The sequence below is a fragment of the Streptomyces albireticuli genome (assembly GCF_002192455.1).
GTDB lineage: Bacteria > Actinomycetota > Actinomycetes > Streptomycetales > Streptomycetaceae > Streptomyces > Streptomyces albireticuli_B.
Genome location: NZ_CP021744.1, coordinates 3,563,875 through 3,677,646, shown reverse-complemented (window position 1 = coordinate 3,677,646; position 113,772 = coordinate 3,563,875). Strand labels below are relative to the sequence as shown.

Genomic DNA, 113,772 nt, shown 5'->3' with positions numbered 1-113,772 from the left:
TCCCTGCTGGCGAAGCTGGGGGTGGGACGGCGCGTACAGGCGGCGGTGATCGCGGGACGGGTACGGGGGGAGCGGGAGCGTTGAGAGCCGGGGCTGATCTTCAGCCTGTCCGGCGCTTGAGGACTTTCGGGAAGGGGCGGGGTGGGGAAAAGGCCCCGCGCGGCGGTAACCCGCCCCGCCGGCCCCGTGCCGCGTCACTCCGGCAACGGCGCACTCCAGCGGACCCGCGTGCCGCCCTCGGCCCCCGACGACACCGAGAACACCCCACCGTGCAGCTCCGCCCGCGACCGCATGTTCGCCAGCCCGCCCGCGTGCTGACGCCCCGGAGCCTCGCCGTCGCCCAGCCCCACGCCGTCGTCCGACACGGACAGCGTCACCTCGTCCCCCACGGTGAGCACCACCTCGACCCGCCGGGCCCGCGCGTGCCGCGCCACATTGCTGAGGGCCTCCGCAGTCACCGCCAGCACCTGCTCGGCCAGTTCGCCGGGAACGTTCGTGTCCACCGGCCCCTCGATCCGCAGCGACGGCGGGAAGCCGAGCGTCCGCCCGGCGGCCTGCGCGGTCTCGGCCATGCTCCGGCGCAGGCTCGGCCCGCTCGTGCCGTCGCCCGTGGCACGCAGCCCGAAGATGGTCGACCGGATGATCTGGATGGTGGTGTCCAGGTCGCCGACGGCCCGGCCGACCCGCTCGGCGGCCTCGGGGCGGTCGATGAGCCGGGTCGCGCTCTGGAGCGTCATCCCGGTGGCGAAGAGCCGCTGGATGGCGAGGTCGTGCAGGTCGCGGGCGATGCGGTCACGGTCGTGCAGGACGGCGAGGTCCTCCGACTCCGCGCGCCGCCGGGCGAGTTCGAGGGCGATCGCGGCCTGGTCGGCGAAGCCCGAGATCAGCTTGACCTCGGTGTCGTCGAACGCGGGCCGGCCGGCGAGCCGGCTCAGCCGCAGGGCACCGGAGGCCCCGGCGTCGATCTGGAGCGGTACGGAGACGGTGGGCCCGCAGAGGTCCTCGCCGTGCTCCTCGCCGGCCTCCATGGGGTGGGCCCGGGGATCCACCCGGACGTCGGAGCTGGCCACGGGCCGCCCGCTGCGGGCGGCGAGGCCTGCCAGCGAGCCTTCGGCCGGTACGGCGAGGCCGTCGACGCGGCTCGCGCCGTGGCCGTGGGAGACCTCGACGGTCAGCACGTTCGGGTCCGTCCCGGCCGGTCCGCCGGGCAGCAGGACGGCGGCGTGGTCGGCGCTCGCGACCTCCATGGCCCGCTCGGCGATCAGGTGCAGGACGTCACCGGCGGCGGTGCCGGAGAGCAGGCTGCGGGTGATCTCACCCAGCGCCTCCAGCCAGCGCTCGCGGCGGCGGCTCTCGTGGTACATCCGGGCGTTGTCGATGGCGACGCCGGCCGCGATGGACAGGGTGGTCAGGACGGCCTCGTCGTCCTCGTCGAAGGCGGCGCCGCCGCGCTTCTCGGTGAGGTAGAGGTTGCCGAAGACCTCGTCCCGGACGCGGACGGGCACCCCGAGGAAGGTGCGCATCGGGGGGTGGTTGGACGGGAAGCCGTAGCTGTGCGGATGCCGCGAGAGGTCGGTGAGGCGCAGCGGCACGGGGTTGCGGATGAGCTCGCCGAGGATGCCCCGCCCGCACGGCGTCCGGCCTATCCGCGCCTCCAGCTCCTCGGACATGCCGACGGTCAGGAACTCCGACAGCTTCTGCTGGTCGCCGACGACGCCGAGCGCGCCGTACTCGGCGTCGGTGAGCGTGACGGCCGCCTCGACGATCCCCCGGAGCACCTGCGGCAGTTCGAGACCGCGGCCGAGGCTCATGACGGCGTCGAGGAGACCGCGTATCCGGTCCGGTTCGCGAAGGTGAGGCCTCTGCGCCGCGTGCTGGTGATCTGCGGTTGTGGACATGCCTCTCCCCGGCCCCGGCCCCGTACCTGCACAGCAGCGTACGACACCGGAGGGCGGTGGCAGGCGGGCCCGGGAGCCGGCCCGGCCGCCGTCGGCTCAGTCCGGCCGGCTGGCCGCCAGCCACGAGCGGGCGGGCCCGGCGGTGCGCGTGGTGTCCACCGCGAGGTGGAGCCGGGTCCCGCCGTCGCGCCCGGCGGGGTAGCTGCGTTGCTCGGTGGCGGCGAAGCACCGCCGGATGACCTCGGCGATCCGGCGGGCGGTCTCGGGGGACGCGGCGACGATACGGACGTCGGCGCGTCCTCCCGAAGGCACGGGTTCCGCGGGCTTCATGCTGACCTCGACTCGGGACACGGGGACAGGGGGACAGGGGAGGGACGGGCGGTGCTGCCTACCGCCGGCCCCGGCTCGTACGGGGGTGCTCCCGCCGGGTGCTCACGGCGTACGTCTTCGCGGGCTGCCGCGCCGGAAGCCGGCGCTTGGGGTTCCAGCCGCCTCGCCACGGCAGGACACCGCTGTAGTGGAAGCTCGCGATCCGCTGCTCGTGCTGTGCGTTGAGCAGGTGGATCAGAAGGGCTCCCAGGGCGATCAGGGCGAGGATCGCCAGCACGGTGAGGACGATCTCCACGACCGTCACCTCCTTCGGGTGCACCGGGCGGAGCCCGGTCCGGGCTGGTGGGGCGCGGGGCCGTTCCTGCCCCCGATCGGGTGCCCGGGCGAGGAGGCCGCCGCGTCCTCGCCGGTCTCCCGGTCCTCTGCCGGGGAAAGGCGGGCCGGGGGCGAGGGGGCGCCGGCGCGGTCGCGGGGTGTCACGCGATCGATGGTCATGGTCATGGTGCGAACCTGCCCCCGGGCCGTCGTCGTCCGGCGGCCCGGCGTCGCCGCTCGCCGGAGAACGACACCCGCGTGGAAGCCGGTGTACGAAGTGCTCCCGGTACGTTCACCGTACTCCGGTGAGGGGCCCGCCGGGGGTGCGCGGCCCGACGTCTTCCGGGGGAGCGCCGGCCCGGGGCGGCGCCGTGGACGCGCCTCCCACCGGTCGGCGGAGTACGGTGAGATCACCGAGGGAGGGCGCCCGGCCCGCCGGCGGACGCAGCGAGGTCCGCCGGGGCGACCGGCGCACGCACCGACACCGGAGACGGGCGACCATGGCCGATTCCGCCGCACACCCCGAGCCGCCGCGCGGCCCCCAGCTGCTGCCGGACGAGATCCACCACGCCGTACGACCCGGCACGGCTCTCCTGAGGCTGGAGACCACCCGGACCCGCGAGGGGATCCTGGACGGTGCCTGGTGGCCCCGCTCCCGGGACATCGCCGCCGAGCTGCCCAGCCTGATCATCGCGCTGACGGAGCACCTCGGCCCCATCACGCGCGTGGGCCTGGACGCGAGCGCCTGGGAGGAACTCCCCCTCCGCCTGACCATCGGCGACCGCGTCGTGCACATCGACTCCTTCCCGGTCGGCGACGACACGGTCCTCATCACCCGGGGCGACCAGGACCACTTCCTCCTGCTGCTCGTCCCTCCCCAGGCGACCCCCGACGCCGCCCGCGCGGCGATGGCGCAGGCGGTACAGGCCGGCAACGTCACGCAGGCGGAGCAGATCCTCATCGACACGGGGGCGACACACGAGGACTGAGTGGAAAAGTGCCCGCCGACGGACACTCCGGGCTCAGTCCTCGACGACCGCGAGGGTGAGCCGGCCGAGGTGCTCCGGTTCGGCGACGATGTCGATCGAAGTGATCAGACCGTCCACGACCGTGAAGCCCAGGACCAGCGCCAGCCGCCCGAACGGCGCCATCGCGAGCCCCACCGCCCCGTCGACGAGCGCGAGCCCCGTGAACCGGGCCCGTCCCATCGCGGCCATCGCGCCCTTCGCCACCGTGTGCCCGCCCCGGACGACGATCGGCTCGGGCGTGGGGACGACGGCCTTGTCGGCACGGAGGACCACGTCCGGGTGGAGCAGGGTGACGAGCGCGTCGAAGTCGCCGCCCCGCGTGGCGGCCAGGAAGGCGGCGACGACCTCCCGCCGGCGGGCGAGGTCCGCCGCGGGCGCCGGGGTACCGCCCTTGACCCGGCGGCGGGCGCGGCTCGCGAGCTGCCGCGCCGCGGCCGGGGTCCGCTCGATCATCGGGGCGATCTCGTCGAAGGGCACCGCGAACATGTCGTGCAGCACGAAGGAGAGCCGCTCGGCCGGGGTCAGCGTGTCGAGCACCACCAGCAGTGCCACCCCGACCGAGTCGGCCGTCAGCGCCTCGCGTTCGGGGTCGTCCCCGTCACCGGCCGCCGGGTCGGAGAACCGCGCCTCCAGCGGGTCCTCGCGCCGGTTCTCCCGGGCACGCAGCATGTTCAGACAGACGCGCCCCACGACGGTGGTCAGCCAGCCGCCGAGGTTCTCCACGCCGCCGGTGTCCGCGCGGCAGGCACGCAGCCAGGTGTCCTGCACGGCGTCCTCGGCCTCACCGAGCGAGCCGAGCATGCGGTAGGCGACGGCCCGAAGATGCGGCCGGTGCTCCTCGAAGCGCGTCGCCAGCTGTTCGTGTGCGTCCACCGTGTTCACGTTCCTTTGTCGCCCGGGGGCCGGCGGGGGATCCGCGGACCCAGGCGAAGGTACCGGGTGGGTGTGGTGGGGGCGGGTGAGGGTGGGGTGCGCCTGCGGGTGGGGTGTGCCTGCGGCGGGCCTGTTCCCCACCCCGCCCCTTCCCGAATGTCCTCAAGCTCCCCCAGCTACCGCTGGGAGGTGCCCCCGGACGGGCTGATTTCAGCCCGTCCGGCGCTTGAGGACACCGCGCGAAGCGCGGAAAAGGGGGCCCGGGGGCGGATCCCCCCTCGGCCTGCTGTCCCCGACGGCCTGGCCGCCCGCGGCCCCGCCGGGGCGCCGGCCCTGAGCGCCACCGGCGCTCAGACCAGGGCGGCGGCGGTCAGCGCGAGGGCGGAGCCGGCGAAGACCACGGTGTGGCGGACGTTCTGGAGGATGCGGGTCCAGGAGGGGAAGGCGCCCTCGGCGGCCTTGAGGAAGGCGCGGACGTCGACCCGCAGCAGCTCCGGGTCGCCCTTGCGCCGGAAGGCGGCCCGGACGGACTTCACGGCGCCCAGCGCTGCTCGACGCGGACGGGCTGGAAGGCCTCAACATGCGCGGCCTCGGCCAGCGCCTGAACTCGGCCGCCACCGCCGTCTACTGGCACGTCAAGAACAAGGACAACCTCGTCACGCTCGCCGGCGACCGGGTCTGGGGCGAGGTGGGGCTGCCCGACCTCGACGCCGTCGACTGGCGCACCGCGGCGACCGCCATGGCCACCGACCTCTACGCGATGTTCGCCCGGCACCCCTGGCTCGTGCAGGCCTTCGCGACCCACCTCTTCCACGGCGAGGGCAAGGCGCGCCACGACGACCACAACCTCGCGGTCTACGAGAAGGCCGGCTTCACCGGCCCGCAGGCCGACCGGGCCGCGGGCGCCGTCTTCACGTACGTCCTCGGCAACGCCTCGGGCGCGGCCGCCATGGTGTCGCTGACCCGGAGGATCGAGCGGGAGGGCGGTGACGCGGAGGAGGCGTTCGGCGCCACGATGAAGGAGGCCGCCGAGGTCGCGTCCCGTTTCCCGCGCCTACGGGCCCGTATCGGGGCGGCGGCCTCGACGGATCCCGCCGCCTCCCTGGACCCCGGCGCCTACGCCGAGGCCCCGGCCGACACCTTCGCCTTCGGCCTCCAGGCCCTCCTCGACGGCCTGGAGGCGCGCCTGCGCGGCGCGGACACGGGACGAACGGTGGCGTCGTCACCTCACCCGCGCTGACCGGCCGGTCAGCAAGGCTCCCGCGACGCGGCGGGCCGCCCCTCTCCGTGCGGCTCCGAAGGTCCGCGCAGCCGCACGGAGAGGGCGGCGATGTCGTCGTCGAGACCGCCCCCGCTGTAGTGGAGGAGGTCGCGGTGGAGGGCGTCGAGCAGCTCGCGCGGGCGGCCCGGCGGCTGCCCGCCCATCCAGGTCGCGAGCGGGAAGAAGCCGCCCTCGCGGTCGCGGGCCTCGGTGACGCCGTCGGTGTAGAGGAGCAGCAGGTCACCGGGGGAGAAGTCGACCGTGTCGACGCTGTAGTGGTCGCCGATCAGGTCGGCGAGGTTGAGCAGCGGCGAGGGGGAGGTGGGCTCCAGGACGCGGAGCTCGCCGTGGCCGAGGAGCAGTGGCGGGGGGTGCCCGCAGTTGAGGATCCTGAGGCGGCCGTCCTCGTGCGGGATCTCGACGAGGACGGCGGTGGAGAAGCGTTCCGTCAGGTCCTCGGGGGAGAAGGCGGCGCTGTACCGGGCGCTGCTGGCCTCCAGTCTGCGCGCGATGCCGCCCAGGTCGGGTTCGTCGTAGGCCGCCTCCCGGAAGGAATTGACGACCGCGGCGGCTGTCCCGACCGCGGGCAGCCCCTTGCCGCGTACGTCGCCGATGAGCAGCCGGACGCCGTACGGGGTGTCGGCCACCTCGTAGAAGTCGCCGCCGATCCGGGCCTCCGCCGCGGCGGCGAGATACAGCGACTCGATCTCGATGCCCCCGAAGCGGCGCGGCATCGGACTCAGGACCACCTGTTGGGCCGCGTCGGCGACGAGCCGGACCTGGAAGAGGGACTGCTCGCGCTGGAGCCGTACGTGACTGCCGTACGCGGCCGCCACGGTCACCGCGACGATCCCCGCCGCCGTGTACCCCGTCCCCAGGTCCGGGAAGACGATGCCGAGGCCGATCATGAGGAAGAGGCAGACGGTCCCGAGCAGGACGGTGGGCAGTACGGGCCACATGGCGGCGGCGAGGGCGGGCGCCGCGGGCAGCAGCCGGCTGAAGGCCATGCTCCTGGGGGTGGTGTAGGCCAGGCTGGCGATGACAACGGTGAGGATCACCGGTGACAGCAGCGTGAGCGGCCCCCGGCCGTGACGACGGCGGGGCCGGAGCCGACCAGATTTAACCACATTTCACAGCATATCCAGGCAAAGCGGACGGAGCGCTCTGGCGAATCGGCGCGGGGTGTGCCGCCCGGGAAAGATTCTTACGTCCGATGCAAAATTACTCTTGACCACCTCTCAGGGGCCCGGTTAAAGTTGCGCTCGTCGTAAAGATCGCCTGAGTGAAACGGACCGGGATGCGCAAGCTCACTTACTTCGTCGGTGCCACCCTCGACGGTTACATCGCCGCTCCCGACGGCGGCTTCGACTTCTTCACCCCGCACGTCACCCCGGACTTCCTGCCCTTCCTGAGCACCGACTTCGCGGACGCCCTCCCCACCCCGGGCCGCGCGGCGCTCGGCGTCGCGGACGCGCCCAACACGCGCTTCGACACGGTCCTGATGGGCCGCGGCACGTACGCCCCGGGCCTGGCCGCTGGCCTCACCAGCCCGTACGCCCACCTGCGGCAGATCGTCTTCTCCCGCTCGCTCACCACGAGCCCGGACCCGGCCGTCGAGGTCACGGACGAGGACCCGGTCGCCCTGGTGCGCGCGCTCAAGCGGGAGGAGGGCCTCAGGATCTGGCTCTGCGGCGGCGCCGAGCTGGCAGGCAGGCTCCTGCCCGAGATCGACGAGCTGGTCGTCAAGCAGTACCCGGTCGTGGCCGGCAGCGGCGTTCCGCTCTTCCGCGCCGACTTCTCGCCGCGCACGTTCCGGCTGGCGGACAGCCGCGTGTTCGAGGGCGGAAACGTCGTCCTGACCTACGCGAGGACGCCGGAGTAGAGCCGCGCCCGCACCCGCGCACCCGGAACCACCGCACACCGCACCCGAAGCCCTCGCACCCGCACCCGCACCTGCCAGGAGTCACCCTGAACGTCACCACCTCCACCCTGTCCCTCACCGTCGCCGACGTGGACGCCTCGCGTGAGTTCTTCCGCACCCACCTCGGCTACGAGGTCGCCATGGCCGCCGACGGCTTCGCGTCCCTGACCCGCGGTGACGCCGCCGCCGACGTCGTACTGCTCCGGCGCGGCACCGAGGTCCTCCCGCCCGAGCAGCGCGACCGGCAGGCCACGGGCCTGATCCTCGCGCTCACCGTCACCGGCATCGAGGCCGAGGAACGGCGCCTGCGCGAGGCCGGTGCCCCGATCACCATGCCGCTGCGCGAGGAACCCTGGGGCGAGCGGCTGTTCCAGCTGACCGATCCGAACGGCGTCGTCGTCCAGTTCGTCGAATGGGCCGCGCAGGAGGAGCCCACGGAGAACGACGAGGCGACCGTGACCGTGCTCACCCCCACCGCCGAGGACGTCACCGAGTCCCCGAACGCCCGCATGACCGGTCTGGCCGCCCCCAGCCGGGGCAGCGCGGAACTCAGCACCTGGACCGTCGCGATGGAAGCGGGCCGCACCGGCCCCGAGCACGCCGTCAGCCGCGAACAGATCTGGACGGTGACCGCCGGCACCCTCGAGGTCACCTGCGCCGGCCGCACCGAACAGGTCTCGGCCGGACAGACCTGCGTCCTCCCACCGGACACGCTCCGCCGGATCCACGCCCCGCGGGCGGCCGAGGCACACGTAGCCATGCGCGCGGACGGCGTCGCCTCCGTACCCGGCACGGAGGGCACCCGCGCCCTGCCTTGGGCCTGCTGACGCCTGCGACGCCTCTGCCGCTTCCGGCGCGGGGCGGGGGCATCCGTCCCGACGCGATGATCCGTCCTCTGACGGAGAGCCCCTGACGGGAAACGACGAAGGCCCGGACCGTCGAAACGGTCCGGGCCTTCTGCCGGCGGAGGATACGAGATTCGAACTCGTGAGGGGTTGCCCCCAACACGCTTTCCAAATGTTCGTACGGGGGTCCGGCGGGGGTCGTATCCGTCCTGACCTGCGGCGGAGCGTTCGGGGCGACCCCGCCCGGACGGGCCCGGACGGGGGTGAATGCAACCAGAACTACAACCAGGACGCCGCTCTGGCGACTCTCGGGCGGGCTCCTAGTCGAGGATGTCGAGGGCCGGCAGCGCATCCACGATCTTCATCGTCTCCAGGCAGACGGTCACGATCCGCTTGAGGAGGTCGATGATGTACCGCGGGTCGTCGGACCAGTCGTTCGGGTCGTTTGTGATCTCCGACGCCTTGTCGACCTTGACCTGGTAGCGGTCGATGATCCACTCGATCGCGGAACGAGGACCGAGCTGGTAGCGGTACGCCTCCGCCGGGATGTTGGTGAGGGTCACCCGGTGGTTGTAGACGATCGTCGAGCGGTCGGGCTGCCCCTTCGCCTTCGGGATCTTCATCTTGGTGACTCGGTACAGCTCACTCGCGGGCGTGGCAGACGCGTCGCCAGAGACCTTCTCAACGATGCCTGCGTGCGGCTCTGCCTGCTCGTAGTTGACGTGCAGGTCGGTGAGCTTGCGTCCGGCCTCGGCGAAGCTGTGGAAGTCGCGCACCTTGGGGATGCGGGGAAGGGTCTTCTTCAGGTCAGCGGCGAAACGGTCTCGGTACTCCTGGGAGTGGAGCAGGCCGTAGGCGTAGTAGAAAACGTCATCCTTGGTGATGGCGCTATCGCCGTAGGTCTCACGGTATGCCCGGAGCGCCGCATCAGTGATGTTATCGACCCGCTCGTAGGCGTTCTCGTCGTCACCGAAGTCAAACCCACCTTCGGTGGCCAGCTCGCGGTAGGTGTGGAGGGGGAAGAAGTAGCCGCCCTTGCCGAACACGTCCAGGCAGGGGATTAGGTTGGTAGCCAGGACCGCGAAATCGGCTGTCGCGTGAAAACCATTAACATAGAAGCCGATGTTCGGATGGTCTGGCGTCGGGAACATCTGCGGCAGCTTGCCGGGGCGGTGGTTGAGATCGCGATCGAAGTAGACGGCCTGCCGGCTGAAAGGCCGATACGTGCTGGTGGTCACTTTAGCCCTGTCGAAGGCGATCTTTTTCCCGCGAGCTACCTTGGGGATAAGGCTGGATGACCAGCTAATCTTCAAGGGGTTGCGGTCGATGAATTTTTCTGCATCGGGAGCCTTGGGGTGGGCCAACCCTTTAGCCTTGCAGTGCTTAATGAACTCATCAACCTGTTCGTTATAGAAGTCGATGGTGGACTCGACATTCTCCTTTACGATCTGCTCCGAGTAGTTGTACACCCATGCATCGCGATTCGTGCCGAGGCCCAGGGAGTGAGATTCGAAAATTGCGGCGGGCTGGAGCGTCTTCTCCGTATCTACGAGGGCCTGGAACTTAGAGAAGTGCTCGTTTCGCTGGTGGACCCAGTCGCCAGACTCGTTGGGTGTGATTTCCTGCCACTCCACCGAATCCAGGGATTGGCCAGCCAGGATGCTGAGCTTCCGTTCGCGGCTAAGGTATTCTCCGATATCCCGGTAATGCAAGGTGTAACCCTCGCTCGTCTTCTGACCCCCCTTGACGAGGATTAGGATGGCCACCGTGTTCCGGCTGCCGGAGCCAAAAATCTTGCCGCCTTCCCTTCGGGACTGCTCTCCGGCAGTGCGCTGGTTACCTCGAAGGTTGTAGCAATAGATCGCGTCGAATTCGCTGGCAAGTGACTTGCGGAGGCCGTCGTACGTGTTCCCATCGATGTAGCCGCCATTTGAAACATAGGCGACGATACCCTCGTTGGTGATTCGGTCTGAGGCCCACCGGATGGCTCGGATGTAGGAGTCGTACAAGGTGCGTACAGAGCTGGCAGTGGAGAGCGAGGCGTAGGTTTCCTTGATGCGCTCGTCCAGGACGTCGTACTTAAGATTCTGGTTGTCGTCGTTCGCGCTGTCCTGGCCTACGGAATATGGCGGATTGCCAACCACCACGGTGATGTCCTGGTTCTGCTGCTTCTTAGCGCGCTCGCTGTTGCCTTCCAGGACCTCCATTCCGTCGAGTTTCGCCGTACCTTCAGCGAGCTGGAAGGTGTCGGTGAGGACGATGCCTTCAAAGGGCTGGTACTCGCCCCCGGCAAGGTCGTGGAAGGCGGCTTCGATGTTGACGGCCGCGATGTAGTACGCGAGGAGCACGATCTCGTTGGCGTGGAGTTCGCTCGTGTACTTGCGTAGCAGGTCGGCGGGCTTGATCAGGCCGGACTGGAGGAGACGGACAGGAAAGGTGCCAGTGCCGACGAAGGGGTCGATGATCTGGACGCCTGCGTCGGAAAGAGAGCGCCCCAGGTGCTTGTTCAGGGCCTGCTCGGTGGCACGGAGGATGAAGTCGACGACCTCGATCGGGGTGTAGACGATGCCGAGAGCGTCGGCGGTCTTGGGCAGGGCGGTCTTGAAGAACTTGTCGTACAGCTCGACGATGACGCGCTGGCGTCCCTCGTGGTTGTCGATGCCCTCTGCTCGGACGCGCACCGACTCGTAGAAGCCCTTCAGGGTCTTGGCCTCAGCGTCCAGGCCCTGGTCGTCGAGGATGTCAAGCATCCGCTGCATGGCCATAGAGACCGGGTTGTGCTCCGCGAAGGCGTAGTCCTTGAACAGGGCGTCGAAGACCGGCTTCGTGACGATGTGCTGGGCCAGCATGTCGATCGCGCTGTCGTCGGTGACACCGGGGTTTATGGTGGCCCGCAGTTCGCTGACGAACTCCTGGAAGGCTGCCTGCTTGTCCGGGAATTCCAGGGCCGCCTTGATGCGGGTGACATGGCGTTCGGCAATCTGGGCGATGTCCTTGGCCCAGTCCTCCCAGTAGTGGCGCTCGCCGACCTTGTCGACGATGCGGGCATAGATGGCGTCACGCCAGTCGCTGATGGAGAACAGGGCGTCCTGGACGTGCTGGGCGGTCTGGGCCTCCTTGTCCTTGGCCTCCTGGGCGCTGTCCGCGGTGCTGGAACCGTCCTGGTCACCGACGGTCTCGTCATTGGGTCCGATGGCCCCGATGCCGATCTTGTTGTCGGGCTTGTGCTTGTTGAGCTCGATCTGGTTGACGGTGGCGTTGAAGCGGTCGTCGTGGGCGCGCAGGGCCTGGAGGACCTGCCAGACAGTCTTGAAGCGCTGGTTGTCGGCGAGGGCCTTCTCCGGCGGCATGCCGGCCGGCACGGCGACGGGCAGGATGATGTAGCCGTAGTTCTTGCCGGGGGCCAGACGCATCACGCGGCCGACGGACTGGACGACGTCGACGACGGAGTTGCGGGGGTGGAGGAAGAGGACGGCGTCCAGGCTGGGGACGTCGACGCCCTCGGAGAGGCAGCGCGCGTTGGACAGGAGGCGGGCCTGGTTCTGGCCGGGATCCTGCTTCAGCCAGTCGAGCAGGCGGTTCCGCTTCAGGGTGTTGAAGGTCCCGTCGACGTGGTCGACCTCGCAGTGCAGCACGTCGTCATCGGCATCGTCGTACGCGTCGACGACCTCGTTGAAGCGCTCCGCGATGGACTTGGAGTCCGCGATCGACCGGGCGAAGGCGACGGCCCGCTTCATGGGGGCCTCGTCCTCGGCGAAGCCGGAGCCGTCGGCGAAGGTGCCGGTTCGCTTTGCGAGGGCGTTCCAACAGCCGATGATCTTTGCGGCGTCATCGAGGCCAAGCTCGGACGATCCGACAGCCATGCCCTGCTGCAGGGTCTTGGCGACGACGCCCTCGTCGATAGTGAGGATGAGGACCTTGTAGTCAGTGAGCAGGCCCTGCTCCACAGCCTGGCCGAACCCGAGGCGGTGAAACTCCGGACCGAACGTCGACTCGTCGTCCATCGAGGCCAGGACCGCGTCGGCGTTCTTCGCGTCGGCCTTGGTGTCCTCGTTGTAGATGCGAGGGGTGGCCGTCATGTAGAGGCGGCGGTCACCGGCGAGGTAGTCGTTGTCGTGGACGCGGACGAAAGCGGACTCGTCATGGCCGGCGAGTGTGACACCGGTGGTCCGGTGGGCTTCATCGCACAGGATGAGGTCGAAGCTGCCCAGGCCCTTTTTCTGCGCCTCGGCGATCGTGGCGATCGACTGGTAGGTGGAGAACACGACCGTCAGGCCGGGGCCGGCCTCCACGCTAGCCATCTGCTTGATCAGGCGGTCAGGGTCGGTGGTGGCGGGCAGGGCCAGGTCGTGGGTGGCCATGTCCTGGTCGTCGCTTTGGGGCTGTCCCCTGCCGACCTTGACGTCGGAGCACACTGCGAAGGGACGCAGCGTCAGCTCGGTCTCGAAGGACCACTCGCGCAGCGTCTGGGACAGCAGGGCGATGGACGGGACCAAGAAGAGGACGGTGGTGTGGTCGCCTTCCCCAGCCGCCGCTCGCTCCTTCTGGAGCCGCTCGACGATCTTCAGGCCCGTGAACGTCTTGCCCGTGCCACACGCCATGATCAGCTTGCCGCGGTTGTTCTCCGCGAAGCCGGCGAAGACAGCGTCGATGGCCTCGCGCTGGTGCTTGCGCGGGCTCTTCTTCGTCTGGAGGCTCAGCTCGAAGGGCTCGTCGGCCGCAGGCATGTACCACTCGACCGGGCTGTTCGCGATGTCGGACATGCCGAGCCGGGTAACAGGGATCTGCTGATCAGCCAGCGCGGCCTCGGCGTGCACGCTCCACTTCTCCGTCGTGGAGATGATCATGCGACGGGTGAAGCCGCCCTTGCCGGAGGCAGTGAAGAAGGAGTCGATGTCCTCCTTCTGGAGCGTATGGCTGGGGTCGTAGAACTTGCACTGGATCGCGCAGAAGCCGCCGGTTTCCCGGTCCTGCGCAACCAGGTCGATGCCCGTGTCCCGCTTGTCGTGCTCGGTGCCCGGCCAGTCGGCCCACATCCACACCCGAGTGAACTGTTCGGTCCACTGGGGATCGGTGCTGAGGTACTGGAGCATGAGCTCCTCGAAGCGCGTACCGCGGTCGCGGCTTCCGTCGACGCCGTTACGGATCGCCTTGATGACGTCGTGCACCGTCGTGGTCGTGGCCACTGCGCCTCGTTCCCTCACAGCAAGCGGCCCGCTTGGCCGCGAGCCGGAACAATTTCCCCAGAGTCAACCAGGAACCCTACTGCCCTCTGCGGTATTGGAACCGAGCGTGGCTGATTCCGTACGGACAGGCAGGTTCAACGGCGCTATGGGGAGCGCTGGCGCCACCAAACCGGCCAACTGAGCAGAGGGCGTCAAGGCGCGTCGAGAGCCTATGTACAGGGCCTGCCGGATGAGCCCTCACCTTGCCAGGTCCGTGTCGTGCGGGTCGGCCAGCGGACCACTTTTCGAGCCACCTGTGCCACGGGTCGCCGTGGAGACGGAGCGAGGAGCGGAGCTCCATCGGTTGTTGTTTCGGCAATGGCCGCGCTATGGGGCCGTGAGACCTGGCTCAATGGGCACATGGAGATGGGTGAGCACTGGGTCTACCGGGCAAGGCCGAAGGAGTTGGGCGGTGCGGTTCGTCAGGTCGAGATCGTGCGAGTGGGTGGGCGTGGTAGGAGCGATTCGCTCCACGTGCGTTTCCTCGACGGTGACGATGCCGGACTGCAGGAGTGGGTCGACGCGACGTCCCTCGTGGCGCGCTGGGAGGACGTCGAGGCGTTTCGTGCGGACGACACGAGCGAGTTCGCTCTGGCCGAGGCGTCACGGCACATGCGGGGAAGCGCCGACTTCGAGGCCGCACGGTTGATCCTCGGGTTCGTCCGCCCGAAGAGCAAGCTGCGGCTGCAGCGCAGTGTCGCGGACGCTGGGATCCTGGAGATGGGCAGTCTCGACGGCAGCGCTCCCCTTGTGGGCATGGATCCCGTAGAGCTGCGAGGCGATCCGATGGTCTACGAGAACCGCCACGGCATGTGTCTGGCCGGGTGGCCGGTCACCGAGCGCATCGCGCGCCGTGTGGCCGGCCGTCTCGCCGAGGACATCCTTACCGGAGGTGGACCGCAGGCAGCAGGCCATCGATCAGGAGCGCACACAGTCCTCCTGGTACTCCTACAGCCGCCGGGACGACCGCAAGCTGGACGCGGAGGCGGCCGTCCTGCGGACCGTCCGTGAGTGGTGTGGTCAGGACAAGGCCGAGCGTTACGACGAGCTGGTCGCCCTGCGCGAGGAGGTCGTCCGGCTCGGGCAGCTCGTGGAGAAGTCGGTGAAGGCCCTACGTGACCGTGGGCACGGCGTCATCGCCTCCACCATTGAGCGCGGCCTTGGGGTCCATATCTCCAGCCTTGGTCCAGACGTTCGTCGCTGAAGCCGCGCCACCGTTCCGGCTCCGGCTTGGTCGGTTCGGCCTCCGCCTTAGGTTCTTCCTTCTTCGGTGGTTTTTCCTTCTCCGGCCGCTGTGGGTGCCAGCCGTCGAGGAAGGGCCGTAGCTGGTCGCCCGTGGGTTCCGCGTGGAGGCTGTGGCCAGTCAGGCTCCTGCTGGCCACGGTCGGGTCAATCCGGTCGGCTTCCGCCTTCCACCACGTAGACCACTCGCGAAGCCGCTCGGCTTCGTGGCCGTCGTCCGAGGCGGAGGCGGCCTCATCGAGTGCGGCGCAGAAAGCCCGCATCTCCGCTGCCGCCCGCCATTGCGCCAGAGCGGTGCCGAACCGGTCGACCCGTACGGCGTCCACCGCCTTGACCGTCGCGACGCTGACCGCCGCTTCCCACTCCCGCCGCCTGCGCTCCTTCTTCTCAGCCTCCCGTCGGCGGTGCTCCTCTTCTTCCTGGGCCTCTCAGAGGCGGCGTTCCTCCTCCTGCCGTTCTCGCTCCTCCCGCTGACGCCGCTGTTCCGCCTCCCACGCCAGCCGGGCCGCGGCCGGAAGCGAGCGACCGCCCAGGTTCGAGCTGTTCGTCGCGGCCGTCGCCGTCGGTTATGCGGCGGGTTACACCACCGGTATCGGTAACGAGGCCCAGCAGGTGCTGGGCCTCGTGACGGTCACGGCGATGGGGTGGCTCTGGGAAAGGTGGCGGCGCTGACCGCCTTCCGCGACTGGTGATCCAGCCCCTTTCTGGTAGCCGGTCCCGATGAACTCCGGGGCCGGCTATCGGAGTTCGATCCTGGACGCGCCCTGTTGGGTGTCAGTGGTCGTTCCTATCGTGGAGGGATGGCAAATGGGGTGTGGCACACCGGATACGGCATAGAGATCAATCTGTCCCTGCCTGACCTCGGTCACCCGGACCGTCCCGATCTGCTCCAGGAGATTATTGCCAGCGTCTCCGAGCGCGACCCGCAGCTGCTCGAATGCCTGGCGCACCACGACAAGCGTGAGTGCCAGTCGGAGTCGGGCGGCAAATCGCCCTGGATGTTCATCCGCCGAGGGCGCGTGGGTGGCCGGCGACCGCTCGTCGCCTCGCACCTGCCGATCACGCACAAGGCGACGCCGGAGGAGAGTGCCCAGCACAAGGCCACCAAGGAGCGGATCGTCGAGACCGCCGGGCGTCACGGCCTGGACGCCGAGGCCGAGGTTCCCATCGGCAACCGGCGCAGCGTCTCGGACGCCGTCGTCGTCGGTCCCGGCGGCATACGGATCGGCTGGGAGATCCAGTACCACCACCTCAGTCCCAGCAGCGTCCACCGGCGCTCGGTCAACGCCGTGGAGCACGGCATCACTCCCCTCTGGGTGGCGAAGGACCGGACGGCCTCCTTGATCGACCGCGCTCCGTGGGCGCGGGTCGACGACATGCCGTGGAAGGACATCGCCGACGGCAAGGAGATGGTGATCCGCGGCGGGTACCGGCACCTCGAAGTCTGGAAGTGCGTAGTGAGCAGCGAGCGCCACTGCCTCATCAGCGAGGGCGCCGGCCACTGTGGCGCGATTCACGCGGACTGGTTCGTGCCCGCGCTGTGCCTCCCGGAGAAGAAGGCGGTCTTCATCGAGGACCTGGTCCTGCGGAGCGCGACGGGCGAGAGCGTCCCGGTCTACGTGCCCAACCGAGGAAGCGGGCGCGCCGGCCGGCACATGTGGGTTTCGGCCGAGGACCGCGCGCTGTGGCAGGAGCTCATCGGTGATAAGACGCCTCTCCCTGCGGCCCCGGTCGAAGAGGAAGACGACCTGATCACGTTCGCCGAGCAGGAGATCGACCGCAGCTGCCGAGCGGGGGAGGAGGGCTGGTTCGTCAGCGACGGCCGACCTGTTCGCGATCTCGACCAGCCGACCGGCGGCTTCGCGCTTCCCCGCATGCCGGTCCAGCGGTCCCGCGACCCGATGCGGATCACCACCGTGGAACGCGCCGCCGCCGCCTCCGCCGCGCTGGGGTGCCCGCCGTGGGAGCTCGGGTTGTGCGCCGGTTGCGGCCAGCTGATGCGGCGCTACGGGCGGAACGCCGCCATGTACTGCAACGTGTGCCGGGCCGTCCTCAACGGGCGCTAGCCGGGAAGTACAACCAAAACTGCAACCACACAACGACGAAGGTCCCGACCGCTGTGCGGTCGGGACCTTCGTTTCGGCTGGTCAGCCGTGGCGGAGGATACGAGATTCGAACTCGTGAGGGGTTGCCCCCAACACGCTTTCCAAGCGTGCGCCCTAGGCCTCTAGGCGAATCCTCCGCCGCAAACAATACAAGACTCGAAGGGGTGCTCGCGAACGCCTTCCGCCGAGGTGGGGCCGGGGGAGGTGCCGAGGGGGTCCGGGGCGGGGGAGGGGGCACGAGCACCGGCCGGGATCCGCTAGGCTGAGGGCAAGCCCCTCACGTGGCGCTATCTCACCCAACTCCCCCAGGGCCGGAAGGCAGCAAGGGTAAGTGGGCTCTGGCGGGTGCGTGGGGGGCCCTTGTGTTTCCTGGGCCAGGCGCGGGTCGGCCCCGTCCGGGCGGGGGACGCGGTCGCCGGGGTTCGCGGAGGATCTGTCCGGGGCCGCCGGAGCCCCCGGGGGCTCGCGGAGGGGTCCGTGGGGGCGTGCGGAAGGCCCCTTGAGCTGTGATCGAGACCACTTGTCAGTGGGGCCCGATATCGTCGTAGGTGTGTCGTCCCTCGCGCTCTATCGCCGCTACCGTCCCGAGTCCTTCGCCGAGGTCATCGGTCAGGAGCATGTCACCGCCCCGTTGCAGCAGGCGCTGCGTAACAACAGGGTCAATCACGCGTACCTGTTCAGCGGGCCGCGCGGCTGCGGAAAGACGACCAGCGCCCGCATCCTCGCCCGCTGTCTGAACTGCGAGCAGGGCCCCACGCCCACGCCCTGCGGCGAGTGCCAGTCCTGCATCGACCTCGCGCGCAACGGCCGCGGCTCCATCGACGTCATCGAGATCGACGCGGCCTCCCACGGTGGTGTGGACGACGCCCGTGACCTGCGGGAGAAGGCCTTCTTCGGCCCCGCCTCCAGCCGCTACAAGATCTACATCATCGACGAGGCCCACATGGTCACCTCGGCGGGCTTCAACGCCCTGCTGAAGGTCGTCGAGGAGCCGCCGGAGCATCTCAAGTTCATCTTCGCGACCACCGAGCCCGAGAAGGTCATCGGCACCATCCGGTCGCGTACGCACCACTACCCCTTCCGCCTCGTGCCGCCCGGCACCCTGCGGGAGTACCTCGGCGAGGTCTGCGGCCAGGAGAAGATCCCGGTCGAGGACGGCGTCCTGCCGCTCGTCGTGCGCGCCGGCGCCGGCTCCGTCCGTGACTCGATGTCCGTCATGGACCAGCTCCTCGCCGGCGCCGCCGAGGGCGGTGTGACATACGCCATGGCGACGTCCCTCCTCGGCTACACCGACGGCTCTCTCCTCGACGCCGTCGTCGACGCCTTCGCCGCGAGCGACGGCGCCGCCGCCTTCGAGGTCGTCGACCGCGTGATCGAGGGCGGCAACGACCCCCGTCGCTTCGTCGCCGACCTCCTGGAGCGCCTGCGCGACCTGGTGATCCTCGCCGCGGTCCCCGACGCCGTCGAGAAGGGCCTCATCGACGCCCCCGCCGACCTCGTCGAGCGCATGCAGGCCCAGGCCTCCGTCTTCGGCGCCGCCGAGCTCAGCCGCGCCGCGGACCTGGTCAACGAGGGCCTCACGGAGATGCGCGGCGCCACGTCCCCGCGCCTCCAGCTGGAGCTCATCTGCGCCCGCGTCCTGCTCCCGGCCGCCTTCGACGACGAGCGCTCCGTGCGCGCCCGTCTCGACAAGCTGGAGCGCGGCGCCCTCGCGGCCGGCGCCGGCGTGGTGACGGCGCCCATGACCCCGCCCGCCGGTTACGCCCCGGCGGGCCACGGCCCGGCCCCCGCCGCCGGGTACGCCCCCGGGCCCGGCGCCCACACCGCCCCCGCCCCGCAGGCCGCTCCCGCCGCGCCCGTGGCGCCCCCCTCCGGGCTCTCCGGCGCCGCCGCGGCCCGTGCCGCCGTCTCGGGCACCCCCGCCCCGGCCGCCGCCTCCGGTGCCCCGCAGTCCGGTGCCTGGCCCGCCGCGGCCGCCCCGGCGAGCGCACCCGCCCCCGCACCCGCTCCGGCACAGGCCCCGGCGGCCCCGGCCCCCGCGCCCGCCGCGGGCGCCTGGCCCACCGCCGCGGCCCCCGGCTCCGGCCAAGGCGGTGCCGCGTCCAAGGCCGCCGGTGCCTGGCCGTCCGCCGCCACCCCGGGCCAGGGCCCCGCCGCCCCGGCCCAGCCCGCGCCCACCGGCTCGTACGCCCAGCCGCCGGCCCAGGCCGCCGCGGCCCCCATCGGCGACGCCTCCTACGTGCGCCAGATGTGGCCGAACATCCTGGAAGCCGTCAAGAACCGCCGCCGCTTCACCTGGATCGTCCTCAGCCAGAACGCCGACGTGGTCGGCTTCGACGGCACCACGCTCCAGATCGGCTTCGCCAACCCCGGAGCCCGCGACTCCTTCGCCAACAGCGGCAGTGAGGACGTCCTCCGCCAGGCCGTCGGCGACGTCATGAACGGCGCGCAGTGGAAGATCGACCTCGTCGTGGCCCCGGCCGGCGCCCCGGCCGGCGGCGGGTTCTCCGGTGGCGGCGGTGGCGGCTTCGGCGGTGCGAGCGCCCCCGGCGGCGGCTTCGGCGGGGCCCCCGCGAGCGCCCCCGCCCAGGGCGGCTACGGCACCGGCACCCCCGGTGGCTTCGGTGGTGGTGGGGCCGGCAGCGCCCCGGCCGCCCCCAGCGCCCCGCAGGCGCGCGCGGCCGCCGGGCCGCCGCAGGGGGCCACCCCGGCGCCCGAGCCCCGGCAGGCCCCGCCCGCGCCCTCCCAGGCGTACCGCGAGCCCGAGCCGCCGCCGGTCGCCCCCGAGGACGACATGCCCGCCGAGGACGATCCCGACCTCGTCGACTCCGCCCTGACCGGGCACGACCTCATCGTCCGCGAGCTGGGCGCGACCGTCATCGAAGAGACCGCCAACGAGTAGGCGGGAGCAGCGCCGGGGCGCCCGTGGACCGTCCGGTCCCGCTCGGAGAAGCAGGGCCGGGGTGCCCGTACACCGCCCGGATCCCGTTCCGGGGAGCAGGGCCGGGCTGCCCGTACACCCCCCGGATCCTGTGCCGAAGGGCAGCGCCGGGGCGCCCGTACGCCCCGTGCCCGCCCCTCCGCACACCCGGCCGTACGAGTAGCCGTACGGCCGCGTTCCGCGCGTGTTCGGTACGGATTCCGCCCCCGTTCCGGATGCGCCGCGTACGCCCCCAGGCGCCTACCGGACTTCTTCCCCCGGCATGGGGCGCGCCGCCCGGTGAGCACGTAGGCTCGGGCTACCGAGACATCGTCGTCGACAGCCAGGAGCGAAACCGTGATCCCCGGTGGTGGCCAGCCCAACATGCAGCAGCTGCTCCAGCAGGCCCAGAAGATGCAGCAGGACCTCGCGGCGGCCCAGGAAGAGCTCGCGCGCACCCCTGTCGAGGGCACCGCGGGCGGCGGCCTCGTCAAGGCGACCGTCACCGGCGCCGGCGAGCTCCAGGCCCTGGTGATCGACCCCAAGGCCGTGGACCCCGAGGACACCGAGACCCTCGCGGACCTCGTGGTCGCCGCCGTGCGTGACGCCAACGCCACCGCTCAGCAGCTCCAGCAGCAGAAGCTCGGCCCGCTCGCGCAGGGCCTGGGCGGCGGTATCCCGGGCCTGCCCTTCTAGCAGGCCGGGCCGCCGGGCGCGAAGCCCCGGCGGCGGTGCGGCACCGGCGGACCGCGCGTGACCACGGCGGACCGCGACAACGACAGACAGAGACAGAAGGAGCATTCGATCCGTGTATGAAGGCGTGGTCCAGGACCTCATCGACGAACTGGGCAGGCTGCCCGGCGTCGGTCCCAAGAGCGCGCAGCGGATCGCCTTCCACATCCTCCAGGCCGAGCCGGCCGACGTCCGCCGGCTCGCCCACGCGCTGACCGAGGTCAAGGCGAAGGTCCGTTTCTGCGCGGTCTGCGGCAACGTCGCTCAGGACGAGCGCTGCCGCGTCTGCCTCGACCCGCGCCGCGACCCCGCCGTCATCTGTGTGGTGGAGGAGTCCAAGGACGTCGTCGCGATCGAGCGGACCCGCGAGTTCCGCGGCCGCTACCACGTACTCGGCGGGGCCATCAGCCCCATCGAGGGTGTCGGCCCGGACGATCTGCGCATCCGTGAGCTGCTCACCCGGCTCGCGGACGGCACCGTCACCGAGCTGATCCTCGCCACAGACCCCAACCTGGAGGGAGAGGCCACCGCCACGTACCTCGCGCGCATGGTGAAGCCCATGGGTTTGAAGGTCACGCGGCTGGCCAGTGGTCTGCCTGTGGGTGGAGATCTTGAATACGCCGACGAGGTCACGCTCGGGCGTGCCTTCGAAGGGAGACGACTTCTCGATGTCTGACGCAACGCTCCATGACGCCAAGCGCGATCCCGACGACTTCTCCGTCCAGATCGCGGACTCGATCGAGAGCTTCATCGTCGCGGTCGCCGAGGTGTCCCGCGGCGACGAGCCCGACAGCGCCGTGCCCTTCCTGCTGCTGGAGGTCTCCCAGCTCCTCCTCACCGGCGGCCGGCTCGGCGCGCACGAGGACTTCCTCCCCGACGAGCGGTACGAGCCGGACGTCGGCCCCGAGCCCGACGTCGACGAGCTGCGCGAGCGGTTCGCCGTGATGCTCGACCCGGTGGACGTCTACTCCGAGGTCTTCGACCCGTACGTGCCGCGCAGCGCGCCCGTCGCCTGCCGGATCTCCGACGACCTCGCCGACATCATCACGGACCTGCGCCACGGCATGGCGCACTACCGCGACGGCCGGGTCAGCGAGGCCCTGTGGTGGTGGCAGTTCTCCTACCTCTCCAACTGGGGCCCCACGGCCTCGGCCGCGCTGCGGGCCCTCCAGTCCCTGGTGGCGCACGTCCGCCTCGACCAGCCGCTGGACGAGCTCCAGGGCCTGGACACGGACTCCGCGGCCACGGAGGAGCAGCTGGCCGAGGAGGCCGGGAAGGTGATGGCGGCGGAGATCGCCGGACCGCTGGGCCTGCGGAGCGTGTGAGGCCGGGGCGGCCCGTACGGACCGCCCCGCACCCGTCGTGACCTGGATCACCTTCGTGAGTGCGGCCCGGGGAACAGGGCAGGGACCTCCCTGGAGCGGGCCGGATGTCTCACCATGCGATATCCGCGTGGCTGATTCCGGTCGCTCGTTAGACTGAGCCGACCGCATTACACATAGTTGCGAGGAGCGCACGTGGGCCTTGTCGTGCAGAAGTACGGAGGCTCCTCCGTTGCCGATGCCGAAGGCATCAAGCGGGTTGCCAAGCGAATCGTGGAAGCCAAGAAGAACGGCCACCGCGTGGTCGTCGTGGTTTCCGCGATGGGTGACACGACGGACGAGTTGATCGACCTCGCCGGGCAGGTTTCGCCGATCCCTGCCGGGCGCGAGTTCGACATGCTGCTGACCGCCGGAGAGCGCATCTCCATGGCGCTGCTGGCCATGGCGATCAAAAACCTCGGTCACGAGGCGCAGTCGTTCACGGGCAGCCAGGCCGGGGTCATCACCGACTCGGTCCACAACAAAGCGCGGATCATCGACGTCACGCCGGGCCGGATCCAGCAGTCCGTCGACGCGGGCAACATCGCGATCGTGGCCGGTTTCCAGGGTGTGTCCCAGGACAAGAAGGACATCACCACCCTGGGCCGGGGCGGCAGCGACACCACCGCCGTCGCGCTCGCCGCCGCGCTGAACGCCGAGGTGTGCGAGATCTACACCGACGTCGACGGGGTCTTCACCGCCGATCCGCGGGTCGTGAAGAAGGCCCGCAAGATCGACTGGATCTCGTTCGAGGACATGCTGGAGCTGGCGAGCTCCGGGTCCAAGGTGCTGCTGCACCGCTGCGTCGAGTACGCACGCCGTTACAACATCCCGATCCATGTGCGCTCGTCCTTCTCGGGGCTCCAGGGCACCTGGGTCAGCAACGAACCGCGAGGGGACCAGCCGATGGAGCAGGCGATCATTTCGGGTGTCGCCCACGACACGTCCGAGGCCAAGGTCACGGTCGTCGGGGTGCCGGACAAGCCGGGCGAGGCCGCGACGATCTTCCGCGCCATCTCGGACGCCGAGATCAACATCGACATGATCGTCCAGAACGTCTCGGCGGCCTCCACGGGCCTCACGGACATCTCCTTCACCCTCCCGAAGACCGAGGGCCGCAAGGCCATCGAGGCGCTGGAGAAGACGAAGGGACGCGTCGGCTTCGACTCGCTGCGCTACGACGACCAGATCGCGAAGATCTCCCTGGTCGGCGCGGGCATGAAGACCAACCCGGGTGTCACGGCGACCTTCTTCGAGGCGCTGTCCGACGCGGGCGTGAACATTGAGCTGATCTCCACCTCCGAGATCCGCATCTCGGTGGTCACGCGCGCCGACGACGCCAACGAGTCCGTGCGCGCCGTGCACACGGCCTTCGGCCTGGACAGCGAGAGCGACGAGGCGGTCGTTTACGGCGGCACCGGTCGATGACCGGCGGCTACGCGGCCCGTCCCGCTCCGGCGGGTACGGGCCGTAAGCCGACCCTCGCCGTGGTCGGCGCCACCGGCGCCGTGGGCACGGTCATGCTGGAGATCCTTTCCCAGCACGCGGACGTCTGGGGCGAGATCCGCCTCGTGGCGTCCGCCCGCTCGGCCGGCCGCACGCTGGCCGTCCGGGGTGTGGAGACCCCGGTCCTCGCACTGGCCGAGGAGGTCTTCGACGGGGTCGACGTCGCGATGTTCGACGTGCCCGACGAGGTCGCGGCGCGCTGGGCGCCGATCGCCACCGCCAAGGGCGTGGTGGTCGTGGACAACTCCGGGGCCTTCCGGATGGACCCGGACGTGCCGCTGGTGGTGCCCGAGGTCAACGCGCACGCGGCGCGGGTGCGGCCGCGCGGCATCATCTCCAACCCCAACTGCACCACGCTGTCGATGATCGTCGCGGTGGGCGCGCTGCACGCCGAGTTCGGGCTGAGCGGGCTCGTCGTCTCCTCGTACCAAGCCGCCTCGGGCGCGGGCAAGGCGGGCGTCGACACGCTGCGGGCGCAGCTCGCCGCCGTCGTCGGCGCCTCGCCGGGCACGGGCACGCAGCCGGGCGACCTCCGGCGGGCGGTCGGCGACGCCATGGGTCCCTTCCCGGCCCCGCTGGCGCTGAACGTCGTGCCCTGGGTGGGTTCGCCCCGGGAGGACGGCTGGTCCTCCGAGGAGCTGAAGATCCGGGACGAGTCCCGGAAGATCCTGGGGCTGCCGGGGCTCCCGGTGAGCGCGACCTGTGTGCGCGTACCGGTGATCACGACGCACTCGCTCTCCGTGCACGCGCGCTTCGAGAACGAGGTCTCGGTCGCCCAGGCGCACGAGATCCTGGCCAACGCCCCCGGTGTGGTGCTCGTCGACGACCCCGCCGAGGGGGAGTTCCCGACGCCTGCCGACGCGGTCGGCACGGACCCCACGTGGGTGGGGCGGGTGCGGCGCGCGCTGGACGATCCCAAGGCGCTGGAGTTCTTCGTCTGCGGTGACAACCTGCGCAAGGGCGCGGCCCTCAACACCGCCCAGATCGCTGAATTCGTGGCGGCGGAGCTGACCACTCCCTAATCTGGAGGTTCCGTGAAGGTCCTGTGATCAAGTCGTTGGTCCAGACCTCTTGAGCTGGGCAGATGGTGTGTTCGACTATCACTATCCGCCCCTCGTGACCGACGGCCGGAACCGGTGACCGAGCACGGGGCGTCTTTGCTGCCGTCTCTTGCGGCGGTGCCAAAACCGGGGCATTGAGGAAGAGCTGGTACGCATGAGGGCATATGACGCATCGTCACGCGGCGCATCGTCAAACGGGGTGCCTCGCGCGTACAACCCTGATGGGGGGAAGCGTGTCCAACAGGCGTGGCAGAGGTCATCAGCATCGCAACCGCCCCGAGGCGTGGCAGCAGCGCAGTGCGTCCGCGTCCCCGCGCGTCGGGCGGCATGCCGGTGATCGCCCCCTGGCCGACCACCCGCCCCGCCGCCCAGCTCCCGCCCCAGCGTGGGGACGCTGACGAGGCGATGGCAGCGGGCACCACAGTCGACCACCTCACCGAGACCTACCGCGCCCACTACCGGTCGTTGCTCGGCCTCGCCGCGCTGCTCCTCGACGACACCGCCTCCTGCGAGGACGTCGTCCAGGAAGCCTTCATACGGGTGCACTCCGCGCGCAACCGCGTCCGGGACCCGGAAAAGACCCTGGCCTATTTGAGGCAGACTGTCGTCAATCTGTCCCGCTCCGCGCTGCGCCGTCGCATCCTCGGGCTGAAGCTGCTGTCCAAGCCGATGCCCGACATGGCGAGCGCCGAGGAGGGCGCGTACGAACAGCTGGAGCGAGACCAATTGATCACTGCGATGCGCGGACTTCAGCGCCGCCAGCGCGAGGTCCTCGTCCTCCGCTACTTCGCCGACATGACCGAGGCCCAGGTCGCCGAGACCCTGGGCCTCTCCATCGGGTCGGTCAAGGCGTACGGCTCCCGCGGCATCGCGGCGCTGCGTGTCGCCATGGAGGCTCCGGCATGAACCAGCAGCACTCGGACGGCCGCCGTCCCGAGGACGGCTCGTCCGGCCCTTCCCGGCCCGGGGTGCCGGGCCTTTCGGGCGTGCCGGGTCCCTTCGGGCCGGGCGACGCCGCGGGGGGTTCAGGCTCCGCGGACCCCTCCTCCGGGCCCTCGGACCCCTTCGTCCCGTCTGACCCCTCCGGTTCCTCCGACCCTTCCGGGCCTGCCGGTCTGTCCGGTCCTGCTGACCTGGGTTCTGCCGGCCTGTCCAGCCTGTCCGGCGTCGACGAGCAGGCGCTGCGGCGCCTCTTCCAGGGCGCCGTCGAGGAGCTGGAGCCGTCCCCCGACGCCCTGGAGCAGCTGCGGCGCGCGGTCCCGGCGCGGCGCGCGCGCCGTCGGCAGGCCTTCATCGGCGCCGCGGCCGCGCTGATCCTCGGCGGCACGGCACTGCCCGCGCTCCTCCACGTCGCCTCCACCGACGACGGGGCCGACGAGCAGCGCACCACCACGGCCAGCAGCCGGCGCAGCGAGGACGAGGGCGGCGACGGCCGGGGCGACGGCCTCACCGAGGCCGGCCGCCCGGAGGAGAAGGACTCCGGCAGCCAGGACTCCCCGGGCGAGGAGCGCAAGGAGGAGAGCCGCAGGGGCAATGAGCCCAAGCCCTCGGGCACCCCGTCCAGCAGCCTGCCCGACCCCACGAACACCTTCGCCGCGGTCTCCCCGACCTGCGACCGCGACCAGCTCGGCCAGGGCGCCGGCACCGTCGGCGCCGCCGACCGGGACGGCCGTGTCTACGGCGCCTTCCGTGTCGTCAACGTCTCCCGCACCGTCTGTACGGTCGCGGGGCCCGGCACCGTCGCCGCCAGCGCGCGCGGCAGCGCGGAGCCCTCCCGGGTCTCCGTCGTGGACCACACCCAGGGCGACGCCGCGACCGGGCTGCCCAGCCCCGCCGTCGAGCCCAGCGAGGTGATCCTCCAGCCCGGCCAGGCCTACGAGGTGAAGTTCGCCTGGATACCCTCGTCCGACGGCGGGACGAACGGCTGCGCGAAGAACACCGGCCCCGCCAGCCCCGCCCCGAGCGCGAGCGCGGCCCCGGCCGCCGGCGCCGCCGCCGAGCAGACGCCCGGCGTGACGGAGAACACCCCGCCGCCCAAGCCGCCCGGGAGCGTCGTGGTCAGCCACACCCCGGACGTCGGCGAGCCCGCCATAGCGGACGCCAAGATCGACGACGCCTGCGCCGGAACGGTTTACCGCACGGGCCCCATGGCCGTCCCCGCGAGGTAGCCGGAGACGGGCCGGCCCGGCGCTCCGAGGTGCGCGTGGGTTGCGGGTTCGGGCCGTAGGGGCTTCAGGTTCTGGACATGCGGGTTCCCTCCGTGGGCCGTGCCGGTTCCCGCCGGGTCCCCGCACTGACCGCACCGGCTTCCCGCTCCGGACTGTCGGGCTCCCCGCCTCGGGCCACGTCGGCTCGGCCGCGGTCAGATCGGCTCGGCTCCCGGCCACGTCGGCCCGGCCTCTCCGGGGCACGTCGGCCCGGCCTCTCGGGCACGTCGGCGCAGCCTCCCGGCCGCACCGTTCCGCGTTCCCGGCCTGTGGCGGGGCGGTAGGGAGCCGCCCGGTGCGGAGGCCGCGCGGAGAGGCCCGTACCGTGGTGGTGTGTATCGGTTCCTGCTGACTTCCCGCTGGTGGGCGATCAACGTCTTCGCCGTGCTGTCCATCCCCGTCTGCCTGTTCATGGGCAGTTGGCAGCTCAGCCGCTTCGAAACGCGTGTGGACTCGCACCGCGAGCAGCAGACGCAGGCCGACGAGGCCAAGTCGGCCGCCGCCGAGCCGCTGCGCGAGCTGTTGCCGGTGAGCACCGAGACCTCCGGCCGCCGCGCCACCGTCACCGGCCGCTACGACCCCGGGCATCAGCTGCTCGTCCCGAACCGCAGCCTGGACGACCGCCAGGGCTTCTACGTCCTGACGCCGCTGCGCACGGACGACGGCAAGGCCATCCCGGTCGTCCGCGGCTGGCTGCCGGGCGACGCCGACTCCAAGGCCGACACCGCCGCCGTGCCCGCCCCGCCGAAGGGGAACGTCTCCGTCGTCGGCTCCCTCCAGGCCTCGGAGAGCCCTGCCTCCAAGGGCGTACGGTCGGCCGGCGGGCTGCCCGAGGGCCAGCTCGGCGTCATCAGCGCGGCCTCCCTGGTCAACGTCCTGCCGTACGAGGTGTACGACGCGTGGCTGACCGCGCCCAAGGCGGAGGGCGCCCTGACCCCGGTGCCGCCGGCCGCCGCCCCCAACAGCGGCCTGGACCTCAAGGCCTTCCAGAACCTCGGCTACACCGGCGAGTGGTTCGTCTTCGCGGGCTTCGTCCTCTTCATGTGGTTCCGGCTCTTCCGCCGGGAGGTCGAGGCGGCCAAGGACCTGGCCCTCGGCATCACCCCGGACCAGCCGGAGGGTGCCGAGGTCCCGAAGCCGAAGCGGGCCGAGGACCGGGAAGCCTCTGAGGCGGCGGCTTCCGAAGCGGCGGTCTCCGAAGCGGCCGAGGCCCCGGAAGGCGCCAAGCAGCCGTAGGGACTCGTGGGGGCCGGAGCCCGGCCCCCAAGCCTGTAAGGCGAGAGGGCCAGGGGCCCAGAGCCCGGGGCCAGATCCTTGGCCTACGGACCTACGGACCTACGGACCTACGGACCTACGGACCTACGGACCTACGGACCTACGGCCCTACGCGGGCCTACGCGGGCCTACGCGGGCCTACGCGCCTGCGACGTCCGCGGGGCGGGAGGCCACCGCGCGTCACCGACCGGCGCCCAGGTGCCGCTCCGCGAAGGCGATCTCCAGCCGGAGCTGCTTGACCCGCTCCTCCACCACCAGGGAGCCGTGCCCCGCGTCGTAGCGGTAGACCTCCAGGGGGTGGTCCCGCTGCTCCAGCCGCTCGACGTAGTTCTCCACCTGCCGGATGGGACAGCGCGGGTCGTTCATCCCGGCCGAGATGTAGACCGGCGCGCGCACCTCGTCGACGTACGTCAGCGGTGACGAGGCGGCGAAGCGGTCCGGGACCTCCTCCGGGGTGCCGCCCAGCAGCGTGCGGTCGAGGGCCTTCAGGGCCTCCATCTCGTCGTGGTAGGCCGTCACATAGTCGGCGACGGGCACGGCCGCCAGGCCCAGCGCCCAGGCGTCCGGCTGGGTGCCGAGCCCCAGCAGCGTCAGATAGCCGCCCCACGAGCCGCCGGCCAGCACGAGCCGCTCCGGGTCCGCGAGCCCGGACGCGACGGCCCAGTCCCGGACCGCCGCGATGTCCTCCAGCTCGATCAGGCCGACCCGGTGCTTGAGGGCGTCCGTCCACGCCCTGCCGTAGCCGGTCGAGCCCCGGTAGTTGACGCGCACGACCGCGAAGCCGTGGTCCACCCAGGCCGCCGGGCCGGCGGCGAAGGCGTCGCTGTCGTGCCAGGTCGGGCCGCCGTGGATGTCGAAGACGGTCGGGAAGGGGCCTTCGCCCGCCGGCTTCTGCACCAGGGCGTGCACCTTGCCGCCGGGTCCGTCCACCCACGCGTCGCTCACCGGCACCGAGTCCGGGGCCCGGCCCACGCCGCCGGGCGCCGGCGGCGGGTCCAGCACGACCTGCCCGGTCGTGGACCGCACGACGGGGGCCTTGGCGGCCGAGGACCACAGGAACTCCACCGTCCCGTCGGGGCGGGCCAGGGCGCCGGAGACGGTGCCTTCCGGGGTGTCCACGCGGGACAGGGTGCCGTCGGCCAGGTCGTACCGCCAGAGCTCGCTGCGGGCCTGGAAGCTGTGCTCGATCAGGAGCGCGGACGCGTCCGGATACCAGTCGGCGTCCAGGTCGCCGGGCAGGTCGATGGCGAGGGCCGTCTCCTCGCCCGTCGCGGCGTCCCACAGCATGGGCTCCCAGCGGCCGCGCCGCTGGTGCCCGACGAGCAGCCGGGAGTCGCCGTCGACCGGGGCGAAGCCCATCGCGGCGAGGCCGAGCTCCTCGGTGCCGCCCCGGGTGTCGTCGAGCTCGGCGACGGTGGTGCCGTCAGTACGGACGATCCGGATCGCCGAGTGCATGGCGTCGCCGTGTTCGGTGTGCTCGATCGCGATCAGGGTGCCGTCGTGGGAGAGGCCGCCGACGCCGGCGGACTCCTCATGGCGGTAGATCTCCACGGGCCGGCCGCCCGGCGGTGCGACGTGGACGGTCGAGCCGCCCTCGTCCGTGGACCGGCCGACGACCGCCGTGCCGTCCCGGCCCAGGGCCAGGCCGCCGGGGTAGGAGGGGTCGAGACCGGGCGTCGCCGGCTCGTCCGGCCCGCCGTGGAAGGGCTGGCGCATCCACACGCCGAACTCGTCGCCGTCCTTGTCGGAGAACCACCAGATCCATTCGCCGTCCGGCGACAGCAGCCCGCCCGTCGTGCCGTTCGGCCGGTCGGTCGCCTGGCGCTGCTCGCCCGTCGCGCGGTCCCAGGCGTAGAGCTCGAAGGTGCCCGTCACGTTCGAGACGAACAGCGAGCGGTCCGGGGCGTCCTCCGCCCACTTCGGCAGCCCCACCCGCGGCGCCCGGAAGCGCTTCTCCCAGTCCGGCATGGCCTCACTCGCCGCGCGCGACGCGCCCGCGCCGGCCTCCGCGGCCCCGTCACTCAGCTTGGACCCGTTGCTCTCAGTCATGGCCCCATTCTGCGCCGCCGGACCGACAACGTGTCGAGGAGTCCCCCAGCCTGTGGATAACTCGGCCGGGAGGCCGCGGCCCGCCCGGACCGTGCCGCTACGAGCGGTCGGCCGGGGCGGCCGCCGTGAGCCGGGCACCGGCCTCGTCGTCGAACCCCTCCAGGAAGGCGGTCAGAGTGTCGGTGAGGTGCGTGAGCGACCGGACGTCGAAGAGGACGGGCTGGTAGCCCGGGATGCGGTCACGCGCCCCGATCATGTCCCGGACGTCCAGGTCGCGGACCTCGCACCGGTCCAGCGCGCCGAGCTCCCCGTAGGAGGACAGCAGGCCGGCGCCGAACGCCTTGACCTCCCCGGCCTCCCGCATGACACCGAATTCGAGCGTGAACCAGTAGACCCGGCTCAGCAGAGCCATGGCCTCCGGCGTGCGGAGCCGCAGCGCGGTGCGCCCGAACAGCCGGTAGAGGCCGGCGATGCGCGGGGACGTCAGATGGATGCCGTGACCGAAGACATCGTGGATCACATCCGGCTCAGGGGTGTACAGCGGTATCGCGGGGTGGCGGACGAACTGCACGGCGTGGAAGTACCCGCGGGCCATCGCACCGAGGAAGCGCCGGCTCTCCACGAACCCGCCGGCCAGCGTGAACGCGAACCCCGTCCGGGGCCTCAGCTCCGCCGAGACCTCCGCGTGCTGCGGCACGCGGTCCGCGGGGACCGGGGCGTCCGCACCGGCCTCGAGGACGTCCCGGCACGCGTGCCGCCGATGCGCGGTGGTCAGCGCCGAGTGGACCGTACGCCAGGTCGCGTGCTCGGCCTCGCTGTACGTGACCGGGGGCGAGGGGTCCCCGACACGGTGGCCCCGGGCCGCCCGGACCAGCCTTCCCCGCCGCTCCAGATAGCGGCTGTCACAGAGCCCCGGATGCTGCCCGACGGTCCCCGTCCGCCCGTCCGTGGTCACCGGCGTGCGCGCCCAGACATCATTCATGACACACAAGGTGCCCACGTGAATTCGAACAGTAACCGCACGCGGTGCCTCTCGTCCTGCCCCGCGCCCCTCTTGTCGGTCGGGGAACCGCGACGGAAGTCCACGTCGAATGCCCCGCCGAGGACGGCCCGGAAGTCCTGACGGAAACTCGCTGGTCGTCATGACCCCGGCATCGGGCGGGATGTGACCCCGTGTTGCGGAGGAGCGGCTCGCGGCAGCCGTCAAAGTGCCGTAGACGCATGAGGATTTGGCAGTACGCGACCGATAGCGTGGATATGAGTGCGTCTACCATGAAATGAGGCGCGGAGACATGCGACAAGGCAACACCTCGGGGCCCGGCCGGGTGCCCGTCGCGTACGCGCTGTTCGGCAACCACCGGACGCTCGTTCTGGGAATCCTGGCGACGCTCGCCGGGGCCGTCGGCACCGTCGGAAGCATTTCCGGCGACGCTGGAGCACTCGACATCCTCGGCTTCATCGCCATCGGAGCAGCGGGACTCGCACTCGCGGTGGGATACGCAGTGGCCCTCTCGAAGCGCCCGCACGCCACCCCGCGGCGCCGCTGAGCCGGGCGGGGTCGCTGTTGCCAGTGGCTTCCGGTATCAATCGATATGGAAGCAATCGTTGACCACTGGGGTAGGGGAGCAAGTGACCGATCAGCCGGTATTCGTTCTGGGGAACGATCTACAGGCTCTGGAGCTGGCCGGATTCGAGACCGAGGCAGAGTTCCAGGAGCTTCTCGCACGCCATCCGAGGGTGCTGGATTTCGGCTCGCTGTCCGACGGCCAGCCGTTGCGGCTGGTGCTGGTGGCACGGGAGATGGGTGTTCCGACGAGCGCGGAGAACGGTCCGACGTACTGGCTGGACCACCTCTTCGTCGACGCCGACGGGGTGCCCACCCTCGTGGAGGTCAAGCGGGCGAACGATACGCGCATCCGGCGTGAGGTGGTGGGGCAGATGCTCGACTACGCCGCGAACGGGGCGCGTTACTGGCCTGGAGCGCTGCTCCAGCGCTCTTTCGAGGAAACCTGCGTCGCAGACGGCCGATCCCTGGAAGAGGCGTACGGGGAACTGCTCGGTGACCGCTCCCCGGAAGACTTCTGGTCGACGGTCGAGGAACGGCTGGCCGTCGGACAGATGCGGCTGCTGTTCGTCGCGGACCGGATCCCGCTGGAGCTGAGAGCGATCGTCGAATTCCTGAACCGGCAGATGCGGCAGACCGACGTCTACGCGGTCGAACTGACCCAGTACCGAGGCGACGGAGACCTCCGCGTCCTTGTACCCCGTATCCACGGGGAGGTCGCCACGGCGGCGAAGTCCCCTTCCGGCCGCCGCTCCACGCAGAGGACCACGCGCGCCGACATGGAAGCGGCGATGCGGGCCCGTCTTGCCCCGGCCTCCATGACGGCGGCGACGGCACTCCTCGATCACGCGGCCGCCAGGGGGCGGCTGGAGGGCGGTACGGCCAGGTATCCGAGCATGTCCGTCTACTATCCCGTCGCCGGCCGGCAGGTACCGATCTGGACGCTGTCCCTGTACACCAACCCCGCGAAGGAGGAACTCGCCTTCAGCTTCGGATCGATCAACCATCACCTCAGCCGCGAAGGCGCGGCCGCCTTCGCGAATTCCCTGCCGGCCGTTCCCGGCCTGGAGCAGAAACTGGAGGTGCAACGGGAGAAGGGCTACAACGGCTGGCCGTCGGTCTCGCTGACCGCCCTGGCCGCCGAGCCCGCAGCCGTGGAGGGGATCCTGTCCGCGATCCAGCAGCTCGTGGACGGCCAGGAGGCATTTGTCTGATCGGCTGAAGATGTGTCCCGGGTCACCCGCGGTTGCCCTCGATGCACTGGTGAAGGCCCGACGGTAGGGGAGTGAGCGCGGCGGGGTCCCGGCCCCGCTCTTCTTGATCCCCTCCACGTTCGCTCCCCAGGCATACCGAAAAACAGGTCAGGCCCGGTTCCTTCTGAGAAGGAACCGGGCCTGACCTGCTGTTTCAGCTGTCGGGGTGGCGGGATTTGAACCCACGACCTCTTCGTCCCGAACGAAGCGCGCTGCCAAGCTGCGCTACACCCCGATTGTCGCTTCAGGCCCTGCTTTCGCAGTCCCCGGCGCAACGAGCTCTACTTTAGCGGACCGGAGCCCAGAGGCGAAATCCGATTCCGGGGGCCGCGCAGGTGGGGGCGTATGCGGTCGAGCAGCACCAGGACGAGGGCCAGTCCGTAGAAGGCCAGGCCGAAGACGACGGCGTTGACGGCGATGCCCTCGTAGCCGTGGAGGTCCACGTCCAGGAAGGGGTACGGGTAGCGGCCCTCGGTCCCGGGGTCGAGGAGGGCGCCGCGGACCAGGGCGAAGGGGAGGTAGAGGAGGGGGTAGGCCAGCCACTGCCAGGCGTGGCGCAGGAGGAAGCCGCCGGGCGCGGTGAGCAGGAGCCAGTCGAGGGCGGCCGCGAGCGGGGTCACGGTGTGGAGGAGCTGGTTGGCGATCGACTCCAGGGGGGTGCGTTCGCTGGTCATGGAGAAGCCGCTGGAGTCGTTCGAGAGCACGAAGTGGAAGACCAGGCCCGTGATCGAGATGAAGAGCAGCGCCGCGCCCGTGATCCGCGGGGAGAGCGCGGGGCGCGCGGTCCAGGCGCGCTGGGCCGCCCAGGCGAAGGTGACCGCCACCAGGATGTTGGACTGGATCGTGAAGTAGCTGAAGAGCCGGCCGAGGTCGTCGGAGTCGACCGAGTCCAGGACGATGCCGGTGAGCGCCGCCAAGGCCACGAGCGCGCGGAAGGCCGCCGTGAAGGGGCGGCGGGCGGTCGGGACGACCGCGGACGCGGGAACGGCCGCCGTGGCGGGCGCAGTGTGCCGGTTTGCGGTGGAGGGGGTGGGTTCGAGCATCCCCCTACCGTACGGGTGTGCCCCAGGAACCCTCCGGGCCGGACGGGTGGCGGTGTTCCGCCGGGGGTGGAGGTGACGTCGGGCGCGTAGGGCTGAGCCCCCCGGGCGCCCGATGGGTGGCGATGGACGCGCGGGGCCCCGGGCCCCGGAGCCCCAGGACTCCGCCCCGGCCGGAAGATCTCCCCGGCCCGGACCGACCCAGCCCCCCCGCCGCTCAGTCCCGCGGCACGAGCGTAAGAAGAGTGGACTCCGGAGGACACGCGAAGCGGACCGGCGTGTAGCGGTTCGTGCCGCAGCCCGCCGAGACGTGGAGGTACGAGCGGTGGCCGCCGGCCTGGTGGGTGGAGAGGCCCTTCACCCGCTTGGTGTCGATGTCGCAGTTGGTGACCAGCGCCCCGTAGAAGGGGATGCAGAGCTGTCCGCCATGGGTGTGGCCCGCGAGGATCAGCGGGTAGCGGTCGGCCGTGAAGGCGTCGAGCACCCGGAGGTACGGGGCGTGCACGACGGCCAGGGAGAAGTCCGCGTCCTCCTGGGGGCCGCCGGTCACCTCCGCGTACCGGTCGCGCTTGATGTGGGGGTCGTCGAGGCCGGTGAGGGCGATGTCGTAGCCCTCGACCTTGAGGTTGCCGCGGGTGTTCGTGAGGTTGACCCAGCCCGCCGCGTCGAAGCCGTCGCGCAGCTCCTCCCAGGGGTTGTGGATCACACCGACCGCCGGGGCGTTGCCGTTCAGCCCGTGCCGGCCGCTGGCCTTCTCCATGAGGTAGCGGGCGGGGTTGCGCAGCTTCGGGCCGTAGTAGTCGTTCGAGCCGAAGACGTACGCGCCGGGGAACTCCATCAGCGGACCGAGCGCGTCCAGGGTCTCCGGGACGCCCTCGGGGTCGGAGAGGTTGTCGCCGGTGTTGATGACGAAGTCGGGGCGCAGGCCGGCCAGCGACTGGAGCCAGCGCTGCTTCTTCCGCTGGCCGCCGACCATGTGGATGTCCGAGACCTGGAGCACCCGCAGCGGCCGCATCCCCCGCGGCAGCACGGGGACCGTGATCCGTCGCAGGCGGAAGGAACGGACCTCGAAGCCGGCGGCGTAGGCGATGCCTGCCGCGCCGGCCGCCGTGATTCCCAGGGGTACTCCGTATCGCGCGCGCATGGTGCCCATGGTCGCAGACCGCCGGGGCACCGGTGACCCCGGTCCGTCTCCTCGGGTGACCCACGGGATGGCGGATGGGCCCCGAGGGCAGGGGAGTTGTCCGTAAGGAGGCCGCCCGCCCCGGCGCACCGGTCGTTAATGCGGCGCACTCCGCGTCCCGCAGTGCGAAGATTGCGGCATGACCACGCTCAAGTCCACGCTTCACGACGACCTCACGACCGCCATCAAGGCGCGTGACGAGCTGCGCTCCTCCACGCTCCGCCTCACGCTCTCCGCCATCGCCTACGAGGAGACCGCCGGCAAGACCTCTCGTGAGCTGTCCGACGAAGAGGTGCTGAAGGTCATCACCCGCGAGGCGAAGAAGCGCCGGGAGGCCGCCGAGGCGTTCGACAAGGGTGGCCGCGCCGAGTCCGCCGAGCGCGAGCGGGCCGAGGGCGAGGTCCTCGCCACCTACCTGCCGCAGCAGATGTCGGACGAGGAGCTGGCCGCCGTCGTCGCGGAGGCCGTCGCCGAGGCCAAGGCCGGCGGCGCCGAGGGCCCGCGCGCCATGGGCGCCGTCATGAAGATCCTGAAGCCGAAGGTGGCCGGCCGGGCCGAGGGCGGCCGGATCTCCGCCGAGGTGAAGAAGCTCCTCGCCGGCTGACACGATCCGCGGCGGGTACTACCCCCCGCCACGCCTGGTCGGCAGTCGGTAAGTAAAGGAATGAAGAGGGGGCGCCCGGACCGAACGGTCCGGGCGCCCCCTCTTCATTGTGCGGCCGAGGCCCGGCGGTCAGTTCCCGCCGACGATCCCCGGTCCCGGCGGCTGGTTCCGCTTGCCGCCGCCCTGCTTGTTGCCACCGGCGCCCGGCTTGCCCCGGCCGCGGCCCGAGCCCGCCTTCTCCGAGCCCTGCCCGCGGTCCGCGTCCGCCACCGGCACGGTGTCGAAGGACGGCGCGGGCTTGTCCTCCAGCGCGCCCGCCATGGCGTCGCGCCAGATCGGGCCCGGGGTGTCACCGCCGTAGACCTTGTCGTGGTAGACGCCGCCGATGCTGATGTTCTCCATCTCGACGTCCTTGCCGGGGCCGCCGACCCAGACCGCGCCGGCCATGTTCGGGGTGTAGCCGACGAACCAGGCTGCCTTACGGCCGTCCGTCGTACCCGTCTTGCCCGCGCTGTCCCGGCCGCCCAGACCGGCCTCCTTGCCCGTACCGTCCTCGACCACGCCCTTGAGCAGGGTGTTGACGGTGTCGGCGGTCTGCTCGGACATGGCGCGCGAGCACTGCGTCTTCGGCACGTTGATGCTCTTGCCGTTGGGCCCGGTCGCCGAGGTGATCAGGACCGGGGTGCAGTACTTGCCGCCGTTGGCGAAGGTGGCGTAGGCGGCCGCCATCCGCAGCGGGGACATGCCCTGCGTGCCGAGGGCGATCGACGGGACCTGGTCCATCTTCTTGCCGGAGGCCGGCTTGAGGCCCAGCTTCGACGCCATCTTGGTCACCGGGCAGGTGCCGGTGTCGCCGATCATCTGGATGAAGTAGGTGTTGACCGACTTCGCCGTGGCCTCCCGCATCCCGTACGGGCCGACCTCGCTCCGGTTCTCGTTGTTGACCATCTCGCCGCCGCCGTTGCGCCACGTGCCGTTGCACGTCTCGACCTCGTCCGGATAGGGCATCCGGAAGGGTGAGGAGTAGGTCTTGTTCGGCGAGAAACCCTCCTCCAGGGCAGCCGCCGCGAGGATCGGCTTGAAGGTCGAACCGGTCTGGAAGCCGTAGTTCGACCCGCCCTGCGCGTGGTCGGCGGAGAAGTTGATCTGTGTCTGGTTCTCACCGAAGCCGTACGGGCGGGACTGCCCCATGCCGAGCACCTTGCCGGAGCCGGGCTCGACGATCGATACCGCGGTGGCCACCGGATCGTTCTGGTAGACGTGATCGCTGATCGACTTCTGCACCGACTTCTGGGTCTGCGGGTCCAGGGTCGTGCGGATCGTCATGCCGCCCTCGTTCCACCGCTTGGCACGCGCCTCCTTGGTCTTGCCGAAGACGGGGTCCTGGAGGAAGGTCTCGCGGACGTAGTCGCAGAAGAAGCCCGCGCCGTCGACGGCCGTGATGCAGCCGCTCTTCGGTCGGGTGATCTTGAGCTTGAGCGGCTTGGCCTGGGCGGCGGTGGCCTCGGCCGGGGTGATGTTCTTCAGGTCGGCCATGCGCTGGAGCACGATGTTCCGGCGCTTGGTGGCCTCCTTCGGCGCGTTGACCGGGTCGAAGCGGCTCGGCGACTGGACGATGCCGGCCAGCAGCGCGGACTCCTCCAGTGTGAGGTCCTTGGCGCGCTTGCTGAAGTAGCGCTGCGCGGCGGCCTCCACCCCGTAGGACTGCTGCCCGAAGAAGGTGATGTTCAGGTAGTTGTTGAGGATTCTCTTCTTGCCCAGCTCCTTCTCGACCTGGATGGCGTACTTCAGCTCCTTGACCTTCCGGCCGAGGGTCTGCTGGGTGGCGACGGCGACCTTGTCCGGATCGTCGCCGGCCTCCTCCACGAAGATGTTCTTCACGTACTGCTGGGTGAGGGTGGACGCGCCCTCGGAGACGCCGCCGGACTGGGCGTTCTTGTTGACGGCGCGGAGTACGCCCTTGAGGTCGACCGCCCCGTGCTCGTAGAACCGCGCGTCCTCGATGGCGACGATCGCCTGCTGCATATAGGGGGAGATCTCGTTCAGGGGCACGACCGTGCGGTCACGGGAGTACACCTTGGCGATCTCGCCGCCCTTGGCGTCGAGGATGGTGGTGCGCTGACTGAGCGGTGGGGTCTTGAGGCTGGCGGGGATCTCGTCGAACCCCTCGACGGACTCCTTCGCCACGAGCCCGAAGGCGCCGACCGCAGGCAGGGCCAGCCCCGCCAGAACCGCTCCGGAGAGCACGCTGACACCGAGGAATTTCGCGGCCTGCCGGGTCTTGCTGTGACCCTCGCCCGAGCGCTTCTTAGCCATGGGGGGAAGCCTACGTTCTCATTCGGCGGACAGACGCCCGTGTGTTCGCCTACGCTGTTTCACGCCAGTCACTGCGGTGCCATTCGGCACCACCTTCGACCTCACTCTTGTGAGTGATGAGACGTGTCCGTATTGCCGTCTGTGTCACTCCATGCCCGTCGCGGCAAGGGTGAACTGCCCCGATATGCAGGGGTTGGTCGCTGATGTCGCCAGGTCACTCCGTTGGGTGATCTGCCGCGTACGCATAGTCCGTTCGGGCCATCCAAGATTGGGCCCGAAGGGGGTGTTGCCCCCTGTCCGCCTTCCGTAACGTCCTCAACTGGCAACGGTGAATATGCCGCTGCCGCCGTGGGGGAGCCTCGATTCGGGAGAGGACGGCGCCAGCATGGGCTGGGTAACCGACTGGAGTGCGCAGGCAGCCTGCCGCACTACCGATCCGGATGAACTATTCGTTCAGGGCGCAGCGCAGAACAGGGCCAAGGCGGTATGCACCGGGTGCCCGGTGCGCACCGAGTGCCTCGCGGACGCGCTGGACAACCGCGTGGAGTTCGGCGTGTGGGGCGGCATGACGGAGCGTGAGCGGCGTGCGCTGCTGCGCCGCCGCCCGACGGTGACCTCCTGGCGCAGGCTCCTGGAGACCGCCCGCACGGAATACGAGCGGGGCGCCGGCATCCTGCCGCTGGGCGACGAGGAGTACGGCGCGTACGCCGCGGTCGGCTGACCGGGCCCTTCGGGGGCGGACGGCGTCCCGGGCCGGCGGCGCGGACCGGCCGGGCCGGTCCAGGCCCGCTCCGGGCGCGGTGCCACCGCCCGGCGTCACTGCCCTGTGCCACCACCCGATCTCACGCCGGACCTCACTGCCCGGTGTCACCGTCCGACGTGCCCACGGCGTCGACGGTGCGCGCGGCGGTGCTCTCCACGGTCGCGGCAGCGGGCTGCGCGGCGAGCAGTTCGCCGATCGTCCGCAGTCCCGCCAGGTCGTGCACATCACCCGGCAGGGCGGTGACCTCCGCGACCGCGACCTCGGGGTGCAGAGCGGTGAAGCGGTCACGCGTGCGGCGCTCGCGTGCGAGCACCCGCATCCGCTCGGCGTGCAGCCGGAGCAGACCGGCGGTCAGCCGTGCGGTGGAGTCTCCTGGCGAGGCGGGCTGGGGGAGGCCCCTGCTCTCAGGAGTGCTTTCGGGAGTGCCCTCGGAAGGGTGCGGGACCGTGGGAGTGCCGGTGCCCGGGGCGTCAACGGTACGTGAGCCAGCTTGCCCGCTGTCACGATCCACAATGCCGCCGCCGCCAAGATTTTCTGACGTATCCGATGTACGCCTTGTATTCCCCGAGGTGTTCCCCGAGGCCGTCGCTTCCCCGGTCCCGCCGGCCCCTTCTCCCGGGGGCGCGGCCGGGGCCGGGACGCGGCCCGCGGGCTGTCCTCCGACGCCGTCCAGCAGCGCCTCCGCGGCGGCCAGCGCCCGGTCCGCGGGGAGCCGCGCGGCCCCGCTGCCGTGCACCCGGTTGAGCACCAGCCCCGCCAGCGGCATCCGTTCCGCGGCCAGCCGCTCCACGAAGTACGCCGCCTCGCGCAGGGCGTCCCGCTCCGGCGCCGCGACGACGAGGAAGGCCGTCCCGGGCGCCTGGAGCAGCCGGTACGTGGCGTCGGCGCGGGTACGGAATCCGCCGAACATGGTGTCCATCGCGGCCACGAAGGTTTGTACGTCACGCAGCAGCTGGGCACCCATCAGTTTGTTGAGGGGGCCGCTCATCACCGACATGCCGACGCCCAGGAACTTCATCCCCGCCCGGCCGCCCAGCTTCGCGGGGGCCATCAGCACCTTGATGAACTTCCCGTCCAGGAAGGACCCCAGGCGGCCCGGGGCGTCCAGGAAGTCCAGCGCGGAGCGGCTCGGCGGGGTGTCGACGACGATCAGGTCCCACTCGTCGCGGGCGCGGAGCTGGCCGAGCTTCTCCATGGCCATGTACTCCTGCGTGCCCGCGAAGCCGGCCGACAGGGACTGGTAGAAGGGGTTCTCCAGGATGGCGCGGGCACGCTCCGCGTCGGCGTGCGCTTCGACGATCTCGTCGAAGGTCCGCTTCATGTCGAGCATCATGGCGTGCAGCTCGCCGCCCGCGGAGGTGTCCGTCCCGGGGACCCGGCGCGGCACATTGTCCAGGGCGTCGATGCCTATCGACTGGGCGAGCCTGCGGGCCGGGTCGATGGTGAGGACGACGACCCTCCGCCCGCGCTCGGCCGCGCGGAGACCGAGCGCCGCCGCGGTCGTGGTCTTGCCGACGCCGCCCGAGCCGCAGCACACCACGATGCGGGTGCGGGGGTTGTCCAGTACGGGGTCGATGTCGAGGACGGCGGCCCTGTCGAGGCCGTTCCCCGGGTCCGGCAGGGTCAACGCGCCACTCCTTGCTTCCGCAGTTCCCGTGCCATGCGGTACAGCCCCGCCAGGTCCATGCCGTCGCCGAGCAGCTCCAGCTCGTACGTGGCCAGGCCGAGCCCGGCGATCTCGGTGCGGCCGCTGCGCTCCAGGGCGAGCCGCTCGGTGTGCTCGCGGGCCTGGGCCACCAGCGGGTCGACCAGCGACTCGGCGAGGCCCGTGTGACGGGCGCCGCCGAGACCCGTCCGCTCCAGGGCGTACCGGAGGGTCTCGGCGACCTCCGCGCGGGCGCCGTTCGCGGCGACCTCCACGGCGGCCTCGTCGAGGATCTCCGGGCGCACCATGTTGATCACGATGCCGCCCACCGGCAGCTGGGCCGCGCGCAGCTCCGCGATGCCGTCCACGGTCTCCTGCACCGGCATCTCCTCCAGGAGGGTCACCAAGTGCACCGCCGTCTCCGGCGACTTGAGCACCCGCATCACGGCCTGCGCCTGATTGTGGATGGGGCCGATCCGGGCCAGGCCGGCGACCTCGTCGTTGACGTTGAGGAAGCGGGTGATGCGGCCGGTGGGCGGCGCGTCCATGATCACGTGGTCGTAGACGAAACGGCCCGCGCGATCCTTACGGCGGACGGCTTCGCACGCCTTGCCCGTAAGGAGGACGTCCCGCAGGCCCGGGGCGATGGTCGTCGCGAAGTCGATCGCGCCGAGCTTCTTCAGCGCGCGCCCGGCGCTGCCGAGCTTGTAGAACATCTGGAGGTAGTCGAGGAGCGCCCGCTCGGCGTCGATCGCCAGGGCGAAGACCTCGCCACCGCCGCCCGGGGCGACGGCGATCCTGCGTTCCTCGTAGGGCAGCGCCTCGGTCTCGAAGAGCTGGGCGATGCCCTGCCGTCCTTCGACCTCGACCAGAAGGGTGCGTCTGCCCTCGGCGGCGAGGGCGAGCGCGAGGGCCGCGGCCACCGTGGTCTTGCCGGTTCCGCCCTTGCCGCTGACGACATGGAGCCTGCTCATGAATCGGAGCCTAACCAGTCGCCGACCGGGCTACGCACGAGGCTGCCGGTGTCAGGCATTACAGTCGGGCCCATGACCAAGTGGGAATACGCGACCGTGCCGCTGCTCGTACACGCGACCAAGCAGATTCTGGACACCTGGGGCGAGGACGGCTGGGAGCTCGTCCAGGTCGTTCCCGGCCCGAACAACCCGGAGCAGCTGGTGGCCTACCTCAAGCGGGAGAAGGCGTGAGCGCCGTCGAGGCCCGGCTGGCCGAGCTCGGCCTGACGCTGCCGGACGTCGTGCCGCCGCTGGCCGCCTACCAGCCGGCCGTGCGCAGTGGCGCGTACGTCTACACCGCGGGCCAGCTGCCGATGGTCAAGGGCTCCATCCCCGTGACCGGCAAGGTCGGTGCCGAGGTCAGCGCCGAGCAGGCCAAGGAGCTCGCGGGGATCTGCGCGCTCAACGGCCTGGCCGCGGTGAAGTCCGTCGTCGGTGACCTCGACAAGATCGTCCGGGTGGTGAAGGTCGTCGGCTTCGTCGCCTCCGCCCCGGACTTCACCGGCCAGCCGGGTGTCCTCAACGGCACCAGCGAGCTGCTGGGTGAGATCTTCGGCGAGAAGGGCGTGCACGCGCGCTCCGCCGTGGGTGTCGCGGTGCTGCCGCTGGACGCGCCGGTCGAGGTCGAGTTCCTGGTCGAGGTCCGGGACTGAGCCACCGGGGCGGCCGGTAAGGCCCGGTTCCCCTCGAACATCCGCGCGTGAGCGCATAGCATCCGGCCATGTCGACTTCGAACGGCCAGTGGTACCCGCCGGAGTGGCCGGACCGGATCAGAGCGCTCACGAACGGCGAGCTCCAGCCCGCGGCACCGCGCCGCGCGGCCACGGTACTGCTGCTCCGTGACGGGGCGGACGGCCCCGCCGTCCACATGCTGCGCAGACGCGCCTCCATGGCCTTCGCCGGAGGCGCGTACGCGTATCCGGGCGGCTCGGTCGACCCGCGGGACGCGCGCGACGTGCCCTGGGCCGGGCCCTCGCGCGAGCTGTGGGCCGCGCGCCTGGACGTGGACGCCGCCGTGGCCCAGGCCATCGTCTGCGCGGCCGTCCGGGAGACCTTCGAGGAGGCGGGCGTGCTGCTGGCCGGGCCCACGCCCGGCACCGTCGTCGCGGACACCACCGACGCCGGCTGGGAGGCCGACCGCGCCGCCCTGGTCAGCCGGGAGCTGGCCTTCGGCGACTTCCTCGACCGGCGCGGCCTGGTCCTGCGCAGCGACCTCCTCGGCGGCTGGGCCCGCTGGATCACCCCCGAGTTCGAGCCCCGCCGCTACGACACCTGGTTCTTCGTGGCCGCCCTCCCGGAGGGGCAGCGCACCCGCAACGCCTCCACGGAGGCCGACCGCGTCGAGTGGATCCGCCCGGCCGAGGCCGCGGCCGGCTACGACCGGGGCGAGCTGCTGATGATGCCGCCCACCATCTCCACGCTGCGGTCCCTCCTGCCTTACGGCTCGGTGGAGGAAGCCCTCGCCGCTGCGGGTGACCGGGATCTCACGCCCGTACTCGCGCGAGCGCGCCTCGTCGAGGGCGAGATCGTGCTGAGCTGGCCGGGGCACGACGAATTCACCAAGCACGTGGCCGCCCACCACACCGTCCCGGGACCCTCGGAGGCCGACTCATGACATCCGCGACCGATCTCCCCGGCCGGCCCCGCGAGGGCGCGCCCGGCGGTCCCGCGACCGCCCGGGCCACCTGCGTGCTCGCGCCCAACCCCTCCGCGATGACGCTCGACGGCACCAACACCTGGATCGTCGCCGAACCCGACTCCGACCTCGCTGTCGTCATCGACCCCGGCCCGCTCGACGAGACCCACCTCCGGGCCGTCGTCGCCACCGCCGAGGCCGCGGGCAAGCGGGTGGCCCTCACCCTCCTCAGCCACGGCCACCCCGACCACTCGGACGGCGCGGCCCGCTTCGCGGAGCTCACCGGGACGCGGGTGCGGGCACTGGACCCGGCGCTGCGCCTGGGGGGCGAGGGCCTCGGCGTGGGGGACGTGATCACCACCGGTGGCCTGGAGCTGCACGTCATCTCCACCCCCGGCCACACCGCGGACTCCCTGTGCTTCCACCTCCCCGCCGACCGGGCACTGCTCAGCGGTGACACGGTCCTGGGCCGCGGCACCACCGTCGTCGCCCATCCCGACGGGCGGCTCGGCGACTACCTGGACTCGCTGCGCCGGCTGCGGGCGCTCGTCGTCGAGGAGGGGGTGGAGCTGGTGCTGCCCGCGCACGGGCCCGTGCTGACCGACGCCCGGGGCGCCATCGACTACTACCTCGTCCACCGGGCGAAGCGGCTCGCGCAGGTGGAGACCGCCGTGGAGAGCGGCTACCGCACACCGGCCGAGGTGGTCGCCCACGTCTACGCGGACGTCGACCGGTCGCTGTGGCCCGCGGCGGAGCTGTCCGTACGGGCGCAGCTGGACTATCTGGGGGAGCACGGGCTGATCTGACGCCGTAAGGAGCACGGGTCGGCCCGCGAGCCGTAAGGGTCACGGGCCGCCGCTCCGCGGCCGTAAGGAGTACGTGCCGGTCCGCAGCCGTAAGACCACGGGTCGCCGCTCCGGATCCGTAAGGGTCATCACGGGCCGGTCCGGAGCCGTGGGAGCGTCCCGGCCGGGGTGAGCCGTCGGCCGGGTGGCGTGCCGGCTCACCCGGAGCGCTGATCGCCCCCCGGTTTGCGCTTGCGGTGCGGCATCAGCGGCTCCTGGGCGCGGAGGTCGCTGGCGCGGGGCGACGGAAGGGGGGAGTCGATGAGGGCGATGACATCCGCGAGGGTGGTGCTCTGCGGGTCGGCTCCGCCCTGCTCGGCCACATATCGCATGGCGTCCTGCCAGCCCTGGGCGTAGCCCGATTCGCGGGCGCGCTCCAGCTCGTCGCGGGGGTAGACGCCGAGCTCGCCCTCGGTCGCGGCGCGGCCCATCTCCAGCAGCAGCCCGGCGAGTTCACCGGAGTCGAGGGTGATGGGTCGGGGGCGGCCGGCGCCTGGTTCGTCCGGCCCGTCGGCGGGGCGGTGATGCTCCGATATCCCCTGATCTGTGCCCATGCGTGCCCCCTGCCTTCCCCTCAGCCGTGGCCTGCTGCCTTCCGTCGCTGAGCGTTCCCCTCCCCCGACGGCAGGAACGGTGCCGCCACTTGGAGGAAGAGCGCGCGCCGCTCATCGGGGATCCCGAGGAGTTCGGCGGCCTCCTCCAGAGTGATCCCCCGGCTGTCCGCTGCCCTGTTCTGAGCGTACGTCACGGGTAGCGGCAGATCGGCTTCCGTCAGTTTGCCGGACTTGATCAGCACGTCCCGCACGGGGACGTCCAGGGCCCGTGCCAGCCCGCGCATGGTGGCCAGATCCGGCATGCTCTGGCGTTGCAGCAGCCGGGTGACGGCCGCGCGGTGGACCCCGGCGTCGTCGGCGATCCGGGACCGGCCGCCGCCTCGGGGATGATCGATGTCGTAGCCGCGGGACCTCATCAGGCCCTCCATCCAGGCTGCGAACTCCTCAAGGGTGTCCTTCATCGCAAACCCGCTCCCTCCATCCGCGCACCAGACTAACGCGCGTGCGCGTGCGAAATGTGCGCGAGGGATCGCGGTGCCCCGTGGCTCCAGTTCGGCTGTGGAGGCCCTGTGGAGAAAATTGTTGTTGCGTGCGTGCGCGCAACGTGGAAAAATTCATTCGAGCTCGCAAATATGTTCGAAGACTGTTCGGCATTCTTCCCTGATCCCGCTCACTTCATCCACGTCATCCACCGTCCTTCGCCTCGGGTTCCCGCCCGGCGGCGCGCGCCCGGCTCCCTCCGGCCGCGCCACCGGTGCGGACTCAGCGTTGCGTGCCTGCAATTACCGCATTCACCACCGCACCATCCGAACGTCGAGCAGCGGCCACGGGCCGCGGACCTCGCGAACACCTGGTTCGGCGTCGTCCGCGGCGGCCCGCTCGAAAGCAACGGCCGTGAAGGGTCTCCGCCATGAACGAGATCAGCACCGCAGCTGTCCACACCCGCGTCTGGCTCGACCTGCTCGGGCGCCAGTTCCCCGAGCTGCTCGCCGAACTGGCTCCGGGCCGCACCGGCCCGCGCCTCTCGCACTCCCCGCGCGGCGGTACCCCGGCGGGCGGCGGCTCCGCGCCCCTGCGGCTCGACGTCTCCGACGCCATCAGGGACGTCACCGACGGCGTCATCGAACTGGAGGAAGCCGTCCGCGAGCGCCTCGGTCAGGGCCGGCCCCGCAAGGCCCCGGTCCCCGAGCGGCTGCGCCGCATCGCCGGGCTGCTGGACGCCCCCGGCGTGGACGCCGTGCTCGCCGAGCACGTCCTGAGCGAGGCCCGGCGCATGTCCGGACGCTGCGGACGGGCGCTGGGCGAGGCGGAGCCGCTGTTCCGCGTGGACGGCCGCTGCCCCTGGTGCGACTCGGTGTCCCTGCGGCTCTTCCCGGCCCGGCAGGCCGTCCTGTGCGTCAACCCGGGCTGCCGGTGCGAGGACGAGTCCTGCGGCTGCGCGACGGGCGCGGAGCACCGGCACAGCTGGCCCGAGACGGAGTGGGCGGCGCTGACCGGCCGCGACGGCGGGGAGCTCGCGGCCCTGCCCGCCGGCACCCTGCGGGCCGCCCTCGGGGAGGCGCGATGACCGCCGGACTGCTGACGGCCGAGCCGGCCGCGCTGGAGGTCGGGGTGTCCACCGCGACCGTACGGAAGTGGGTGCAGCAGGGACACCTGCGAGCCGTGGGGAAGCGGGGGCGCGCACAGCTGTTCCGCCTGGAGGACATCTTCGCGGCCGAACGGAACACCCGGCGCGCGTACGAACGCACACACGCGGGCGGACGTACGCACCCGCGCGGACGATGACGCCCGCGGACGGCGTCCCGCGCAGCCGTCACCGCAGCCGGCGCGCACGTACGCGCTGACGAAAGGACACAGGAGGGGTGAGGGGCCACCCGCCCCCGCAGGCCCCCGTCGCATCCCTCGATGCGACGGGGGCCTTTCGCTGTGCCGGGGACGTGAGGAGCGGGCGCGCGCGGTGCCGTCCAAAAACCTTCCCCCGGCTACTGGTTGCGCGCTCGCGCGTTCTCGTTCACACTTACTTCAGCGGCGGAGCTGTGCCCAACACCCTTGGGCGGCCCGCCGTTTCGCATGTGCGCGGCGGTTCCGTCCGTACGCCCCCTCCCTCCATCCAGGCGTACGAGCACCCCCGCGCGAACCGCACCACCTCACCTCACCCCTCCGGTAAGGAGCACGCATGTGAGTGATGCCCCGATCGCCTTCCCCGACGTGGAACGCCTCGTCGTGGACCACCTGAAGAACCGGCCCGAGCTCACCGGGGTCGTCGTCGACAACCGCCCGCCGGGCGGCTTCGACGGCACCCAGAAGGCCGTCCTGGTCTCCCGGACCGGCGGCGCGTGGGTCGACGACCGGCACCTCGACGAGCCGCTGGTCGACCTCGAGGTCTACGGGCCGGACAAGACCACCGCGCACGGCGTCGCCCTCGCCGCCCGCGCCGCGCTCCTCCAGGCGCGCGGCACGAGCTACGGCACGGCGTACGTCACCGACGTCGTCGAGGCGGACGGGCCGCGCTGGCTGCCCGACTACAACCGCCCGGCTGGCAACCGCTACCTCTCGACCGTGCGGCTGCTGATCCGCCTCGCCTGAGGCGCCCGGCCCACCGACCGAGGCGCACACCCCCGAACGGGCCCTGCCGGAGAGACCGGCGGGGCCTTCGTCATACCCACCACCCCGCCGGAACCGGCGGAATCGACAGAGGAGTTCACATGGCAGGCAGCAAGGGTTCCGAGATCCGCGTGGCCGGCACCGGCCGCATCCTGGTCGCCGACCTCAACAAGCCGGCCCCGGCCACCATCGACGCCACCTGGGGCCCCGACTGGGTCGACCTGGGCTACACCACCACCGACGGCATCAAGTTCAACAAGAAGGACAAGATCGACCCGGTGGACACCTGGCAGTCGGTGAGCCCGGCGCGGTTCATCTTCTCCGACCGGGACCTGACCGTGAAGTTCCAGCTGCTCCAGATGAACAAGGACACGCTGTCGTTCTTCATGGGCGGCGACAAGGCCGCGCCCCTGACCGGGAACCCGGCCCCGGCCGACCAGTTCAGCTTCGGCCTCCAGGCCTCCCCCAAGCAGGACGAGCGGCAGCTCGGCATCGAGTTCGTCGACGGTAAGGACATCACCTACCGGTTCGTGATCCCGCGCGGCCAGGTCACCGAGACCGAGGAGATCGCGCTGACCCGCACCGGTGCCATCAAGCTCGGTGTCACCTTCACCGCGCTGGCCATCGAGGACGGCAAGACGCCGCTCGCCACGATCCTCATGAAGGACAAGGCGTACGCGTAACCGGCAGGACGCACCCGGGCGCCGCCCCCGCCACGGCGGGGGCGGCGCCCCTCCCTCACCCCTTCCGCGACCCCTTCCGAGGAGTTGGACCCACCATGGCTTCCTTCGACGTCAACGCGGCACGCGCGCAGCGCCTGGAGGCGCTCGGCCGCAGCTGGACCTTCCGGCTCGACGAGGACACCTTCGAGCTGCCGACCGAACTCACCCGGCAGACCGCGCGCGAGCTGCGCGACCTGGCCGACGACGACATCGACGGGCTGCTCAGGCTCCTGCTGGGCGACGAGCAGTTCACCCGGCTCGTGCGGCACGACCTGACGATGCAGGACATCTCCGCGATCCTGGAGGCGTACGGCAAGGAGACCGGGCTCGGCCTGGGGGAAGACTGAGCCTCGACGCGTTCGTCGACGAACACGCCGAGGCTCTGGAAGCCGACCTGCTCCGCCACTACGGGGTCGACGTGCTCGACTGGCACCGCGGCCGGCTCTCCGCGCGCCGGCTGTCGGTGCTGATCGCGCACCTGCCGCGGGACAGCTCGGTCAACCGGCGGCTGCACGGGGAGGCCGTCGAGTGGGGCGCCGCCGAGCACCTCCTCGCCGCGATCACCGACCACCTCGCCGCCGCGAACTGGATGACGTCGGTCATCAACGGGGACCCGGACGAGGAGCGGCCGGACTACCCGGATCCCGTGCCGCGGCCGGGCGACGCCGAGGACGAACCCTTCCCGGAAGCGGAGTCGGCGCCGGAGGGGGACGGAGGCGCTCCCGCCCCCACCCGGGGGCCGTCACCGGGCGAACTGCGGCTGTTCTTCAGCTGATCCGGGCCGGCGTCCGTCACCGTAGGTCCCGCCCGGGCGGCCGCCTACAGCTCGTAGAGCGCCCCGGCGCCGCCGAGCAGCAGACCGGCCACCAGGACGCCCGTCGAGCACACCGTCACCACCGAGGCGAACGGGTGCCGCAGCCCGTCCTCGCTCTGGGCGACCGCCGGATCCGCGGGGTCGTAGACCACGGTGAAGGACTCACCCACCCGCGGGGCGGGCCGGGGCGACACGACCGTGGCGTCCACCTCCCGGGACCCGCCGGGGGAGAAGCGGCAGGAGACGTAGACGGGCGTCGAGGAGTCCCGGTGGATGCGCTCCGTGCAGACCGCCGTCCCGGTGACGCCCTTCTTCCTCAGCCGTCTGTCCTGGCGGCCGAAGACGAGCGTCATGACGGCTATCGGCGCGGAAGCGATGAACAGGACTCCGCCCAGGACCAGAAGCACGTGTACTCCGCTCGCTCGGCGCGGATCCGAAGGCGCGATTCTATCCGCTCCCTCCACGGCCGGTAAGGAACGTGCCTGTATGTGCGCCGAGTTGGCGCTCCCCAAGAGGAGGTCGAATTGGACGACGACGAGATCAGGAAACTGCTCGACAAGAAGGCCGACAAGCCCGCCAAGGGCGGATTCCTCCAGGAGGAGTCCCTCGGGAAGGTCCTCGACGCCCGGGACGCGCAGAAGGAAAAGGAGGACAAGCAGAAAGAGGCCGAGGCGAACGCGAAGTGGTTCGCGGACGCGGTCGGTTTCAAACCCTTCGAGATCAACGGCTGGAAGGGTGAGATCAACGGCCTGAACAACGCGGTCACCGCCCTCGCCGTGGAAGTGAAGGGCATCAGCGCCGGCTGGACCCCGATCAAGCTCGAAGCGCCCGCGATCATCAATCTCGAAGAAGCGATCATGAAGCGCTTCAACCTTGAGTACAACCGCTGGGGCCTGCTCACGCGCGGTGCGCCCGGCGGAGGCGGCGGAGGCATGGGCCCGACGGGACCTCCGGGACCCCAGGGCCCGCCGGGACAGGAAGGCCGGCAGGGACGGCGGGGCCCGCGGGGCGAGAAGGGGGCCCAGGGCGACAAGGGCCTCCGCGGCGAACGCGGCCGTGAAGGACGACAGGGCACCCGGGGCGAGCGGGGCCAGGCGGGCCGGCAGCCCACCAACACCGAGCTCCGGACGCTCACCGAGTCCGCGAACACCGCCAACACGGCCGTCCAGGCCCTGAGCGCCCGCGTGGCGCAGCTGGAGTCGAACCTCGACGGCAACCGTGGCGGTGGGCAGGGGGCCGGCTGATGCGCCCGTACACCGCGCCCACCTCTAGAGGAATGGACGGCACATGTCACTAGTACGGTCCCTCGGGAGGGCCACCGGCTCCCTCCGCGGATTCCGGACGGGCCTCTCCGGCGCCGAGCGCGCCGCCAAGGACCTCGGACAGAAGGCGGGCAGCGCGGGCACGGGAGTCGGAAAGGTCCGCACCGGTTCCCAGCAGGCGGCCCGCGAACTCAGGACGCTCCGGACCAACGCCGATCAGGCGGCCAGGTCCGTTTCCAAGGTCGGCAAGGAAGCCGGCACCAGCGGCGGCTCGATGGGGAAGTTCCAGGGCGGGCTGAGGAATGCCTCCGGGGGCATGAAGGGCCTCAACAGGGAGATGAAGGGCAATGTCATCGGCATGCTCCTCGGCCTCCTCGCGCCGCTGATCGAGAAGGTCGTCGCGATGGCGGCCAAGTCGCGGACCATGCAGCGGATCATGAAGACCGCCTTCGAGGTCGTCGGCAGGGTCATCGACGCCGTGATGAAGGTCGTCGGGCCGCTGATGCGGGCCACGGGACGGATCATCGGCACCGTCTGGAACGGCATCAGAAAAGCCATCGAGCCCGTCGCCAAATGGATCGGCGAGGCCATTCCCAAGGTGTTCAGAGGCGTCAAGGACGCGCTCTCCAACACCTGGAAAGGCCTTTCGGGCATCGCCCAGAAGGCATTCGACGGGATCAAGGGCGCGGTCAAGGGACCGCTCAACGCCGTGATCGACCTCATCAACCTCGCCATCGGCAAGCTCAACGGCATCAAGGTGTCGATCCCCGGCTGGGTGCCGCTCGTCGGCGGCAAGACGTTCGGCGTCAGCCTGCCGAGGATCCCGCGCCTGGCCGAGGGCGGCGTCGTCATGCCGCGCAGCGGCGGTGTGCCGACGATCGTCGCGGAGGCGGGCGAGGCCGAGGCCGTGCTGCCGCTGTCCAAGCTGGACCGGCTGCTGGCCCGTACGGCCGCGCAGGCCCGTGCCACCGCGCGGGCGACGGCGGCACAGGGCGGCGGCGACGGGTTCCGCATCGAGAACTACTACGCGGCGCGGGACAGCGACCCGCGCCGGACGGCCGCCGCGCTGATGTTCCTGGCCAAGGCCCGTGGCTGACCGGTCGCGAGCGCCGGCGGAGCGCTGAGAGGGCGCCGTGAAGGCGCCGGGAAAGGAGGACGACCATGGCAACCGCTGTCGCGCTGATCGCCGGCTCCCGCGGGGCGTTCACCGGGTTCAGGAGCGCCCTGGGCCAGTCGGGTCAGGGGCTCGACTCGGTGCGCCGGGCGGTGGACGCCGGCGGCCGGGCCGTCGAAGGCGTCAAGCGCTCCCTCGACCAGGCCCGCCCCAAGGTCACGGAGTTCACCGGGGCGGCCGGGCGGGCGGGCCGCGCCGCGGACGGCCTCGGCAGGGCGGCGGCCGTCGCCGACCCGGCCCTGCGTAAGGTCAGATCGGCCGGACAGGCCGCCGGCCGCCAGGTCAGGACCGTCAAGGGGGACGCCGTCCGCACCGCCGGTGACATCTCCCGCGCCGGTAAGGGGGCGGCCACCGGCAACCGCCTCTCGCGGCTCTTCGGAGGCGGGCTCAAGCTCGGCTCCGGGGCGATGAAGGCGATCAACGTCGCCATGAAGGCGAGCCCTTGGGGGCTGGTGGTCGGCCTGCTCACGCCCTTCATCGAGCAACTGATCACCACGGCTCTGGAGTCGAAGACCGGGCAGAAGATCATGTCCGTCCTCTTCGGCCTGGTGGAGAAGTACTTCGCGGCCTACGGCAGGCTCGTCGAGCTGTACGTCAAGGTGCTCACCGGCATCGTCTCCGCCGCCTGGAACGGGATCCGGAAGTTCGTCCAGCCCGCGCTCGACTGGATCACCAAGACCGTCCCCGGCGCCTTCGGCAAGGTCAAGGACGCCATGACGCGCACCCTGGGCGGGATCGGCGACTTCATGAAGAGCGCCGCGCAGACCGTCCTCGGCGTCATCAAGGGCCCCGTCAGCGGCATCATCTCCTTCGCCAACATGATCATCGACGGTCTGAACAAGATCAGTTTCTCGCTGTTCGGCAAGAAGTTCGGCGTGCACCTCCCCCGCATCCCCGAACTCGCCCACGGCGGCATCGTCCCCGCCCGGAAGGGCGGCCGGCCCGTGCTCGTCGCCGAGGCGGGCGAGGCCGAGGCCGTGCTGCCGCTGTCGAAGCTGGAACGGCTGCTGGCCCGTACGGCCGCGCACGCGCGGGCCGCCCGGGGCGGGGCACGGGGCCGACGCATCGACCACTACCAAGAAGCCGCGCACAGAGGCCCTTACGGCACCGCGGAGGACCTGCTGTTCCTCGCGCGCGCCGGAGGGTGAGGAAGGCGGAACCATGACCGTTGCACAACTGGACACGACGACCGGCTCACCCGGCTCACTGATCGGCCTCGACGGGCAGATCCAGTGGGCCGGACTGCTGCTCGGCCCCGGTACCCCGTACGAGATCGCGGCCAGCGGCCTCACCGGGTGGGCCGACCTCCCCGCGCTCGACTCCGGGGACGTCCTGCGGCCCGACCAGCACGGCGCCTGGCCCGGCGCCCAGTGGGCGCAGCCCAGGACCGTCTCCGCGACCGTCTGGCTGCTGCCCGACGACGTCTCCCAGGCCGACGCCGTCATCGGCGGCTTCCTGGGCGCCACCGGCGTCAACAGCGCCGAACAGTGGCTCGCCGTAAGGCTGCACGGACGCACGCTCGCCTGCCGGGCGCGCGTCAGCCAGCGCGTGGTGCCCACGGACCGCACGTACGCGACACAGGGCGCGGCCAAGGTCACGCTCCAGTGGACCTGCTCCGACCCGCGCCGCTACGACGTGGCCGAGTGGACCGCGCGGACCGGCCTGCCGGCGCCCGAGCCGGGGCTCAGCTGGGAGCCCGGCCTGGACTGGCCGCTGGACTGGGGGGTCGCCGGAGCCACCGGCAACATCACCGTCACCAATGAGGGCGACGCCCCGACGGCCCCGGTCGTCGAGTTCCGCGGTCCGGTCACCCTGCCGTCCCTGACCCGCGTCGCCGACGGCGCGAAGCTCCAGTACGACATCACCCTGGCGGACACCGACGTCCTTACGGTCGACACCTCGGCCGGCACGGTGCTGCTCAACGGCACGGCCTCACGGCTGTTCACGGCGACCCCGCAGTCCCTGCCCGAGTACCTCTTCCAGCTCGCCCCGGGGCCCACGTCGCTGGCGTTCCGCGCCGCCCCCGGCCCGGTCGACCCGGCCGCCTCGGTCAGCGTCAGCTGGCGCAGCGCGCGCTGGTAGCCGGGCCGGAGCGGGCCCGGCGGCGGCCCCTCCCCTTCGCCCCTTCACCTCTTCACCCACACTTCGGAGGACGACATGACCGTACGCAGCGCGTGGTTGCAGAATCGTTCGGACGCCGACGGCGGACAGACCCGGGTCGACACACGGCTGGCCCCGACCGGCACGGCCGTCCCACAGGGCCCGCTGGCCTCACGGGACGGCGTCATCCCCGGCTCCGCCGACGGCAAGTTCGTCATCTCGGGGCTCACGGTGGTCAAGTCCGGGAACATGACGGCCCAGGTCACCCCCGGCCGCGCCCTGGTCCAGGGCAGCGACACCGCGGGGGCCTACCCCGTGGTCGTCACCGACTACGAGAACCTGACCTTCGCCGACGGCGACCCCGCCAACCCGCGGATCGACCTCGTCGTGCTGCGCGTGTACGACCAGCAGCAGGACGCGGGCACCGCGTCCCGGGCCGCCGTCGAGATCGTCAAGGGCACGCCCGCCGCCGTGCCGGCCGCCCCCGCGGCACCGCCCGCCTCGATCGCGCTGTACGCCGTGACCGTCCCGGTCGCCGCCTCGGCGGGCAACGGCGGCATCAACTGGAACACGGGTCTCGTCGACCGGCGGCGGGCGACCGTCGCGGCCGGCGGCATCGTCCCGTTCGCCGGCGGGACCACCTTCGCCGGCGCCTACCCGGGCCAGTACCGGGACTCCGGCAACGGCCTGGAGCGCTGGAACGGCACCGTCTGGTCCCCTTACCCGGCCCCGGCCGTGTGGAGCGACTACACGCCCGTCTGGCGGGCCGAGATCGGCACCGTGCAGCCCGCCGTCGGCAACGGCCTCCTCGCCGGCTCGGCCACGAAGATCGGCACCACCGTCCACGTGCGGATCTACCTCAAGATCGGTACCACCACGAACCTCGCCGCCCAGGACGCCAACGCCAACTGGTCGTTCTCGCTGCCCTACACGCCCGCGGCCACCCCCTGGAAGCTCGACGGCCGCTTCATCAGCGCCCTGGGGTACGACAGCGGCACCAACCCGCGCATGTGGTCCGGCACCGCCATGCTGTCCACCGCCAACGGCGGAGTCGTCCGCAGCATCCAGGACAGCGTCGGCCAGACCGACGGCAAGCCCGCCATCTGGGACAAGACGGCTCCTTACGCCTGGAAGGCCGGTGACGTCCTCACCCTGTGGGGCACCTACGAGTCCGCCTCATGACGACCCCCGCCGACGGCTACCGTGCCCTCTTCTGCGACCTGCGCTCCGACCAGGTGACCGATGCCTTCTCCCTTACGGAGGTCCAGTTCGACGACTACATAGGCAAGACCGGTTCGCTGACGGCCACCCTCCCATTGCCCGACGCGGCACTCGCCGAGCGGGCGAGGGCGGCGCTCCTGCCCGGCCGCACGGCCGTATGGCTGGAGCGCGGCAGCGAGATCTGGTGGGGCGGCGTCCTGTGGACGTCCACGCCCTCCGGTGACGAACGGGGCCGCATGCAGGTGCAGATCCAGGCGGGCACCTTCGACTCCTACCTGGACCACCGGATCTTCCTGCCGAGCCAGGACCGCGCCGACGCCGGCACCTTCGACGGCGGCGCTTTCGAGGGCGACCAGTTCGACATCGCGCGCCGCCTGATCGACAACCTCCAGCAGGCGCGCGGCGGTGACATCGGCATCGTCTACGGGACCGAGGTCTCCGGCGTGCGCCGCAGCCGCAAGGCCGACCTGACCGAGCTCAACCGGGGCCGGGAGCTCCTGGACAGCCTGGCGGGCATGGAGGACGGCTTCGAGTGGCGCATCCACTGCTACCGCGACCCGGAGACCGGCCGGCGCGTCAAGCTCCTCCAGCTCGGCCACCCGGTCATCACGGTGGGACAGACGGACATCGTCCTCGACCGGCCCGGACCCGTGCTGACGTACAGCCTGCCGGAGGACGCCACGCTCCAGGCCAACTTCTGGATCGCGCGCGGCGAGTCACCCAACCGCAACCAGACGGCCAAGTCCGTTCCGTCGGTCTCCACGGTGCCCCCGGACGAGAGCGACCTCAACGCGGGCTGGCCGCGCCTGGACGGCTCGTCCGACCACAGCGCCGTCACCGACGTGAAGGTCCTGAACGAGCTCGCCCGGGCCCAGCTCGCCCGCGCCCGCCGTCCGCAGACCATCCCGGAGATCACCATCCGCGTCGACGGCCGGGTGACACCCGCGCTGCTCGGCGCCGGCATCCGGCTGCGCGTGCACGACCTGTGGCACGCCGGAGGCACCAACGACCGCTACCGGGTCGTCGGCCTCGCCGTCACACCGCCCGCGCGCGGCCAGTACGAGACCGCGAAGCTCTACCTGGAGAGGTTCTGATGGCGGCCATACCGCTCGACCTGCTGGACCGCATCAGGGAACTGGAACGCCAGGTCCGCTCACTGATGGGCAGCGCCAACACCCGCCCGGCCCTGGACGAGATCATCGGCGGCCGGGTGGTCATCGGCCAGGGCGGCAGCCTCCAGGTCCTGGACACCGACGGATCGAGCATCTTCTACGTGGGCCGGGTCGGGCCCGACCACCCGGACGGCACGGCGCAGCAAGGGATGCTGCTGCGCCGCGAGGACGGCACCCTGGCGTTCGGCGTCTACACCACCGACCACGTGAACAACCGGGTCCAGCCGATCCGCATGTTCGACGTGAAGGGCAACGTGATCGTCGCGGACGACACCAAGGACCACGGTCTGGCGCGTCCCTTCCTCACCTACCCGCTGCCCACGACCGAGGACGTCGGCAAGTGGGACAACACCAACAAGACGACCTGGACGACGCTCTACCGGGGCAACGCGCTCACCCAGCACCCCAAGCTGTACGCCTACATCGCCGCGACCACCGCGGGAGAGGTCCGGCTGCTCGTCAACGGCAACCAGGTGGGACCCACGGCCAAGGGGGCGCTGGAGTTCACCGCGCCCATCGGGGTGCCCTTCGACTCCAGGATCGAGTTCCAGATCCAGGCGAAGGCCAACGCCAACAGCACCATCTGGGTATCGCCGCGCGCGCTCTACGGCGTGCAGTCCTGAGCGTCGCGCCGGAGCGCGACAGGCTTTCCCACGCCTCCCCTCCGGCCCTCACCACCGCATCCCCCGCGCGCACTCCGGCTCCGGAGTGCGCGCGGGGCCCGTTCCGCCGACCCCTCTCGCAAGGGAGTTCCGCATGTCCACACCCCTCACCGCGGACGGCTTCCTCGCCGCCCTGCGCGCCGAAGGCGTCCGAGTCGTCGAGCACGGCGACTGGCGCACGCACAACCGCAACCACGTCGGCCCCTGGGGGCCCGTCAACGGTGTGATGCTGCATCACACCGCGGGGACCGACAGCGTCGACCTCTGTTACGACGGCATGGACGACCTGCCCGGCCCGCTGTGCATCGGCGTCCTCACCAAGGACGGCGCCGTGCACCTCGTCGGGTACGGGCGTACGAACCACGCCGGCCGCGGCGCGTACGCGACCTACCAGGCCGTCTGCGCCGAGACCCGTACGCCGTCCCGGCCGGGGCCCGACGCCGTCGACGGCAACGTCCACTTCTACGGCTTCGAGATCGAGAACCTCGGCGACGGCGACGACCCCTACCCGGACGCCCAGCTGGCCACCGTGGAGCGCGTCTCCGCCGCCCTCTGCCGGGCGCACGGCTGGGGCGCGGCGAGCGTCGTCGGCCACAAGGAGTGGACCGCCCGCAAGATCGACCCGTCCTTCTCGATGCCGGGGATGCGGGACCGGATCGCGCGCCGGCTGGCCGCCGGTCCGGGCCCGGCCCCTTCCCCCGGCCCCGGTGGCGCGGGGGGCTACGAGCCCTTCCCCGGTGCCGGGTTCTTCGCCGACGGGCGGGAGAGCGCGGTGATCACCGCGATGGGCCGCCGGCTGGTCGCCGAGGGCTGCGGCCGGTACTCCGTCGGGCCCGGCCCGGAGTGGACGGACGCCGACCGGGCCTCGTACGCCGCCTGGCAGCGCCGGCTCGGCTTCTCGGGTGCGGACGCCGACGGGATACCGGGCCGCGTCAGCTGGGACCGGCTGAAGGTGCCGCGCTCCTGACGACCGGGCCGCGCCGGACCCCCGCCGGCCCGACCGGATCCTTACCGGGCGTCCGGCCCGCCCTTCTCGGGAACCCGACTGGGAAAGGACCTCACCACCATGTCCGAAGCCGCCAAGCGCACCGCCCGCACGGTCCTTCAGACCGCGGTCGGCATCGCGCTCGTCCTGCCCGCCGTCGTCGACGCGTCGGGCGTCCCCGCCGCCCTGCCCTGGGTGGCCGGGGCCCTCGCCGTCGCGGGCGGCCTGACCCGCGTCATGGCCCTGCCCGGCGTCCAGGCGCTGCTGCCCGGATGGCTGCGCACCGACGCCGGAGCCCGCCGCGACGAGGAGCTGATCGCCCTCGTCGACCGGGAACGGGACCACCACCCGGACCCCGGGACCGGCCCCGCGGGTGCGGTCGCCGACGGCCGTACCCCGGGCGCCGGCCCGGCCGGGTACCGGCGTCGCCCATGACACCTCTGACCCGCTCACCGTCGGCGGACGACGCCGCGGCCGTCGCCCTGGAACTGGAGCGGATGCGCGGCACCATGGAGGCCGGCTTCGCCCGGGTCGACGGCTCGCTCGCGCTGCTGGTGCAGCGCAGCGACCAGAGCGACCGCCAGCTCGCCGATCATGAGAGCCGCCTGGACGCCCTGGAACGCGGCCGGTGGCCTCTTCCCTCACTGGCCGCCCTTACGGGCCTGCTGGCCCTGCTCACGGCCCTTTACGGCACCTTCGCGCGGTGAGGTGCCGCCCGCCGGGTGCGGTCGGGGCGCGGGTGGCGGCGTGCCTTCCGTGACGGCGCGTTTCCGGTGACGGCCTTGTCGGCGAGGCCGCCGGCCTCCGCGCCTGTTCTCCCGGACCGTGCCGCCCGTTCGTCTGCGGACCCGTTCGTCCCCGAGCCCGTCCCTCGCCGCCCCGTCCGGATCGCTCGCCCGTCGGTCTTCGGGACGTCCGGCTCGCGCGACCGCACGCCGAAGGCCCCCGCCGTTCCCGGCGGGGGCCTTCGATGCGTTCACGGGTGCGTTCCCTCACGGGCGCACCGGGGGCGTACGCCCCCTTCGCGTCAGCGGGACCGCTTGGCGAGCCGCTCCACGTCCAGCAGGATCACCGCGCGGGCCTCCAGCCGGAGCCAGCCGCGGCCGGCGAAGTCCGCGAGCGCCTTGTTGACCGTCTCGCGGGAGGCGCCGACCAGCTGGGCCAGCTCCTCCTGCGTGAGGTCGTGCACCACGTGGATGCCTTCCTCGGACTGCACGCCGAAGCGGCGCGACAGGTCCAGGAGCGCCTTGGCGACCCGGCCGGGGACGTCGGAGAAGACGAGGTCCGACATCGAGTCGTTGGTCCGGCGCAGGCGGCGCGCGACGGCGCGCAGCAGCGCGGTCGCCACCTCGGGCCGGGCGTTGAGCCAGGGCTGGAGGTCGCCGTGGCCCAGGCCGAGCAGCTTGACCTCGGTCAGGGCGGTGGCGGTGGCGGTGCGCGGTCCGGGGTCGAAGAGCGACAGCTCCCCGATGAGCTCGCCCGGGCCGAGGACGGCCAGCATGTTCTCGCGGCCGTCCGGGGAGGTGCGGTGGAGCTTCACCTTGCCCTCGGTCACCACGTAGAGCCGGTCACCGGGGTCCCCTTCGTGGAACAGGGCGTCGCCCCTCGCGAGGGTCGCCTCGCCCATGGAGGCGCGCAGCTCAGCGGCCTGCTCGTCATCGAGCGCCGCGAAAAGCGGGGCGCGCCGCAGAACGTCGTCCACGAGTTCTCTCCTTGTCGACATGCACAGAGGACCGTGGTCCCCATGATGCCCGTCGGTAAAACTGTGTGATCAAACACAAGTGTCGCGCATCGTCGCCGGAAGCCCTACGGCAGGGGTCCGATCGGGCTGCGGTTTTCCCGCGCGCGGGCAGGATGTCGGCGCCGGGCTTTAGTCTGGCCGGGTGTCCAATACGCCGGTGAGAGCACAGGGCAAGGGGGCCGGAAGGGTGACCCGGCCGCAGGATTCCGCTGTGGGCGAACGCCTGCCCGCGAAAAAGACGAAAGCCGCGAGCGACCCCAAAATGCCGAAGGCGAAGACGGCCGAACGGGGAGATGGAATGACTTCTTCCGATTCTCCTTCCGGGAAATCCACGGGATCCGGGAAGGCCGCGACCAGGACCGGCGCCAAGGCCGCCGCCACCAGATCCGGCACGAGGACCGGCACCGAGCCCGCCGCGAAATCCGGCACCGGGGCCGGCCGTGGGAAGGCTCCCGAAGCGGGCACCAGGCCCGAGTCCCGGACCGCCCTCGTCCGCCGTGCCCGCCGGATCAACCGCGAGCTCGCCGAGGTCTATCCCTACGCCCACCCCGAGCTCGACTTCGAGAATTCCTTCGAGCTGCTGGTCGCCACGGTCCTCTCCGCCCAGACCACCGACCTCAGGGTCAACCAGACCACCCCCGCCCTCTTCGCCGCCTACCCGACGCCCGAGGACATGGCCGCCGCCGATCCGGAGGCGCTGGAGCAGCTGATCCGGCCGACGGGCTTCTTCCGCGCCAAGGCCAAGTCGCTCATAGGGCTCTCCACCGCCCTGCGGGACCGCTTCGACGGTGAGGTGCCGGGCCGCCTGGAGGACCTGGTGTCGCTGCCCGGCGTCGGCCGCAAGACCGCCAACGTCGTCCTGGGCAACGCCTTCGGCGTTCCCGGGATCACCGTGGACACCCACTTCGGGCGGCTCGTCCGGCGCTGGAAGTGGACCGACGAGACGGACCCGGAGAAGGTCGAGGCCGTGATCTGCGACCTCTTCCCGAAGAGCGAGTGGACGATGCTCTCGCACCGCGTCGTCTTCCACGGCCGGCGCATCTGCCACTCCCGCAAGCCCGCCTGCGGCGCCTGCCCCATCGCCCCGCTCTGCCCGTCCTACGGCGAGGGCGAGACGGACCCGGACAAGGCCAGGAAGCTCCTGAAGTACGAGAAGGGCGGCCTGCCGGGCCAGCGGCTCAAGCCCCCGCCGGACTACCCGGGCCTGCCGGCCGCTCCCCTGGGAGCCGCATGACCACCCGATGACGTGCCGGAGGGGCCGGCCGCGGAGGCCCGCCCGGGGGCCGTCCGCCGCCCGCTCCGAAGCGCCCGCCCAGTGACCGCACCACAGCCGAGGGGACACGTATGACGAGCACGTACGGCCAGCGGGCCACCATCACCGCCGAAGGGCTGCCCGAGTGGCTGGAGCCCGTGGCGCGCGCCTCGGAGACGATCGAGCCCCACCAGCTCAGCCGCTTCCTGCCCCCCGACAAGGGTGGCCGGCAGTCCGCCGTGCTCATCCTCTTCGGCGACGGCCCCAAGGGCCCCGAACTGCTCCTGATGGAGCGCTCGGGCACGCTGCGCTCGCACGCGGGCCAGCCGTCCTTCCCCGGCGGCGCCCTCGACCCCGGGGACGGCGACCCGGCCGGCGGCGGCCTGGTGCGGGCCGCGCTGCGCGAGGCGGAGGAGGAGACCGGCCTCGACCCGTCCGGGGTGCAGATCTTCGGGGTGCTCCCGCAGCTCTACATCCCGGTGAGCGGCTTCGTCGTGACTCCCGTCCTCGGCTGGTGGCGTGAGCCCAGCCCGGTCGCCCCCGTCGACCAGGCCGAGACCGCCCGCGTCTTCACCGTGCCCGTGGCCGAGCTGACCGACCCGGGGAACCGGGCGACGGCCAAGCACCCCAGCGGTCACACCGGCCCCGCTTTCCAGGTCGGCGGCGCGCTCGTATGGGGGTTCACCGCAGGCGTGATCGACCGGATCCTGCACTACGCGGGCTGGGAACTGCCCTGGGACCGGGCCCGGCAGGTCCCGCTGGACTGGCGGGCCTGAAGGGCATGAGACGGTGATCCAGGCCCCACCGCACGCGGGGCCGACGCCACCGCCGACAACATCATTGCGAGGCATCTCCCGGTGAACGTGCTGGACATCGTGCTGCTGGTCGCCGCCGTGTGGTTCGCCGTCGTCGGCTACCGCCAGGGCTTCGTCGTCGGGGTGCTGTCCGTGATCGGGTTCGTCGGCGGCGGACTGGTCGCCGTCTATCTGCTGCCCCTGATCTGGGACAGCGCGACCGGCGAGGCCACCCCGGGCATATGGGCCGCCGTCGCGGCCGTCGTGATCATCATCGTGTGCGCCTCGATCGGCCAGGCCGCGACCACGCACCTGGGCAACAAGCTCCGCCGCCACATCACCTGGTCGCCCGCCCGCGCGCTCGACGCCACCGGCGGCGCGCTCGTCAACGTCCTGGCGATGCTGCTGGTCGCCTGGCTCATCGGCTCCGCGCTCGCCGGCACCTCGCTGCCGACCCTCGGTAAGGAGGTCCGCAACTCCAAGGTGCTGCTCGGCGTCGCACGGGTCGTCCCGGCGCAGGCCAACACCTGGTTCGCCGACTTCAGCACCGCGCTCGCGCAGAACGGCTTCCCGCAGGTCTTCGCGCCCTTCTCCACCGAGCCCATCACCTCCGTGCCGGCGCCCGACCCGAGGCTCGCCTCCAGCCCCGTCGCCACGGATGCCCAGCGCAGCATCGTCAAGGTCGTCGGCACCGCGCCCAGCTGCGGCAAGGTCCTGGAGGGCACCGGCTTCGTCTTCGCCCCGCACCGGGTGATGACCAACGCCCACGTCGTCGGGGGCGTCGACGAGCCGACCGTCCAGGTCGGCGGCCAGGGCAGGCACTACGACGCGAAGGTCGTCCTCTACGACTGGAAGCGCGACATCGCCGTCCTCGACGTGCCGCAGCTCCGGGCGCCGGTCCTCGACTTCGCCGACTCCGACGCCGAGACGGGCCGCAGCGCCATCGTCGCGGGCTTCCCCGAGAACGGCTCCTACGACGTCCGCGCCGCGCGCATCCGCAGCCGCGTCCAGGCCAACGGTCCGGACATCTACCACCGCGGCAACGTCCGCCGCGACGTCTACTCCCTCTACACCACCGTGCGCCAGGGCAACTCCGGCGGACCGCTGCTCACCCCGGATGGCAAGGTCTACGGCGTGGTCTTCGCGAAGTCCCTCGACGACGCCGACACCGGCTACGCCCTCACGGCCGACGAAGTGCGACAGGACGCCCTCAGCGGCCGTACGGCCACCGGGAGGGTGAACACCCAGGGCTGCGCCCTCTGAGCCCCATGAGGCCCCTCGGACGGATGTGGGGCGGGTACCCCGAGGGGTGCCCGCCCGGTCCGTTGGAGCGCCGCGGAGCCGTCAGCGGCCGCGCGGATGGTGACGCAGCCGCGCCGACACCCAGCGGGCTCGCCGGCGGATGATCCGCGGGATGCCGATGAGCGGGTCGGGCCCGGCCACCGGCCGGTGCTCACCCCGCGCCCTCTCGGCCACCTCGCTCACAGCCACTGCGGCGTCGCCCTCGGCGCCCCGCTCCTGCGTCACGTCTCGGTAGTCGTGCGTCCAGCCCATACAGAGCTCTGTGCCCGGCCCCAAAGGTCGGTAATCGCCCCGGGGTCCACCGATTGGCCTATGCGCCGGGCAATTGGCCGTTCGGAGAACGGACGTTCCGTCGCGCTCGGCGGTGCGCCGACCGGGTCTCAGCGGTCCGGTTCCGGGTCCTTGAGCCAGTTGACCAGCTCCGTCGAGAACGCCACCGGATCCTCCTCATGGGGGAAGTGTCCGAGTCCGTCGAACAGCCGCCAGCGGTAGGGCGCCTCCACGTACTCCCCGGACCCCGCCGCGCTGCGCGTGCGCATCACCGGATCGAGGGAACCGTGCAGATGCAGCGTCGGCACCCGCACCGGGCGCTTCATCCGGCGGTTGAACTGGAGACCGTCCGGCCGCGCCATCGACCGCACCATCCAGCGGTACGGCTCGATCGAGCAGTGGGCCGTCGACGGGATCGACATGGCGTGGCGGTACGTGTCGACCGCCGCGTCGTCCGGCAGCCGGGGGCCCGACCACTCCCGTACCAGCCGCCCCACCAGCGCCGCGTCGTCCGCGACCAGCCGGCGCTCCGGCAGCCAGGGGCGCTGGAAGCCCCAGATGTAGGAGCCCGCCGCGCTCTGCTTGACGTCGGCCAGCATCGACGAACGCCAGCGGCGCGGGTGCGGCATCGAGGACACCGCGAGCCTGCGCACCAGCTTCGGGCGCATCACCGCCGCCGTCCACGCCAGATATCCGCCCAGGTCATGGCCGACCAGCGCGGCGTCCGGCTCCCCGAGGGAGCGGATCACGCCGGTGATGTCGAGGGCGAGGTTGGCCGGGTCGTAGCCGCGCGGGGTGCGGTCGCTGCCGCCCACCCCGCGCAGGTCCATCGCCACGGCCCGGAAACCCGCCTCCGCGAGCGCCGGCAGCTGGTGCCGCCACGTCCACCAGAACTGCGGGAACCCGTGCAGCAGCAGCACCAGCGGCCCCTCGCCCATCTCGGCGATGTGGAACCGCGCGCCGTTCGCCGCCACGTCCCGGTGGGTCCACGGCCCCGCGGCCCGGACGACCGAGGCGGGGGAGGGCGCCGGCGGTGGGGAGGGCGCGGCCGCACCCCCCGGCCCGGCGGTCACGGCCGGGCCTTCGGGGCCCCGCGGGCCGCCCGGCGCGGCCGGGACGGCCCGCTCGCCGGGGTCGGGGTCGGACGCGGGCGCTGCGGGGGAATCGGGCACCGTCATACGGTCGAGCGTGTCACAGATGCGTCCGCCGTACCCGTACCTGTGAGCGGCCGCGGATGCGGCTTGACCGTGCCCAGCACGGCGGCGGTCTGCTTCGCCGAGGCGATGCTCTTCTCGGGCTTGCTGACCTTCTTGAACCGGCCCACCGCGAGCAGCCCCAGCAGGGCCGCGATCAGCAGGAACGCACCGCCGATGATCAGGAACGACCAGGCCAGACCGAGACCGAGGTTGTGGATCCCGTACGCGGCCGCGAAGCTCAGCACCGGGAGTGAGAACAGCGCCAGCGTGCCGGCCGCGGCGATCGCGCCACCGCCGATGCCGACCCGCTTCGCGTCCTGCCGCAGCTCGGCCTTGGCCAGCGCGATCTCGTCGTGCACCAGCGCGGACAGCTCGGTGGTGGCCGTCGCCACCAGTTGGCCGAGGCTGCGGTCCGTGCCCATCGCACCGGCTGCCGCGCCGGCCTCCGTGCCGGTCGCCGCACCGTCGTCGGCTGCGCTCATCGGCTGCTCCCTCATCGTCATCAGCTTCGTCGTCCGCGGTCTTTCAGCGGATGTAAAGACTCTCAGATCATGCCGGACCGTCGTCGCCGGTGGTGCGGCCGGCGGCGACTTCCGCCAGTCTTCTGTGTTCCGCGGCCTTCGCCTCAAGGATCGCGGCCATCCGAAGGTGGTATTCCGGATTGTCCTGTTCGTAGATGTCGGGGATGCCGTCGAGGTCCTCGTCGCGGTCCTCGTCCGCGCAGAGCTTCTTGTACTTGTTGTCCCGCAGTTTCAGCAGGACGCTCGCGAGCACCGCCGCTATCAGGGAGCCGATGAGCACGGCCGCCTTGATCTCGTCGGTCATCAGCTGGTCGCCGTCGAAGGCGAGCTCGCCGATCAGCAGGGACACCGTGAAGCCGATGCCGGCGAGGGAGGCGACGGCCAGCACGTCCGGCCACTTGAGGTCCGGATTGAGCGTCGCCCTGGTGAACCGCGCCGCCAGCCACGTACCGCCGAAGACGCCGACCGCCTTGCCGACCACCAGACCGAGGACGACACCCAGCGTCTCGGGCTTGGTGAAGACGTCCGACAGCGCGCCGCCGGAGATGGCGACGCCCGCCGAGAAGAGGGCGAACAGCGGCACGGCCAGGCCGGCGGACAGGGGGCGCACGAGGTGCTCGATGTGCTCGCCCGGGGAGTACGCCTCGCCCTCGTGACGGTGGCAGCGCAGCATCAGGCCCATCGCGACACCGGCGATCGTCGCGTGGACGCCGCTGTTGTACATCAGTGCCCAGTTGGCGAGGCCCAGCGGAACGTAGACGTACCAGCCGCGGACGCCCTTGCGGAGCAGCAGCCAGAAGACCGCCAGGCCCACGACGGCCAGGGCGAGGGCGGTGAAGTTCAGCGAGGAGGTGAAGAAGATCGCGATGATCAGGATGGCGAAGAGGTCGTCGACGACGGCGAGCGTCAGCAGGAACGCCCGCAGGGCCGACGGCAGCGAGGTGCCGATGACGGCCAGGACGGCCAGCGCGAAGGCGATGTCGGTGGCGGTGGGCACGGCCCAGCCCGCCGTCGAGCCGCCGCCGGTGGAGACGACCGTGAGGTAGACGAGCGCGGGCACGGCCATGCCGCAGACCGCGGCGACCACCGGGAGGACGGCCGCCTTGGGATCGCGCAGCTCGCCCGCTACCAGCTCGCGCTTGAGCTCGATGCCCGCGACGAAGAAGAAGACGGCGAGCAGGCCGTCGGCCGCCCAGTGCTGGAGGGAGAGGTGCAGACCCAGCGAGCCGGGGCCGAAGTGGAACGCGCGCACCGACTCGTAGCTGTCCCGGATCGGGGTGTTCGCCCAGAGCAGTGCGGCGATGGCGGCCGCCAGCAGCAGCACACCGCCCACGGTCTCGGTACGCAGGGCGTCGGCCAGGTAATTCCGCTCGGGCAGCGGCAACCGGCCGAGGAAGACGGAGCGGCGGTTCTTGGGCGCGGCCACGGCGGTGGACCTCCTGGGGGTCGACTGGATACACGTGTGCTGTGTGCCGACCAGACTTCCCGGCGCGCCCTTGATTCTTGTCGCGATCTTTACGCGACCAGTACTTACCTTAGCCCGAAAGCGTGAGGGGCACCCGGCCGGTTGCCGGGTGCCCCTTCTGCGTACGCGCTCGGGTACACGCCCCGAACAGGTGGTTTCCCTGGTCAGTCCTCGCTGGAGGCGGCCGGGAGCTGGGACTGGATGAGGGTCATGACGGAGGAGTCGGTCAAGGTGGTCACGTCGCCGAGGGTGCGGTTCTCGGCCACGTCGCGCAGCAGGCGGCGCATGATCTTCCCGGAGCGGGTCTTGGGCAGCTCGGCGACGGGGAGGATGCGCTTGGGCTTGGCGATGGGCCCGAGCTGCTTGCCGACGTGGGCGCGCAGTTCCTCGACGAGGCCTTCCTCGTTGGCGTCGGCGTCGCCGCGGAGGATGACGAAGGCGCAGATGGCCTGGGTGGTCTGGGGGTCGGTGGCGCCGACGACGGCGGCTTCGGCGACCTTGGGGTGGGAGACGAGGGCGGATTCCACTTCGGTGGTGGAGATGTTGTGGCCGGAGACGAGCATGACGTCGTCGACGCGGCCGAGGAGCCAGATGTCGCCGTCCTCGTCCTTCTTGGCGCCGTCGCCCGCGAAGTACTTGTGCTCGAAGCGGGACCAGTAGGTGTCGAGGTAGCGCTGGTCGTCGCCCCAGATGGTGCGGAGCATCGAGGGCCACGGTTCGGTGAGGACGAGGTAGCCGCCGGAGCCGTTGGCCACCTCGCGGGCGTCGTCGTCGACGACGGTCGCGGCGATGCCGGGGAGGGGGACCTGGGCCGAGCCGGGCTTGGTCTCGGTGACGCCGGGCAGCGGGCTGATCATGATGCCGCCGGTCTCGGTCTGCCACCAGGTGTCGACGACCGGGGTGCGGTCGGCGCCGATGTGCTTGCGGTACCAGACCCAGGCCTCGGGGTTGATGGGCTCGCCCACCGAGCCCAGGATCCGCAGGCTGCTGAGGTCGAACTTGGCGGGGATGTCGTCGCCCCACTTCATCGCGGCCCGGATCGCGGTGGGCGCGGTGTAGAGGATGGTGACGCCGTACTTCTGGACGATCTCCCACCAGCGGCCCTGGTGGGGGCTGTCGGGGGTGCCCTCGTAGAGGACCTCGGTCGCGCCGTTGCTCAAGGGTCCGTAGACGATGTAGGAGTGGCCGGTCACCCAGCCGACGTCGGCCGTGCACCAGAAGACGTCGGTCTCCGGCTTGAGGTCGAAGACGGCGTGGTGGGTGTACGAGATCTGGGTGAGGTAGCCGCCGGTGGTGTGGAGGATGCCCTTCGGCTTACCCGTGGTGCCCGAGGTGTAGAGGATGAACAGCGGGTGCTCGGCGTCGAAGGCCTGGGGCGTGTGCTGGTCGGACTGGGATCCGACCAGGTCGTGCCACCACACGTCGCGGCCCTCGGTCCAGGCGATGTCCTCCTGGCCGGTGCGGCGGACGACGAGGACGCTGCGGACGTGTCCGGTGCCGGGGCGGGTCAGGGCCTCGTCGACGGCGGGCTTGAGCGCGGAGGGCTTGCCGCGCCGGTAACCGCCGTCGGCGGTGATGACGACACGGGCGTCGGCGTCGTTGATCCGGGTCGCGAGGGCGTCCGCGGAGAAGCCGCCGAAGACCAGCGAGTGCGGGGCGCCGATGCGGGCGCAGGCCAGCATCGAGACGACGGCCTCGGGGATCATCGGAAGGTAGATCGCGACCCGGTCGCCCGCCTGGACGCCCAGTGCGATCAGGGCGTTCGCGGCCTTGGAGACCTCGCGCTGGAGCTCGGCGTAGGTGAGGGTGCGGGTGTCGCCGGGCTCGCCCTCGAAGTGGATGGCCACCCGGTCGCCCAGGCCGTTCTCCACATGGCGGTCGACGCAGTTGTACGCCACGTTGAGCCGGCCGTCGGCGAACCACTTGGCGAACGGCGGGTTCGACCAGTCCAGGGTCTCGGTCGGCTCGGTCTCCCAGCTCAGGCGGCGGGCCTGCGCGGCCCAGAAGCCCAGCCGGTCAGCCTTCGCCCGCTCGTACGCCTCCGCGGAGACATTGGCCTTCGCGGCCAGGTCCGCAGGCGGTGCGAAGCGGCGCTCCTCCTTCAAGAGGTTGGCCAGGCTTTCGTTGCTCACGACATCTCCCTTTCCCAGGGTGCCCGTTGTGTCCCGGGCCATAGCTCATCAGCCCGGGGCACACCCTGACAAGGGTTGTTGGCAAAAATTGGTTTAGACCTGTATATGCGCGTGTTGTGCGAGGTCGGAGGCGTGCGGGGGACGGGCGCGGTGGCGGACCTCGCTCGGCGGCCGGCACGGGGCCGGACCGTCCGCGCACCGGCCCGGCCGGGCGCCACGGTCAGACCGTGTCGAGGACTTCGGGCCGCACGGCCTGGAAGGTCCGCGAGCGGCTGTCGAGCACATACGCCTGTGCCTCGGCCACATGGAAGTACATGCCCTGGAGCTGGAGCGTCCCCTCCGCAACCCTACGGGCGACGCACGCGTGGGCCATCAGGTGATCGAGCTGCTGCATCACATTGACGAGCGCGAGCCGCTCGACGTCGTCCGCCACGGGCCGGTCGGCCAGGGCGACCTCGCCGCGCCCCAGCCGGCCGATCCGCCCCATACGGGCCAGGCTCGGGCGCCCGTGCCGCAGCCAGCGGGTGAGCGGGGTCTGCTGCGCGCCGGGCTCCTGGCCCGCCGAGCCCAGCAGGGCCTGCATCGCCCCGCAGCCGGAATGCCCGCACACGGTGATGCTGCCGACCCGCAGGACCTCCACCGCGTACTCCACGGCGGCGCCGACCGAGTCGCAGGTGCCGTCGGAGCCCGGGGGCGGCATCAGATTGCCGACATTGCGCACGGTGAACAGATCGCCCGGCCCGCTGGAGGTGATCATGCTGGTGACCAGGCGGGAGTCCGCGCAGGTGAGGAAGAGCTGGGTCGGACGCTGGCCCTCGCGGGCGAGCCGCGCCAGCTCCTCCCGGACCAGCGGCGCGGTGTTGCGCTGGAAGGCGCTGACGCCGCCCAGCAACTGCCGCCCGCCCGCGGCGCCCTCGGCCGACGGGGGGCGCGTGCAGTGGTGGTTGCGCCAGGGGGTCCAGGGCCGGCAGGCGTGGGCGCTGGCGGGCTCGGCGATCGGCTGCCCGCCGCGGCCCCGGAGCGTCACCCAACCGCCCTGGGCCCGATGGGCGTTCGTCCAGGACTGGAGGGCGTCGTACGCCGCGTGGTCCATGAAGGAGCCGCCCAGCTCCACCACGGCGCTGGCCTCCTTGGGTACCTGCGCGAGCGCCCGGCTCAGCCGGGGCACCGCCAGGAACGTCAACTGCCCGCTGACGCGGACGACGTAGAGCTCCTTCTCCTCGTCCACCGTGATGCGCGTGTGGGTGAGGCGGCGCAAGGACAGGAACGCGGTGACCACGATGCCGACGGCGAGCCCCTGGAGCACTCCGAACAGCACCACGGCCCCGAGCGTGGCCGCGTACATCGGGAACTCACGGTGGCGCTGTACGTGCTTGATGTGGGCGAGGCTGACCATCTTCACGCCCGCCGCCATGACGAGGGCGGCCAGCGCGGCCAGCGGGATCAGCTCCAGGATCCCGGCGAGCAGCCCCGCGCAGACGAGGACCCACACGCCGTGCAGCACGGTGGACTTCCGGGTGGCGGCGCCGGCCTCGACGTTCGCCGCGCCGCGGATCGCGCCGCCCGCGATCGGCAGCCCGCAGAGCAGCCCGGAGACCACGTTCGCCGCGCCCTGTCCGGTCAGTTCGCGGTCCAGGTCGGCGGGGCCGCCGTGCGGATCGGGCCGGCCGGCGCGCAGGCGGTCCACCGCCACCGCGGACAGCAGCGACTCCATGCTCGCGACCAGGGTGACCGTCAGGACCGCGGCGAAGACCCCGAGCGCCGGCCCGTCCGGCAGCGCGGGCAGCGCCTGGAGCTCCCAGCGGGGCAGGGAGACCCGGGGCACGGCCATGCCGACGCTCGCCGCGGTGGCCACGACGACTGCCGCCAGCGGCGCCGGGACCGTACGGATCCGCCGGCCCGCGCGACCGGGCAGACGGGGCCAGGTCACGAGCACGGCCACCGTGATCGCGCCGACCAGCAGGGCGGGCGGGTGGAGACCGGCCAGCTGGGCGGGCAGCGCCGCGAGGTTCTCCAGCGCGGAGCTGTTCGGGCTGTCGCCCAGGACGACGTGCAGCTGTCCCAGCGCGATCGTGACGCCGATGCCGGCGAGCATGCCGTGGACGATCGCCGGGCTGACGGCGAGCGCGGCGCGGGCCACCCGCGCGGCCCCGAGGGCGAGTTGGGCCAGGCCGGCGAGGGCGGTGATCGCGCAGGTCGCCCGCCAGCCGTAGCGCTGCACGAGCTCCGCGGTCACCACGACCAGTCCCGTGGCGGCCCCGCTGACCTGGAGCGGCGCACCGCCGAGCAGCCCCGAGACGATGCCGCCGACCGCGGCCGCGATCAGCCCCGCCTGGAGCGGCGCGCCGGTCGCCAGCGCGATGCCCAGGGAGAGGGGCACGGCGATCAGGAAGATGACCACGGAGGCGGAGAGATCCTGCCGCCAGGTGGACCGGCTCCGTGGAGCCTCGGGGTCTTCCGGGTTGGCCGGGCGTTCCCGCGCGGGTGGGGGTGGCTGTGCGGAGTCATGCGTCTGCGACGGCTGAGGGTGCATGGTCGTTCCCGTCTTCGTCGGGCGGCGCGGCCGCAGGGGACGCGGTCGTGGTCACGGCGTGCAGCGGCGGGAGTGCTGCGATGGCGGGCTTATCTCAACTCTCGGTAAACGAATCGTAATGGAGAGTAAAGATCGCAGGGAAGAGCGGCCGGTCCAATGGAGGCGCGGTTCCTTCTATCGGGTGAATATGTACTTTTATGCGCTCGTCATTCCTTTGGTTCCGGTCGTGCGTGCGACCGTGAGCCTGCTGGCCGGGCCGGCCCGCGAACCGAAGGCTGAGGTGGCAGATGGCCGCTGCATGGCGAGTGGCGCTGGGCGGTCTCACGGCGCTGGCTCTGGCGACGGGGGCGGCGGGCTGCTCCGGCGGTGAGCGACCGGAGGGCGCCGAGACCCCGGCCCGGGGCGCCGACGAGGAGACGGCCCGGCGCCCGGCCCGCCTCATCGGGGACGGCTCCACGGCGGAGACCGGCCCCCAGCCGCATCAGCCCCGGCCCGAGCGGCTCCAACCCCGCCACAAGCCGCCGCAGTTCGTCGTCTTCTCCTGGGACGGCGCCGGGGAGGACAAGCAGAAGCTGTTCTCCCACTTCCGCGGCGTCGGCAAGAGGCACCACGCCACCATGACCTACTTCCTCAGCGGCGTGTACATGCTCCCCACCGACCGCAGAAGGCTGTACGACCCGCCCCGGCACCGGCGGGGGGCGTCCGACATCGGCTTCAACGACATCAAGGGAGTCAAGGACACCGTCGCGCAGCTCCGCGGTGCCTGGCTCGACGGCAACGAGATCGGCACCCACTTCAACGGCCACTTCTGCGGGCCCCGCGACGGCGTGGGCACCTGGTCGGTGAAGGAGTGGAAGAGCGAGATCCGGCAGGCGGAGTCCTTCGTCGCGCATTGGAGGACCAACGCCCGTCTCAAGGGCGAGCCGCCGCTGCCCTTCGACTACAGCAAGGAACTCGTGGGCGGCCGCGCCCCCTGCCTGGAGGGTCAGCGCCGGCTCGTCCCGGCCGCCAAGGCCATGGGCTTCCGCTACGACGCCAGCTCGATCGGCGGCCGGCAGGTGTGGCCGCGCAGGATCGGCGGGCTCTGGGATTTCCCGCTCCAGGACATCCCCGTGCCCGGCCGTGGATTCGAGACGCTGGCCATGGACTACAACTTCCTCGCCAACCAGTCCGGCGGCCGCACCCGGGGCGATCCGTCCCGGCACCGGGCCTGGGGCGAGCAGTTCCGCGAGGGCCTCCTCGCCGGATTCGACCGCGCGTACTACGGCAACCGGGCCCCGCTGTTCATCGGCGACCACTTCGAGTCCTGGAACGGCGGCACCTATATGCGCGCCGTCGAGAGCACCATCGGGACGGTCTGTGCGAAGGACGGCGTGCGCTGCGTGTCCTTCAAACAGCTCGCCGACTGGATGGACGCACAGGACCCGAAGCTGCTCGCGCAGCTCCGGGCCCTGGACGTCGGGGAGAAGCCGAAGGGCGGCTGGGGCCGGTTCCCCGCCGCCCGGCCGGTCAAGCGGGCTGCGGGGTAGAGGCCCACCGCTCGTCCAGCACGAAGGAGGGGTCGACCTGTGCCGCCAGGTCGGCGCCTGTACGGGCGTTCCCCCAGCTCTCCGCGTTCTTCAGGTGGAAGTGCACCATCTGGCGGGTGTAGCGCTGCCAGTCCCGGAGCTCGTACGCGCCGTCCGCCGTCTCCCGGAGGGTGCGCAGCGCCGCGCGGTTGGCCTCTTCCAGCAGGCCGAAGCGGGGCGGCCGGCCCTTCTCCATGGCGCGCACCCAGTCGGAGTGGCCGACCGTCACCAGCAGGTCGTCGCCGACCTCCTCGCGGAGGAAGTCCAGGTCGTCGGGGCCCTGCACCTTGTTGCCCACGACCTTCAGGCTGATGCCGAAGTCCCGTGCGTACTCCTTGTACTGACGGTAGACGGACACCCCCTTGCGGGTGGGCTCGGCCACCAGGAACGTCATGTCGAAACGGGTGAACATCCCGGACGCGAAGGAGTCGCTGCCCGCGGTCATGTCGACGACGACGTACTCGCCGGGCCCGTCGACCAGGTGGTTCAGGCACAGCTCCACGGCGCCGACCTTGGAGTGGTAGCAGGCCACCCCGAGGTCCGACTCGGTGAAGGGGCCGGTCGCCATCAGGCGGACCGGGTCGCCGTCGTCCAGCGGGACGGTCCTGGCGCACGCCTCGTAGACCGGGTTGTCCTCGCAGACCCGCAGCAGCCGGGAGCCCTCACCCGGCGGTGTCGTCTTGATCATCGTCTCCGGGGAGGCGATCCGGGGGTTGGTGCCGCGCAGGTACTCCTTGATCAGGGGGAGCTGGGCGCCCATCGCGGGCAGGGCGGCGGCCGCCTCGTCGTCCAGTCCGAGCGCCGCCCCGAGGTGCTGATTGATGTCGGCGTCGACGGCGACGACGGGGACGCGGTCCGCGGCGAGATGGCGGATGAACAGGGAGGACAGCGTGGTCTTGCCGCTGCCGCCCTTGCCTACGAAAGCGATCTTCATGTTCACCAAGCGTAGGGTGATGGCCGCGGAAAGTGAGAGCCGCGCGTGAAGAAGACCACTCCTTCGAGGGGTGTGAACCCGAAGTGCGTAGGGTCTACCCATGAGTACGACAGCCGATCCGCTCGCCGCCCTGGGCTCGCTCCCGGGCGTGGCCGACTCCGTGGACTCCGTGCGCAAGGCGGTGGACCGCGTCTACGGCCACCGGGTGATGCGCCGCCGCAGCAATGAGATCGCCTCCGAGGCCGCGCTGCGCGGGGCGCGCGGCTCGGCGGCGCTGTCCGGTGCCGACTGGGAACTCGAAGAAGTACGCCGCCGCTCCGACTTCAGCGTCGAGGGCGAGCCGCGGACGGTGGGCGCGGCCCTGCGGCTGACCGCCGAGGCGGGCCAGCTGCTGAGCGTGTGGCGGCAGTCGCCGCTGCGGGTGCTGGCCAGGCTGCACCTGGTGGCCGCGAGCGGAGCCCGCGCCGACGAGACGGTGGGGCGGCCCCGGCTGGCGGGCGAGCCGGTCGACGAGCCGCGGATCGAACTGCCGCTGCCGAGCGCCGGCGAGGTGGCCGGGCGGCTGGAGGGGCTGGCCGGACTGCTCCTCGCGGGCAGCGAGGCGCCGGCGCTGGTGACGGCGGCCGTGGTGCACGGAGAGCTGCTCGCGCTGCGCCCGTTCGGGTCGTGCAACGGGCTGGTCGCGCGGGCCGCCGAGCGGATCGTGCTCGTCGGCAGTGGCCTCGACCCCAAGTCGGTCTGCCCGGCCGAGGTGGGACACGCCGAATTGGGCCGTGCGGCCTACACGGCGGCGCTCGAAGGGTATGTGTCGGGGACTCCGGAGGGGGTCGCCGGCTGGATCGCGCACTGCGGGCGTGCTGTCGAGCTGGGGGTGCGCGAGAGCGTCGCGGTGTGCGAAGCGCTCCAGCGGGGCGCCGCCTGACGCCATCCGCCGCCGGGCCCCGCGGCGGGCCCGAAGCGGTGCGGTGACCGCCTCCGCGAGGGGGCGGGGTCCGGGACAGGGTTGCGGCGGTACCGGTCAAGTCTGGTACCGCCGCTGGCATGTTCGCCGGGTTACCATGCGTGCACGATGTTTGCCCATCAGGCTGGGGACTTCGCCCATGCCTGGTGCGGCTGGCCCGTAATCGACGGGTCGGCGTCGCGTGGGTGCCCGACGTTCATGCGCGGTCCGTGGGCCATGGTGCGTGAAGGGCTTCCTCTCGGATGTCCCTGGTCTCGCGGGCCGTTGATTCCTTTCTACTCCTGTAGTCGTCGAAGCGGAAGGCCAAGCCGCAGATCTTTGCTTTTGGCCTCAAAATCGGGCAATGCGGATGGCCGGCTCGCGCCTTCGGCTGGCGAGCCAGACCAGGCCCGCAGTGGCCGCCGCCGCGCCGACCGCCGCGGCCGCGACCAGGGCCGGCCGGGAGGGCATGGACAGGGCCGGCACCCGCTGCTTGAGCCGCACCGGGTGGTCGAAGGAGAGGATCGGCCAGTCGCGGGCGACGGCCTCGCGGCGCAGGCCCCGGTCGGGGTTGACCGCGTGCGGATGCCCCACCGTCTCCAGCATGGGTACGTCCGTCACGGAATCGCTGTAGGCGTAGCACCGCGCCAGGTCGTATCCCTCGGACCGGGCCAGGGCGCGGATCGCCTCGGCCTTGGTGGGGCCGTAGGCGTAGTAGGCGATCTCGCCGGTGAAGGCGCCGTCCTCGACGACCATGCGGGTGGCGACCACGCGGTCCGCGCCGAGGAGTTCACCGATGGGCTCGACGACCTCGGCGCCGGAGGTGCTCACGATGACCACGTCGCGGCCGGCTGTGTGGTGTGCTTCGATGAGGGAGGCGGCTTCGTCGTAAATGATCGGGTCGATGAGTTCGTGCAGGGTCTCCGCCACGATCTCGCGGACCTGCTGGACATTCCATCCTCGGCAGAGCGCGGAGAGATACTCGCGCATCCGCTCCATCTGGTCATGATCGGCGCCGCCCGCCAGGAACACGAACTGCGCGTATGCGGTTCGCAGGACGGCGCGGCGGTTGATCAAGCCGCCTTGGTAGAAGGACTTGCTGAAGGTGAGCGTGCTCGACTTCGCAATGACCGTCTTGTCCAGATCAAAGAACGCGGCTGTCCGGGACAACGAGTGGTTTTCCACGCGCCCGAGCATAGGCGCCCTCCATTCGGCGTAAGCTGAGGCGTGTGGGTTTGCCTGAGAAGGCTCTCGGGTACACCATGGAAGTCACGGATCGTTCGCGACCGTGTCTAACCCGGCCCGACTCCTCCCCCCCCCCCGAGTCGGCCGTGGGGACGACCCCCGCTCTCCCCCCCGGCGGGGGTCGTCGCATGTCCGGATACTTTTCCGGGCCCGGCATCCGATCTCCCTTCCGCCCGTGCGCCTTCGCGTCGCTCCAAGCGCGCCGCTCCCCCATCCTTGATACACGTCACGCTACGTAATCGGGACGCCGCTCTGCGGAAGTCACCGGTATAGGTGGCCGGGATATTCACAAGCCATGGGTTGTCCACAGTTTTCCACCAAGATCCACATGATTTTCCAGTTCGCTGCACGGTGATTCCCCGCGCTGTTCCGCGATGTCCGCGGAAGCGAGAGCGCGTAGAGGGACGGGGAGGACACCGTGGCCGGATCCAACAGTTCCGAATGGCCGCAGAAGACCGGGGCCGGAGGCGCCGGACCGCTGATCGTCACCGAGGACGAAGAGCTGCTCGACGACCTGCTCCGACTGTGCGCGGCGGCCGGGGCCCTGCCCGAAGTGGCCCATGGCACGCTCCCGCGCCCGGCGTCGGGCACGGGGGAAAGAAGGGGAGAGGGCGGCGGCGCCGCGCCGCTGACCCTTATCGGGGACGACTGCGCCCACCGGTTCGCGGCCACCGGCCTCGGAGCCCTGGGGGAGCGCGCGGTGCTCGTGGGCAAGGACCCGGACGACGCGGGCATCTGGCGCCGGGCCGTCGAGATCGGTGCCCGCGGGGTGTCGGTGCTGCCGGAGTCCGAGGCCCGGCTGGTCGACCGCATCGCCGATGCCGTGGAAGGGGCCGGCCGCCCCGCCCGCACCGTGGGAGTGATCGGCGGCCGGGGCGGAGCGGGAGCGAGCACGCTGGCCTGCGCCCTGGCCTTGGCGGCCGCCCGCGCGGGGCGGCGCACCATGCTGGTCGACGCGGACCCGCTCGGCGGCGGCCTCGACGTCCTGCTGGGCGGCGAGCGGGCGGACGGCCTGCGCTGGCCCGCCTTCGCGGACTCCCGCGGGCGGGTGGCCGGGCAGGCGCTCGAGGAGTCCCTGCCCGAGCTCCACGCGCTGCGGCTGCTCAGCTGGGATCGCGGCGACTGCGCGAGCGTGCCGCCCGACGCCATGCGCGCCGTGCTCGCCGCGGCGCGCAGACGTGGCGGCGTGGTCGTCGTCGATCTGCCGCGCCGGCTCGACCCGGCGGCGCTCGAAGCCCTCGGCCAGCTGGACATGGGCCTGCTGGTGGTTCCCGCCGAGCTGAGGGCCGTCGCGGCGGCCCACCGCGTCGTCGCGACGGTGGGTCAGGCGCTCGGCGACCTCCGGGCCGTGGTGCTCGGGCCCTGCGGCTCCGGGCTCGACGGTGCGGAGATCGCCCGGCTGCTCAAGCTGCCCCTGGCCGGCGAGCTCGCCCCCGAGACGGGGCTGCCGGCGGCGCTGGCGGCGGGCCGCCCGCCGGGCGCGGGCGACAGAGGACCGCTCGCCCGGTTCTGCGCGGATTTCTGGGACCAGGTGCCCGACCGGGGCGAGGAGGCACCCGTATGAGCGCCGAACTGCTGGAGACCGTGCGCCTGCGACTGGCCGAGAGCGGCGCGGAGCCGACGCCCGCGCGGGTCGCGGAGGCCCTGCGGCGGGAAGGGCGGCTGCTCGGTGACGCCGAGGTCCTCGGCGTGGTGGCCCGGCTTCGCTCCGAGCTCGTCGGCACCGGCCCCCTGGAAGGGCTGCTGGCCGCCCCTGACGTCACCGATGTCCTCGTCACCGCACCCGACCAGGTGTGGGTGGACCGCGGAGCCGGCCTGGAGCGCACGGAGGTGACGTTCCCCGACGCGACGGCGGTGCGCCGACTCGCCCAGCGGCTCGCCGCGATCGCCGGCCGCCGGCTGGACGACGCCCGCCCCTGGGTGGACGCCCGGCTCCCCGACGGGACACGGCTGCACGCCGTCCTGCCCCCGGTCGCCGTCGGCTCGACCTGCCTCTCGCTGCGGGTGGTGCGGCCCCGCGCCTTCACCCTGGAGGACCTCGTCGCGGCGGGCACGGTGCCGCCGGGCGGCCAGTTGCTGCTGCGGGCCGTCCTGGACGCCCGGCTGTCCTTCGTCATCAGCGGCGGGACGGGCTCCGGGAAGACCACGCTGCTGACCTGTCTGCTCGGTCTCGTCGCGCCGGACGAGCGGATCGTCCTGGCCGAGGACTCCGCCGAGCTGCGCCCCGACCATCCGCACGTGGTGCGGCTGGAGACCCGGCCCGCGAACCAGGAGGGCATGGGCCTGGTCACCCTGCGGGACCTGGTGCGCCAGGCGTTGCGGATGCGGCCCGACCGGCTGGTCGTCGGCGAGGTGCGCGGACCTGAGGTCACCGATCTGCTGAGCGCCCTGAACACCGGTCATGAAGGCGGCTGCGGCACCGTTCACGCCAACGCCGCGGCCGACGTCCCGGCCCGGCTGGAGGCGCTGGGGTCGACGGCCGGGCTGGACCGCGCGGCGCTGCACAGCCAGCTGGCGGCCGGTCTGTCGGTGGTGATCCACCTGGTGCGTGAGCGGGGCGGCAGGCGGCGGATCGCCGAGATCCATGTGCTCGACCGCTGCGAGGCCGGGTTCGTCTCGACCGTTCCCGCGGCCGTGTGGGGACCGCGCGGCTTCGAGCGGGCGCGCGGCTGGGCGCGGCTGGCGGAGTTGTGCGAGCGCGGCGGGGGAGCGCCATGACGGGGGTCGCGGCGGTGCCGCAGGCCGCCCTGGCGTGTGCGGTGGTGCTGGGAGCCGCGGCGGTGGCCTGGTCGCTGTCGCGCCCAGGTCAGGAGGTGCGGCGGGCCCGGCTGCTCTTCGCGGGCGGTGGGGACGTCGGCCCTCCGGGGCCCTGGATGCCTGCGTGGGCCGGTGAGTGGGGCGCCCGCCTGCGGAGTTCGGCGCGGGAGCGGCGGGAGCTGGCGTGCCTTCCGGTCGGCTGTGCGGTGGCTCTGTGGGGCGAGTCGTTCCTGCCGCTGCTCGTCGCCGCCGTGGCCGTCCCGCTCGTCCGGCGCGGACTCTCCGCGCGGTCCGCGGCGCGGGAGCGTGAGCGGTGGGAGGCGGCGGTGATCGAGCTGTGCGGGGAGGTCGCGGGCGAACTGCGGGCGGGGCGGCAGCCTCATGAGGCCCTGGCCGGGGTCTCGGCCGGAGAGCTGGGGGCGGAGTGGGCGGCGGTCCCCGCCGCCGCGCGGTTCGGTGGGGACGTGCCGGAGGCCTTGCGGTCGGTGGGCCGACGGCCGGGGGCCGAAGGGCTCCAGGGCGTGGCCGCCTGCTGGCAGGTCGCGGTCGACGGCGGCGCGGGCCTGGCGGCCGGTCTCGACAAGGTCGCGGGGGCTCTGAGTGCCGAGCGGGACCAACGGGAGGAGCTCCGCGCCCAATTGGCGGGCACGCGGTCGACGGCGGCGATGCTGGCGCTCCTGCCCGTGCTCGCGCTCCTGATGGGCGGCGCCCTGGGCGCCGAGCCCCTGAGGGTGCTGCTGCACACGGGCCCTGGTCTGGCCTGTCTGGTGCTCGGAGGGCTTCTGGAGTGGGCCGGTCTGGTGTGGACGCGGCGGATCGTGCGGGCGGCTGGAGGGGGAGAGGCGTGAGCGTCGGGGGTGGTGTGAGCGAAAAAGTTATCCACAGCCTGTGGATGGGGATTCCGTTCGGCATCGTGCTCGTGGCCGCGGTGGCGGCCGTGCGCGGAGTCCGTGGGAAGCGCGCCGCGCGCCGTCGGGTCGCCGCGCTCTTCCCGTCGCCCGAACCGGCCGGGGCCGGTCGATCGGGCAGTCAGATGTGGTCCTGGAGCGGCCGGTTGCCTCCGGTGCGGGACCGATTGTCCGTCATGGGAGCGGGGGCCGCGGGGTTCATCCTCGTCGGTGGAGCCGCCGGGTGCGCCACAGGGCTCGCCGCCGCGTACGGCATGTGGCGCTGGTGCCGTCGGAAGAGTGCCGTGGACGAGGCCGGCGGTGGCTCCGGCGGGGAGCGGCGGCTGGAGGAGAAGGAAGCGGAGAAGCAACTTCCGCTCGCCGCGGATCTCATGGCCGCCTGTCTCGCCGCAGGGGCGGGACCCGGGCAGGCCGCGGAAGCCGTCGGGGCGTCCATGGCCGGCCCGGTGGGCGAGAGGCTCGCGCGGGCCGCGGCGGAGGTACGGCTCGGTGGAGACCCCGCCACGGCCTGGAACCGGATCGGAGGCCTCCCCGGCCCCGGCGCGCGTGAGCTGGCGCGTTGTCTGGAGCGGGCCCAGGCGACGGGCGTCCCGGCGGTGGAGCCGATGGCCAGGGTCGCCGGCCGGCTGCGGACCGAGCGCGCCAGGACGGCGGGCATACGGGCCCGGCGCGCGGGTGTCCTGGCCACGGCCCCGCTCGGGCTGTGCTTCCTGCCCGCGTTCCTGACGGTCGGTGTGGTGCCTGTGGTGATCGGGCTGGCGAGTTCGCTGATGAAGGGGGACTGACGATGCGTGAGATGTCGACGGGGGAGGCAGTGGTGATCGTGCGGTGGTGGTCGAGGGGCCGGATCGGACGGCGGTCGTGGCGACGGGTGAGCGGTGAGGCCGGGATGACGACGGCCGAATACGCCGTCGGGACGCTGGCGGCGTGCGCGCTCGCGGCCGTGCTCTACAAGGTGGTCACGAGCGGGGCCGTCAGCGCCGCGCTCCAGTCGCTGATCGGAAGGGCGCTCAATGCGCCCTTCTGACGGCGGCTACGCCACCGCGGAGGCCGCGGTGGTGCTGCCCACGCTGATGCTCTTCGGCATGGGGCTGATCTGGGGGCTGGTGGCCGCCGCCGCGCAGATCCAGTGCGTGGACGCGGCGAGGGCGGGCGCCCGCGCGGCGGCCCGTTCGGACCCCGCGCCCGCCACGGTCGCCGCGGCCCGGGCGGCCGCGCCGGAAGGCGCCCGGATCTCGGTGTCGCGGGAAGGCGACCTCGTCCGGGTGAAGGTGGTGGTGCGGTCGGCCGGGCCGGGTCCGCTGACCGTACGGCTCTCCGGAGAGGCGGTGGCCCTTGCGGAGGAGACCGTGGGGTGACGGGGGAGTGGCGACGGTGTGGGTGGCGGTGGCCGCGACGGCGCTCTGCGCGGTGTTCGCGGTGCTGCTGGCCCTGAGCCAGGCGGTGGTGGCCCGCCACCGCGCCGGAGGGGCGGCGGACCTCGCGGTGCTGGCGGCCGCGGACCACGCCCTGCGGGGCGAGGAGGTGGCCTGCGGCCTGGCCCGGCGGGTGGCCGGGGCACAAGGGGCGCGCGTGGTGAGCTGCGCCGTCAGCGGGGAGTTCGCCGAGCTCACGGCGGCGGCGCGGGCGGGCCCGTACACCGTCCGCGCCCGCTCCCGGGCGGGCCCGGCGCTCCCGGCGCCGGAAGCCCGGCCCTGAGGCCCTGAGGCCCTGAGGCCCTGAGGCCCTGAGGCCCTGAGGCCCTGAGGCCCTGAGGCCCTGAGGCCCTGAGGCCCTGAGGCCCTGAGGCCCTGAGGCCCTGAGGGGGCTGACGGGTCGTCCAGGGGGCGTTCCCGGCCTACGGGGCGTCGGGCGGCTCCTCGGGTGGGGCGCCGGCCAGGAGGGTCGTCAGGAGGCGGACGGCGGCCTTCTTGTCGAGCGGTTCGTTGCCGTTGCCGCACTTGGGGGACTGCACGCACGACGGGCAACCGGATGCGCACTCGCAGGCGGCGATCGCCTCCCGGGTGGCGGTGAGCCAGCGGGCGGCGGTGTGGAAGGCCCGCTCGGCGAAGCCGGCGCCGCCGGAGTGGCCGTCGTAGACGAAGACGGTCGGCAGGAGCGTGTCGGGGTGGAGGGGGATGGAGACGCCGCCGATGTCCCAGCGGTCGCACGTGGCGAAGAGCGGCAGCATGCCGATCGAGGCGTGCTCCGCGGCGTGCAGGGCGCCCCCGAGGGCCTCGGGGTCCACCCGGGCGTCGTCGAGTTGGTCCTCGGTGACGGTCCACCACACGGCGCGGGTGCGCAGTGTCCGGGGCGGCAGGTCCAGCTTGGACTCGCCCATGACCTCGCCGGTGAGGATCCGGCGGCGGAGGAAGGAGACCACCTGGTTGGTGACCTCGACGGAGCCGAAGCACAGCCGTGCGTCGCCCCAGGGGACCTCGGCGCCGGTCTCCAGGATGGAGACGGTCGTCGTGTCGCGGGCGGTCGTCGAATAGGGCGGGTCGGCCTGCTCGACGAGGGCGACGGAGTCCTCCAGGTCGAGGTGGCGGACGAGATAGGTCCGGCCCTGGTGGAGGTGGACCGCGCCTTCGTGGACGGTGGTGTGGGCGGCGCTCGCGTCCACGGTGCCCAGCAGCCGGCCCGTGCCCTCCTCCACGACCTGGACGGGGCGGCCGCCCTCGCCCCTGATGTCGGTGAGGTCGACGGCGCGCTCACGGCGCGTCCAGTGCCAGGCGGCGGCCCGGCGGCGGAGCAGCTTGCGGCCTTCGAGCTGGGTGAGCAGGCCGGGCGTCTCGGGGCCGAACAGCGACAGATCGGCCTCGGTGAGCGGCAGCTCGGCCGCGGCGGCGCACAGATGGGGGGCGAGGACGTAGGGGTTGTCGGGATCGAGGACGGTCGATTCGACGGGCTGCCGGAAGAGGGCCTCGGGGTGGTGGACGAGATAGGTGTCCAGCGGGTCGTCCCGGGCCACGAGGACGGCGAGGGCCCCTTGGCCCGTACGGCCGGCGCGGCCGGCCTGCTGCCACAGGGAGGCGCGGGTGCCCGGGTAGCCGGAGAGGAGGACGGCGTCGAGGCCGGCGACGTCGACGCCGAGCTCCAGGGCGCTGGTGGCGGCGAGGCCGAGGAGCTCGCCGGAGTGCAGGGCGCGCTCGATGGCACGGCGCTCCTCGGGGAGGTAGCCGCCCCGGTAGGCCGCGACCCGGGAGGGCAGGGAGCGGTCCACCGCTGCCAGGCGCTCCTGGGCGATCAGGGCCACCAGCTCGGCGCCGCGCCGTGAGCGGACGAAGGCGACCGTGCGGACGCCCTGGACGGCCAGGTCGGTGAGGAGGTCGGCGGTCTCCGCGGTGGCGGTACGGCGCACGGGGGCGCCCCGCTCGCCGTGGAGCTCGGTGAGCGGCGGTTCCCAGAGGGCGAAGACCAGCTCGCCGCGCGGGGAGGAGTCCTCGGTGATCTCCACGACGGGCACCCCGGTCAGCCGGGTGGCGGCGGTGGCCGGGTCGGAGGCGGTCGCCGAGGCGAGGAGGAAGACGGGGTCGGCGCCGTAGCGGGCGCAGATCCGGCGCAGCCGGCGCAGCACCTGGGCGACGTGCGAGCCGAAGACGCCGCGGTAGGTGTGGCACTCGTCGATGACGACGTAGCGCAGGGCGCGCAGGAAGGAGGACCACCTGGGGTGGGCGGGCAGGATCGAGCGGTGGAGCATGTCGGGATTGGTGAGCGCGTAATTGGCGTACTGACGCACCCACTCCCGCTCCTCCACGGGGGTGTCGCCGTCGTAGACGGCGGGGCGGACGCCCTTGCCCAGGGGCGCGGCGAGGGCCCGTACGGCGCGCCGCTGGTCGGCCGCCAGGGCCTTGGTGGGGGCGATGTAGAGCGCGGTGGCCCCCCGGCCGTTCGGCGCCTCGGAGCCGTCCAGGAGGGCGCTCAGGACCGGCGCGAGGTAGGCGAGGGACTTGCCGGAGGCGGTGCCGGTGGCCACCACGACCGATTCGCCGCGCAGCGCGTGCTCCGCCGTGAGCGCCTGATGGGCCCAGGGCCGCTCGATGCCGGCCGTCCGGATGGCGTCGACCACTTCCGGCCGGATCTTCTCAGGCCAGGGGGCATGACGTCCCGGGCGCGGGGGCAAGTGCTCCGTATGAGTGATGCGTGCAGCCCGGTCGACCCCGGCGGTCAGTCGGTCGAGGACTGTCCGGGGAGCGGGATGTACGCCCGCCTCCGGCGGGAGTTGATCGTTGGCCATCGACACCGAGTGTGTCACTGGCGTGACGGACAATGGCGCCAAGGCGTCGTGCACGCCTGCTGGTAAGTGATTGAATGCCATCGCGGCTGCCGATCCATGGGGGGCGACCGCTCGATGCAAGGTGCTGGAGGATCCGTGGACCTGTCCCTGTCGACCGAGACCGTAGGCGACCGTACGGTTGTCCGGGTCGGTGGCGAGATTGATGTGTACACCGCGCCCAAGCTGCGTGAGCAGTTGGTCGAGCTTGTCAACGACGGCAGCTATCACCTCGTCGTGGACATGGAGGGCGTCGACTTCCTCGACTCCACCGGGCTCGGCGTGCTGGTCGGCGGCCTCAAGCGGGTGCGAGCCCATGAGGGCTCGCTGCGCCTGGTCTGCAACCAGGAGCGCATTCTGAAGATCTTCCGTATCACCGGCCTCACCAAGGTGTTCCCGATTCACACCTCGGTCGAGGACGCGGTGCAGGCGACCGACTGACGGTCGCCGCCGGAAGACTGCCACGCGGGGGGTACCGGGCTCGTGAGCCCGGCCCCTCTCGCGAGTTCGCCCTTTTCCAGAAGAGGGAAGAGGGCACGTATGACCGAGGGGGATGGCATGGCCACCGTCGAACTGCTCTTCAGTGCCCTTCCCGAGCATGTCCGGACGGCACGGCTGGTGGCGGCCGCGGTGGCGCGCCGGGCCGGGGTCGACGAGGCCGTGCTGGACGAGCTGCGGCTCGCCGTCGGTGAGGCGTGCTCGCGCGCGGTCGGCCTGCACATCAGCCATGGCGTGGCCGCCCCGGTGCGGGTCGTGCTGATCGAGGACGAGAAGAAGTTCTCCATCGAGGTCGGGGACGACGCGCCCAGGCCCGCCCCCGTGGCCGCCGCGAGCGGTGCCGTACGCCACCCCGGGTCCGTCCAGGACGACAGCGGCGACGGTGAGGACGACATGGGCCTCGCCGTGATCAGCGGCCTTGTCGACGACGTCGAGGTGACGGCGGACGAGACCGGTGGGCTGATCCGGATGAGCTGGCCGACGACCCCGGGTGCCCCGCTTCCGTAGCCCGGCGTCAGTCGAATGCCGTAGCGGGCCGCCCGCGACTTTCCGTAACTCTTCTCCGCCCGGGGTCGGCCCCGCGCGGATTTTCCACTTGGCCGAATTCACCGGCGCGTCATCGGCCGCGGGCACGGGCCGTCGGCCGATTTCCGATCTTCTTCGGAGACCCCGGGCGGCCTCCGGGCGATCTCCCGGTGATCTCCGTTTTCGGATCTTCCTTTGCCGCCGGATATCGGGCGGATCATTCACTCGATCTTCACTCGCGCAGGCTCATTCCCTTTGCCGTGCTCTGTTTTGATCTCGCCATGCTCCCTACAATCCGTCCATCTTGAGCTCAGGACGCCTGAGCGTGGTGGCCGTTCCGCGGTCGCGGTCCGGTCGCGCGCCCATGTGCCAAACGTCAAGGAGGACGAATGGCGGGGCCTTTTACCCCTGGACAGGTGGACTTCACGCAGAATCTCGCAGCCGAGCTGACTCAAGGCAATCGCACCCTGGTGATGGTGATCGGAGCCGTCGCGCTGGCGGCGCTCGTCGTCGCCGTGGTGCTCGTCCGGCAGGTGCTCGCGGCCCGGGAGGGCACGGACAGCATGCGAAAGATCGCCGCTGCGGTGCAGGAAGGCGCGAACGCCTATCTCGCCCGGCAGTTGCGCACCCTCGGTGTATTCGCCGTGGTGGTGTTCTTCCTGCTCATGCTGTTGCCGGCGGACAACTGGTCGCAGCGTGCCGGGCGTTCGGCCTTCTTCCTGATCGGCGCGCTCTTCTCGGCGGCCACCGGCTATATCGGCATGTGGCTCGCGGTCCGCAGCAATGTGCGGGTCGCCGCGGCCGCGCGGGAGGCCACGCCCGTCGAGGGGGAGCCGGAGAAGGATCTGACGGCCGTCTCCCACAAGGCCATGAAGATCGCGTTTCGGACGGGTGGCGTCGTCGGGATGTGCACGGTCGGCCTCGGCCTGCTGGGCGCCTCCTGCGTGGTGCTGGTCTACGCGGCCGACGCGCCCAAGGTGCTGGAGGGCTTCGGCCTCGGCGCGGCGCTGATCGCGATGTTCATGAGGGTCGGCGGCGGCATCTTCACCAAGGCCGCCGACGTCGGCGCCGACCTGGTCGGCAAGGTGGAGCAGGGCATCCCGGAGGACGATCCGCGGAACGCCGCCACCATCGCCGACAACGTGGGCGACAACGTCGGCGACTGCGCGGGCATGGCCGCCGACCTCTTCGAGTCCTACGCGGTGACCCTGGTCGCCGCGCTGATCCTCGGCAAGGCCGCCTTCGGCGACGCGGGCCTGGCCTTCCCCCTGCTCGTCCCGGCCATCGGGGTCCTCACGGCGATGATCGGCATCTTCGCCGTCGCCCCCCGCCGCGCCGACCGCAGCGGCATGACCGCGATCAACCGCGGCTTCTTCATCTCGGCCGTCGTCTCGCTGGTCCTGGTGGCCGCCGCGGTCTTCGTCTACCTGCCGTCCAGCTTCGCGGAATTGAAGGGCATCGGGGACGACGCCATCCGGGCCCACGACGGCGACCCGCGGGTCTTCGCGCTGGTCGCGGTGGCCATCGGCATCGTGCTCGCCGCGCTCATCCAGCAGCTGACCGGCTACTTCACGGAGACCAACCGGCGCCCGGTGCGCGACATCGGCAAGACCTCCCTGACCGGCCCCGCGACCGTCGTCCTCGCCGGCATCTCCATCGGCCTGGAGTCGGCGGTCTACTCCGCCGTGCTGATCGCGCTCGGCGTCTACGGCGCGTTCCTCCTCGGCGGCACCTCGATCATGCTCGCGCTCTTCGCCGTCGCCCTCGCCGGCACGGGCCTGCTGACCACCGTCGGCGTCATCGTCGCCATGGACACCTTCGGACCGGTCTCCGACAACGCCCAGGGCATCGCCGAGATGTCCGGCGACGTCCAGGGCGCGGGCGCCCAGGTGCTCACCGACCTGGACGCCGTCGGCAACACCACCAAGGCCATCACCAAGGGCATAGCCATCGCCACGGCCGTGCTGGCCGCGGCGGCGCTGTTCGGCTCGTACCGCGACGCCATCGCCACGGCCGTGCGGGACGTACACGCCAAGTCCGGGGAACTGGGGCTCAGCCTGGACATCTCGCAGCCCAACAACCTCGTGGGGCTGATCCTCGGCGCGGCCGTCGTCTTCCTCTTCTCGGGCCTGGCGATCAACGCCGTCTCCCGCTCGGCGGGCGCGGTGGTCTACGAGGTGCGACGGCAGTTCCGCGAGCACCCCGGGATCATGGACTACACCGAAAAACCGGAGTACGGGCGGGTGGTGGACATCTGCACCAAGGACGCGCTGCGCGAACTCGCCACGCCCGGCCTGCTCGCGGTCATGGCGCCGATCGCGGTCGGCTTCTCGCTCGGCGTCGGCGCCCTCGGCTCGTACCTGGCGGGCGCGATCGGCTGCGGCACCCTGATGGCGGTCTTCCTGGCCAACTCCGGTGGCGCCTGGGACAACGCCAAGAAGCTGGTGGAGGACGGGCACCACGGCGGCAAGGGCAGCGAGGCGCACGCCGCGACCGTCATCGGCGACACGGTCGGCGATCCGTTCAAGGACACCGCCGGGCCCGCGATCAACCCGCTGCTGAAGGTGATGAACCTGGTCGCCCTCCTGATCGCGCCGGCGGTCGTCAAGTTCTCCTACGGCGACGACGCCAACGACGGGCTGCGGATCGGCGTCGCGGTCCTGGCCGTCGTCGTCATCGTCGGCGCGGTCTACGTCTCCAAGCGCCGGGGCGTCGCCGTCGACGGCGACGACGGGAACGCGGAGCAGGCGCCGCGGCCCGCCGATCCGGCGGTGGTGTCCTAACCGGCGCAGGCGTACTGAGCGAACGTCAGGAGCGCGGGTGGGCGGTGCGCGCGGGCGCACCGCCCACCCGCGCGCGCCGTCGGCGCGCATGGGGATCAGGTGCGGCGAACGCCACGCCCGTCTTGGTGCAAATGGCTTCAAAAGGGGGCGTAAGGGGTGCTCGGCTCTCGGGCGACCCGGTCTGGACGTGTAAGTTCCGGGGCCGAGAGCCATTGAAGGGACCGATCCGGTGAACAAGAAGCTTGTGGCTGCACTGTCCGGCGGTGCGGCACTTGTCCTGGCGCTGACGGGCTGCGGCGGCGACGACGAAGGCAACAAGAAGCTCGACGACTGGTCCAAGAAGGTCTGCGACCAGATGCAGCCTCAGGTGAAGAAGATCCAGGACGCCAACCACTCCATCGCGGGCGTCCAGACCGAGGAGGACTCGAAGAAGGTCCAGCAGACCGACTCGGCCGCCTTCCAGGCCAACGCCGACGCGTACAAGGCCCTGGCCACCAGCGTGGACAACGCCGGAGCGCCGCCCGTCAAGGACGGCGAGACCAGCCAGAAGAACGCGGTGAAGGCCCTCAACGACCTCTCCGGGGCGTACATCGGCCTGAAGAAGCGGATCGACGGCCTCGACACCGGTGACAAGGCGAAGTTCGGCGAGGGCCTCAAGGCCATCGGCGGGGACATCGGCAAGCTGAGCGGCCAGAGCGACGAGGCCCTCAAGAAGCTCCAGTCCGGCGACGTCGGCAAGGCCATGGCGAAGCAGCCCGGCTGCCAGAAGATCTCGGCCTCGGCCACGCCGAGCAAGAAGTAAGCCGGGCGAGAAGTAAGCCGGGCGAGAAGTAGGCCGGGCGAGAAGTAGGCCGGGCACGACGCAGGCCGGGCGGGAAGCGGCGGCACCGGCAGGCCCGCACCGGAAGCGGCGGCACCGGCCGTGCGGCCCGGCGCCGCGCCCCCGCGAGGGGCGTGGCGCCGGGCTTTCGTCATTTGTCCGCGGCGCCCCCGACAATGGTGCCGTGAGTACGCTCCTTCCCTCCGCCACCGACCGCGCGCGCACCGCCCGGCTGCGCGAATCCCTGCTGACCGCGGCCTTCACCGCCGACGGCCTCCTCGACCTGCTGGGCGCCCCCGCCTACGCCGCGCTCGCCCGCAGCGAGACGGTCCCTGCGCTGCGCGCCACCCGCGTTGACGGCCCGCTGGAGACGCTGGTGCGCCTCTTCCTGCTCCAGCTGCCGGTCGCCCACGCCCGGGCCGCCGCGGCGCTGCCGGTGGACGACTGCCTCGCGGACGGCTGGCTGGTCCGGGACGGCGGCGACGTACGGGCCACCGTCGACGTGCGCCCGTACAGCGGTCCCGAGGGCGAGGACTGGTGGATCGTCTCCGACCTGGGCTGCGCCGTCGGCGGCGCCGGCGGGATCGCCGGGGGCTCCGGCGGCCCGTCGGGCGTGGACCGCTCCCAGCTTGTCCTCGGCGTGGGCGGCGCGTCCACCACGCTCGCCGGCATCACCATCCGTACGCCCGTGGCCAGCGCCCTCGACCTCGGCACCGGCTCCGGCATCCAGGCGCTGCACGCGAGCCGGCACGCCACCGAGGTCACCGCCACCGACCTCAACCCGCGCGCCCTGCACTTCGCGCGCCTCACGCTGGCCCTCTCCGGCGCGCCCGAGGCCGATCTGCGCGAGGGCTCGCTCTTCGAGCCCGTCGCCCGGGACACCTACGACCTGATCGTCTCCAACCCGCCCTTCGTCATCTCGCCCGGCGCGCGGCTGACCTACCGCGACGGCGGCATGGGCGGCGACGACCTGTGCCGGACGATCGTCCAGCAGGCGGCGGACCGGCTCAACGACGGCGGCCACTGCCAGCTGCTCGCCAATTGGCAGCACGTCGAGGGCGAGGACTGGCGGGACCGGCTCTCCTCCTGGGTGCCGCGCGGCTGCGACGCCTGGATCGTCCAGCGCGAGGTGCAGGACGTCGCGCAGTACGCCGAGCTGTGGCTGCGTGACGGGGGCGACCACCGGACCGATCCCGCCGCGTACGCGGCCCGCTACGACGCGTGGCTGGACGAGTTCGAGACACGGAAGACCAAGGCCGTCGGATTTGGCTGGATCACGCTGCGTAAATCGGGCTCCGACCGTCCCTCCGTCATCGCGGAGGAGTGGCCGCACCCGGTCGAGCAGCCGCTCGGTGCATCCGTTCGGGCCCATTTCGAGCGACAGGACTTCCTGCGCTCGCACGACGACGCGTCCCTGCTCGCCGCCCGCTTCCGGCTCGCCGACGAGGTCGTCCAGGAGCAGGTCGGACTGCCCGGCGCGGAGGACCCGGAGCACGTCGTCCTGCGCCAGAACCGTGGAATGCGGCGGGCCACCAAGGTGGACACGGTCGGCGCGGGCTTCGCCGGGGTGTGTGACGGCTCTCTCAGCGCGGGCCGCATCCTCGACGCCATCGCGCAGCTGGTGGGGCAGGATCCGGTGCTGCTGCGGGACCGTACGCCGGAGTCGATCCGGCTCCTCGTGGAGCAGGGATTCCTGATCCCGGTGGTGGACTGAGAGCGGCGTCCGCGGGATCCGGCAAGAGGCGGGTTCACGTCAATCGGCGCGCGCGGTCCGAGAGGGGCCGCGCGGCGCTCCGGCGGTTCCTTCACTCCGGTGGTGTGCCGGTCCGGGCGGCAGACAGGACGCTTGTCGGGTTACCGTTCGAGTGGCGTTGCGGGCTTTTTCCGTTTGACACGGGGGCGGGATGTACCGTCACACTCCGCAGCGTCACCGCAGCGCCTACACCGAGTGCCGACCGGAAGAAGAGCGAAGTTGTCCCCGACCAGCGAGACCGCACAGGGCGGCCGCCGACTCGTCATCGTCGAGTCGCCTGCCAAGGCGAAGACGATCAAGGGCTACCTCGGCCCCGGATACGTCGTCGAGGCGAGCGTCGGGCACATCCGTGACCTGCCGAACGGGGCCGCCGAGGTCCCGGCGAAGTACAAGGGCGAGCCCTGGGCCCGCCTCGGCGTGAACGTCGACGCCGACTTCCAGCCCATCTACGTCGTCAATCACGACAAGAAGGACCAGGTCAAGAAGCTCAAGGAGCTGCTGGCCGAGTCCGACGAGCTCTTCCTCGCCACCGATGAGGACCGCGAGGGCGAGGCCATCGCGTGGCACCTCCAGGAAGTCCTCAAGCCCAAGGTCCCGGTCCGCCGGATGGTCTTCCACGAGATCACCAAGGACGCGATCCGGGAGGCCGTCGCCAACCCGCGCGAGCTGAACAAGAAGCTCGTCGACGCCCAGGAGACCCGCCGCATCCTCGACCGCCTCTACGGCTACGAGGTCTCGCCGGTGCTGTGGAAGAAGGTCATGCCCCGGCTGTCGGCCGGCCGGGTGCAGTCCGTCGCCACGCGTCTCGTCGTCGAGCGGGAGCGCGAGCGCATCGCCTTCCGCTCCGCCGAGTACTGGGACCTCACCGGCACCTTCGCCACGGGCCGCGGCGGCGACGCCACCGACCCCGGCACCCTCGCCGCCCGCCTGACCGCGGTCGACGGCCGCCGGGTGGCGCAGGGCCGTGACTTCGGCTCGACCGGTGTGCTCAAGGACGGCTCCGCCGTGCTGCACCTGGACGAGGCGAACGCCCGCGCGCTCGCCGCCGCCCTCGCCGACTCGGCGTTCGCGGTGCGCTCCGTCGAGTCCAAGCCGTACCGCCGCTCGCCGTACGCGCCGTTCCGGACGACGACGCTCCAGCAGGAGGCCTCGCGCAAGCTGGGCTTCGGTGCGAAGGCGACCATGCAGGTGGCCCAGAAGCTGTACGAGAACGGCTTCATCACCTACATGCGTACGGACTCCACCACGCTCTCCGACACGGCGATCCAGGCCGCCCGGGCACAGGTCACCCAGCTCTACGGCGCCGACTACCTGCCGGAGAAGCCGCGCACGTACGCCGGCAAGGTCAAGAACGCCCAGGAGGCGCACGAGGCGATCCGTCCTTCGGGTGATCGTTTCCGCACGCCCGCCGAGACCGGTCTGACCGGTGACCAGTTCCGGCTCTACGAGCTGATCTGGAAGCGGACCGTCGCCTCCCAGATGAAGGACGCGACCGGCAACTCCGTCACCGTCAAGATCGCCGGCCGGGCGAGCGACGGCCGGGACGCCGAGTTCAGCGCCTCCGGCAAGACGATCACCTTCCACGGCTTCATGAAGGCCTACGTGGAGGGCGCCGACGACCCGAACGCCGAGCTCGACGACCGCGAGCGCCGCCTCCCGCAGGTCACCGAGGGCGACCCGCTGACCGCCGAGGAGATCACCGCCGACGGTCACGCCACCAAGCCGCCGGCCCGCTACACCGAGGCCTCGCTGGTCAAGGAGCTGGAGGAGCGGGAGATCGGCCGCCCGTCGACGTACGCGTCGATCATCGGCACGATCCTCGACCGCGGCTACGTCTTCAAGAAGGGCACGGCGCTCGTCCCGTCCTTCCTGTCCTTCGCCGTCGTGAACCTCCTGGAGAAGCACTTCGGCCGGCTGGTCGACTACGACTTCACCGCCTCCATGGAGGAGGACCTCGACCGCATCGCCCGCGGTGAGGCCCAGGCCGTGCCGTGGCTGCGCCGGTTCTACTTCGGCGAGGGCACCGAGGGCGCGGCCGGCGGCGCCGCCGAGGCCGGCAACGGCGACGGCGACCACCTCGGCGGCCTCAAGGAGCTCGTCACCGACCTCGGCGCGATCGACGCCCGTGAGGTGTCCTCGTTCCCGGTCGGCGACGGCATCGTGCTGCGCGTCGGCCGCTACGGCCCGTACGTCGAGCGCGGCGAGAAGGACTCCGAGGGCCACCAGCGCGCGGACGTCCCGGAGGACCTGGCGCCCGACGAGCTGACCGTCGCCTACGCCGAGGAGCTGCTCGCCAAGCCGAGCGGCGACTTCGAGCTGGGCACGGACCCGGTCAGCGGCAACCCGGTCATCGCCCGCGACGGCCGCTACGGCCCGTACGTCACCGAGGTCCTGCCCGAGGGCACGCCGAAGACCGGCAAGAACGCCGTGAAGCCGCGGACCGCCTCGCTCTTCAAGAGCATGTCCCTGGACACGGTCACCCTGGACGACGCCCTCAAGCTGATGTCGCTGCCGCGCGTCGTCGGCGCGGACGCCGAGGGCGTGGAGATCACCGCGCAGAACGGCCGCTACGGCCCGTACCTGAAGAAGGGCACGGACTCGCGGTCCCTGGAGACCGAGGACCAGCTCTTCACGATCACCCTCGACGAGGCCCTCGCGATCTACGCCCAGCCGAAGCAGCGGGGCCGCGCCGCGGCCAAGCCGCCGCTGAAGGAGCTCGGCACCGACCCGGTCAGCGAGCGTCCGGTCGTGGTCAAGGACGGCCGCTTCGGTCCGTACGTGACCGACGGCGAGACCAACGCCACGCTGCGCCGTGACGACGACGTCGAGACGATCACGCCGGAGCGCGGCTACGAGCTGCTCGCCGAGAAGCGCGCCAAGGGCCCGGCCAAGAAGACGGCCAAGAAGGCGCCCGCGAAGAAGGCGACGGCGAAGAAGGCCACGGCCAAGAAGACCGCCACCAAGACGGCGGCGAAGAAGACGGCCGCCAAGACCACGACGGCCAAGAAGACGACCACCGCGAAGAAGACGACGGCCAAGAAGACGGCGGCGAAGAAGACCGCCACCGCCAAGACGGCCGCGTCGGCTCCGGCCGAGTAGCGCCGGGCGGCCCGGACCCCGAGGGGTCCGTGGCCGGGGGTTTCCGGCGTCGCGGGCGGGCGAGGGTGTCCGGCCGCGACGCGAGCGAGGGCGGTGAACCGGAATCCGGTTCACCGCCCTCGGCCGTGCCCGCCCCGCCTCCGCGCCGCTAGCGGTGGAGAACCCCCGTGAGCAGCGGTTTCGGCGGTGGGACGACCACTCCGTAGGTCGATCAGATGTTCGGCGTGGCGGTTGAGGTCCGGCCACTCCGGATAGGCTGGCAGGATGACGCGAGCCGAGCAGCCATCGGTGGAAACCACCACATCCGGCGCCCTAGCCGCGGATTCCCGCGAGCGCGCCGTACGGGCCCTGTTGCGCATCCCTCCGCTCCGGCGGCTGTGGAGCGCCCAGTTCGTCGGCGGCATCGGGGATTCCCTCGCCCTTCTCGTCCTCCTCCTGCTGGCGCTCCAGGCGTCGGTCGTGACGGGGGCCTTCGGAGGCGGATACCGCGGTGCCGCGACGGCGGTCGCCGCGGTCCTCGGCGCGCGCCTGCTCGCGACCCTGCTCTTCGGCGCCGCCCTGCTCGGCCCGGTCTCCTCGCTCATCGCGCCGACCGGTCCCCTCGACCGGCGCTGGACCATGATCGGTGCGGACGGCGTACGGCTCGCGCTGCTCGCCGTCGCCCCCCTGTGGATCGACTGGACCGAGGACAAGTCGCTCGCGCTGCTGCTCGTGTCCGCCTTCGTCGTGGGCGTCGCCGAGCGCGTGTGGACCGTCGCCAAGGAGGGCGCGGCCCCCACGCTGCTGCCCGCGCCGCCCGCCGAGGGCGCGGCCGTACGCCCCCTCCCGGACCACTACGACGCGCTGCGCCGCCTCTCGCTGCGGACGAACTTCGTGGCCCTGCCCGCGGCAGCCGCCGCGCTCGTCGCCATCACGCTCGTCAGCAATGTGCTCGGCTCCGGCATCGACTGGTTCCACGAGCACCAGGCGGCCCTGGGCGCCTACCTCGCCGCCGGGCTCTTCGCGACCTCGGCCGCGGTCCTGTACTTCCTCACCTTCCCCGGCACCCAGTCCCCGCGCGTGCGCTCGCCCCTTGAGGGCCTGCGCCGCCCCAAGGGCCTCCAGGGCACCCCTGACGCGGGCCGTACGGGCGCGATCCCGGTGCTCGTCCTGTCCTGCGCGGCCGTGGCCGGCGCGATCGCCGCGTCCGTCGGCGTCGCCGCGCTCCAGGCCGTCGACCTCGGTGGTGGCCCGGTGGCCTTCGGGCTGCTGGTGCTCGCCCTCTCCGGCGGTCCGGTCATCGGCATCCGCACCGCGCGGAAGGTGCTGCCGGGCTTCTCCCGCCGCCGTCTGCTGGCCCTGGCCCTCGCCCTGGCCGGCCTCGCGCTGCTGGCCGCCGGCCTGGTGCCGGACCCGACCACGGTCCTGCTGCTCGTCCTCGCGGCGGGCGTCTGCGCCGGCATCGTCGCCAACACCGGGCACTCCCTGCTCGACCAGGAGACCGAGGAGAGCCGCCGGGCGCGGACGACCGACCACCTGCACGCCGTCGTCCGGGTCAGCGCCGCGCTGGGCGCCGTGGTGGCGCCCCTGCTCGCCGCGGCCATCGGGCCGCACCGGATGGAGAGCGGCAGCTTCGTCTTCGCGCACGGCGGGGCGGCCTTCACGCTGATGCTCGTCGGCGCGCTGCTGCTGCCCGTCGCCGCCATCGTCCTCGGCAAGACCGACGACCGCCACGGCGTACCGTTCCGCCGCGACCTGATGGACGTGCTGCGCGGCGGCGACCCCGCCCAGACGCCCTCCGGCACCGGCTTCTTCATCGCCTTCGAGGGCGGCGACGGCGCCGGCAAGTCCACCCAGGTGCAGGCCGTCGCCGACTGGATCCGGGCCAAGGGCCACGAGGTCGTCGTCACCCGCGAGCCGGGTGCCACGGCCATCGGCAAGCGGCTGCGCGCCATCCTCCTGGACGTCGGCTCCGCCGGTCTTTCCGACCGGGCCGAGGCGCTGCTGTACGCGGCCGACCGCGCCCACCACGTCGAGTCCGTCGTACGGCCCGCCCTGGAGCGCGGTGCCGTGGTCATCACCGACCGCTACATCGACTCCTCCGTCGCCTATCAGGGCGCCGGCCGCGACCTCTCGCCGACCGAGATCGCCCGGATCTCGCGCTGGGCCACGGACGGTCTCGTCCCGCACCTGACGGTGCTGCTCGACGTCTCGCCCGAGACCGCGCGAGAACGTTTCACCGAGGCGCCCGACCGGCTCGAGTCCGAGCCCGCCGAGTTCCACCAGCGGGTGCGCACCGGCTTCCTGACCCTGGCCGCCGCGGACCCCTCGCGCTACCTCGTCGTGGACGCGGGCCAGGAGCCGGAGGCCGTCTCCACGGTCGTGCGCCACCGTCTCGACCAGCTCCTCCCGCTCTCCGCCGCCGAGATCGAGCGCCGCGAGCAGGCCCGTAAGGCCGCGGAGGAAGAGGCCCGCCGCAAGGCCGAGGAGGAGGCCGCGCGCAAGGCGGAGGAGGAGCGGCTGGAGCGTGAGCGCCAGGCCCAGCTCGCCAAGCTGCGCGCCGAGGAGGAGGAACGCCGCCGGCGCGAGCTGGAGGAGGCCCGCAAGCGCGAGGAGGAGCGCCTCGCGGAGGAGGCCCGGCAGCGCGCCGAGGAGGCCCGCCGCCTGGCCGAGGAGGAGCGCAGGCGCCGCGAGGCCGAGGAGCGCACCCGGGCCGCCGAGCAGGAGCGGCTGCGCAAGCGGGCCGAGGAGGAGGCGCGGCTGCGCGCGGAGGCCGCGGAACGCCGCCTGGAGAAGCAGCGCAAGGCGGAGGAGGCGCTGCTGCGGGCGGAGCAGGCGCGCATCGCGGCGGCCGAGGCGGCCGCGGCGTCGGCTGCTTCCGCCGCCACTGAGGCGCCGACGGTCGAGCGGCCTTCGCTCCGTAAGGACGAAGCCCCCGTCGGGACCGGCGAAGGTTCTGCCGGTGCGGGCGAGCCTTCCGGCCGTAAGGACGAGGCTTCCACCGGCAAGGGCGATGCTTCTGTCGGTAGGGGGGCCGCTTCCGCCGCGCAGGCGGCGGGTGACGGCTCCGGTGACGGCTCCGAGGTGACGCGGACGGTCCGCCGGCCCGTCGTCGGCCGGCCCGACCCGCGCACGGCGGACCTGACGCCGACCGTCGAGCGGCCGCGTGTCGACCCGCGCGCCGCCGCCGCCCGTCCCGCCGCGGAGGAGGAGACGGCGGTGCTGCCGCCCGTGCGCGACGTGGCGCCGCAGCAGCGGGTGACGTGGGGGACCGAGCCGGAAAAGACGGAGCCGGAGAAGACCGACGGGGGCGCGTCCGGTGCTTCCGGTGCCTCCGGCCTTACGGCGGCGGACCGCGCCGCGGGCTCCGATTCCGAGGAGACGGCCGTGCTGCCGCAGCCGCCCGCCCGTCCGGCGCCCGCGGCCCCCGCCGCGCCGCCCGTACCGCCCGCTCCGGCGGCGGCCGCCGAGGCGAGTGACGCGGAGGAGACCGCGGTGCTCCCGCCGGTGCGCCCCGAGGGTGACCCCGGCGTTCCGGCCGGGTCGGCGGACGAGACGGCGGTGCTTCCGCCCGTAAGGACCACCGGCCCCGGTCACGTCGACCGCCCGGAGGACCCGACGGACCGCGTGCCCACGTGGCTCTTCCGGCCGGAGGACCCCGCGGACGAGGGCTCGGCGGGCTCCGGCCGGGCGGGCGCTTCGGAAGGCTCCGACGACTCCGATCACTCCGGCGACTCCGACAACGAGGTCACCCGTGAGCTGCCGCAGGTGAACGAGGACCGGGCGGCCTCCGGCGCGAAGCCGCGCCGCCGCCCCGGCTGGGTGGAGGGCGCCTCGTCCGACGACGCCCCGACCCTCGCGGACGAGCTCCTCGGCCCCCGCGACCGCCGTGACGACGGCGAGGGCCACCCGGGCCGCCGGGGCAAGCGCCGCGACGGCTGACGGAACGGCCGTTGAACGGCGACGCGGTACGGGCCCCATGGGCGGGCCCGTACCGCGTCGCCGTTTCCCGCCCCTGATATCCCGTTCGCGGTCCGCGGTGTCAGTGCCGTGGCCGACAATGGGTAGCCGCAGGACAAACAGCGCGGAGGACAGCCATGGCGGTGTGGGACGACCTGGTCGGCCAGGACCGGGTGACGGAGCAGCTCTCCGCTGCCGCGCGGGACGCGGACGCGCTGGTGACCGACGCCGCTTCCCCGCGGGAGGGCGGCGCGTCCGCCACCGGCGGTTCGATGACGCACGCCTGGCTGTTCACCGGCCCCCCCGGCTCCGGCCGGGCGACGGCGGCCCGCGCGTTCGCCGCCGCGCTCCAGTGCGTCAGCCCCGACCGCGCCCATGGCGGCATGCCCGGCTGCGGCTTCTGCGACGGCTGCCACACCTCGCTGGTGGGCACGCACGCCGACGTCGAGATCGTCCGCACGGACCAGCTGTCGATCGGTGTGAAGGAGACCCGTGACCTGGTCCGCCGCTCCCAGCTGTCCCCGGCGGGCGGCCGCTGGCAGGTGATCGTCCTGGAGGACGCGGACCGCCTGACCGAAGGCGCCGGGAACGTCCTCCTCAAGGCCGTGGAGGAGCCCGCGCCGCGCACCGTGTGGCTGCTGTGCGCGCCCTCGCTGGAGGACGTGCTGCCCACGATCCGCTCGCGCTGCCGGCACCTCACCCTGCGGACGCCGCCCGTCGAGGCCGTCGCCGACCTCCTCGCGCGCCGCGACGGCATCGAGCCGGAGCTCGCCGCGCAGTCGGCCCGTGCCACCCAGGGCCATATCGGCCGGGCCCGCCGCCTCGCCACCGACGAGCGCGCCCGCGCCCGCCGCGCGGCCGTCCTCAAGCTGCCGCTGCGGGTCGACGACATCGGCGGCTGCCTGAAGGGTGCCCAGGAGCTCGTCGACGCGGCGGCCGAGGACGCCAAGCAGGTCGCGGAGGAGGTCGACACCAAGGAGACCGAGGAGCTGCGCGCGGCGCTCGGCGCGGCGGCCGGCACGGGCGGGCGCCTGCCGCGCGGCACCGCGGGCGTCATGAAGGACCTCCAGGACCGCCAGAAGCGCCGCGGCACCCGCACCCAGCGCGACAGCCTCGACCTCGCGCTCGTCGACCTGACGGGCTTCTACCGCGATGTCCTCGCGATGCAGCTCGGCTCGCCGGTCGCGATCGCCAACGTGGACGTCGGGGACGCCCTCCGGCGCGTCGCCTCGGGTTCGAGACCCGAGCAGACCCTGCGCCGCATCGAGGCGATCATCGAGTGCCGCCGCGCCCTCGACCGGAACGTGGCGCCGCTGCTCGCGGTCGAGGCGATGACGATGGCGCTCCGGGCCGGCTGATCGGAGGGCCGTACGCGCCAAGTCGCCTACGGTTACGCCTTCTCACTCGAACGAGCCCAATGAGGCTCTCCGGCTGGCCATGGGACATACCCCTACGGATACGCTCCGTCCGGGCAAGCCGATTCTCCGTAACTCCGTGTGACTGCAACGGTCTCGGTGTGCCCCGGTTTTTCACCATGTTCTCCGCGCACCCGTACATTTCTGCCCGTCCACTCCACGTAGAGGGACCAGCCGATGGACACCAGCCGTCTGCTCCGCACCTCCGGCGCCGTCGCCGCGACCGCGGCGCTGCTGCTCTCCGGCGCCGCCATGGGAGGTTCGTCGCCGAGGGCGTCCGCGGCGGTGCCGTCCGAGGACCGGGGCGAAGGGGCGGCGTGGGGCGACGCGGCGCAGGCGGTGCGCGGTGCGCCGTACGCGGGGGCCGGCGCCACGTACGCCGGGTCCGCCACCACGTACGCCACCGGACCGTACGCTTCCGCGCTCGGCCGCCCGCTGGCTCCGCTGCCGACCGCGGTGCCGTCGGCCCTCCGCCCGTACTACGCGCAGAAGCTGACCTGGCGGCCGTGCGGGACCAGCGGTTTCGAGTGCACGACGCTGATCGCCCCGCTGGACTACGACAACCCGCGGGCGGCGGACGACGTCAGGCTCGCGGTGTCCCGCAAGAAGGCGACGGGCCCCGGCAAGCGCCTCGGCTCCCTGCTGGTCAACCCCGGCGGCCCGGGTGGCTCCGCGGTCGGCTACCTCCAGCGGTACGCGGCGCTCGGCTACCCCGCCTCGGTCCGCGCCCGGTACGACATGGTCGGGATGGACCCGCGCGGCGTGGCCGGCAGCGAGCCGGTCGTCTGCCTGTCCGACGCGGAGATGGACGCCTACACCCAGGTCGACCAGACGCCGGACGACGCGGGGGAGACCGGCGAACTGGTCGACGCCTACATCAAGTTCGCGGAGGGCTGCGAGGCCCGCTCGGGCAAGCTGCTCGGCCATGTGTCGACGGTCGAGGCGGCGCGTGACATGGACGTCCTGCGGGCGGTCCTGGGCGACGAGAAGCTGACGTACGTCGGCGCCTCGTACGGCACGTTCCTCGGCGCCACGTACGCCGGGCTCTTCCCGGCGCGCGTCGGCCGCCTCGTGCTCGACGGCGCGCTCGACCCGTCGCTGGACTCCGAGCGGGTCAACCGCGACCAGACCATGGGCTTCCAGACCGCCTTCACGGCCTTCGCGGAGGACTGCGCCAGGCACAAGGACTGCCCGCTGGGCACCACCACGGCGCGGGCCGCGGGTGACCGTCTCGCCGCCCTCTTCAAGCAGATCGACGCCCGTCCGCTGGCGGCCGCCAAGCAGCGGAAGCTCACCGAGAGCCTCGCCACCACGGGTGTGATCTCCGCCATGTACGACGAGGCGGCCTGGGGCCTGCTGCGCTCGGCGATCCGCTCCGCGACGCACGGCGACGGAGCCCCGCTGCTGCGGCTCTCGGACGCCTACTTCGAGCGCGAGGGCAACGGCGCCTACGCCAATCTCATGTACGCCAACGCCGCCGTGAACTGCCTGGACCTGCCCCCGGCCTTCCGCAGCCCCGGCGAGGTCCGCGAGGCCCTCCCGGCCTTCGAGAAGGCCTCCCCGGTCTTCGGTGCGAGCCTCGCCTGGGCGGCCCTGACCTGCGGATACTGGACCGTCCCGGCCACCGGGCGCCCCCACCTCATCCCCGCGCAGGGCGCCGACCCCATCCTCGTCGTCGGCACCACCCGCGACCCGGCCACGCCCTACCCCTGGGCCCGCGCCCTGGCCTCCCAGCTCTCCTCGGGCCGCCTCCTGACCTACGACGGCGACGGCCACACCGCCTACACCCGAGGCAGCGCCTGCATCGACAACGCCGTCAACGGCTACCTCCTCACCACCACCGTGCCCCCCGCCTCCCAGAAGTGCACCTGACCTGCGCTTCCGCCCTCCCGGCCGCCGTGTGCGGAGCACCCTCGGAAACTGTGTAAACTTGGCCCCGCTGCTGATGCCGATCAGGCCCCCGCAGCTTGCCGCCTTAGCTCAGTTGGCCAGAGCAACGCACTCGTAATGCGTAGGTCTCGGGTTCGAATCCCGAAGGCGGCTCAGGAGAAGCCCAGCTCAGACCCAGTCTGAGCTGGGCTTTCTTGGTTCAGCGGATGCGACGACGGCGCCGGGCGCGGGCCGCACGGTGGTCCGTGGTCTCAGTTCTGGTCTCATTCGCGGGGGAGACCGGGGGCATGAAGGTGTTACCCATGCGACGCATGGCTTCCTTCGTGAGCGATGAGCTCCCCTTCACGTAGCGCCGGGTCTGACTGATCTGGGTGTGCCGCAGGATCTCCATGATCGTCCGCATGTCCACGCCCAGCTCGTTGAGGATCGTGCCGGCGGTATGACGGCTCCCGTCGTACAGGCGGCGATCACTGAGGCCAGCCTCTTCGAGAAGCTGTTTGAACTCCTCCCAGTCGTCTCGGGGGTCCAGCGGCCGGCCGTCCGGGCGGGTGAACACCGCGTCGTGCTCCTGCCACTCGTCGCCGGCAGCGGCTTTCAGCTCTTCCTGTTGCGCCCTGTGATCGATCAGGGCGGGGATGAAGGGCGGCGGGATGGGCACGGGCTCCTGACTCTTCTTCGTCTTGGGGCGGGTGAAGGTCAGTCCGCCGCCCTTTCGCTCGGGGCAGGCGCTCGCGTGCCGCTTGCAGCCCTTCGTGCACGGCTCGGGGCAGCCGCGCGTGTAGGTCTTGTGGGTCACGCAGCCTGGCGGGCACGGATCGAAGCGGTGGAGGCGGGCTCCGCAGGCGTGCGGGTCTGTGCAGCCGTGCCGCCACTTGAGGCGCTGGAGCTGCCAGCGCGGGTGAAATAACTCGGCCACCAGATCGACGTACGTCCACCGCAGTCCGAGAGTCTCCCCTTGCCGGAAGCCGAGCCCAACCCCGACGACCCATCGCATGAAGGTGGGACGCTTCGCCGCGGCTTCCAGGAAGGCTTTCGCTTCTTCCTGCGTGAAGGGGCGCGCCTCCGTCTCATCGGCTGAAGGAGGGTCCACGAGCGTGGCGACGTTCTCACCGATGATCCGGCGGCGGTGGGCGATCTTCAGGGCGCGGGAGAGGATGCGGTGGACTTTGAGTACGTGGGAGGGCGCATGCCCCTCCACGAGCATGCCCGCGTACATCTTCTCCAGATGCTCAGGCCCGAGCTTGTCCAGCCGGTGCTGCCCGATGCCCGGGACGATGTCGTTGCGGGTCTTGGACCAGTAATCATCCAGAGACCGGGGCCTGAGCTTCAAGGGCGCGATGGTGGTCAGGTAGGTGTCCATCCACTGGGCCACCGTGGGGATACGCCCGGCCTTCGGCGCGCGCTTCTCGTCCCGGAGCTTCTCCAGCTCCCTGACCTTCTGGCGTACTTCAGTCTCGGTTCGGCCCTGGCGGTGGCGCCGGTCCGGGCTGCCGTCGTCCTTGACGCCCATCGTGACGCGGCCGTGCCACCGGCCGTCACGGCCGAGATAGACGGACGATTCGAGATTCGCTCTGCGGGGGCTCACGTGCTCCTCCATGGGGGAGGCGGGCCGCGCTGCTGGGCACGACCCGCCTCTTCTCACGATCGGCTGCTAGCTGGTGTGGGCGGTCTCGTACGGGAGGTTCGCGGCGTACGCCTCCACGTCGCACCGCTTGATGCGGCGAGACCGGCCGCGCTTGGCGTACGGCAGGATCCCGTCGGCCATCAGCTCGTAGACGGTGGAGCGGCCGATTCGAAGGGCTTCCGCAGCCTCTTCGGGGGTGTAGAGAAGGGGCTCGACGCGTCGTATGGCGGTGCTCATCGGACATGCCTCCTCAGTGGGGGAGCTGGGGTGTGACTCCCCTCTGGTAGGTCCGCAACGTCCGCCACGCCGCAACATTGCTGGTCAGCGGCTTGGATTTGTGGCGGATGGCGGTTGTGTGGCGGATCGGTGCCGCCACGCGAGCGCGTGGCGGGGCCGATGCACTGGGGGTGGTCAGCCAGCGACCCTGAGTGAGCGTGTGTCGGCTTCCGGGGAGCTGTGGCGGATGCCGGGGAGTGGTTCCGCCACACTTTCACCCCCGCTGACCTGCGGTGTGGCGGACGTTGCGGCTGTTGCGGACTTTCCGGGGGGAGGGGGGCAGTACCGTTCCCACGCGTCGGCCAGGTCCTCCGCGTAGTAGCCCTTCGGGGTTCCGGAGCCGACCCGGACGCCGCGCGGTTTGATCGGCTTGTTCGCCGACGTCACGTATTGCCCCAGCAGCCTCGCCAGCACCCGGGAGTTGATGGGCTTGTCGTCGAGATCACCCCACGGCGCGTCGTCCATGGCCAGCAGGCACTGGAGGATCACGGCGGTGGGCATGCGGTCGGCGCCGCTGAACACGTGGTCGCGCAGGTCGGTGAGCAGCCGGACGCCGAGTGAGGATTCGTCGTTGTCCTGCGCGGCGTGCACGAGTTCCAGGCAGGCGGCGCGGGCTCGCTCGGGCCAGTGGCCGCCGGCTGCTTCGGCGACGGCGAGCAGGGGCTCCCAGACGTCGGCGGGCCGGTCGTTCACGCCCTCCGGCATGACGGGCCAGGCGCCGGTTACGTGGTCGCGGACGGTGTTGGCCCAGTCGGCGAGCTGGTCGCGCAGGGCGTGGCCCTGCTGTTCGTTGATGCGCTGGCGGTAGGGCTCCACCGTCTCGTTGGGGGCGCGTTTGCGCATGCGGATGATGACCGAGCGGGTCAGGATCGTGTCCGGCAGGGATCCGAGTCCGGCCATGGCGACCGCGCAGTAGGAGGGGAAGCCCTGCACGGTCTGGTTGGAGCCGTCGCCCACGCACCGGTAGGTGAGTTTGCCGCGCCGGTGGCCGGCGTTGAGGAAGCCGCGGAGTTGTTCGTTGTCTCCGGCTTTGGGGCCGAAGATGGTGTCGATCTCGTCGAAGACGATCGTGGGGCGTTCCTCGTCGGTGCCGGCGACGGACCGGAAGAGCGCTGATACCGAGGCGTCCACGGCTGCCATCGGGTTCGGCACGAGGGTTTCCACGACTTCCAGGGCACGGGACTTCCCCGATCCCGGCTCCGGTGACAGGAAGGCGATGCGCGGGGTGGAGTCGAAGGAGTCGAGCAGGTGGGTGTGGGCGTCCCACAGGGCCACGGCCACGTAGGCGCCTTCGGTGGGGAAGATGTTGAAGCGATGGTGAAACCTCTCGACCTCGTCGAGCAGGGCGGCGCCGTCGATCGTGGGCATGTCTGGGTTTGTGGGTGTGGTCACGCTGCGGTCCTCCTCACGGGGGCGACCGTGGCTGTGGGGCGGTGAGGGCAGGCGCCTACCTGGGCGCGGGCGGCCAGGGCAGCGACGGCCGTCTTCCCGTGGGCGTGTTCGTGGTGTCCGCAGGAACAGAGCCAGTCCGCGACGGGGACCGGCTCCAGCATCCGGCGGACGTGGAGGCCGGGGTGGATGCCGGTGACGGTGGGCGGGTGCGGGTCAGGGCGAAGACCTGAAAGGACGCCCTGACGGGCGACAACCTTCAACCGCACCACCGATGGTCGGGGACCCGCCAGGTTGGCGTTCTGCGGGGCCTTGGTGGTGGGGTGGGGGCAATCCAGGGGCGGGGAGGTGGGGGTGTTCATGCGCTCGGCCGTGGTGTGGCGTGGGTGAGGATCCAGTCCATGGCGCTGCGGATGGTGGTGCGGCACTCGGCCGCCGGCAGTCCCGCCGACTCCCCCGCCCCCTGGATTGCCTCCTCTACCGTGTGCTGGTCGATGTCTCCCCAGGCTACGAACCGGGCCACCTTGCACGTGCTCCTGTGCAGGGTGTTGTTGCGCCCGCTCTCGCCGCCCTTCCGGGCGGCGGCGACGATCGCGCATTCGCGCTCCAGGGCGGTCCGGGCGGCCCGTGTGCCGTCCCGCACCAGCCTGATCACAGGCGGTGCCGCGGGCTCGGGCGGCTCCAGCAGCAGCGCGGCCACCCACCGGGGGAGGGCGGCGACCGGGGCGGGGTCGGTGATCTCGTACGCGCCTTGGGGCGTGATGCTGTGGGGGGCGACGACGTAGCCGCCCCAGGCGCGGGTGTCGATGTGCTTGCCCAGGCGGCCCGCGCTGCACTTCAGCCGCACCCCGGGCGGGGCGGCGAAGTACAGGTGACACCCCCCGGAGGGCGTCCGCACCCGGTAAGTGGCCGGGAGGCTCTTGCCGGCGCGCACGCAGAGCGCCTTGAGGGAGGTGGCGCCGTCAGGCGTCCCTTCGGGCTCTTCCGGTTTCGGCAGGTCCAGGTCGATGACCAGCAGACCGGCCGGGCCCGTCGCCACCCCGACGTTGTAGGGGTGGCGGGCCCACGCGGCGTGGATGAGGTCCGGGTCGGTCGTGGCCCGCTGCTCCGGAGTCCGATGCCCGCTCGCACACCGCCCGGTGTGGGGGCAGGAGCGCTCGGGGTGTCCGGCGGGCCGCTTGGCCCGCGGGTGGAGCGGGATGACGGGCCAGCCACGCCCGGCGCAGTCCAGGGCGGCGGCCAGCAGGTGCAAGTTCGCCAGATCCGCCGTCAGGGGCTCGGCCGGGCCGTCACCTTCGGGCGGGGGGGCGGTGGTGCGGGGTCGCTGGATCGGGGTGGGATGGGTCATGCTGGGTGCCTCCAACAAGTCTGTTGTGGGCTGGTTGGGCCGGGGCGGCCGCGCGACTTTGGCGAGACGGAACGGTCGCCCCGGGCACAGCTAGAAGGGCGGCTCGGCGTCCGCCGCCGGGGCGCCGTCCGTGGCCCACGGGTCACTGGAGGCGTTCGGCTTGTTCGCGCCGTTGGGCCGCTTGGCGTCGATGGTCACGGTGGTGAAGCGGAGCGAGGCGCCGATCTCGTCGACTTCGACGGCCAGCATCGAGCGGTTCTCGCCCTCCGGGGTCTTCCAGTCGTGCTGCCGGATCCGCCCGGTGAGGACCACGCGGGACCCCTTGGCCAGGGACTCCGCGATGTGCTCGGCGAGGGCGCGCCAGGCAGCGCAGCGGAAGAACGTCGACGTCCCGTCGCGCCACTGGTTGCTCTCGCGGTCGAAGGTGCGTGGCGTGGACGCCACAGTGAACCGTGCGAGAGCTGATCCGGTGTCGGTGAACTTCAGTTCCGGGTCGGCGGTCAGGTTGCCGACGATGGTGATCGGGGTCTCTCCGAAGGACATGCTGCACTCTCCTGATCTGGTGGGGGTCAGTGCTCGGGGTCGGCGTAGCCGGGGCAGGTGTTCTTGGGGCAGTCGCAGCCGTCACACCTGTTGCAGATCTCGGCGGCGCAGAAGTCACAGAGCTCGTGACCGCGGCAGTCGTAGGTGGCGCACTCGTCGCAGTAGATCTCTTCGTCGAACACGTGGGCTCCTTTTGTGATCAGCCTTTGGACCGGGCGAGTTTGAGGGAGATACCGCCCAAGCCGATGGGGCCGGCGGTGCTGGCGATGACGGCGGCGGTGTGGGCGGCGAGTTGGAAGAGGGCCAGGGCGGCGGCGGTCATGCCCATGAGCCCGAACGCCACGGCCACGCCGATGAACAGGGGCCGGGCGTACCGGGGGCCGGTGGCGGGGTTGGGCGGGGCCTGGACGATGACGAACGGGCGCCCGTCGCGCTCGGCCTGGTGGTAGAGGTCGGCGGGGATGTGCGGGGCGAGCGGCCCCATGGTCACGTTGGGCGGCGGGGGTTGGCGCATGACGGGTGATCTCCTGTCAGGAGGTGAGGCTGGGGATGGTGTGGAGGAGGGCGGCGCACATGCGGGTGATGGGTTCGGCGGCGCCGGTGCCGGCGGTGAAGAAGCCGAAGAGGAAGAGCACGAGTGCGGCGCCGGTCCCGACGGTGCGGGAGCGCAGGAGGAAGACGGTGATGATGCCGAGGACGACGACGGCGGAGAGCGAGACGGCCATAGGGGGCTCCCTCGGGGCGCGTGGTGGTGTGCACGGTGTGTGACGGCCCCGGGTGGGCCCACCCGCCAGCCCGGGGAAGGCCCAGGAGCGGCTTCTGAGGGCGGTTCCGGGGCGTTCCCGGGGCGGGTTTGTGTGGGCCCACCCGGCCCACCCGTGCAGGTCAGGGGGTCACACAGGATGTGTGGGCCCACCCGGTGGTGTGTGGGCCCCGGGTGGGCCGGTGTGTGTGGGCCCACCCGGGCCCGTCTGGTTACTCTCGGTACTTCTCGATGGCCTCGGTGAGGGTCTCGACGAGGTAGCCGGATTTGGGTTCGCTGCCGGGGATCCGGACGGTTCCGGCGCCCGGCCGGGTGACGCCGACGGCGCGCAGGATGCTGCCGAGCTCGTTGCCGAGGGCCTGGGCGGTGGTGCCGAGGGCGTCAGCAAGGTCGGCGGTGTGCAGGCGGCCGCCGGGAGCGTCGGACAGTGCCCGGTGGGCGTCGAGGAGGAGCGGGGGCACGGCCGCGCTCTGATCGGTGGGGCCGCTGCTCTGCCCGGGGCCTCCGAAGCGGGCCCGGATGACGTTGCTGCCCTCGCCCTCCGCCCCCACTCCCGCCACCGCCCCGGCCCCGGCTGCGGCATCGTGGGCGGCGGTGTGCTGGGTGGCTTGCCGGCGGGCGGCGTCGAGCATGCCGGCCAGGGTGTCTCCGGCGACGCGCCCGGCAGGCGCGGTCCCCGCTCCCGCCGCCCCGCCCTGGTTCGCCCCCGGCTGCTGTTTGGCTGCGGGGCCGGTGGTGTCGGGGATGCCGAAGTCGTTCAGTGGCGGGTGGAGCGGGGGCATGGCGGTGTAGGGGTGGGTGGCGGTGCTGAGCTTCTTGTCCTTGTAGAGGCGGGGCAGGATGCGGGCCCAGCGTGAGGCGTAGTAGCGGCCGGGGCCGGTGCCGAGGGTGAGCGCGTCCAGGGTGGGGCGTCGGGCGGCGAGCTGGGGGCCGAGGGCGTTGATCTGCTTGGGGGTGATCCGGTAGCTCTTGAACGGCTCGGGGTCGCGGTCGACGTCGTCGGCGTCGGGGTAGGAGATGAACCCTGATCCCTTGTGCGGGGTCTGCTTGGGGTCCAGGCGGGCGCCGCCGGAGGGGAAGAGGAAGTGCAGCTCTTCGGGGCCGGAGACCCGCATGCCGATCCGGACGCGCGATTGCTTTTTCTGGGCGGCGGTGATCACGTCCTGGGTGGCGCGCAGGCCGCATCCGAGGTAGCGGACGCGGGCCGCGCGGCCGGTGTTGACGATGCTGTCGATCTTCTCCATGAGTTTCGGGGGGAGCTCCGCTACCTCGTCCCCGATGATCAGGATCGCCGGGAGGTCCGGGGAGACGGGGATCTTGTCGTCGTCGACGGACTCCATCAGGTCCTGGTAGCCGGACTTGCGGGCGGCGATCGCGGCGATCGCGAAATCGACCATGATGTGCGCTTCTTCGACGGTGTCCGCGGTCCAGTCCACCAGCGGCACGTCCGCGGTGCCGTCGACGGCCCAGCAGCGCAGCCAGGGCAGGGAGATCCCGGCACCGGTGACGTCGATATGGAAGAGCACCGCATCGTCGGTCCGGAGTACGGAGGCGTTGGTGGCGTTGATCGTGTTCGACTTGCCGGACTCGACCTGTCCGACCATGACCGCGCACGCGTTGAGCAGGGTCGGGCCGGCGGTGGTGCCATCCGGGAACAGGCCCAGTTCCAAGGGGTCGTTGATGCTGGTCACCGAGGTGTCCTCGGGGTAGGGCAGGGTCGCGGCCAGGACGTCTTGGGCGGTGACGCGGATCTGGAGCTGGCCGTAGGTCAGGCCGTCGAGTACCTGGACCCCGCCGCCGCGGGGCAGGCGCAGGTCGACGGCGAGCTTGCGGTCCGCGTCCGGCGGAAGGTCCGGGGTGGTGGAGGGCATCCGCACCAGGACGGTGTAACCCACCTCTGCGGGCCAGGCCTTGACTCCTTCCACCACGTGCCCTTCGAGCCGGAAAAGGCGGGTCAGGCGTTCGGTCCACTGGGCTGCCTGCCCGTTGGCCCAGCGCTGGAGGCGCCGTTCGGTGCGCTCGCTGCGGGCGGTGTCCTCGGCCGTGGCCAGCCCACGGGCCAGGACGACGGCCGCCGTCGTGCCCGCGCCCCACCATCCGGTGGTCTGCCAGGTCAGGGCGGTGTGATCGGTGAGGGTGGCCGCGCTCCATCCGGTGGCCGCAAGCCACCCCGCGCAGCGCGTCACCGCGTGGCCGAAGGGCCGTCGCCGGACCGTGTCGACGATGCCCTGAGCGGTGGCGCCGGCAGCCCCCGCCAGGACGGCATACCCGGGCGGGAGCCCGGCGGCCCCGCCGACGGTCGCCAGGGTGTAGGCGCCGCCGGCCGCCATCGTGGCGGCGGCCGCGGGCGTGAGGTTCCAGCCCCAGTCCAGGGGCACCGTGGTCTTGGCCATCAGACGTCCCACAGGGATTCGCCCTGGGGGCCGTTGCGGGGGTTCTCGTGGCGCTGGATGTCTTTCGCGTGCAGGCGCCGGAACATCGGGAACAGCTCCTCGGCGGCCGCGGCCGCCCGCACCAGCAGCACGTGGACCTCACGGACCGCCTCCGCGATCGGCTGCTCCACGGGGTAGACCTCGGCGGACTTCGCCGACAGATGCCCGACGGCCGCGGCCACGTTCTCCAGCCCGGCCGGGACGCCCGCGTACTCGACGCCGACCTGCATCATCTTCTCCGGGAAGTACTGCGCGTAGGCCGCCGACGCCTCCTCACACGCCCGCTGGAACAGCGACGGGCCCAGCACGTGATCCCCGCCCGGCCGCACTTCACCGATGTTCCACATCTGCTCATTGGTGCGCGGTGCGGTGTACCGCAGGAGATCGTGTTCGTGGAGGCGGAGCATCAGCGGCAAGATCTCCTGCGCCTTCTCCACCGCCTGGTGCATCAGCAGGTAGACCAGGGTGATCTGATCCGCCAGCCGCTGATCGGCCGGGTAGCTGCCCGCGGTGTTCAGGGCCAGGCGTCGCAGCGGTTCCGCCGCGTGGGCCAGCCCCTCCGGCAGCCCCTTGTACTCGGCCACCACACTGATCATGTTCGGCGGCTCGTAGGAGGCGTAGGCGGTGCGGATGGCCTCCGTCGCCAGCGCGAACCGCGACGGACTGTTCGTGGTCGTCATGAGGGAACCTCCCTTGGAGGGTTGGGTGGGGCGGCGGGTCGGCTCTTCGAAATCGGTCTGCACGTCCCGGCGACCGGTGGCGTCGTCGTACTTGCGGCGGGCGCGGCCCATCAGCCGCCGCCACACCCGCCCCGCCACGGCACGAGGCCATGTGGCTAACCGGGAACCCCACACCCGCCCGCGCCGTACCAGGCCCAGCCGCCGCAGCACCCCACCGGTGGCCGCGGCCACCGCGGCCAGAGGCAGAGCGCAGACCGCGGCCGCGAGACCGGCCGCACCAGCGGCGATCCCGGCGCCGACGGCGCGCAGCACGAACGGCACCGCCGCCCGGCCACGCTTGGCCGCGGCCCGGCGCGCCGTACGGATCCGCTCCCGCACCGACGACACCGCCGGGGACCGCAGCACGCTCCCGGCCGCGCCGGACAGCTTCTGACCCGCGCCCTTCAGCAACGACCCGCCGCGGCGCGCCCGGGAGAGCGCAGCCCGCAGCGTCGACCGCACACGACCACCACCCCCGGCCGCAGCCCTGGAACCACGCGGCGACAGACCCCCGCTCGTACCGGCGCCCGTCTGGGGCCCCCGGCTCGACCTACCACCACCAGAACGACGGCCCCGGCCGAAGCCGCCGAACCTGCCGGAAAGGCCCGACCCGCCCCGACCACCGCCGCCGTTGCGGCCGCCGCCGAATCCCGGCCCGCGCCGCCCCGGCCCCCGGCCCGACGCCCCACGGGATCCACCGAGACCGCCAAGAAGCCCCGACGAACCGGCCGCGCCGCGGCCACGCCCGGCCCCGCCCTGACGGCCCCAAGACCCGACCGCCCCGGACCCGGACCCGGGCCTCTTTGCCGACGATGAGCGTGTACCGGTGCTGGTCGCGGCACCACGGCCGCCACTCGTCCCGGTACTGCCGGAGGAGAGCCCCGGGCCCCGCCGGCCGTGGCGGCCCAGCAGACCAGAGCGGGAACCACCAGAGGCCAGCAGACCCCCGCGCCCGGACGACGCACGGCGCCGCCCCCGCCCAGAACCGGCACCCCACCCGCCCGACGCCCCACCACGGGACGCCGGGCCCCAGGTGGAGCCGCGGCCCGCACCACGCCAGGGGCGCTCACGGCCGCCGGACCGGTACAACCCGCTGCCGGACCGGCGCCCGGACCGGGCCCGGACCACGGCGGCGGCCGTGGCGGCCGAAGCCACCACCGCCCCCGCCGCAGCAGTGCCGACCACACCGGTCGCGGTGTAGAGGGCGACCGACCCTGTCGAGAGCGCTTCCACACCGAACACCGCCGCGGGCAAGACCCGCACCGCACCACGTGAAGAACGTCCACGGGCCGGGCCGGTGTCCTGCTCAGCCTGGGTGACCGTCACTTCGATCGGAACCGCCAGACCACCCTCCGCCCCGGCGCCCACCTCCGGCGGGTCCACGGGCGGAGACTGCTTCCGCTTCGGCGGGGGAGCCTCAGGTACTTGCGGAACCTTCAGGTTGGTATCAGACACTGGTACTTGCTCCCTTCGGGAGTGCACGAAGGCGCCCCGGCCGAGCCCTAGGAAGCGGGCCGGGGCGCCACAACAGTGTGCTCAGGGGGTCAGCCCAGACGGGCCGGATCGTGGGCGGGGTGCGCGGCGGCAGCCTCCTGCCACCGGCGGCTCTCCACCGCATCCGCGTCGGGAAGGCGGACGCGGAAATGACAGCCGGGCACGCGGCACCGGTGCGTGGTCGAGAACGCGACCTCAACCACGTGGTTGATCGCCGCCATGACGTTGGCGAACAGCGCCAGCGAGCACGCCATGGTCAGCGCCGCAGGCACGTCGTAGGAGTGCAGGCGTGACGCGGCCGTCCAGGCGACGGACGCGCCCACGAGGGACGCGCCTATGAGACGGAAATGGCGGAGCTTCACCGCGAACCTCCAGGTCAGAGCTGGTTGGGCTCCAGCGCGAAGAACATCACGTTCGCGCGGCCCAACTCGGGGTCGTCGGCGGCCATCTCCTGCTTGATGGCCATGAACACGTCGTGCCGGGACGCACCGGCCGGCGGCGACCACGTGCCGTACAAAGTCTTGGCCATACGGCCCGGAAGCTCCACGGTCATGATCCAGTGGTAGGAACCCTGCGGCTGCACGCTCCGCGCACCGCTCGGGCTGGTCTGGGTCGTCACTGCTGATCTCCAAATCTCGGGACGGATCAAGCGGCGCACTGTTCCTCGGAGTAGGCGCAGGTCACACACATCCCGAGCGAGGACGGGATGCAGTAACCAGCGTCATTGCGGCAGACGAGGCATGTCCGGCAGGCACGCATCGCTTTGGCGAGCGCCTCCCACTTCGCGGGGGTCATCGGGCGAACCTGCTTCGCCCTCGCGACGGGGTAGAGGTACGCGACCCGCACCCCGCCCCGCCGGGGTTGAACCACATGACCTGGGCGGCGATCTCCTGCCCGCCCGGGCGTAAGCCCTGGTCCCGGAGCTGGCGGCGGGTGGCCAGGCCGTCCGGCGCCAGACTCCACGGATACGTGGGGATGCCGTGCCGGGCCCCGGTGGGGTCGTAGAAGCGCACGGCCATCAGACAAGGGCCTCAGTGGCGGGGTGGTCGCGGAGTTCTTGGTAGCGGGTGGAGATCCAGCCGGTGGACCAGCCCGTCAGCTCAGCCGCGGTCCGCACGGGCAAGCCGGCGTCGAAGGCCGCGCGGACGACCTTGCGGGCCCGTTCCTCCGATTGCCTCTCGGTGGCCGGGCCGGTGGCCAGCAGGGCGGCCCGTTCACGCTCGGCCCGCTGGGCCCGCTCCTGGTGTTCACGGCGTTCACGCGCAGTGCGCTCCCGCTCTTCGCGGGCCCGCCGCTCGGCGCTCTCGCGTTCACGGCGTTCACGCTCGCGCTGCTGCTGTGCACGCTCCTGTTCACGGCGTTCAGCCTCGTCCCGCTCCCGCGCCTCCCGCGCCTCCGCGAGCTCCCGCGCCTCCCGCCGCGCCCGCTCCTCCCGCTCGCCCTGTTCGCGGGCCAGCTGGGCCTGGTGTTCACGGCGTTCACGGTCGACCTGGGCATCGTGCTCCCGCTGTTCACGAGCAAGCCGCGCGTCATGCTCGCGCTGCTCCCGCTCCCGACGAGCGGCCGCCTCCACCTGATCCTCAGCGGCCTTTCGCACCGCTTCGCGCTCGGCCCGCTGCCGGGCCTCCAGGGCGTTCACGGCGGCGGCGATGGCCCGCCGGTAGGCCAGCCCGGTCTCTGCGGTGACGATCAGGAGCAGGGGCGCCACCGCGTGGACGGCCACGCCGACCATGTCCGTGAGCAGCGCGGAGTCCCCGATGTTCAGGGCGAGTGTCATGGTGCCGGTCATCCACCGCAGCGCGGTCGGCCACCGGCCGCCGGACCCGCCCAGGCGGGCGAGGGCGGAGTCGAGCCAGACCACGATCACCACGGCGGCATCCACCACGAGTGGCAGGATCGGGGCCGTCCAGTCCCAGGCGTCCGGGGTGTGGGACGCCATGAGCGGGGTGACGGTGAGGATCGAGTAGAGCATGGCGCCGAAGACGATCAGCCACATGCCCACCGACAGAGCACGTTCCGCTGAACGGACCTGATCAGCGTTCACCGCCCGGCCCCCTGCCGTGAACGCCCCCCGTCACGGGCGGGGATCTCGGCGTACCCGAGCAGGCGCACCTGGGCGCCGGCGTAGCCGGTCTGGGCCGTCAGGACGCGGGTGCGGCCACCGCTCTGCTCGTGGTAGCCCACGGACTCAGGCGCGAATCCGAGGGCAGCACGCCACGCTTCGAACCCGGCCAGGTCATCGTGGAAGGACAGCTCCAACAGGTCCGGGACGATCGCGGAGATCCCCAGCGTGGGGGCGGGGAGGTGCGCGAACTCCGCGCTGAAAACCCGCAGCACGAGCAACGGGGCGTCCAGCGCGGCCAGGGTCGAGGCGCTCACGCCGCACCCCCCGAGGACGGCGTGCCGACGGCGCGAGGGTAGTCGGGGGGCACCGGCGGGTCGTAGAGCTGGTGGCGCTGTTCGGCGAGTTGCCCGGCCCGGTAGGAGCGCGGGTGGAACCAGCGGTAGAGGCGGTGGCGGAGCGCGGTCATCGCGGGCCTCCCGTCCGGGGTGCGGTGCCGGGGCGGCCGGCGCGACGGCCATTGGTGGTCGTGATCTCCGGCACCGGGCCGTACGCGACCTCCCAGCCCCCACCGAAGCGCTTCGCCGCGTACATGGCCTCATCCGCCCGCCGCAGCGCCACCCCCAGATCCGGGGGACCGAAGGGGGTGGCGTACGCGCCGATGGACGCGCTGACCAGGAGCTCGTAGCCCCGGAAGGGCACCGGCCGCCGCAGCGCGGCATGCAGGGCTTCCAGCTCGGGGGCGAGGTTCCGGGGGTCGGGGATCAGGGCGGTGGCGGCGAACTCGTCCCCGCCCAGCCTTCCGGCGGTGCCTGCGTGCCAGTCGGCCCATTTCTGCAAGCGGGCGCCGGTAGAGGCCAGGACCGCGTCCCCCGCGGCGTGGCCGCGGGTGTCGTTGACGTCCTTGAACCCGTCCAGGTCCACCATCACCACCACCGCACCCCGGGCCCGCAGGTCACGGCGCGCGCAGTGGGTGAACAGGTCGCGGCCCGGCAGCGCCGTCAGCGGGTCGAACCGCGCCCTACGGGCCCGGCGACGCAGCAGACAGGCGTGGAGGGACCAGCCGGCCAGCAGCGGGCCGGCCGTCGCGGACAGCGAGAGAACGGTGTCCATCACGCCGCCTCCGCCCCGGGCTCCCAGCCCTTCACGCGGCGGCCGCTGGTGGCCAGGTCGAACAGGTGCGGGGTGCGGGTCTCGATCAGCGTCGCGGCGATCCGCGTCACCCGGTCGAACAGGTGCGGGTCCTCGCCGATGATGTCGCGGGCCGCATCCAGCCGGGCCGCCCGCTCCACCTCGCTCTCCCC

General features: G+C 72.0%; 103 protein-coding genes, 3 tRNA genes, 1 other RNA gene and 3 pseudogenes (2 of these 110 cut by a window edge). 63 read left to right on the top strand and 47 right to left on the bottom strand.

What is annotated here, in order from left to right; all coding sequences use genetic code 11:
* Positions 1–84 carry the final stretch of a response regulator gene (locus SMD11_RS15725; protein WP_087927059.1) on the top strand. 642 nt of this gene lie to the left of the window's left edge, so only the last 84 of its 726 coding nucleotides appear in the window; the start codon falls outside the window, past its left edge; its stop codon occupies positions 82–84.
* A 110-nt stretch (positions 85–194) separates the two neighbouring features.
* Here the strand turns inward: SMD11_RS15725 and SMD11_RS15720 are convergent, their stop codons facing one another.
* The 3 genes from SMD11_RS15720 to SMD11_RS15710 form a co-directional block, all read right to left on the bottom strand.
* A complete protein-coding gene (locus tag SMD11_RS15720; protein ID WP_199843890.1) occupies positions 195–1,898 on the bottom strand; it encodes a GAF domain-containing sensor histidine kinase in 1,704 nt (567 codons plus the stop codon).
* 96 nt (positions 1,899–1,994) lie between these two features.
* Positions 1,995–2,228 (bottom strand): hypothetical protein, encoded by a 234-nt coding sequence (locus SMD11_RS15715; RefSeq protein WP_087927058.1) that lies wholly within the window; start codon positions 2,226–2,228, stop codon positions 1,995–1,997.
* Positions 2,229–2,286: 58 nt separating this feature from the next.
* Complete coding sequence (locus SMD11_RS15710; RefSeq protein ID WP_159395305.1) at positions 2,287–2,523, bottom strand: hypothetical protein; 237 nt, start codon at positions 2,521–2,523, stop codon at positions 2,287–2,289.
* A 520-nt stretch (positions 2,524–3,043) separates the two neighbouring features.
* Here SMD11_RS15710 and SMD11_RS15705 point away from each other — a divergent pair.
* The gene (locus SMD11_RS15705) at positions 3,044–3,532 is read left to right on the top strand and encodes a DUF5994 family protein (protein ID WP_087927056.1); all 489 of its coding nucleotides are present in this window, start codon (positions 3,044–3,046) and stop codon (positions 3,530–3,532) included.
* Positions 3,533–3,565: 33 nt separating this feature from the next.
* On the opposite strand, the gene SMD11_RS15700 is transcribed toward SMD11_RS15705, so the two are convergent.
* Complete coding sequence (locus tag SMD11_RS15700) at positions 3,566–4,444, bottom strand: sigma-70 family RNA polymerase sigma factor (protein ID WP_087930530.1); 879 nt, start codon at positions 4,442–4,444, stop codon at positions 3,566–3,568.
* Between the two features lie 350 nt (positions 4,445–4,794).
* A complete protein-coding gene (locus tag SMD11_RS15695) occupies positions 4,795–4,980 on the bottom strand; it encodes a hypothetical protein (RefSeq protein WP_199843889.1) in 186 nt (61 codons plus the stop codon).
* Positions 4,981–5,024: 44 nt separating this feature from the next.
* Here SMD11_RS15695 and SMD11_RS15690 point away from each other — a divergent pair, with 44 nt between their 5' ends.
* Entirely contained in the window at positions 5,025–5,684 is a 660-nt protein-coding gene (locus SMD11_RS15690) for a TetR/AcrR family transcriptional regulator C-terminal domain-containing protein (RefSeq protein ID WP_087927055.1), read from the top strand.
* 8 nt (positions 5,685–5,692) lie between these two features.
* Here SMD11_RS15690 and SMD11_RS15685 read toward each other — a convergent pair whose 3' ends face one another.
* Positions 5,693–6,763 (bottom strand): PP2C family protein-serine/threonine phosphatase, encoded by a 1,071-nt coding sequence (locus SMD11_RS15685; protein ID WP_234366054.1) that lies wholly within the window; start codon positions 6,761–6,763, stop codon positions 5,693–5,695.
* A 239-nt stretch (positions 6,764–7,002) separates the two neighbouring features.
* Between SMD11_RS15685 and SMD11_RS15680 the strand changes: the two genes are divergently transcribed.
* Entirely contained in the window at positions 7,003–7,587 is a 585-nt protein-coding gene (locus SMD11_RS15680) for a dihydrofolate reductase family protein (protein WP_087927053.1), read from the top strand.
* Between the two features lie 71 nt (positions 7,588–7,658).
* On the top strand, positions 7,659–8,453 hold the full coding sequence (locus tag SMD11_RS15675) for a VOC family protein (RefSeq protein ID WP_324614805.1): 795 nt from the start codon (positions 7,659–7,661) through the stop codon (positions 8,451–8,453).
* A 338-nt stretch (positions 8,454–8,791) separates the two neighbouring features.
* Here the strand turns inward: SMD11_RS15675 and SMD11_RS15670 are convergent, their stop codons facing one another.
* A complete protein-coding gene (locus SMD11_RS15670) occupies positions 8,792–13,657 on the bottom strand; it encodes a DEAD/DEAH box helicase (protein ID WP_199843888.1) in 4,866 nt (1,621 codons plus the stop codon).
* Positions 13,658–14,056: 399 nt separating this feature from the next.
* Here SMD11_RS15670 and SMD11_RS15665 point away from each other — a divergent pair.
* Together SMD11_RS15665 and SMD11_RS15655 are read left to right on the top strand one after the other, a co-directional pair.
* Positions 14,057–14,900, top strand: a pseudogene (locus tag SMD11_RS15665) (PE-PGRS family protein).
* A gap of 838 nt (positions 14,901–15,738) precedes the next feature.
* Positions 15,739–17,004, top strand: coding sequence for a hypothetical protein (locus SMD11_RS15655; protein WP_234366052.1), 1,266 nt, complete (start codon positions 15,739–15,741; stop codon positions 17,002–17,004).
* 88 nt (positions 17,005–17,092) lie between these two features.
* Here SMD11_RS15655 and SMD11_RS15645 read toward each other — a convergent pair.
* A tRNA-Ser gene (locus SMD11_RS15645) sits at positions 17,093–17,180 on the bottom strand.
* 132 nt (positions 17,181–17,312) lie between these two features.
* On the opposite strand from SMD11_RS15645, the gene ffs reads away from it, so the two are divergent.
* The 10 genes from ffs (at position 17,313) to SMD11_RS15595 (ending at position 28,066) form a co-directional block, all read left to right on the top strand.
* Positions 17,313–17,407: signal recognition particle sRNA small type (ffs, locus tag SMD11_RS15640), an RNA gene on the top strand.
* Between the two features lie 186 nt (positions 17,408–17,593).
* The gene (locus SMD11_RS15635; RefSeq protein ID WP_087927050.1) at positions 17,594–19,945 is read left to right on the top strand and encodes a DNA polymerase III subunit gamma and tau; all 2,352 of its coding nucleotides are present in this window, start codon (positions 17,594–17,596) and stop codon (positions 19,943–19,945) included.
* Between the two features lie 375 nt (positions 19,946–20,320).
* On the top strand, positions 20,321–20,659 hold the full coding sequence (locus tag SMD11_RS15630) for a YbaB/EbfC family nucleoid-associated protein (protein WP_087927049.1): 339 nt from the start codon (positions 20,321–20,323) through the stop codon (positions 20,657–20,659).
* Positions 20,660–20,771: 112 nt separating this feature from the next.
* On the top strand, positions 20,772–21,371 hold the full coding sequence (recR, locus tag SMD11_RS15625; protein WP_087927048.1) for a recombination mediator RecR: 600 nt from the start codon (positions 20,772–20,774) through the stop codon (positions 21,369–21,371).
* Entirely contained in the window at positions 21,364–22,020 is a 657-nt protein-coding gene (locus tag SMD11_RS15620; RefSeq protein WP_087927047.1) for a DUF5063 domain-containing protein, read from the top strand. The genes recR and SMD11_RS15620 overlap by 8 nt, the downstream gene beginning before the upstream one ends.
* Before the next feature lie 192 nt (positions 22,021–22,212).
* Complete coding sequence (locus SMD11_RS15615; RefSeq protein ID WP_087927046.1) at positions 22,213–23,484, top strand: aspartate kinase; 1,272 nt, start codon at positions 22,213–22,215, stop codon at positions 23,482–23,484.
* Complete coding sequence (locus SMD11_RS15610; RefSeq protein ID WP_087927045.1) at positions 23,481–24,584, top strand: aspartate-semialdehyde dehydrogenase; 1,104 nt, start codon at positions 23,481–23,483, stop codon at positions 24,582–24,584. The genes SMD11_RS15615 and SMD11_RS15610 overlap by 4 nt, the downstream gene beginning before the upstream one ends.
* 285 nt (positions 24,585–24,869) lie before the next feature.
* Complete coding sequence (locus SMD11_RS15605; protein ID WP_199843887.1) at positions 24,870–25,529, top strand: SigE family RNA polymerase sigma factor; 660 nt, start codon at positions 24,870–24,872, stop codon at positions 25,527–25,529.
* Complete coding sequence (locus tag SMD11_RS15600; RefSeq protein WP_087927044.1) at positions 25,526–26,791, top strand: hypothetical protein; 1,266 nt, start codon at positions 25,526–25,528, stop codon at positions 26,789–26,791. Before SMD11_RS15605 ends, SMD11_RS15600 begins: the two co-directional genes overlap by 4 nt.
* 372 nt (positions 26,792–27,163) lie before the next feature.
* Complete coding sequence (locus SMD11_RS15595) at positions 27,164–28,066, top strand: SURF1 family protein (protein WP_087927043.1); 903 nt, start codon at positions 27,164–27,166, stop codon at positions 28,064–28,066.
* Between the two features lie 219 nt (positions 28,067–28,285).
* Here SMD11_RS15595 and SMD11_RS15590 read toward each other — a convergent pair whose 3' ends face one another.
* A complete protein-coding gene (locus SMD11_RS15590) occupies positions 28,286–30,073 on the bottom strand; it encodes a prolyl oligopeptidase family serine peptidase (RefSeq protein ID WP_199844070.1) in 1,788 nt (595 codons plus the stop codon).
* A gap of 178 nt (positions 30,074–30,251) precedes the next feature.
* Complete coding sequence (locus tag SMD11_RS15585) at positions 30,252–31,136, bottom strand: phenylalanine 4-monooxygenase (RefSeq protein ID WP_087927041.1); 885 nt, start codon at positions 31,134–31,136, stop codon at positions 30,252–30,254.
* Between the two features lie 310 nt (positions 31,137–31,446).
* Between SMD11_RS15585 and SMD11_RS15580 the strand changes: the two genes are divergently transcribed.
* Together SMD11_RS15580 and SMD11_RS15575 are read left to right on the top strand one after the other, a co-directional pair.
* Complete coding sequence (locus SMD11_RS15580; protein ID WP_087927040.1) at positions 31,447–31,701, top strand: hypothetical protein; 255 nt, start codon at positions 31,447–31,449, stop codon at positions 31,699–31,701.
* An 82-nt stretch (positions 31,702–31,783) separates the two neighbouring features.
* Positions 31,784–32,932, top strand: a complete 1,149-nt coding sequence (locus SMD11_RS15575; RefSeq protein WP_087927039.1) for a hypothetical protein — start codon at positions 31,784–31,786, stop codon at positions 32,930–32,932.
* Positions 32,933–33,132: 200 nt separating this feature from the next.
* Here SMD11_RS15575 and SMD11_RS15570 read toward each other — a convergent pair.
* From SMD11_RS15570 to SMD11_RS15560, 3 genes are all read right to left on the bottom strand, one after another.
* Positions 33,133–33,206, bottom strand: a tRNA-Pro gene (locus SMD11_RS15570).
* Between the two features lie 46 nt (positions 33,207–33,252).
* A complete protein-coding gene (locus SMD11_RS15565) occupies positions 33,253–34,014 on the bottom strand; it encodes a Pr6Pr family membrane protein (protein ID WP_087927038.1) in 762 nt (253 codons plus the stop codon).
* 214 nt (positions 34,015–34,228) lie between these two features.
* The gene (locus tag SMD11_RS15560) at positions 34,229–35,155 is read right to left on the bottom strand and encodes a metallophosphoesterase (protein WP_087930527.1); all 927 of its coding nucleotides are present in this window, start codon (positions 35,153–35,155) and stop codon (positions 34,229–34,231) included.
* 178 nt (positions 35,156–35,333) lie between these two features.
* On the opposite strand from SMD11_RS15560, the gene SMD11_RS15555 reads away from it, so the two are divergent.
* Entirely contained in the window at positions 35,334–35,798 is a 465-nt protein-coding gene (locus SMD11_RS15555) for a GatB/YqeY domain-containing protein (protein ID WP_087927037.1), read from the top strand.
* 129 nt (positions 35,799–35,927) lie between these two features.
* Here SMD11_RS15555 and SMD11_RS15550 read toward each other — a convergent pair whose 3' ends face one another.
* Positions 35,928–38,114: a transglycosylase domain-containing protein gene (locus SMD11_RS15550; protein WP_087927036.1), complete on the bottom strand. Its 2,187-nt coding sequence runs from the start codon at positions 38,112–38,114 to the stop codon at positions 35,928–35,930.
* Positions 38,115–38,499: 385 nt separating this feature from the next.
* Here SMD11_RS15550 and SMD11_RS15540 point away from each other — a divergent pair, with 385 nt between their 5' ends.
* A complete protein-coding gene (locus SMD11_RS15540) occupies positions 38,500–38,835 on the top strand; it encodes a WhiB family transcriptional regulator (RefSeq protein ID WP_184743573.1) in 336 nt (111 codons plus the stop codon).
* 133 nt (positions 38,836–38,968) lie between these two features.
* On the opposite strand, the gene SMD11_RS15535 is transcribed toward SMD11_RS15540, so the two are convergent.
* A complete protein-coding gene (locus SMD11_RS15535; RefSeq protein ID WP_199844069.1) occupies positions 38,969–40,498 on the bottom strand; it encodes an ArsA family ATPase in 1,530 nt (509 codons plus the stop codon).
* Between the two features lie 2 nt (positions 40,499–40,500).
* Positions 40,501–41,496, bottom strand: coding sequence for an ArsA family ATPase (locus SMD11_RS15530; RefSeq protein ID WP_087927033.1), 996 nt, complete (start codon positions 41,494–41,496; stop codon positions 40,501–40,503).
* A 72-nt stretch (positions 41,497–41,568) separates the two neighbouring features.
* On the opposite strand from SMD11_RS15530, the gene SMD11_RS15525 reads away from it, so the two are divergent.
* The 4 genes from SMD11_RS15525 (at position 41,569) to SMD11_RS15510 (ending at position 43,977) form a co-directional block, all read left to right on the top strand.
* The gene (locus SMD11_RS15525) at positions 41,569–41,727 is read left to right on the top strand and encodes a DUF4177 domain-containing protein (RefSeq protein WP_003967454.1); all 159 of its coding nucleotides are present in this window, start codon (positions 41,569–41,571) and stop codon (positions 41,725–41,727) included.
* Positions 41,724–42,188 (top strand): RidA family protein, encoded by a 465-nt coding sequence (locus SMD11_RS15520; RefSeq protein WP_087927032.1) that lies wholly within the window; start codon positions 41,724–41,726, stop codon positions 42,186–42,188. Before SMD11_RS15525 ends, SMD11_RS15520 begins: the two co-directional genes overlap by 4 nt.
* A gap of 68 nt (positions 42,189–42,256) precedes the next feature.
* A complete protein-coding gene (locus SMD11_RS15515; RefSeq protein WP_087927031.1) occupies positions 42,257–43,150 on the top strand; it encodes an NUDIX hydrolase in 894 nt (297 codons plus the stop codon).
* On the top strand, positions 43,147–43,977 hold the full coding sequence (locus tag SMD11_RS15510; protein WP_087927030.1) for an MBL fold metallo-hydrolase: 831 nt from the start codon (positions 43,147–43,149) through the stop codon (positions 43,975–43,977). The genes SMD11_RS15515 and SMD11_RS15510 overlap by 4 nt, the downstream gene beginning before the upstream one ends.
* A gap of 197 nt (positions 43,978–44,174) precedes the next feature.
* On the opposite strand, the gene SMD11_RS15505 is transcribed toward SMD11_RS15510, so the two are convergent.
* Positions 44,175–44,570 carry a hypothetical protein gene (locus tag SMD11_RS15505; RefSeq protein WP_087927029.1) on the bottom strand — a complete coding sequence of 132 codons (396 nt, stop codon included), beginning with the start codon at positions 44,568–44,570 and terminating at the stop codon, positions 44,175–44,177.
* A 20-nt stretch (positions 44,571–44,590) separates the two neighbouring features.
* Complete coding sequence (locus SMD11_RS15500) at positions 44,591–45,031, bottom strand: helix-turn-helix domain-containing protein (RefSeq protein WP_087927028.1); 441 nt, start codon at positions 45,029–45,031, stop codon at positions 44,591–44,593.
* Positions 45,032–45,480: 449 nt separating this feature from the next.
* On the opposite strand from SMD11_RS15500, the gene SMD11_RS15495 reads away from it, so the two are divergent.
* The 6 genes from SMD11_RS15495 to SMD11_RS15470 all read left to right on the top strand — a co-directional run bounded on the left by SMD11_RS15495 (position 45,481) and on the right by SMD11_RS15470 (position 48,671).
* Positions 45,481–46,137: a hypothetical protein gene (locus SMD11_RS15495; RefSeq protein ID WP_199843886.1), complete on the top strand. Its 657-nt coding sequence runs from the start codon at positions 45,481–45,483 to the stop codon at positions 46,135–46,137.
* Positions 46,134–46,355, top strand: coding sequence for a helix-turn-helix domain-containing protein (locus SMD11_RS15490; protein WP_087927027.1), 222 nt, complete (start codon positions 46,134–46,136; stop codon positions 46,353–46,355). The genes SMD11_RS15495 and SMD11_RS15490 overlap by 4 nt, the downstream gene beginning before the upstream one ends.
* A gap of 393 nt (positions 46,356–46,748) precedes the next feature.
* A complete protein-coding gene (locus SMD11_RS15485; RefSeq protein ID WP_087927026.1) occupies positions 46,749–47,156 on the top strand; it encodes a hypothetical protein in 408 nt (135 codons plus the stop codon).
* 119 nt (positions 47,157–47,275) lie between these two features.
* Positions 47,276–47,857, top strand: coding sequence for a phage tail protein (locus SMD11_RS15480; RefSeq protein WP_087927025.1), 582 nt, complete (start codon positions 47,276–47,278; stop codon positions 47,855–47,857).
* Positions 47,858–47,952: 95 nt separating this feature from the next.
* On the top strand, positions 47,953–48,243 hold the full coding sequence (locus SMD11_RS15475) for a hypothetical protein (protein WP_087927024.1): 291 nt from the start codon (positions 47,953–47,955) through the stop codon (positions 48,241–48,243).
* A gap of 71 nt (positions 48,244–48,314) precedes the next feature.
* Entirely contained in the window at positions 48,315–48,671 is a 357-nt protein-coding gene (locus SMD11_RS15470; RefSeq protein WP_234366051.1) for a hypothetical protein, read from the top strand.
* A 44-nt stretch (positions 48,672–48,715) separates the two neighbouring features.
* On the opposite strand, the gene SMD11_RS15465 is transcribed toward SMD11_RS15470, so the two are convergent.
* Positions 48,716–49,117 carry a DUF3592 domain-containing protein gene (locus SMD11_RS15465; RefSeq protein ID WP_087927022.1) on the bottom strand — a complete coding sequence of 134 codons (402 nt, stop codon included), beginning with the start codon at positions 49,115–49,117 and terminating at the stop codon, positions 48,716–48,718.
* A gap of 117 nt (positions 49,118–49,234) precedes the next feature.
* Here SMD11_RS15465 and SMD11_RS35455 point away from each other — a divergent pair, with 117 nt between their 5' ends.
* From SMD11_RS35455 to SMD11_RS15415, 10 genes and pseudogenes are all read left to right on the top strand, one after another.
* Complete coding sequence (locus SMD11_RS35455; RefSeq protein ID WP_087927021.1) at positions 49,235–49,954, top strand: hypothetical protein; 720 nt, start codon at positions 49,235–49,237, stop codon at positions 49,952–49,954.
* A 43-nt stretch (positions 49,955–49,997) separates the two neighbouring features.
* Positions 49,998–51,068 (top strand): phage tail protein, encoded by a 1,071-nt coding sequence (locus tag SMD11_RS15455; RefSeq protein WP_087927020.1) that lies wholly within the window; start codon positions 49,998–50,000, stop codon positions 51,066–51,068.
* Between the two features lie 65 nt (positions 51,069–51,133).
* Positions 51,134–52,294 (top strand): hypothetical protein, encoded by a 1,161-nt coding sequence (locus SMD11_RS35450; RefSeq protein WP_087927019.1) that lies wholly within the window; start codon positions 51,134–51,136, stop codon positions 52,292–52,294.
* Between the two features lie 13 nt (positions 52,295–52,307).
* A complete protein-coding gene (locus SMD11_RS15445) occupies positions 52,308–53,228 on the top strand; it encodes a phage distal tail protein (RefSeq protein ID WP_087927018.1) in 921 nt (306 codons plus the stop codon).
* A 75-nt stretch (positions 53,229–53,303) separates the two neighbouring features.
* Complete coding sequence (locus tag SMD11_RS15440; RefSeq protein WP_087927017.1) at positions 53,304–54,428, top strand: hypothetical protein; 1,125 nt, start codon at positions 53,304–53,306, stop codon at positions 54,426–54,428.
* Complete coding sequence (locus SMD11_RS15435) at positions 54,425–55,561, top strand: hypothetical protein (protein ID WP_087927016.1); 1,137 nt, start codon at positions 54,425–54,427, stop codon at positions 55,559–55,561. Before SMD11_RS15440 ends, SMD11_RS15435 begins: the two co-directional genes overlap by 4 nt.
* The gene (locus SMD11_RS15430; RefSeq protein ID WP_087927015.1) at positions 55,561–56,262 is read left to right on the top strand and encodes a hypothetical protein; all 702 of its coding nucleotides are present in this window, start codon (positions 55,561–55,563) and stop codon (positions 56,260–56,262) included. Before SMD11_RS15435 ends, SMD11_RS15430 begins: the two co-directional genes overlap by 1 nt.
* 133 nt (positions 56,263–56,395) lie before the next feature.
* Entirely contained in the window at positions 56,396–57,268 is an 873-nt protein-coding gene (locus SMD11_RS15425; RefSeq protein ID WP_087927014.1) for a peptidoglycan-binding protein, read from the top strand.
* Between the two features lie 99 nt (positions 57,269–57,367).
* Positions 57,368–57,574: pseudogene (locus tag SMD11_RS15420) on the top strand (hypothetical protein); the annotation flags it as partial.
* Between the two features lie 143 nt (positions 57,575–57,717).
* The gene (locus SMD11_RS15415) at positions 57,718–57,993 is read left to right on the top strand and encodes a hypothetical protein (protein ID WP_087927013.1); all 276 of its coding nucleotides are present in this window, start codon (positions 57,718–57,720) and stop codon (positions 57,991–57,993) included.
* A 320-nt stretch (positions 57,994–58,313) separates the two neighbouring features.
* On the opposite strand, the gene SMD11_RS15410 is transcribed toward SMD11_RS15415, so the two are convergent.
* Positions 58,314–58,988: a Crp/Fnr family transcriptional regulator gene (locus tag SMD11_RS15410; RefSeq protein WP_030367278.1), complete on the bottom strand. Its 675-nt coding sequence runs from the start codon at positions 58,986–58,988 to the stop codon at positions 58,314–58,316.
* Between the two features lie 337 nt (positions 58,989–59,325).
* Here SMD11_RS15410 and nth point away from each other — a divergent pair, with 337 nt between their 5' ends.
* The 3 genes from nth (at position 59,326) to SMD11_RS15395 (ending at position 62,336) form a co-directional block, all read left to right on the top strand.
* The gene (nth, locus tag SMD11_RS15405) at positions 59,326–60,261 is read left to right on the top strand and encodes an endonuclease III (protein WP_234366050.1); all 936 of its coding nucleotides are present in this window, start codon (positions 59,326–59,328) and stop codon (positions 60,259–60,261) included.
* 110 nt (positions 60,262–60,371) lie between these two features.
* Complete coding sequence (locus SMD11_RS15400; protein WP_087927012.1) at positions 60,372–61,055, top strand: NUDIX hydrolase; 684 nt, start codon at positions 60,372–60,374, stop codon at positions 61,053–61,055.
* Between the two features lie 81 nt (positions 61,056–61,136).
* Positions 61,137–62,336 (top strand): MarP family serine protease, encoded by a 1,200-nt coding sequence (locus tag SMD11_RS15395; RefSeq protein ID WP_087927011.1) that lies wholly within the window; start codon positions 61,137–61,139, stop codon positions 62,334–62,336.
* An 81-nt stretch (positions 62,337–62,417) separates the two neighbouring features.
* Here SMD11_RS15395 and SMD11_RS15390 read toward each other — a convergent pair whose 3' ends face one another.
* From SMD11_RS15390 to SMD11_RS15365, 6 genes are all read right to left on the bottom strand, one after another.
* Positions 62,418–62,627, bottom strand: a complete 210-nt coding sequence (locus SMD11_RS15390) for a hypothetical protein (protein WP_087927010.1) — start codon at positions 62,625–62,627, stop codon at positions 62,418–62,420.
* Positions 62,628–62,755: 128 nt separating this feature from the next.
* A complete protein-coding gene (locus tag SMD11_RS15385; protein ID WP_234366049.1) occupies positions 62,756–63,823 on the bottom strand; it encodes an alpha/beta fold hydrolase in 1,068 nt (355 codons plus the stop codon).
* Complete coding sequence (locus SMD11_RS15380; protein WP_418952445.1) at positions 63,820–64,323, bottom strand: phage holin family protein; 504 nt, start codon at positions 64,321–64,323, stop codon at positions 63,820–63,822. Before SMD11_RS15380 ends, SMD11_RS15385 begins: the two co-directional genes overlap by 4 nt.
* Positions 64,324–64,390: 67 nt before the next feature.
* Positions 64,391–65,788, bottom strand: coding sequence for a Na+/H+ antiporter NhaA (gene nhaA / locus SMD11_RS15375; protein WP_087927009.1), 1,398 nt, complete (start codon positions 65,786–65,788; stop codon positions 64,391–64,393).
* 203 nt (positions 65,789–65,991) lie between these two features.
* Complete coding sequence (acs, locus tag SMD11_RS15370; protein WP_087927008.1) at positions 65,992–67,959, bottom strand: acetate--CoA ligase; 1,968 nt, start codon at positions 67,957–67,959, stop codon at positions 65,992–65,994.
* Between the two features lie 220 nt (positions 67,960–68,179).
* A complete protein-coding gene (locus SMD11_RS15365) occupies positions 68,180–70,492 on the bottom strand; it encodes a SulP family inorganic anion transporter (RefSeq protein ID WP_087927007.1) in 2,313 nt (770 codons plus the stop codon).
* A 287-nt stretch (positions 70,493–70,779) separates the two neighbouring features.
* On the opposite strand from SMD11_RS15365, the gene SMD11_RS15360 reads away from it, so the two are divergent.
* Positions 70,780–72,021: a hypothetical protein gene (locus tag SMD11_RS15360; RefSeq protein WP_087927006.1), complete on the top strand. Its 1,242-nt coding sequence runs from the start codon at positions 70,780–70,782 to the stop codon at positions 72,019–72,021.
* Here the strand turns inward: SMD11_RS15360 and SMD11_RS15355 are convergent.
* The gene (locus SMD11_RS15355; RefSeq protein WP_087927005.1) at positions 72,002–72,994 is read right to left on the bottom strand and encodes an ATP-binding protein; all 993 of its coding nucleotides are present in this window, start codon (positions 72,992–72,994) and stop codon (positions 72,002–72,004) included. The two genes, SMD11_RS15360 and SMD11_RS15355, sit on opposite strands and share 20 nt — an antisense overlap.
* Positions 72,995–73,094: 100 nt before the next feature.
* Here SMD11_RS15355 and SMD11_RS15350 point away from each other — a divergent pair, with 100 nt between their 5' ends.
* Positions 73,095–73,916, top strand: coding sequence for an oxidoreductase (locus SMD11_RS15350; protein WP_087927004.1), 822 nt, complete (start codon positions 73,095–73,097; stop codon positions 73,914–73,916).
* Between the two features lie 369 nt (positions 73,917–74,285).
* Here the strand turns inward: SMD11_RS15350 and SMD11_RS15345 are convergent, their stop codons facing one another.
* Positions 74,286–75,131: an HAD family hydrolase gene (locus SMD11_RS15345; RefSeq protein ID WP_087927003.1), complete on the bottom strand. Its 846-nt coding sequence runs from the start codon at positions 75,129–75,131 to the stop codon at positions 74,286–74,288.
* A 466-nt stretch (positions 75,132–75,597) separates the two neighbouring features.
* Here SMD11_RS15345 and ssd point away from each other — a divergent pair, with 466 nt between their 5' ends.
* Genes ssd through SMD11_RS15310 form a run of 7 tightly spaced genes read left to right on the top strand, consistent with a single transcriptional unit; the run spans position 75,598 to position 80,542 of the window.
* Positions 75,598–76,743: a septum site-determining protein Ssd gene (gene ssd / locus SMD11_RS15340; RefSeq protein WP_234366048.1), complete on the top strand. Its 1,146-nt coding sequence runs from the start codon at positions 75,598–75,600 to the stop codon at positions 76,741–76,743.
* On the top strand, positions 76,740–77,897 hold the full coding sequence (locus tag SMD11_RS15335; protein WP_087927002.1) for a TadA family conjugal transfer-associated ATPase: 1,158 nt from the start codon (positions 76,740–76,742) through the stop codon (positions 77,895–77,897). The genes ssd and SMD11_RS15335 overlap by 4 nt, the downstream gene beginning before the upstream one ends.
* Positions 77,894–78,784, top strand: coding sequence for a type II secretion system F family protein (locus SMD11_RS15330; protein ID WP_087930522.1), 891 nt, complete (start codon positions 77,894–77,896; stop codon positions 78,782–78,784). The genes SMD11_RS15335 and SMD11_RS15330 overlap by 4 nt, the downstream gene beginning before the upstream one ends.
* Before the next feature lie 44 nt (positions 78,785–78,828).
* A complete protein-coding gene (locus SMD11_RS15325; RefSeq protein WP_087930524.1) occupies positions 78,829–79,629 on the top strand; it encodes a type II secretion system F family protein in 801 nt (266 codons plus the stop codon).
* Between the two features lie 11 nt (positions 79,630–79,640).
* Positions 79,641–79,871, top strand: coding sequence for a DUF4244 domain-containing protein (locus SMD11_RS15320; RefSeq protein ID WP_199844067.1), 231 nt, complete (start codon positions 79,641–79,643; stop codon positions 79,869–79,871).
* Positions 79,858–80,202 carry a TadE family type IV pilus minor pilin gene (locus SMD11_RS15315; protein WP_087927000.1) on the top strand — a complete coding sequence of 115 codons (345 nt, stop codon included), beginning with the start codon at positions 79,858–79,860 and terminating at the stop codon, positions 80,200–80,202. Before SMD11_RS15320 ends, SMD11_RS15315 begins: the two co-directional genes overlap by 14 nt.
* 7 nt (positions 80,203–80,209) lie before the next feature.
* Positions 80,210–80,542 (top strand): Rv3654c family TadE-like protein, encoded by a 333-nt coding sequence (locus tag SMD11_RS15310; RefSeq protein WP_087926999.1) that lies wholly within the window; start codon positions 80,210–80,212, stop codon positions 80,540–80,542.
* A 139-nt stretch (positions 80,543–80,681) separates the two neighbouring features.
* Here the strand turns inward: SMD11_RS15310 and SMD11_RS15305 are convergent, their stop codons facing one another.
* Positions 80,682–83,141 carry a DEAD/DEAH box helicase gene (locus SMD11_RS15305; RefSeq protein WP_087926998.1) on the bottom strand — a complete coding sequence of 820 codons (2,460 nt, stop codon included), beginning with the start codon at positions 83,139–83,141 and terminating at the stop codon, positions 80,682–80,684.
* A gap of 54 nt (positions 83,142–83,195) precedes the next feature.
* Here SMD11_RS15305 and bldG point away from each other — a divergent pair, with 54 nt between their 5' ends.
* The 10 genes from bldG (at position 83,196) to SMD11_RS15255 (ending at position 99,971) form a co-directional block, all read left to right on the top strand.
* Positions 83,196–83,537, top strand: coding sequence for an anti-sigma factor antagonist BldG (gene bldG / locus SMD11_RS15300; RefSeq protein WP_030367299.1), 342 nt, complete (start codon positions 83,196–83,198; stop codon positions 83,535–83,537).
* Positions 83,538–83,654: 117 nt separating this feature from the next.
* On the top strand, positions 83,655–84,101 hold the full coding sequence (locus SMD11_RS15295; RefSeq protein ID WP_087930521.1) for an ATP-binding protein: 447 nt from the start codon (positions 83,655–83,657) through the stop codon (positions 84,099–84,101).
* Positions 84,102–84,508: 407 nt separating this feature from the next.
* On the top strand, positions 84,509–86,902 hold the full coding sequence (locus SMD11_RS15290) for a sodium-translocating pyrophosphatase (protein ID WP_087926997.1): 2,394 nt from the start codon (positions 84,509–84,511) through the stop codon (positions 86,900–86,902).
* 229 nt (positions 86,903–87,131) lie between these two features.
* Positions 87,132–87,704, top strand: a complete 573-nt coding sequence (locus SMD11_RS15285) for a small secreted protein (protein WP_087926996.1) — start codon at positions 87,132–87,134, stop codon at positions 87,702–87,704.
* A gap of 202 nt (positions 87,705–87,906) precedes the next feature.
* Entirely contained in the window at positions 87,907–89,436 is a 1,530-nt protein-coding gene (locus tag SMD11_RS15280; protein WP_087926995.1) for a N5-glutamine methyltransferase family protein, read from the top strand.
* Positions 89,437–89,694: 258 nt separating this feature from the next.
* Positions 89,695–92,574: a type I DNA topoisomerase gene (gene topA / locus SMD11_RS15275; protein WP_087926994.1), complete on the top strand. Its 2,880-nt coding sequence runs from the start codon at positions 89,695–89,697 to the stop codon at positions 92,572–92,574.
* Between the two features lie 264 nt (positions 92,575–92,838).
* Complete coding sequence (tmk, locus tag SMD11_RS15270) at positions 92,839–96,495, top strand: dTMP kinase (protein WP_087926993.1); 3,657 nt, start codon at positions 92,839–92,841, stop codon at positions 96,493–96,495.
* A gap of 155 nt (positions 96,496–96,650) precedes the next feature.
* Positions 96,651–97,871 carry a DNA polymerase III subunit delta' gene (locus tag SMD11_RS15265; RefSeq protein ID WP_087926992.1) on the top strand — a complete coding sequence of 407 codons (1,221 nt, stop codon included), beginning with the start codon at positions 96,651–96,653 and terminating at the stop codon, positions 97,869–97,871.
* 234 nt (positions 97,872–98,105) lie between these two features.
* Positions 98,106–99,800 carry an alpha/beta hydrolase gene (locus SMD11_RS15260; protein ID WP_107421958.1) on the top strand — a complete coding sequence of 565 codons (1,695 nt, stop codon included), beginning with the start codon at positions 98,106–98,108 and terminating at the stop codon, positions 99,798–99,800.
* A 97-nt stretch (positions 99,801–99,897) separates the two neighbouring features.
* Positions 99,898–99,971: transfer RNA gene (locus tag SMD11_RS15255), tRNA-Thr, on the top strand.
* A gap of 46 nt (positions 99,972–100,017) precedes the next feature.
* Here the strand turns inward: SMD11_RS15255 and SMD11_RS15250 are convergent.
* The 18 genes and pseudogenes from SMD11_RS15250 to SMD11_RS15170 all read right to left on the bottom strand — a co-directional run.
* Positions 100,018–101,403: a tyrosine-type recombinase/integrase gene (locus SMD11_RS15250; protein WP_087926991.1), complete on the bottom strand. Its 1,386-nt coding sequence runs from the start codon at positions 101,401–101,403 to the stop codon at positions 100,018–100,020.
* Between the two features lie 66 nt (positions 101,404–101,469).
* Positions 101,470–101,679 carry a helix-turn-helix domain-containing protein gene (locus tag SMD11_RS15245; protein WP_087926990.1) on the bottom strand — a complete coding sequence of 70 codons (210 nt, stop codon included), beginning with the start codon at positions 101,677–101,679 and terminating at the stop codon, positions 101,470–101,472.
* A 174-nt stretch (positions 101,680–101,853) separates the two neighbouring features.
* Entirely contained in the window at positions 101,854–103,086 is a 1,233-nt protein-coding gene (locus tag SMD11_RS15240; protein ID WP_087926989.1) for a DUF3631 domain-containing protein, read from the bottom strand.
* A 379-nt stretch (positions 103,087–103,465) separates the two neighbouring features.
* Positions 103,466–104,455: a bifunctional DNA primase/polymerase gene (locus tag SMD11_RS15230; protein ID WP_087926987.1), complete on the bottom strand. Its 990-nt coding sequence runs from the start codon at positions 104,453–104,455 to the stop codon at positions 103,466–103,468.
* Positions 104,456–104,545: 90 nt separating this feature from the next.
* Positions 104,546–104,998, bottom strand: coding sequence for a single-stranded DNA-binding protein (ssb, locus tag SMD11_RS15225; RefSeq protein WP_087926986.1), 453 nt, complete (start codon positions 104,996–104,998; stop codon positions 104,546–104,548).
* A gap of 26 nt (positions 104,999–105,024) precedes the next feature.
* On the bottom strand, positions 105,025–105,180 hold the full coding sequence (locus tag SMD11_RS35895) for a hypothetical protein (protein ID WP_199843885.1): 156 nt from the start codon (positions 105,178–105,180) through the stop codon (positions 105,025–105,027).
* Positions 105,181–105,197: 17 nt separating this feature from the next.
* A complete protein-coding gene (locus tag SMD11_RS15220) occupies positions 105,198–105,512 on the bottom strand; it encodes a hypothetical protein (protein ID WP_087926985.1) in 315 nt (104 codons plus the stop codon).
* A 16-nt stretch (positions 105,513–105,528) separates the two neighbouring features.
* A complete protein-coding gene (locus tag SMD11_RS15215; RefSeq protein WP_087926984.1) occupies positions 105,529–105,723 on the bottom strand; it encodes a hypothetical protein in 195 nt (64 codons plus the stop codon).
* Positions 105,724–105,973: 250 nt separating this feature from the next.
* Entirely contained in the window at positions 105,974–108,154 is a 2,181-nt protein-coding gene (locus SMD11_RS15210) for a hypothetical protein (RefSeq protein WP_087926983.1), read from the bottom strand.
* Positions 108,154–109,374 carry a hypothetical protein gene (locus tag SMD11_RS15205; protein ID WP_087926982.1) on the bottom strand — a complete coding sequence of 407 codons (1,221 nt, stop codon included), beginning with the start codon at positions 109,372–109,374 and terminating at the stop codon, positions 108,154–108,156. The genes SMD11_RS15210 and SMD11_RS15205 overlap by 1 nt, the downstream gene beginning before the upstream one ends.
* A gap of 1,082 nt (positions 109,375–110,456) precedes the next feature.
* Positions 110,457–110,768, bottom strand: coding sequence for a hypothetical protein (locus SMD11_RS15200; RefSeq protein WP_087926981.1), 312 nt, complete (start codon positions 110,766–110,768; stop codon positions 110,457–110,459).
* A gap of 14 nt (positions 110,769–110,782) precedes the next feature.
* Positions 110,783–111,025, bottom strand: coding sequence for a hypothetical protein (locus SMD11_RS15195; RefSeq protein WP_087926980.1), 243 nt, complete (start codon positions 111,023–111,025; stop codon positions 110,783–110,785).
* A gap of 26 nt (positions 111,026–111,051) precedes the next feature.
* Positions 111,052–111,425, bottom strand: a pseudogene (locus SMD11_RS36415) (RRQRL motif-containing zinc-binding protein).
* Positions 111,425–112,450, bottom strand: a complete 1,026-nt coding sequence (locus SMD11_RS15185) for a DUF2637 domain-containing protein (protein ID WP_087926979.1) — start codon at positions 112,448–112,450, stop codon at positions 111,425–111,427. The pseudogene SMD11_RS36415 and the gene SMD11_RS15185 overlap by 1 nt, the downstream one beginning before the upstream one ends.
* A complete protein-coding gene (locus SMD11_RS15180) occupies positions 112,447–112,785 on the bottom strand; it encodes a hypothetical protein (protein ID WP_087926978.1) in 339 nt (112 codons plus the stop codon). Before SMD11_RS15180 ends, SMD11_RS15185 begins: the two co-directional genes overlap by 4 nt.
* Positions 112,782–112,937, bottom strand: a complete 156-nt coding sequence (locus tag SMD11_RS35445; protein WP_159395304.1) for a hypothetical protein — start codon at positions 112,935–112,937, stop codon at positions 112,782–112,784. The genes SMD11_RS15180 and SMD11_RS35445 overlap by 4 nt, the downstream gene beginning before the upstream one ends.
* Entirely contained in the window at positions 112,934–113,581 is a 648-nt protein-coding gene (locus tag SMD11_RS15175) for a GGDEF domain-containing protein (protein ID WP_087926977.1), read from the bottom strand. The genes SMD11_RS35445 and SMD11_RS15175 overlap by 4 nt, the downstream gene beginning before the upstream one ends.
* A protein-coding gene (locus SMD11_RS15170) for a hypothetical protein (protein ID WP_418952444.1) crosses the window boundary here: on the bottom strand, positions 113,581–113,772 show its 3' portion. It continues 48 nt past the right edge of the window; only the last 192 of its 240 coding nucleotides appear in the window; the start codon falls outside the window, past its right edge — the gene reads right to left on this strand; its stop codon occupies positions 113,581–113,583. The genes SMD11_RS15175 and SMD11_RS15170 overlap by 1 nt, the downstream gene beginning before the upstream one ends.

Excerpts from the sequence above, each read along its gene's own strand:
- SMD11_RS15720 (WP_199843890.1), bottom strand. The coding sequence starts at position 1,898 with ATGTCCACAACCGCAGATCACCAGCACGCGGCGCAGAGGCCTCACCTT.
- SMD11_RS15715 (WP_087927058.1), bottom strand. The coding sequence starts at position 2,228 with ATGAAGCCCGCGGAACCCGTGCCTTCGGGAGGACGCGCCGACGTCCGT.
- SMD11_RS15705 (WP_087927056.1), top strand. The coding sequence starts at position 3,044 with ATGGCCGATTCCGCCGCACACCCCGAGCCGCCGCGCGGCCCCCAGCTG.
- SMD11_RS15690 (WP_087927055.1), top strand. The coding sequence starts at position 5,025 with ATGCGCGGCCTCGGCCAGCGCCTGAACTCGGCCGCCACCGCCGTCTAC.
- SMD11_RS15680 (WP_087927053.1), top strand. The coding sequence starts at position 7,003 with ATGCGCAAGCTCACTTACTTCGTCGGTGCCACCCTCGACGGTTACATC.
- SMD11_RS15655 (WP_234366052.1), top strand. The coding sequence starts at position 15,739 with ATGGCAAATGGGGTGTGGCACACCGGATACGGCATAGAGATCAATCTG.
- SMD11_RS15620 (WP_087927047.1), top strand. The coding sequence starts at position 21,364 with ATGTCTGACGCAACGCTCCATGACGCCAAGCGCGATCCCGACGACTTC.
- SMD11_RS15610 (WP_087927045.1), top strand. The coding sequence starts at position 23,481 with ATGACCGGCGGCTACGCGGCCCGTCCCGCTCCGGCGGGTACGGGCCGT.
- SMD11_RS15600 (WP_087927044.1), top strand. The coding sequence starts at position 25,526 with ATGAACCAGCAGCACTCGGACGGCCGCCGTCCCGAGGACGGCTCGTCC.
- SMD11_RS15590 (WP_199844070.1), bottom strand. The coding sequence starts at position 30,073 with ATGCCGGACTGGGAGAAGCGCTTCCGGGCGCCGCGGGTGGGGCTGCCG.
- SMD11_RS15585 (WP_087927041.1), bottom strand. The coding sequence starts at position 31,136 with ATGAATGATGTCTGGGCGCGCACGCCGGTGACCACGGACGGGCGGACG.
- SMD11_RS15580 (WP_087927040.1), top strand. The coding sequence starts at position 31,447 with ATGCGACAAGGCAACACCTCGGGGCCCGGCCGGGTGCCCGTCGCGTAC.
- SMD11_RS15565 (WP_087927038.1), bottom strand. The coding sequence starts at position 34,014 with ATGCTCGAACCCACCCCCTCCACCGCAAACCGGCACACTGCGCCCGCC.
- SMD11_RS15560 (WP_087930527.1), bottom strand. The coding sequence starts at position 35,155 with ATGCGCGCGCGATACGGAGTACCCCTGGGAATCACGGCGGCCGGCGCG.
- SMD11_RS15555 (WP_087927037.1), top strand. The coding sequence starts at position 35,334 with ATGACCACGCTCAAGTCCACGCTTCACGACGACCTCACGACCGCCATC.
- SMD11_RS15550 (WP_087927036.1), bottom strand. The coding sequence starts at position 38,114 with ATGGCTAAGAAGCGCTCGGGCGAGGGTCACAGCAAGACCCGGCAGGCC.
- SMD11_RS15540 (WP_184743573.1), top strand. The coding sequence starts at position 38,500 with ATGGGCTGGGTAACCGACTGGAGTGCGCAGGCAGCCTGCCGCACTACC.
- SMD11_RS15530 (WP_087927033.1), bottom strand. The coding sequence starts at position 41,496 with ATGAGCAGGCTCCATGTCGTCAGCGGCAAGGGCGGAACCGGCAAGACC.
- SMD11_RS15525 (WP_003967454.1), top strand. The coding sequence starts at position 41,569 with ATGACCAAGTGGGAATACGCGACCGTGCCGCTGCTCGTACACGCGACC.
- SMD11_RS15515 (WP_087927031.1), top strand. The coding sequence starts at position 42,257 with ATGTCGACTTCGAACGGCCAGTGGTACCCGCCGGAGTGGCCGGACCGG.
- SMD11_RS15510 (WP_087927030.1), top strand. The coding sequence starts at position 43,147 with ATGACATCCGCGACCGATCTCCCCGGCCGGCCCCGCGAGGGCGCGCCC.
- SMD11_RS15505 (WP_087927029.1), bottom strand. The coding sequence starts at position 44,570 with ATGGGCACAGATCAGGGGATATCGGAGCATCACCGCCCCGCCGACGGG.
- SMD11_RS15500 (WP_087927028.1), bottom strand. The coding sequence starts at position 45,031 with ATGAAGGACACCCTTGAGGAGTTCGCAGCCTGGATGGAGGGCCTGATG.
- SMD11_RS15495 (WP_199843886.1), top strand. The coding sequence starts at position 45,481 with ATGAACGAGATCAGCACCGCAGCTGTCCACACCCGCGTCTGGCTCGAC.
- SMD11_RS15490 (WP_087927027.1), top strand. The coding sequence starts at position 46,134 with ATGACCGCCGGACTGCTGACGGCCGAGCCGGCCGCGCTGGAGGTCGGG.
- SMD11_RS15480 (WP_087927025.1), top strand. The coding sequence starts at position 47,276 with ATGGCAGGCAGCAAGGGTTCCGAGATCCGCGTGGCCGGCACCGGCCGC.
- SMD11_RS15475 (WP_087927024.1), top strand. The coding sequence starts at position 47,953 with ATGGCTTCCTTCGACGTCAACGCGGCACGCGCGCAGCGCCTGGAGGCG.
- SMD11_RS15455 (WP_087927020.1), top strand. The coding sequence starts at position 49,998 with ATGTCACTAGTACGGTCCCTCGGGAGGGCCACCGGCTCCCTCCGCGGA.
- SMD11_RS35450 (WP_087927019.1), top strand. The coding sequence starts at position 51,134 with ATGGCAACCGCTGTCGCGCTGATCGCCGGCTCCCGCGGGGCGTTCACC.
- SMD11_RS15445 (WP_087927018.1), top strand. The coding sequence starts at position 52,308 with ATGACCGTTGCACAACTGGACACGACGACCGGCTCACCCGGCTCACTG.
- SMD11_RS15440 (WP_087927017.1), top strand. The coding sequence starts at position 53,304 with ATGACCGTACGCAGCGCGTGGTTGCAGAATCGTTCGGACGCCGACGGC.
- SMD11_RS15435 (WP_087927016.1), top strand. The coding sequence starts at position 54,425 with ATGACGACCCCCGCCGACGGCTACCGTGCCCTCTTCTGCGACCTGCGC.
- SMD11_RS15430 (WP_087927015.1), top strand. The coding sequence starts at position 55,561 with ATGGCGGCCATACCGCTCGACCTGCTGGACCGCATCAGGGAACTGGAA.
- SMD11_RS15425 (WP_087927014.1), top strand. The coding sequence starts at position 56,396 with ATGTCCACACCCCTCACCGCGGACGGCTTCCTCGCCGCCCTGCGCGCC.
- SMD11_RS15415 (WP_087927013.1), top strand. The coding sequence starts at position 57,718 with ATGACACCTCTGACCCGCTCACCGTCGGCGGACGACGCCGCGGCCGTC.
- nth (WP_234366050.1), top strand. The coding sequence starts at position 59,326 with ATGACTTCTTCCGATTCTCCTTCCGGGAAATCCACGGGATCCGGGAAG.
- SMD11_RS15400 (WP_087927012.1), top strand. The coding sequence starts at position 60,372 with ATGACGAGCACGTACGGCCAGCGGGCCACCATCACCGCCGAAGGGCTG.
- SMD11_RS15390 (WP_087927010.1), bottom strand. The coding sequence starts at position 62,627 with ATGGGCTGGACGCACGACTACCGAGACGTGACGCAGGAGCGGGGCGCC.
- SMD11_RS15385 (WP_234366049.1), bottom strand. The coding sequence starts at position 63,823 with ATGACGGTGCCCGATTCCCCCGCAGCGCCCGCGTCCGACCCCGACCCC.
- SMD11_RS15380 (WP_418952445.1), bottom strand. The coding sequence starts at position 64,323 with ATGAGCGCAGCCGACGACGGTGCGGCGACCGGCACGGAGGCCGGCGCG.
- SMD11_RS15365 (WP_087927007.1), bottom strand. The coding sequence starts at position 70,492 with ATGCACCCTCAGCCGTCGCAGACGCATGACTCCGCACAGCCACCCCCA.
- SMD11_RS15360 (WP_087927006.1), top strand. The coding sequence starts at position 70,780 with ATGGCCGCTGCATGGCGAGTGGCGCTGGGCGGTCTCACGGCGCTGGCT.
- SMD11_RS15355 (WP_087927005.1), bottom strand. The coding sequence starts at position 72,994 with ATGAAGATCGCTTTCGTAGGCAAGGGCGGCAGCGGCAAGACCACGCTG.
- SMD11_RS15350 (WP_087927004.1), top strand. The coding sequence starts at position 73,095 with ATGAGTACGACAGCCGATCCGCTCGCCGCCCTGGGCTCGCTCCCGGGC.
- SMD11_RS15345 (WP_087927003.1), bottom strand. The coding sequence starts at position 75,131 with ATGCTCGGGCGCGTGGAAAACCACTCGTTGTCCCGGACAGCCGCGTTC.
- SMD11_RS15335 (WP_087927002.1), top strand. The coding sequence starts at position 76,740 with ATGAGCGCCGAACTGCTGGAGACCGTGCGCCTGCGACTGGCCGAGAGC.
- SMD11_RS15330 (WP_087930522.1), top strand. The coding sequence starts at position 77,894 with ATGACGGGGGTCGCGGCGGTGCCGCAGGCCGCCCTGGCGTGTGCGGTG.
- SMD11_RS15325 (WP_087930524.1), top strand. The coding sequence starts at position 78,829 with ATGGGGATTCCGTTCGGCATCGTGCTCGTGGCCGCGGTGGCGGCCGTG.
- SMD11_RS15320 (WP_199844067.1), top strand. The coding sequence starts at position 79,641 with ATGTCGACGGGGGAGGCAGTGGTGATCGTGCGGTGGTGGTCGAGGGGC.
- SMD11_RS15315 (WP_087927000.1), top strand. The coding sequence starts at position 79,858 with ATGCGCCCTTCTGACGGCGGCTACGCCACCGCGGAGGCCGCGGTGGTG.
- SMD11_RS15305 (WP_087926998.1), bottom strand. The coding sequence starts at position 83,141 with ATGGCATTCAATCACTTACCAGCAGGCGTGCACGACGCCTTGGCGCCA.
- SMD11_RS15295 (WP_087930521.1), top strand. The coding sequence starts at position 83,655 with ATGGCCACCGTCGAACTGCTCTTCAGTGCCCTTCCCGAGCATGTCCGG.
- SMD11_RS15290 (WP_087926997.1), top strand. The coding sequence starts at position 84,509 with ATGGCGGGGCCTTTTACCCCTGGACAGGTGGACTTCACGCAGAATCTC.
- tmk (WP_087926993.1), top strand. The coding sequence starts at position 92,839 with ATGACGCGAGCCGAGCAGCCATCGGTGGAAACCACCACATCCGGCGCC.
- SMD11_RS15265 (WP_087926992.1), top strand. The coding sequence starts at position 96,651 with ATGGCGGTGTGGGACGACCTGGTCGGCCAGGACCGGGTGACGGAGCAG.
- SMD11_RS15260 (WP_107421958.1), top strand. The coding sequence starts at position 98,106 with ATGGACACCAGCCGTCTGCTCCGCACCTCCGGCGCCGTCGCCGCGACC.
- SMD11_RS15245 (WP_087926990.1), bottom strand. The coding sequence starts at position 101,679 with ATGAGCACCGCCATACGACGCGTCGAGCCCCTTCTCTACACCCCCGAA.
- SMD11_RS15240 (WP_087926989.1), bottom strand. The coding sequence starts at position 103,086 with ATGCCCACGATCGACGGCGCCGCCCTGCTCGACGAGGTCGAGAGGTTT.
- SMD11_RS15230 (WP_087926987.1), bottom strand. The coding sequence starts at position 104,455 with ATGACCCATCCCACCCCGATCCAGCGACCCCGCACCACCGCCCCCCCG.
- ssb (WP_087926986.1), bottom strand. The coding sequence starts at position 104,998 with ATGTCCTTCGGAGAGACCCCGATCACCATCGTCGGCAACCTGACCGCC.
- SMD11_RS15220 (WP_087926985.1), bottom strand. The coding sequence starts at position 105,512 with ATGCGCCAACCCCCGCCGCCCAACGTGACCATGGGGCCGCTCGCCCCG.
- SMD11_RS15215 (WP_087926984.1), bottom strand. The coding sequence starts at position 105,723 with ATGGCCGTCTCGCTCTCCGCCGTCGTCGTCCTCGGCATCATCACCGTC.
- SMD11_RS15210 (WP_087926983.1), bottom strand. The coding sequence starts at position 108,154 with ATGGCCAAGACCACGGTGCCCCTGGACTGGGGCTGGAACCTCACGCCC.
- SMD11_RS35445 (WP_159395304.1), bottom strand. The coding sequence starts at position 112,937 with ATGACCGCGCTCCGCCACCGCCTCTACCGCTGGTTCCACCCGCGCTCC.
- SMD11_RS15175 (WP_087926977.1), bottom strand. The coding sequence starts at position 113,581 with ATGGACACCGTTCTCTCGCTGTCCGCGACGGCCGGCCCGCTGCTGGCC.